The sequence below is a fragment of the Microbacterium sp. CIAB417 genome (genome assembly GCF_022788845.1).
Map to the genome: position 1 here is coordinate 1 of NZ_JAHZUT010000013.1, position 106920 is coordinate 106920.

The following is a 106920-nucleotide window of genomic DNA, read 5'->3' on the forward strand; positions in this document are numbered from 1 at the left end:
TGCACCGGCGTTGATCTGAAGCTTGATCAGGCCGGTCACCTTCTTCTTCGGTGCCATTCTTCTTTCCTTTCATCGAGCGGATGCCGGATGCATCGGCTCTCCCGCATCCCGTCGAGGGAAGCGGTTGTCGCTGCGCGCCGGAGCGGCACGCAAACCACAACACTCTACCGCATCACCGGGCGTGTCGGCGGACGGGCGAGCGCGGTCATCCACAGGCGCCCCGTCCACGGGACGCCGCATCCGTCACCCCCCGCGCACCCGGTCCCGACACACCTCCGTGTCTCACTTGTTCACCCGAAACGCATCCCAGACGTGCACAAGTGAGACACCGAGACACACACCTCGCCCTGACGGGCCTCCGTGTCTCACCCGTTCACCCGAATCTCGTCCCAAACGTGGATAAGTGAGACACCGAGCGGGGATGCGCGCCCTGCGGTGCACGATGCGCGCCGCGAAACGGCGAACGCCCCGCCGGCTGGGCCGGGCGGGGCGTTCGAGGAATCCGTGCGTCAGATCATCTTCGAGACCTGGTCGAACGACAGCTCGACCGGGGTCTCGCGCTCGAAGAGCGAGACGAGGACCGTGAGCTTGCCGCTCTCGGGCTTGATCTCGCTGATCGAGCCGGGAAGACCCGCGAACGAGCCCTCCTTGATCGTGATCGTCTCGCCGATCTCGTAGTCGACCTCTGCCGCGATGACGCGGGCGGCCGCCGGGGCGGAGCTGCCGCCGCCGGACTTGGCCGGAGCGACGTCCTTGATCTCGACGAGGCTCTTGAGCATGTTGAACGCCTCTTCGAAGCGCAGCGGCGTCGGGTTGTGGGCGTTGCCGACGAAGCCGGTGACACCGGGCGTGTGACGAACGACCGACCAGGTGTCCTCGTTGAGCTCCATGCGCACGAGCACGTAGCCCGGGATGCGCACGCGGGTGACCATCTTGCGCTGGCCGTTCTTGATCTCGACGACGTCCTCCATCGGGACCTCGACCTGATAGATGTCGTCCTCGACCTCGAGCGTCGACTTACGCTGCTCGATGTTGGCCTTCACCTTGCGCTCGAAGCCGGCGTAGGAGTGGATGACGTACCACTTGCCCTCGAGCGAGCGCAGCTCCTGGCGGAACGCCTCGTAAGGATCGGCGTCCGCGTCGACCTCTTCTTCGACCTCGTCCACCGCAGCGGCCGCGTCGTCGATCTCCGCCACGAACTCGGGGTCGAGCACGGGAGCGTCGGGCTCACCGTTGATGTCGGGTCCGTCGTAGGGCGTCACTTCGTCGGCCTCCTCGGCTGCGCGCTCTGCTTCTTCTTCGGCGAGCGACTCGGTCAGCACCTCGGCGGCCGCCTCCGCCTCGGCGGCTTCGTCGATCTCGAGAGCGTCGTTCACGATCGCGTCGGCCTCGGGGTCTTCCACGTCGGCATCCGCGTCGTAGCCCGTGTCGGAGTCCTCGTCCTCGTCGTCACCCTCGATGTGCAGCGCGACGTGCTCGGCGGCCTCGACGGAGCGCTCCTCGGCGGCGAGGGTGTTGCCCTCCTGCGCCTCGTCGTCCTCGCTGGACTGCTCGGCGGCGGTCGCCCAATCGGCGTCGTCGGTGTATTTCTCAGACACTTACGTACTCTCTCGTTCTGGTCTGCGGGTGGCGACACCCGCGCCTCGCGATGTCAGGCTCCGGGAACTCCGAAGACGACTGTCGTCAGCCAGACGAACACGACATCAAGTCCGTAGACGACCGCCATCATCACGATGACGAAGCCCAGGACGACGCCGGTGAACTTCACCAGCTCCTTGCGCGTCGGGGTGACGACCTTGCGAAGCTCGGCGAAGACCTGGCGGATGAAGATGACGATGCGCAGGAAGAAGTTGGGCTTCTTCTCGCGCACGGCACCGCCAGCGGCGATGACCTCGCCCTTCGGCTCGTCCTGGACCATGCACCCACCTGAATCGCTTACGTCGTGCCAGCATGCGCTGGCGCGCAGGGCGGACAGGAATCGAACCTGCAACCTGCGGTTTTGGAGACCGCTGCTCTGCCAATTGAGCTACCGCCCTAGAGACCCGGAGGTCTCGCGCCCGCACTCCTGCCGTGACCTGATCCAAAGGGATGTGTCGTCCCGATGACGGGCACGGCGAAAGAATGCAGACTTCAACTGCACGCTCAAGTGTACGGCATGGCACACGGGGGCGCGAACGCGCTCACGCTGGAAGGCACGGCGAGAAGACCGCGATCACCACCGCGGGACCCTCCGCCGCCAGGGTCACGGTGACGCCGTCCTCCGAGATCCAGCCCCGGCTTTCGGCGCCCGGATCGGCGTCGGCGAGCGCTCGCCACACGTCGGGATCCAGGCTCTCGCCGAGATCGTCGCGCACCCCGGCCGCCTGCGAGACGTCGGCGGCGACGGCGAGCACTCCGGTCGCCGTGAGCATGACCTGCTCGGTGTCGGCGGGCCGGGAGCACGCCCGCGTGCGCGGCTCGGCGGTCTCGAGAGTGCGCAGCACCTGGGGATCCACCGCCGATGCCTGAGCGACGAGATCGTCGAACACCTCGTTCATCCGGCGATCCGCCGCATCCGCATCCACCGACGAGCACGCCGTCAGCGCGAGCACGGCCGACAACGACGCGGCTGCCAGGCCGGAACGCGCCCTCACGGTCGCACCACCTCGAGCACCTCGTAGTCTGTCGCGACGGGTTCCGTGACCTGGACGCCGAGCGATGCGAGATGGTCAAGCAGCCAGCCGTCGTACCAGCCGTCGATGTCGCACGGCGAGGAGGTGTCGACGTAGTCGGATGCCGGGATGCCGTAGACGTACACGGCACGACAGCTCGCGTCCGCCTCCAGCTCCGGGCCGTACTGGTCGTCGGTGACACCTGCCCGATCGGCTGCGAGGAAGGCAGGATAGTAGTTCTGGTACTGGTACCAGTGCATGGCCTCGTGCACGAACACGGCCCACACGGACGATTCCATGCCCGGATCCCACGCGAGGAACAACCAGCTCGGATACCGAGTGGAGTAGCAGCCGCCGACGACGATCTCGTACCCGGTGCGCTCGGAGAGGTGGTAGCCGCAGTTCTCGTCCCCGGCATCGAACGCGACCTGAACACGGTCCGCGCCGATCGACGAGAGGAACGCGCGCCCGTCGGGATCCGGGCCGGGAATCGCTGTCCCTCCGGGGTTGGGCACGGCCAGCAGCGGCGAGTCGGTCCCGGTCTTCCACTCCTCGACCTGCGCGTGCTCGTCGTCCCAGGCGCGACGATCGCTCTCGTAGTCGGCCGTCGCCTGCTCGGTGGCGGCGACCTTCTCTGACGCGGCGGCAAACGCATCGGCGACCGCCGACTCCTGCTCGGGGCTCATCACCCGCGAAGCGAGCAGTCGCTCGCGCTGCTGCCAGATAAGCCACGCGCCGCCCGTGCCGGCGGCGAGCAGAAGGATGAGGATGAGGCCCAGTGAGAGGCCGATGATCCAGCCCGCCCCGCGATGGCGGCGTCGCGGCGCGGCAGCCGGCGGCCCCGCAGCCGGCGCCGGATCCAGCGTCACGCCATCGCCCCTTCGGCGGGATCGGCACTGCGCCGCTCGAAGGCGCGTCCGGTGGTGACCGACGGCGTGATGCGCACGAGGACGTCCTTGACGGTGGGCGCCCAGGGTGCCGAGGCGAGGGACTCGAGGGCCGCGATCTCGTCGGAGTGGTCGACGGCCGCCGCCGTCCCGCGCACGACGACGCTCCAGGCATCGCGCTCGCTGTGGTCGTCGACCTCGAACAGCACCTCGTCGCGGGCGGTGAGCTCGAGCAGCTTCGTGCCGGGCGCGGTGCGGAACAGGATGCTGCGGCCGTCGAGCGCGTAGCCGACGGGGAACACGTCGATGCGCTCGCCGATGCTGGTCACCAGGCGACCGACCTCCTGTGTCGCGAGCAGGCGCCACATGGCCTCCTCGTCCAGCACCCGTACCCCGTCGGTCTGCGTCGTGTCGCTCATGACCCCATCCTGGCCCACCCGGGCCAGGGGCGCACGGGATCGTTCTCTCCCCAGGCGCTCAGGTCCGCTCGCGCTCCCGCAGTACGCTGAATCGGTCGCCGCCCACCACCCGATGGGCGGCGCTGCGACGAGGTTCGAGGAGCGACGGTGAACGAGGTGCCGGCCCCCCAGCAGTTCCAGGTCGACCTACGCGGGGTGATCGATCTTCTCAGTCGGCACATCTACTCGAGCCCCCGCGTCTTCCTCCGCGAGCTCCTGCAGAATGCGGTGGACGCCATCGCCGCACGTCGCGCGCTGGATGGCGGCGGCGGCCGCATCCGCATCACCCCGGCCGGCGTCGAAGCCCCCGAGTTCATCATCCGCGACGACGGCATCGGCCTCACCGAGAGCGAGGTCGCCGATCTGCTGGCGACCGTGGGGCGCAGCTCCAAGCGCGACATCTTCGACCTTCCGCGCAGCGACTTCCTCGGCCAGTTCGGCATCGGGATGCTGTCGTGCTTCATGGTGTGCGACACGATCGTGATCCGCTCGCGGAGCGCCGCCGGAGGTCCTGCCGTCGAGTGGGTCGGACGCTCGGACGGAACCTTCGCCGTGCAGCCGTGCGACGACGACATCCCGGTCGGAACCAGCGTGCACCTCACCCCGCGCAGCGACAGTGCATCTCTGCTCACGGGTGCGACGGTGCTGGAGCTGGCCGAGACGTTCGGCCGCTACCTGCCGGTGACGGTCGTGGTGGATCTGCCCGGCGGCGGTGAGACCACCGTGACCGAGCCCGCCCCCTTCCTCGACGGCGACCTCGAGACCCGACTCGCGTACGGGCGCGAGCTCATCGGCGTCGAGCCGCTGGACGCGATCGAGCTGACGGTCGCCGCCACGCAGACCCGCGGCGTCGCCTACGTGCTGCCCTTCGCGCCGCCGCCCTCGGCGCGCCAGAGCACACGCGTGTACCTGCGTCGGATGCTGTTGGCCGAGCGCGCCGACGATCTGCTGCCCGACTGGGCGTTCTTCGCGCGCGCGGTCATCGACTCGGGCGGGCTGCATCCGACCGCGAGCCGGGAGGCGCTCGTCGACGACGACGCGCTCGAGCAGACCCGCGGCGAGATCGGTGACGCGATCCGGCGCTGGATCCTGGAGCTGGCGTTGCGCGAGCCCGCGCGGCTCGCGCAGTTCGTCGCCGTCCACGAGGTCGCTCTGAAGTCCCTCGTGCGCCACGACGACGAGCTGGCCCGCTTCATCGTGCGCTGGCTGTCGGTGGAGACGACCGCGGGGCGCGTGCGGATCGAGGAGCTCGTGCGCCGCTCGCCCGAGGTCCGCTACGCCGAGACCGTCGACGAGTTCCGCCAGCTCGCGAGCATCGTGCCGCCGGGCACGCTGCTGGTCGACGGCGGTTACCTCTACGACGCCGAGCTCATCCGGCTTCTGCCCGAGATCTTCCCCGAGGTCTCCGTGGAGCGCGTCGAGGTCGGCGCCGAGATGGACCGGCTCGATCTCCCTCCCCTCGACGACCGCAATGCAGCCCTCGAGCTCGAACGACGCGCCCGCACGGCTCTCGGCGACATCGACGTCTCGGTGCGTTCGTTCGAACGCCGGGAGCTGCCCGGCCTGTTCGTCGCGGACCCGCAGGCCCTCCGGGCGCTCGACCGGGGACGCGCTCGCGGCGCCGCCGGCGCACTGTGGTCGGGAGTGCTCGACCGCGCGGAGAAGGCCGTCACCGGCGCCGACGCGGATGCGGCACCGCCCGCCGCGAGGCTGTGCCTGAACTGGGGCAACCCGACCGTCCGCGCCCTCGCGGCGGCGGGCGACACCCCGGTCTTCGACAGCGGCATCCGACTGCTGCACGTGCAGTCGTTGCTCGCCGGCCATCATCCGCTCAGCCCGCGCGACCGCGCCATGATGAGCACCTCGCTCGCGGAGCTGCTCGAGAGAGCGCTCGCCGCCGCCCCCGACCCGGAAGGAGCATCATGACCGGTTACGCGACCCGCATCCGATCGCTGTTCGACGAGATCGACCGCACGCCCTGGGGACCGGCCGAGAGGTCACTGGTCGCAGAGGCGGTCGCGCTGGCGCAGGAAAGCGGTGACGAGCGCCTGGAGTACGAGGCGCGGATGCGGCAGACCGCCAGCGCCAACATGGGCGGCGACACGGATCTGATGCTCACCTCGTTCGCGTGGTGCCTGGGTCATCACGACGCAGACCCCGAGCGCTTCCCCGCCGAGCTGGAGCCCGCGGGCGACCTCATGTGGCACTACAAGTGGATGGCGGGAGCCCTCCGTGGCTCGCCCGAGTTCTCGTCCGAGCAGATCACCGCCGTGCTCGATGACATGCAGACCCATTACGAACGCGCCGGTCACGGCATGAGCGGCGTGCTGATGGCGCGCTTCGAGGACGCGTGGTCGGCGGGACGCCTCGACGAGGCGGCCGAGCTTCGGCGTCGACTCGAGGCCACGCCCCGCGACGAGTACAGCCACTGCGACGCCTGCACGCGCAGCCAGTTCGCCGGGTTCTTCGCGGAGACCGGCGATGAGGCGGAGGCGATCCGCCTGGTCGAGGAGCTCGTGGAGGGCGGCTTCACGTGCGGCGAGGAGCCCGAGCACGCCCTCGCACGCTCCCTCCTCCCCTACCTGCACGCCGGCCGGCCGGATGAGGCGCGCACCGCGCATCTGCGCAGCTATCGCCTCGCGAAGGACAACGCCGACAACCTCTCCATCGTCGCGAAGAACATCGTCTTCTGCGCCGTGACTGGCAACGAGGCGCGCGCGCTCGCCCTCGTCGAGCGCCACCTGCCCTGGCTCACCCACGACGGGCTCAACGCCAGCGCGCACCTGGAGGCCCTTGCGGCCTTCGCCGTCGCGCTGGATGCGGTCGCCGCCGCCGGTCACCCCGACGCCGCCGTGCGCGGCTCCGACGCCGAGGCGCTCGTCCCCCTGATCGGCGCGCACGACGGCGTCTGGCCCGCCGCCGAGCTCGCCGCGCGGATGTGGGCGGCCGCCGAGAGCATCGCCCAGGCCTTCGACGCCCGCAACGGCACCGACGCCCAGACCGCCTGGCTCGCCGGCCAGCGCGCCGTCGGCGCCGAGCGCTACGAGGTGCCGATCAGCTCCCACGACTTCGCGGCCCGGTCCACCGCCTCCGTGCCCCGGACCCCCGCGGAGCGCGTCGAGCGCGCACTCGCCCTGGATCAGCTCGGCTCGATCGCCGCACTCGAGGCGATCATCGACGCCCTCGACGATGCCGATGCCGAGCAGCGCGTGGCGCTCACGCACGGACAGCTCGGAATCCTCGTGGCCCTGGCTCGCCTCGAAGAAGCGCAGGCCGCGCTGCCCGCACGCATCGAGGCTCTGCGCCAGGCCGGCCGCACCGCGCAGGCGGAGCTCGAGGAGCGCCTCGGGCTGCTGCTGTTCGGGGCCGATGCGGAGGGCGCCGCCGAGACGCTGCAGCGGACGCTGGACGAGCTCCACGACGCACCCGCGGGCCTGCGCGCCGACGTCATCGCGACGCTCGCGTTCCTTCGATTGAAGGACCAGGCGGCGACCGAACCGGACGAGCGGCGACGCACCGCCGAGCTGTTCAGTCAGGCTGCGGCGCTGTTCGCCGAGGCCGGCGAGCCCGGATTCGCCTACTCGCAGCGCTGGCTGCAGGCCGACATGACGGCGGCCTCGGGCGACCTCGATGCGGCCGTGGAACTCCTCGACGCGCTCGTCGCGCAGGAGGGCATCAGCGACGCACGCCGCGCACGGGCCCTGCTGCTGCGCGCCCGCACGCGCGGCGGGCGAGGCGAGTACGCCCAGGGCGCCGCGGACGCCGACGAGGCGACCCGCATCCACCTTCAGCTCGGCGCGGACGACGCTCTGGTCAGCAACGTGTTCTTCCTCGCGGGTGCGCTGCACGAGGATGCGGGCGCGATGGGCGAGGCGGTGTCGCGCTACCGTGTCGCCGCCGAACGCCGTGAGGCCACGGGCGCCGCGGCGACAGACCTGCGCTTCCGTCTCGGCCGCGCCCTCCTGGGCGCCGGACTCGGCGAGGAGGCCATCGAGGTGCTCGACCAGGTTCTCCAGGAGGAGACGGCAGCGGAGGAGCCGGCCGGCTCCCGCGCGATCACCGTCGGGCTGCTCACTCGCGCCTTCGAGCAGGCCGGCCAGTTCGGCAATGCTCTCGGCGGCTGGGAGTTCGCCGCCCAGCTGCACGAGGAGGCGGAAGAGCCCGCGGCGCGCGCCTACGCCCTCAAGGAGCACGGACGGCTGCTCGGCCGGTTCGGCGAGATCGACGACGCGATCGATTCGCTGACCCAGGCTGTGGAACTCGTTCGGGGCGACGAAGAACAGGTGGGGCTGCTGGCCGACGGGCTCCACACGCTCGCGCAGGCGCACCAGCAGCGCGGAGACCTCGAGAAGGTCTTCGCCCTGCTGGACGAGGCCGTCGAGCTCGGCCGCGCACACGAGGCGGCATGGTTCGTCGCCGACGTGCTCGACACGCGCGCACGCGCTCTCGCCGCCGCGGAGCGCACCGACGAGGCCGTGGCCACGGCCCTGCAGGCGGCCGACGGCTTCGTCCAGGCCGGCGACGCGACAGCCGCCGGCCGTTCGGAGTTCGTCGCGGCGCGCATCCTGGTGGGCGCCCAGCGTCCCGCGGATGCGGTCGCGCTCTACCGCGCAGCGCTCGAGCACGCCGGCGACGACGAGGCGCTGCGGCAGACCGCCGCGCTCGAGCTCGGCGACGTGCTGGAGAGCCTCGGCCGACCGGCCGAAGCGGCCGAGATCCGCGCGACCCTCCCCACGTGACGAAGGTGGGGGCGAGATGCTCGCCCCCACCTTCGTCCCCGCTCAGTCGGCGATGCGGATGAGCTTCTTGTTGACGAACTCGTCCGCCGCCAGCAGGCCCATCTCGCGGCCCGTGCCGGAGCGCTTGACGCCGCCGAAGGGAAGCTCCGGAGAATCGGCCAGCACGCAGTTGACGTAGACCATGCCGGCCTCGATCCGATCCGCCACGCGCTCGGCCTGTGCGGGATCGGTCGTGTACACGTACGAGCCGAGCCCGAAGCTCGTGTCGTTCGCCACGCGCACCGCGTCCTCCTCGTCCTGGACGCGGTAGACGACGCCGGCGGGCCCGAAGAGCTCCTCGCGATACACGTCCATCTCGGGCGTGACATCTGTGAGCACCGTGGGCGCGTAGAACGCGCCGTCACGCGTGCCGCCGGTCACCAGCCGAGCGCCCTGCGCGACGGCCGTGTCGACCTGCGCCTCCAGCCGCTCGGCGGCGGCGAGAGACGAGAGGGGGCCGAGCAGGGTCTCCTCGGCGAAGGGGTCGCCCACGGGAGTCTCGGCCATCGCGGCGGTGAACTTCTCGAGGAAGGCGTCGTACAGTTCATCGACCACGATGAAGCGCTTGGGTGCGTTGCAGGACTGCCCGTTGTTGTCCATACGCGCCTCGACGGCGGCGGCGACCGTGGCATCCAGGTCGGGCGTGGAGAGCACGATGAACGGATCCGATCCGCCGAGCTCCAGCGCGACCTTCTTGAGGTTGCGACCGGCGATCTCCGCGACGGCGGCGCCGGCGCGCTCCGACCCGGTGACCGACACCCCCTGCACCCGCGGATCGGCGATGATCGCGGCCGCCTGCTCGTTGCTCGCGTAGAGGTTCAGGTACGCGCCCTCCGGCAGACCCGCATCCCGGTAGATCGCCTCGATCGCTGCGGACGACTCCGGGCACTGCGGCGCGTGCTTGAGCAGGATGGTGTTTCCCAGCACCAGGTTCGGCGCCGCGAAGCGGGCGACCTGGTAGTACGGGAAGTTCCACGGCATGATGCCCAGGAGCACCCCGAGCGGCGTCGGGCGGATGACGGCGGACCCCTCGCCGAGGATGTCGATCGGGCGGTCCGCGGTGATCTGCTCGGCGTGGTCGGCGTAGAACTCGGTGATGTCGGCGGCGAAATCGACCTCACCCAGGGCTGCGACCAGGGGCTTTCCCATCTCGCGCACCGCGATGGCGGCCAGCTCGTCACGGCGTTCCCGGTGCAGCTCGGCGGCGCGCCGCACGAGCGCGGCGCGTTCGGCCACCGGCATCTCGCGCCACCGCCGGTAGGCACTCTCGGATGCGGTGAGCTTCTGCTCGACGTCGGCGTCGCTGAGGGCGGGGTAGGTGGCCAGCTGCTCACCGGTGGCCGGGTTCACGACCGCGTATTCGCTGCTCATTCGTCCTCCTTGGTTGTGGTCACAGTCTGCCGTCACCGCCGGCGGCGGCGCAGGCTCTCGGGCGCGTCCAGGCTCAGCGTGCGCCCACGGAAGAAGTCGGGGCGCTTGACCGCCTGCCAGATCATGATCACGACGCCCAGCAGGATGACCGTCACCCCCAGCACGAACACGAGTCCGAGACCGAAGATCTGCGAGCCCGAGCCGTAATCGGGATCCATGGAGTCGACCAGGGTCGTCACGAACAGCACCGCGAGGATGGCTCCGCCCACGAGCGGGAAGAGGAACGTGAACACGAAGGCGCGCACCGAGTCGAACCATTGCTTGCGGAAGTACCAGACGCAGGCGAAGGCCGTGAGCCCGTAGTAGAAGCAGATCATCATGCCGAGGGCGGTGATGGTGTCCCACAGGACGTTCTCGCTGACGAAGCGCATGACGGCGTAGAACACCGATGCGACGACGGAGGCGACGATCGTCGCGAAGCCCGGGGTGAAGAAGCGGGGGCTCACCTTTGCGAAGCGCTCCGGCAGGGCCCCGTAGTGCCCCATGGCCAGCAGCGTGCGCGCCGGCGACACGAACGTCGACTGCAGCGACGAGGCGGAGCTGGTGAGCACGGCAAGCGACACGAGGGCCGCGAGCGGGCCCAGCACCGGCCCTGACAGGTGGAAGAACACGTTGTCCTGGATGTCGGGGTTGCCGAGCCCGAACTCGCCCGTGCCGACGCCGGCGAACATGATGAGCGAGACCGCGAGCAGCAGGTACAGCGCGACGATCACGAGCACCGTGATGGTCGCCGCGCGACCCGGCGTCTTGTCGGGATCCTTGGTCTCCTCGTTCATGGTGAGGGTGACGTCCCACCCCCAGAAGATGAAGATCGACAGGGAGAGACCCGCGGCGAAGGAGCTGAACGACGAGACGGCGAACGGGTCGAACCATGACCAGTCGAACGGTGTCGCGTCGAAGCCATTGCCGTTGATCGTCTCGATGATCGCCGCGACCGCGAACACGACCAGGACCACCACCTGAAACCCGACCAGCACGTACTGCAGCTTCTGCGTCGTCTGCATATCGCGGTACGAGACGAAGGTGGCCGCCGCCATGAACGCGAGGCACACGAGGACGTTGACTCCCGGCTGCGCCGCGATGTCGGCGATCGAGGGGTTCTGGGTGACCTGGGCGATCAGCAGGAACAGGAAGTCGACGGCGATTCCGGCGAGGTTGGAGAGCACGAGGATGGTGGCGGCCACCAGCCCCCACCCGGCCATCCAGCCGATCCAGGGGCCGAAGGCGCGCGTGGCCCAGGTGAACGAGGTGCCGGAGTCGGGCATACGCCGGTTCAGCTCGCGGTAGCCGAACGCCACCAGCAGCATCGGGATGAAGCCGACCAGGATGATCGCCGGCACCTGCACTCCGACCGCGGAGACCGTGGGGCCGAGCGCTGCGGTCAGCGTGTAGGCGGGCGCGATGCAGGAGATGCCGATGACCACGGCACCGATCAGGCCCACCGTTCCCGCGGAGAGCCCCTTCTTGGAGAGTCCGCCGGTCTCGGCCGCGACGGCCTGCGATTCGGGTGCGCTCATCATCGAGCCCCTTCTGCGTTGCGGGTGCGTGGCACCACGATCATGGGAACGGGCAGCACGTGCAGCATCTTCGCCGCCGTCGAGCCCAGGAAGAGCCGCCGCGGCTGCGCGAGTCGGCTCGAGCCGACCATGGCGATCTCGCCGGGGAGCCATTCGATCTGCGAGACCGCATCCTCGATGTCGGCGCCCTGCGCGCTGACGACCTCGGCCACGGATCCTTCGCCCAGCGAGGCGCGCGCCTGGGCGAGCACCTTTTCGGCGTGCGTCGCCTCGGTGAGCCGGATGACGCCGGTGTCGACGCCGGCGGGGAGGTCCACCGTCGCGAGCGACAGCAGCCGCAGGGGCGCGCCCGACGCGGTGGCAAGACCCGCCGCCTCGGCGAGGAGCACGTCACCCCCGGGCCTCGTGCCGATCGCGGCGGTGACCCGCTCGACGCCGACGGATGCGGCGACCTCGCGCGCGCCCTCCGGCGCGAGCACGACCGGCACATCGGAGGAGTGCATGAGTTCGTTGGCGACGGTGCCGAGACGGTGGCGTCCGCGGAGTCCGCCGTTGGCCGCGCCGACGACGATCATCCCGGCGCCGAATTCGGCGGCTGCCGCGATGAGACCCTCGGCGAACGACTCGCCGTAGCGCACGTGACGACCGTGGGCGATGGTCTCCTTCAGCGTCTCGGAGGCCCGCGCCAACCACTGGTGCGCCCGCTCGCGCACGAGCCGGTCGTATCCCGCGTCGGGCGGGGTGATGACGGAGCGTTCGCCCGGCAGGACCATCACGATCTCGAGCACGGACCCGGTCGCGACCGCGAGCCGTGCCCCCAGGGCGAGCGCGTCGGCGCCCGCATCCGTCGCGGTGTAGCCGACGACCACCGGCGCGGCCATCAGCGCAGCTCCTCGAGGATCTCGGATGCGGCACGGTGCCCCATCCGGATCGCTCCGTCGACGTGCTGGTAGCCGGCGCCCGCCATGTCGCTGCAGGCGAGGTGGATGGGCCCGACCGCCGTGCGCAGGTCGGCGCCGTAGCGGTGGAGGCCGCCCAGATCGAAGCTCGCGGCGTACGCACCCCGCGTCCACTCCTCACTGCCCCAGTCGCTCTCGTAGTACACGATCGGGTTCCTGGCCTCGGGGCCGTAGTAGTGCGAGAGCGACTCGAGGATGCGTTCCTTGCGCTCGGCGGCGTCCAGGCGGAACAGATCGTCGGCGTTGCGGTCGGAGACGAATCCGACCAGCGTGCCGCGCTCGTCGCCGTGGTTGGTGTTGTCGTACGCCTCGTGCGAGAGCTCGTAGGGGCTGAACGCCGTGCCGGACAGCCCCTGCTCCCGCCAGAACGGGCGGTCGTAGACGGCGTGCACCTTGATGACGAAGCCCATCGAGATGTGCTGGTGCATCTGCTGCTGCAGCCGCGGTAACGGCGGCACGAAGGAGATGCGGGGGTACAGCACGGGCGCGAGCGCGAGAATGGCGCGGCGTGCGCGGACCGTGACGGATGCGGCTTCTGCCACGACGCCGTCCTGGTCCCAGGTGAGCGAGCGCACCGGCTGCCCCAGGAGGACGTCCTCCCCCAGGCGCTCCGCGAGCAGGAGCGGCACCTGCTGGAGGCCGCCCACGACGCGCTTGTCGAGGATGAAGTCCGCGTCGACGAGGTGCGAGTAGCTGCCGGCGCTGGCAGCCATCAGCAGCGATTGCAGGAGGGAGAAGGCGTGCGTCGGCTTCGTGAGCATCGCCGAGCCGGTGGCGAACGCGAGGTTGCGCACCGCCTCGTCGTCGTCGGTCTGCGAACGCAACCAGCCGTCCCACGAGATGGTGTCCCATTCGGCGGCCTTCGGGTGCGCCCAGGGGCGGTCGGGATCGATCTCGGCGACCATCGCGTCGAGGTCGGCGGTGATGCGTTCGATCTCGGCGGCCGTGGCCGGGGCCACCGGGAAGACGTCTCCCGTGAAGCGGGTCACCGTGCCGTCGGGGCCGACGTAGACGCTGTCTCCCTCGCGGTAGCGCGAGAAGGTGGTCAGGCCCAGCTCTGCGACGGTGTCGATGAGCGCCTGCTGGTCGGGTGAGATCCACTGGCCCCCGATCTCGAGCATCGCGCCCTCGATCGTGTCGGTCCACAGGCGCCCGCCGACGCGATCGCGCGCCTCGAGGACAGCGACCGACAGACCGGCCTTGCGGAGGTCGTTCGCGGCGGTGAGTCCCGCGGCTCCGGCGCCGATGACGACGACGTCTCTCATGATCTCAGTGGTGCTCATCTCACTCCTTCGTGGTGCTCGGGTGTTGCGACTCAGACGGCGGCGAGGGATGCGGCGAGGACGTCCAGTCCCTCACCGAGCAGGCGGTCGTCGATCGACAGGGGCGGCAGGAACCGGATCACGTTGCCGTAGGTGCCGCACGTCAGGAGGATGACGCCGTCGGCGATCGCGGCCTTCGCGACCGCGGCGGCGAGCGCCGCATCCGGAGCCCCCGTGGCCGGGTCGACGAACTCGACCGCCACCATCGCGCCTCGTCCGCGGACGTCGCCGACGCGAGGGTCGGCCTGCTGCAGCTCCTCGAGGCGGGCGGTGAGAAGGGCGCCGATCTCGCGGGCTCGCTCGACGAGGCCCTCGTGCTCGTACGCGTCGATCGCCGCGAGCGCCGCGGCGCACGCGATCGGGTTGCCACCGTAGGTGCCGCCGAGCCCGCCGGCGTGCGAGGCATCCATGATCTCCGCGCGTCCCGTGACCGCGGCGAGCGGCAGTCCGCCCGCGAGGCCCTTGGCGGTCGTGACGAGGTCGGGCACGATGCCGAAGCCGTCGCTCGCGAACATCTCGCCCGTGCGGGCGAAGCCCGTCTGCACCTCGTCCGCGATGAAGACCACGCCGTTCTGGCGGCACCAGTCGACGAGGGCTCCGAGGAACCCATCGGCCGGGACGATGAAACCGCCCTCGCCCTGGATGGGCTCGATGACGAGCGCCGCGAGGTTGTCGGCGCCGACCTGCTTCTCGATCATCGAGATCGCGCGCGCCGCCGCATCCGCTCCGCTCAAACCGTCACGGAAGGGGTAGGACAGCGGGGCGCGGTAGATCTCGCCGGCGAAGGGTCCGAAGCCGCTCTTGTACGGCATCGCCTTCGCGGTGAGTGCCATCGTGAGGTTCGTGCGGCCGTGGTAACCGTGGTCGAACGCGACGACCGCGGGTCTGCCGGTGTACTTGCGGGCGATCTTGACGGCGTTCTCCACGGCCTCGGCGCCGGAGTTGAACAGCGCGGTGCGCTTCTCGTGATCGCCCGGGGTGAGCCGGTTCAGAGCCTCGGCGACGGCCACGTACGAGTCGTAGGGCGAGATCATGAAGCAGGTGTGCGTGAACTGCGCGGCCTGCGCCTGCACGGCCGCCACAACGCCCGGATGCGCATTGCCGACCGAGGTGACGGCGATGCCGGAGCCGAGGTCGATGAGAGAGTTGCCGTCGGCGTCCACGACCACGCCGCCGCCCGCGGCCACCGCCTGGATGGGCACGGTGTGGCCGACCCCCGCAGGAACCGCCGCGGCCTTGCGTGCGAGGAGCTCCTGCGAGCGCGGTCCGGGGATGGCCGTGACGAGGCGCCGCTCCTGCGGCAACGAGGGTCCGCCCAGGGGCGCGGTAGTGACGTCGGCGATGCTCATGGCGGCGAGCGTAGGGCGAACGCAGAGCGCGCTGCACTCGCCTGCCCGTACACGTGCGCGTCCGAGATGCGCCACGATGTACAACATGAGTGCGCCGCCGTCCGACAGCCCCACCCTCGGCTCTCTTCTCGCCCGGCGGGATCTGGATCTGCGCGCGGCGGGCGAGCTCGATGCCGCGACGTTGGCGACGCGGGTGCACGGCGTGCACAGCTCGGACCTCGCCGATCCGACCCCCTTCCTGGCGGAGGGGCTCGTGCTGCTCACGACCGGCACGCAGTTCCTGGGCGCCGACGACGATTCGCCCGACTTCGACGCCTACGTCGCGAGGCTCCGGGGGCGCGGCATCACCGCGCTCGGATTCGGCACCGAGGTGGTGCGCGAGGGCATCCCTCGCGGCTTGGATGCGGCCTGCCGCGCCCACGGGCTGCCGCTGTTCGAGGTGCCCTATCGCACCCCCTTCATCGCCGTCGCCCGCGCCAACGCGCAGGCGATCGCCGCCGAGGAGTACGCGCGGCGCAGTTGGGCGCTCGCCGCGGGGCGCGCGCTCTCGCTGGCGGCGTTGCGTGCGGACGGGCTCGCCGCGACCCTGGACGAGCTCGCGCGGCAGCTGGGCGGCTGGGTCGGCATGTTCGACGCCGCCGGGGCGCTGACGCACGAGCATCCGGCCGCGTCCCTGGATGCGGCCACGCGCGACGACCTCAGCGCCGAGGTGTCCGCGCTTCTTCGCCGCGGCGCGCGGGCGGGATCCTCGCTGCACATCGGTTCCACGCCGTTCCACGTGCAGACCCTCGGACGCGGCGGGCGTCTGCGCGGCGCGATCGCCGTATCGGCCGAGGTGTTCGACCGCGAGGCGCGCGGGGTCGTGACGACGGCCGTCGCGATGGCGGGGCTCGCGCTCGAGCAGCGCCAGACCCTCGCGCAGGCCACGGCCGCGCTCCGGGCCGGCTTGGCGGAGGCGTTGCTGGCCGGCGAGAGCACCCTTGTGCGGCGCGTGTCCAAGCCCCTGTGGGGCCCGCTCGGCACGGGCGCGATCGCGATCGCGCTGACGGATGCCGAGGCCGCCCGTCGCGAGGACGTCCTGCAATGGCTGGAGAGCGCCGTCGCCGCCCGGGGCGGCTCCCTGTTCTTCGGACGCGTCGACGACGGGCTGCTGCTGGCGGCGCCCGTGGGAGACGCCGTGTTCGCCGAACTCGCCGCGAAGCTGGGCGTGCGGGTGGGCGTCTCGGCTCCCGCGACGCTGGACACGGCCCCCGCCGCCCTCTCTCAGGCGCGCGTCGCCCGGGAGCGGGCTTCGGCGGGATCGGTCGCGGCCTTCGCCGAGGTGCGCGGGGGTCTGCTCTCCGTCCTCGACGACGAGCGCATCGGCGCGATCGCCCGCGCGGAGCTGGAGCCGCTGCTGCGCCACGACGCCCAGCACGCGACGGCGCTTGTCGCCACCCTCGACGCGTGGCTCGCCGCGGATACGGCGCACGAGGCCGCCGCTCGGGCGCTCGGGGTGCATCGGCACACCGTGCGAGCTCGTCTCGCCCTCACCGAGCGCGTGCTCGGCGTGGACCTGTCCTCCTTCGCGGTGCGCGCCCAGCTCTGGCTCGCCCTCCGCGCCTTGGACTGACCAGCCGCATCCGCCGAACGAGCACCCGTTCGCCGAGCGAGCACCCCATTGCCTGCTCGCTCGGCGAACGGGTGCTCACTCGGCGGGGTCGGCGAGGTTCTCGGAGAGGATCTCGAGCACCTGAGCCCGGATGCGGGGCGACCGCTCCCCCAGCTCGGCGGCGACGGCATCCACGAGCACCTCGCCGAACACGGCGTGCACCGCCCGTGAGGTGTGCTCGAGCTCGTCGCGGAACGTCGCACCCGCCGGCGCCAACACGAGTGACAGGTCGGCGATCTCGGTCAGTGTCGACGCGACGAACGAGGTGATGAGAAGGACACCGGCACCGGCGGCCTCGGCCGCGCGCGCGGCCCGCACGCTCGCCTCATTGGCCCCCGAACCACTGATCACGAGGCAGATGTCGTCGCCGGTGAGCTGGCGCGCGGAGATCTGCTGCGCGATCGGATCCGCGACGATCTCCGCGGGACGCCCGACCGCGGTCAGCCTCATCGCGAGGTCGCTCGCGAGCGGCGACGACAGACCATTGGCGACGACCAGCACCCGCCGGGCGCCGGCGACGCGCGACACCGCGGCGGCGACCGCATCCTCGGTCAGAAGCCCCGCCGAACCGGCGAGCGCCTGCGCCGCACGGTCCATCGCGGTGCGCATGCGTCCGAGGACGCCCACGCCGTGATCGATCACCGCATCGGGCTGCGCGCCGAGCTCCGCGGCGAGCGCGACCCGCAGCTGGGGGTACCCGCGGTAGCCGAGGCGCTGACACGCCCGCACGACCGAGGACCGCGCGACACCTGCCCGATCGGCGAGCTGCTGCGCCGTGAGCTCCACGACGACCTCGGGCTCCGACACGATCAGATCGGCGATGCGCCGTTCGGTGGGCTGCAGGACGTTGCGCAGCGCCGCGATCCGCGCGGTCGTGGGAGCGTCAGCGGACACGCGCACCCTCCATGATCCTGCGGCGGACCGCACCGCTGATGGCATCGATGGTCATCGTCACCGCGATGACCACGATCAGCAGCATTCCCACCGTCGACCACTCACGGTACTGGGTGTAGGTGGTCAGCATGTCGCCGATTCCGCCCACGCCGATGAGGCCCAGCACGGCGGACGATCGCACGTTGATCTCGAACCGGTAGAGCCAGAACGACAGGAACGCGGGCGTCGCCTGCGGCCACACGCCCCAGCGCAGCACCTGCGCGGTGTTGCCACCGGCAGCGCGCGCCGCCTCGATCGGTCCCTGCGGTACCGCCTCGACCGCCTCGTATCCCCACTTGCCGAGCGTGCCGACGCCGTTGACGGCGAGGGCGAGCGCGCCCGTCAGCGGTGTGAGGCCCGTCATCGACAGGATGATGATGGCGAAGATGATCTCCGGAACCGCGCGGATGACGGAGAACACGAGACGCAGCGCGGAGCGCAACCATGCCGGCCCGAAGCCACGGGAGGCCAGCAGGCTCAGCGGCGTCGCGACGATCACGCCGAGCACGGTGCCGACCCAGGCCATCTCGACGCTGCGCCAGGTCTGCCAGAGAGCCTCGGGCAGCTTCGACCAGTCCGGGGCCGAGAACATGAGCCAGATGTAGCGCACGATCGCGGCGGGCAGCTCCCCCAGCCGCGACCACGTGATGTCGACGGACCAGAAGGCGGCGATGACGATCACCGTCACGGCGACACCGACGACGAGCACGAGGGGTCGACGTGGTCGCTCGGGAAGCGCGAACCCGGGCGCGGTGCGCGCGGGAGACGTGCCGACGGCGCTCACACGAGCCTCCGTCGAACGGCGGCGCTCAGGGCGTCGAGAAGGACGACGAGCACGAGGATCTCCAGGATGATGAGCGAGAGCTGGTCGTAGCGGTAGTACGTGCGCACCGCATCGATCAGCAGGCCCAGCCCGCCGGCGCCCACCAGTCCCAGCACCGACGAGGCGCGAACGTTGAGCTCGAATACGTATAGCGTCTGAGCGACGAAGGCCGGCCAGGTGTCGGGCAGGGCGAGTGCGCGGTTGATCTGCAGCTGGGTGCCGCCGGCGGCGCGGCCGGCCTCGATCGGGCCCGCATCCATCGCGTCGATCGACTCGGAGACGAGCTTGACGATGATCCCGACGTTGAAGAGCACGAGCGCGAGGATGCCGGGAAGAGCGCCGACGCCGACCATGGCCACGAGCACGGCGGCCGACAGCAGGTCGGGGACGGCTCGCACGACGTTCAGCACGGCGCGAACGGCCCCGCGCAGCCACGGATGCGGGTTGGTCGGGCGTGCGGCGAGGAAGCTGAGCGGAAGCGAGATCAGCGCGCCGACGGCGGTGCCGATGACGGCCATCTGCAGGGTCTCGAGCAGCGGCGCGACCGTGCGCGGGAAGAACGACCAGTCGGGCTGGAGCAGTCCCAGAACCTTGCTCGCCCCGTGCTGCCAGTTGCGTGCGATGCCGCTGAGGTCGAAATCGATGCCGATGACGGGCAGGCACATGAACACCGTGACGGCGGCGACGAGGGCCGCGATGACCCAGCCGCGCCACCTGCCGCCGGGTCTGGGCGGCAGTTCCAGCGACGACGCGCTCACGAACCGAGCCGATCCTCGGCCGTGACCGACCGGCCGTAGATCTCCGCGAAGTCGGCATCCGTGGCGTCGGCGGCCGACCCGTCGTAGACCAGCTCGCCGGCCCGCATCCCGATCAGACGCGTGCCGTACTGACGCGCGAGATCGAGCAGGTGAAGGTTCACCAGCACCGTCATGCCGAGCTCGCGGTTGATGCGGCGGAGATCGCCCATCACACCATGCGCCGTGGGCGGATCGAGGCTCGCGACGGGCTCGTCGGCGAGCACGATCCGCGGCTGCTGCGCGAGGGCCCGGGCGATCGCGACGCGCTGCTGCTGACCGCCCGAGAGCGCCGAGGCGCGGTCGTAGACCTTCGCGAGGATGCCGACGCGTTCCAGCGCCTCGTAGGCGAGCTGCTTGTCGTTCGCCGTGTAGGCGCCCAGCAGTGTGCGCCAGGTGGGCGTGTGCGTCAGCCGCCCGACGAGCACGTTGTTCAGAACGCTCGTACGACCGGCGAGGTTGAAGCTCTGGAAGACCATGCCGATGCCGCCGCGCAGGCGCCGCAGCGTGCGCGGGCGAGCACCCGCCAGCTCGATGTCGCCGACCGTGAGCGAGCCGGCCGAGATCGGCACGAGCCCGTTGATCGTGCGGATGAGGGTGGACTTGCCCGACCCGGAGAGCCCGACGACCGCCACCATCTCCCCCGCGGGGATGTCCAGGCTCACACCCCGCAGGCCCATCGTGCCGTTGGGGTAGCGCACCTGGACGTCGCGCAGGCGAATGGGCCAGGAGGCCGGGGCCGCAGCCCCGACCTCCTGGTGGAGAGACGTCGTCACTGCAGACCCAGCTGCTGCGCGGCGCGGGCGACCACGTCGAGCGAGGCGGGGTCGGCGGGAGCGAGCTTGGTGATGGAGTAGATGCTCTGAAGCACCTTCGAGCCTTCGTCGGAGCTCGAGTACTCCTCGAGCGCATCCGTGATCTTCTGCTGCAGCTCCGGCGAGAGGTCGGAGGTGAGGGCGACGCCGTCGTTGGGGATCTCGTCGGTCATCGCGAAGACGACGACCTTCTGACCCACATCCGGGACGTCCTTCTTCACGATCGTGCGTGCGTCCCAGAAGCTGAAGCCGACCTCGGCGTCGCCGTTGTAGACCGCGAGGACGGAGGCGTCGTTGGCGGTGACCGGCAGCTTCTCGATGTCGCTGTCGGTGTTGATGCCGGCCTCCTGCAGCGCCAGCACGGGGTAGATGTAGCCGGCGGGAGAGCCGGGGCCGAGCATCGCGACCTTCGCACCCTTGACCTTGGTGATCGAGTCGAGACCCGCCGGTCCCTTCATCGCGTCGGCGCCGTTGCAGAAGAGCATGCCGTCGCGCTCGACGGGAGTGTCGTCGCAGTACTTGTCGGGGTTGTTCGTCATGAACTGCGCCGGGTAGGTGATGTTGCCGTTGCGCTCGGTCTGGAGGACGACCTTGGCCCCGTACTTGTCGCTCGCCTGCCAGAGCTGCAGCGAGGGCAGGAAGCCGATCTGCGCCTGGCCCGCGCCCATCGCCTCGACGGCGGCCTGGTAGTCCTTCGCGACGACGCCCGTGACCGGGATGCCGAGCTTCTCGGTGAGCATGTCGGTCAGGGGCTTCGCGGTGTCGACGAGGCCGTTCTGGTCCTGGGAGGGAACGAGCGCCAGCACGAGGGAGTCGGGATCGGCCGCGGCACCGCTCGTTGCGGGGTCGGCCGAGCCGGCACAACCGGCGAGCAGCAGGGATGCGGCCGCCACGACGGCGGCTGCGGCGCCGAGGCGCAGGCGGGTGATGTTCATGTGGTGTCCTTCGGATCGGGGTGGTGTGCGGGTCGGTGGGGTCAGGCGACGCGGGCGGCGAGGGCCCAGCGTGCGATGTCGTCGAGGAGGTCGTCCAGGCGCGCGGCGCGATAGGTGGGCCGTGCGTCGGGAGCTGAGGATGCGCCCACGAGCGCCGTCGCGTGGCCGCGGGCGTGGGCGGGGGCGAGGTCGTTGCGCCAGATGTCGCCGACGCTCAGCACGGGTCGGGCGGGGTCGAGCTCGTCGAGGAGGGCGTCCAGGCCCGCGGGCTTCGCCGCATCCGTGACGATCCGGTCGAAGCGCCCCGCGAGCCCCAGCGCGTCGAGTGCCTCGGTCAGGCGCACGTCCGGGGCGTTGGTGAGGAGGATCCGCTCTGCGTCGACCTCGTCGAGCAGTCGCGCGAGGCCCGCGGGTGCGCCGATCGGGGCGGCGGATGTCGCCAGCATCCCGCGGCTCGCCCGGTAGCCGAAGGCGAGGTGCGTCTCGTCGGCGCCGGCGCGCAGGGCGAGGATGCGGACGAGGTCGTAGCCGTCGACGGCGCCCTCCGCGCCCGGGTCGTCGAGTCCCCGCCGCACCTCGGTGACGAAATTCTCCGGCAGACGGCCGGCGGCGGCCACGGATGCGGCGTAGGCCAGCACGGGCCCGTCGCCGAGGGCGACGGTACCGTCGAAGTCGAAGATGAGAACAGGACGTGGCACGGGGCTCCTTCAGGTGGACGCTTCGTCCATGGTGAAGGAGGATTGTGGACGCAATGACCACGCCCGATGAACAGCCGGTTAAATCATCGACCGCGCGCGTGGACGCGGCAGCCCGCCGCGCCTTGGACGACCCCGCCGCAGCACTCGCGCTCCTGCCCGGCGTCGCCGCATCCCTTCGCCGGGACGCCGCGAACGGCCTGTTCGACGCGTGGGACCTCTCCACGGCCATCGACGAGAACACCGGAGAGTCGGTGTTGCCCGAGGCCGTCTTCCAGCACCTGCATGCCGCGGCGGGGCTGGAAGCGACCTGGCCCACGGGCAATGCGGGGCTGCTGCACGTCTACGGCTACCTCTTCTCGCTCGCCGAGACGCCCTACGGACTCAAGCGCGAGCGGTGGCTGGATGCGGGGCTGGCCACCGCCTACGGCGAGCCCACGCTCTTCCACGCCGAGGCACTCGGCGGCGACGCACCCTCCGTCACCCCGCTCGCACGCATCACCGCCGCCGCCCGGGGCCTGCTGGCCGAGCACACGGTGCGCGAGGAGCGCATCGGCCCGGTGCGCGCACGGATCGCCATCGGGCGGCGCGCCGCATCCGGCCCCTTCGCCCTCGCCTACGCGATCGATCGCGGCACGGGCGAGCGCCTCGTGACGACGTTCCCGATCGCCTCCCCCGCCGACACGCTCGCGGCCATCGACGCCGAGCCGCCCCGGCTGCGCTGGAACGCCGCCGAGTGAGCACCCGTTCGTCGAGTGAGCACCCCGTTGCATGCTCGCTCGACAAACGGATGCTCGCTCGGCGAAGCACCCGCACCCGCCTGGCTCAGCTGGGCGCGTGCGCCTCGAGGAACTCGTAGACCTCGGTCGTGTCGACGCCGGGGAAGGCCCCGGTGGGCAGGGTCGCGAGCAGGGTGCGGGGCGTACGGACATTCGGCCAGGAGTTCTCCCGCCAGGCGCTCTCGAGCTCGGCCGGCGCGCGTCGGCAGCACACCTCGACCGAGTGCCGTGAGACCCCGCGGTTGGCGGTGTCGCGCCCCAGGAACCACTTCGTGTCCTCGAAGCGCACGCCAACGCTGATCGAGTGCGCTCCCTCGCTCGAATACTCGACGCGGGCGGTGCACCAGTAGGTGCCGTTACCGGTGTCGGTGTACTGGTAGTACGGGTTGAAGCGGTCGTCGACGTCGAAGACCACACGGCTCGTCCACCGGCGGCAGCACATCTGCCCCTCGATCGCGCCCAGCCGATCCGCCGGGAAGTTCACGTCGTCGTTCTCATACGCCTTCGTGATGGTGCCCGACTCGTGCACCTTGAGGAAGTGCACCGGGATGCCGAGGTGCACCGTGGCGAGGTTCGTGAAGCGGTGCGCGGCGGTCTCGTACGAGACCGAGTACAGATCACGCAGATCCTCGATCGAGATCGCCCGGTCGGCCTTGGCATCGGTGAGCACCGGCACGACGTGGGACTCGGGGACGAGCAGGGCGCCCGTGAGGTAGTTGGTCTCGACCCGCTGGCGCAGGAACTCGGCGTAGCTCGTGGGCTCCCGATGCCCCAGGATGCGGCTCGACAGCGCCTGCAGCACCGCCGTGCGCGCGTCGCCCTTCGCGGCCACCCGGCTCGAGAGGTAGAGGCGGCCATGCTTCAGGTCGGCGACGCTGCGGGTCGTCTGGGGCAGGTCGGGCACGTAGTGCAGCGTGAAGCCCAGGTGCGCGGCGATGTCGCTCGCCGATCGCTGGGTGAGCGGGCCGCCGGGGTGGGCCACCGCATCCAGGATCGCCCGGGCCTCGGTCTCGAGCTCGGCGAAGTAGTTGTTCTGCTCCCGCATGAGATCGCGCAGTTCGACGTTCGCCCGTCGCGCCTCTTCGGGCGTGGCGGAGCGCTCGTCGCGCAGGCGATCGATCTCGCCGTGCAGGGCGAGCATCGCCCGCAGAGCCTCGTCCGGCACCGACTTGCCGATGCGGAACGCGTCGATGCCGAGCGCCTGGAACGTCTGCCCCTTCATCGCCCGCTGCAACGCGATCTCCATCGCGGCGCGTTCGTCGAGCGGCTCGGCCTCCAGCAGCGCGTCGACCGTCGTACCGAGCGCTTTCGCGATCGCGCGCAGGAGTGTGAGCCGGGGCTCGCGCTTGCCGTTCTCGATCATGGACAGCTGGCTGGGCGCACGGTCGACCGCGGCGGCGAGCGCGTCGAGCGTCATGCCCTGCGCCGTGCGCAGCTGGCGGATGCGGCGCCCGATCGTCAGGGCGTCGGCGTCGTCGGTCATCGGATCTTCTTCGATCGTCATGGATCGGGATTGTGGCACAAGAACAGAAGAACGAGCAATCTTCTCCCCGGAAATCTCCGTTTCCGGCCTTGATCTTCACCCACAGTGGTCACACGCCTCGGGACGACGACCGTCCCTTCGATCACAGGAGACCGACATGACCAGCACCGCCCCCTTCGCCCAGGGCCCGCTGCGCGCGGGTGACATGACGCAGACCGCCGCCGAGCTGCAGGAGATCTGGAACACGGATCCCCGCTGGGACGGCGTCGAGCGCACCTACTCGGCCGAGGACGTCATCCGCCTGCGCGGCTCGGTGCGCGAAGAGAACACGCTCGCCCGCCGCGGTGCGGAGAACCTCTGGAACCTCCTGCACACGGAGGACTACATCCGCGCGCTCGGCGCCTACACCGGCGGCCAGGCCGTGCAGCAGGTGCGCGCGGGCCTGAAGGCGATCTACCTGTCGGGCTGGCAGGTCGCCGCCGACGGCAACCTCGCCGGCCAGACCTACCCCGATCAGAGCCTCTACCCGGCGAACTCCGTGCCTGCGGTCGTCCGCCGCATCAACAACGCGCTCATCCGCCAGGACCAGATCGAGCACGCCGAGGGCGAGATCACGCAAGACTGGCTCGCCCCCATCGTCGCCGACGCCGAAGCCGGCTTCGGCGGCCCGCTCAACGCCTACGAGCTCGCGCAGTCGCTCATCTCGGCCGGTGCCGCCGGCATCCACTGGGAGGACCAGCTGGCCAGCGAGAAGAAGTGCGGCCACCTCGGGGGCAAGGTGCTCGTTCCCACGCAGCAGCACATCCGCACCCTCAACGCCGCGCGCCTGGCGGCGGATGTGGCGGGCGTGCCGACGGTCATCATCGCCCGCACCGATGCCCTCGCCGCAGACCTGCTGACGAGCGACGTCGACCCGCGCGACCAGGAGTTCACGACCGGTGAGCGCACGTCCGAGGGCTTCTACCGAGTGCGACCCGGCATCGACGCGGTCATCAGCCGCGGCCTCGCCTTCGCGCCGTACGCCGACCTCATCTGGGTCGAGACCGGTGAGCCCGACATCGAGCTCGCCCGCGCGTTCGCCGCGGCCATCCACGAGCGCTACCCCGGCAAGCTCCTGGCCTACAACTGCTCGCCCAGCTTCAACTGGAAGCGACACCTGACCGACGAGCAGATCGCGACGTTCCAGCAGGACCTCGCGGACCTCGGCTACAAGTTCCAGTTCATCACCCTGGCCGGATTCCACGCCGTCAACTACGCGATGTTCGACCTCGCCGCCGGCTACGCCGAGCGCGCCATGAGCGCCTACGTGGAGCTGCAGGAGGCCGAGTTCGCCGCCGAGGCGCGCGGCTACACCGCCACCCGCCACCAGCGCGAGGCGGGCACCGGCTACTTCGACCACGTCTCAACCGCGCTCAACCCCGACAGCGCGACGTTGGCACTGGCCGGCTCCACCGAGACCGCCCAGTTCCACTGACCCTTCTTCCGTTTCCTCCCCGCCTTCGAAAGGCAGAGCCATGACCCCCACCGCAACGGGCTTCGCGCCCGAAAGCACCCGCATCCGCGGCGACGAACGCCACCCCGGCACCGGCCCGATCGCCACCGGACCCCACACACCGACAATCGAGGTGCGCGGCCCGCTCCGCGCGCGGTACGACGAGATCCTCACCCCCGACGCGCTCGGCTTCCTGGCCGAGCTGCACGACCGCTTCGCCGGGCGCCGGCACGACCGGCTCGCGGACCGGATGCGGCGCCGCTACGAGATCGGCAACGGGCACGACCCCCGCTTCCGCGACGACACGGCCCGCATCCGCGACGATGCGTCCTGGCGCGTCGCCGGCGCCGGCCCCGGTCTCGAGGACCGCCGGGTCGAGATCACCGGTCCGACCGACCCGAAGATGACGATCAACGCCCTCAACTCCGGCGCGAAGGTCTGGCTCGCCGACCAGGAGGATGCGACGAGCCCCACCTGGCGCAACGTGATCGAGGGGCAGTTGTCGCTGTTCGACGCGATCCGCGGGCAGCTCTCGTTCACGAGCGGCGAGGGCAAGCGCTACGAGGTCACCGCCGCCGAGACGCCCACGATCGTGATGCGCCCGCGCGGCTGGCACCTCGTCGAGGAGCACCTCGGGTTCACCGACCGCTCGGGGCGCACGCTCGCCGCATCCGGTTCGCTCGTGGACTTCGGTCTCTACGCGTTCCACAACGCGCACCGGCTGATCGAGAACGGCGCCGGGCCCTACTTCTACATCGCGAAGCTCGAATCGAGCGAGGAGGCGAAGCTGTGGGACGACGTCTTCAGCTTCACCGAGCGGCGGTTGGGCATCACGCACGGCACGATCCGCGCGACGGTGCTGATCGAGACGCTGCCCGCCGCGTTCGAGATGGAGGAGATCCTCTATGAGCTGCGCGACCACTGCGCGGGCCTGAACGCCGGGCGCTGGGACTACATCTTCTCGATCATCAAGAACTACCGCGGCCGCGGCGCGCGCTTCGTGCTCCCCGACCGCAGCGAGGTCACGATGACGGTGCCGTTCATGCGGGCCTACACCGAGCTCCTGGTGAAGACGTGCCACAAGCGCGGCGCCTTCGCCATCGGCGGCATGAGCGCCTTCATCCCGAACCGCCGCGACCCGGAGGTGACCGAGCGCGCGTTCGAGAAGGTCGCCGCCGACAAGAAGCGCGAGGCCGGCGACGGCTTCGACGGCACGTGGGTGGCGCATCCGGATCTGATCCCGGTGGCCCGCGCGGAGTTCGACGCCGTGCTCGGCGATCGGCCGAACCAGCTGGACCGCCAGCGCGACGACGTCGAGGTGACCGCCGCCCAGCTGATCGACGTGCACATCGGCCGCCCCATCACGGCGGCGGGGGTGCACGGCAACGTCTCCGTCGCCATCCGCTACATGGAGGCGTGGCTGCGCGGCCTCGGTGCCGTCGCGATCGACAACCTGATGGAGGATGCGGCCACCGCCGAGATCAGCCGCTCGCAGGTGTGGCAGTGGATCCACCAGGACCGCACGACCGAGGACGGCACCCGCATCACCCGCGAGTACATCGAGGAGCTGATCGCGCAGGTGCTCGGCGAGGTGGAGCGCCGCGACGGCGACCGGTTCGACGACGCGGCGGACGTCTTCCGCGACGTCGCCCTGGGCGCGGAGTTCCCCTCGTTCCTGACCCTCGGCGCCTACTCGCGGTTCCTCGTCGAACGCTGATCCGCCCGATCCCCGGTCGCTCCCGCTGCTCGCGGGGCGGCCGGGGATTCCCGCGCGCCCGAACTCCTGCAAACGGCGCACGAAACGCGCCTCGCCGCGGGCGAGCACGGTGTTCTGCAGGAGTTCGGACCGCGGCAGCATCCGCACCGCCCGCGGGGGGCGCCGCGGAAGTCAGGGGGCGAGGAGAGCGAGCAGCTCCTCCGGCGCGGCAGCGGCACGCAGATCCGGACCCACCACGCGACGGCATCCGTCGAGCTCCACGGTCACCGTGGCACCTGTCTGCGCCGCCGGCAACGGATGCAGGACCACCGTGGATGTGGCCTCCACCTCGCACGTGCCCGCGGGGCCGGCCTCGCCGATGAGGGTGAGTGCGTGCGCCGCTTGCTCCCGATCGAGCTCGTCGACACCCGCGAACGGCAGCGATCCCTGGATGCTGGCCACGACGCCCTCGGCCGAAAGCGGGGCGGACGCGTATCGACAGACCCGCATCGCCGTCCCCTCATCGGCGGAGGGAAGCGGGGGCGGCGGCACGGGGACGGCCGTCACGCCGACCTCCGGGACGTCCGGAACGGTTCCGACGTCCACGCCCGGAAGCGTCTCGATCAGCACCAACAAGCCCGCCGTCGACGCGCACGCCGCGGCCGTCGCCGCGGCGGACTCGATGAGGCTGCCACGCTGGAAGCGCGACTCGACCAGGGCGAGCGCGGCGACCGCTTCCTCGACGCGGTCGAGGACATCAGGACGAGGCTTCGCGCATCCGGTACTCGGGTACGGCGTTCGCACGTATCGGCCTTCGGCGTCGGCGAACCACAGTTCCGGCCCGATCCACATGTCCGCGGTGCACGCGCCGAGACTCGGCGGGTCATCCGGTTCGGCGAGGGCCGCGAGCAGCGCACTCAGATCGCCCTCGAACCGCTCGATCCGCGACCCCGCCCAGATGCCTTCCGCATCTGTCTCGGTGGCGAACGCTTCGCACCGGTAGAACGCGACCGGCACGAAGTCCTCGGGCACAGAGCCTGCGACCACGTCCGGATCCGGGGTGCCGAATCCGTCGCCGCAGCGCAGCTCGTCGATCGGCACGGCGTCGGCGCGCGGCTCGCCCGACAGGAACGGCAGCGCCCCCGCGCACCCGGTCAGCGTCGCCGCCAGCAGCACCGCGATGAAGGCCCCCGTCTTCCGCATCCCTCCACGCTAGGCACGCGGCAGGCTTCCCCGCGCAACGAAGCGCTAACGATCAGGGCCCCAACTCCTGCACCTCGCCCGATCAACCGGCTATCCCGCGCCGAACGCGCCGTTCTGCAGGAGTTCGGGTTCAGCCGCGCGACGAGCGCCCGGCGGCGAACCCGTCGTCGTAGCCGACCTGGCGTCCCATCGCGATCGCCTCGTCGGTGCCGAGGCGGAACATGTCGTGCTCGCCCGTGCGCGGCAGGGTGCGCGCGCCGGGGGTGTCGATCTCGTCGGTGACGTAACGGGACAGTCCGCGCACCACCGCCACGGGACGCCCCGTCGCCTTGCCCTTGACGAGGTCGCCGGCCGAGGCGATCTCGTCGGCGACGACGGGCACAGTCACTACGAGAGGCCTCCCCTGCGCGTCGGTCTCGCCGCGCAGATCGTCGACCACCTGCATCCCCGCGGCACCGATCGCGATGTCGGTCTGCCCGATGCGCCACGCGCGGCCCAGAGTGTCGCTCACGACGATGCCCAGTCGCACCCCGAAGCGCTCTCGCAGCGCAGCGCACAGGGCGCGAGCCGACGCATCCGGATCGATCGGCAGCAGCAGGATCGTCCCCTCGGGGGTGTTCGAGGCGTCGACACCGGCGGCGGCGCCCACGACCCCGAGGCGGTTCTCGACGATCCGGGTCGTGCCGCGCACCGCGACGACCCGCACGGTCTCCGCGGTGATCGCGTCCTCCCGATCGGATGCGGCCAGCTGGCGCCCCTCCGCCTTCGAGACGATCTTGGAGGTCACGACGAGGATGTCGCCGTCGACGACGCCCTCCGCATCCGCCGCCAGGGCGTCGCCGATGATCGTAGCGAGGTCGTCGCCGGCGGCCACCTCGGCGATGCCGTCGAGGGCCCAGACCTGCATGCGGGGTGCGCTCACCCGATCATGTTTCCACACCCGACGGGGGCCTTCGGCCCTGCTGGAGCGGGCGCTGCCCCGCTAGGCTCGGAGGGTGACCGAACGCGCCCCCGTCTCCCGCAAACTCTCCGCCATCGCCGAATCCGCGACCCTCAAGGTCGATGCGAAGGCGAAGGCCCTGCAGGCCGCCGGACGCCCCGTCATCTCCTACGCCGCCGGCGAGCCCGACTTCCCGACGCCGCAGTTCATCGTGGATGCGGCTGCGGAGGCGTTGAAGGACCCGTCGAACTTCCGGTACACGCCCGCCGCGGGCCTGCCGGTGTTGCGCGAGGCGATCGCCGCGAAAACGCTTCGCGACTCCGGGCTCGAGGTCTCGCCCTCGCAGATCATCGTGACCAACGGCGGCAAGCAGTCCGTCTACCAGGCGTTCCAGGCCGTCGTGAACCCGGGCGACGAGGTGCTGCTTCCCGCTCCGTACTGGACGACGTACCCCGAGGCCATCCGCCTCGCCGACGGTGTGCCCGTCGAGGTGTTCGCCGGTGCCGACCAGGACTACAAGGTCACGGTCGACCAGCTCGAGGCCGCACGCACCGACCGCACGACCGTGCTCGTGTTCGTCTCCCCCTCTAACCCCACCGGCAGCGTGTACACCCCCGAGGAGACGCGTGCGATCGGCGAGTGGGCGCTCGCCCACGGCATCTGGGTCATCACCGACGAGATCTACCAGAACCTCGTCTACGAGGGGGCCCGCGCCGTGTCGATCGTCGAGGCCGTGCCGGAGCTCGCCGGCCAGACAATTCTCGTCAACGGCGTCGCGAAGACGTACGCGATGACCGGTTGGCGCGTGGGCTGGATGGTGGGCCCCGCCGACGCGATCAAGGTCGCGGCCAACCTGCAGTCGCACCTGTCGAGCAACGTGAACAACATCGCGCAGCGCGCCGCCCTCGCCGCTCTGACGGGTCCGCAGGACGAGGCCGAGGCGATGCGGGTCGCGTTCGACCGTCGCCGTCGGCTCATCGTCGACGAGCTCGCCAAGATCGAGGGCGTCACGGTTCCCAACCCGCTCGGCGCGTTCTACGTCTACCCCGACGTGCAGGGACTGCTGGGCCGCGAGTGGGACGGCGTCACGGCGACCACGACGCTGGAGCTCGCCGACCTCATCCTCGAGAAGGCCGAGGTCGCCGTCGTCCCGGGCGAGGCGTTCGGCCCGTCCGGCTACCTGCGCCTCTCGTACGCGCTCGGCGACGACGCGCTGCTCGAGGGCGTGCGTCGCCTGCAGCGCCTCTTCTCCTGATCGCGGCCGCGTCCCTGAAACGGCTCAGCGCGCTGCGTTCGGCGAGGATGCTCCCGGCACCTCGATCGTGATGCGCGAGCCGCCCTCGATCACGCCGTGACCCTTGTCGGGCGTGGGCGCGGGAATCGGGATCTCCTGCTCGGCCTCCCACACGAGCCGCGCCTCGTGCGCGGCCGGGTGGAAGAGCTCGTCGAATCCGAGCAGCCCGCCCGACGAACCCGCATCCGCACCGTCCGATCGCTGGCGGCGGTGGGTGGAGATGCTCACGAGCACGAAGAGCAGCGGGACGCTGAGCACGAGGACGATGGTCCCCCACCCCAGCAGGTCGGTCATCTCGATCGTCAGTGCTGGTAGGTGCCGTGGATGATGGCTCGGCCGAGCGTCTTGAACGCCAGATTGAACGAGACCACGGCGGGCGACGCATCCGCATCCACTCCGAGCGTCGGCTCGGACACGGCGTGCACGACGAAGTAGTACCGATGCACCTGGTCGCCCTGCGGGGGCGCGGCGCCCATGAAGCCGGGCTGCCCGCCGTCATTGCGCACATGGAAGGCGCCGCCGGGGAGAGCGGCCGCCGCGGCTCCGGTGTCGAGGGAGGTGACGGATGCGGGCACGTCCACGAGCACCCAGTGCCAGAAGCCGCTCGGGGTGGGGGCATCGGGGTCGAAGCAAGTGATGACGTAGGACTGCGTCCCCTCGGGCGCACCTGACCACGACAGCTGCGGCGAGGTGTTGCCGAGGGCGGCGACCTGGTCGTCTTTCAGCGGTGCGCCGTCAGTGACGTCCTCACTGGTGACGGTGAACGAGGCCACCGCGGGAAGAAGCGGATAGGGGTCCGGCGTCTGGGGACGGGTGAGATCGGTCATGTCATCGAGCCTACGCACGGTCCTATGAGTGCACAGGGAGTTGCGGGCTCCGCATCCTGCGACCCGTGTCGCGCCGGCGCCGGATGCTGGCACCCGCCTTCGGCCGCCCGGAACCGCCACACTTTTGCGCACCCGCCACAGACAAAAACTGTCGCGGATGCGGAAACCTGCCGCATCCGCGCACCTGCGACGCAACTCGGGCACCCACCGGCACCAACCCCGGGACACCCACCCCGGACCCCGACCCCGGGTTCCGGGCCCCGGCCCTACACTCGCGAGCCCTCCGCGCAAAGGGCGTCGCTCGCCTGCGCCCTCTGGGCGGGGGCCGGGTGGGTCGACGGCGACGGGTGGGGGCCCATCGCGATCGCCGCCGTGATCCTGCTCGCGGCCGCCCTCGTGCACTCGCTCGCCGAGATCACCCGAGCGCCGCCGGCTGGAGCCTGAGCTTCGATCTGGCGTCGCAGGAGCGGATGGGCAGCTACCAGGGCGTCTACGGCACCGGTTACGCGCTCGGTGCGATGATCGCCCCGGCCGTCGTGACGATGACGGCGATCGATCTCGGCACCGCCGGATGGGCGATCCTGGCGGTGATGTTCGGCGTCGCGGGCGCGGGCGTGGTGATCATCGCCCGCCGCGCCGCGCGCGATGCGGTGACGATCGGCTAGAGCTCGACGCCGACGAGCACGGGCTCGGGCTGGAGGATCAGTCCGAACTCCTGCTGCACCCGCTGCTGGATGAAGCGCGCGAGCTCGGCGATCTCCGCCGCCGTCGCCCCGCCGCGGTTCGTCAATGCGAGGGCGTGCTTGCTCGACACCGCGGCGCGCGAGCGGCCGATGCGGAAGCCCTTGCCGATCCCCGCGTGCTCGATGAGCCACGCGGCACTCACCTTCACATCGATCGAGCGCACCGGCGCCGGGGGGACGTACCCGTCGAACTGGTCGAGCGGGATGACGCGCACCGGCTCGATCTCGGGTTCGAGCGGCCACCTCGGGCACTCCGCCGGAAGGGTGCGCGCGAACTCCTGCGACACGACCGCGTTCTGAAAGAACGAACCCGCGGAGCGCGTGTCGGCGTCATCGGGGTCGAGGACCATGCCCTTGCTGCGGCGGGTGGCGAGCACGGTGTCGCGCACCTCGGCGAGCGAGACGACCGCATCCGGTGCGAGTCCGAGAGCCCGGCGCAACTGCTCGCCGCGCACCGGAGCCGCGCCGTGACCGACCTGCTGCAGTTCGAGGGTCACCGAGAGGATGACGGCACGACGGGCGGCCACCGATCCGTAGTGGTGCTTGAGCACCGAGGTGCGGAAGCCGAGGTTGAGTTCGGTGGCGGCGACCGTGGAGATCTCGCCGGTGGATTCGTCGATGAGCTCGACCTCGACGAGGGTCTGCGAGATGTCCTGCCCGTACGCCCCGACGTTCTGCACGGGAGCCGCACCCACGGTGCCGGGGATGCCGCTCATCGCCTCGATGCCGGCGAGCCCCGCCGTCACGGTGTCGGCGACCAGGGCGTCCCAGTCGTGTCCGGCCTGCACGCGCAGTCGCACGAAGCCTTCGCGGGGCGAGGGCAGCCGTTCGATACCCCGGGTCAGCACCCGCACCACGGTGCCGTCGAAGGGCTCATCGCCCACCAGGAGGTTCGACCCGCCGCCGAGCACGAACCAGTCGTCGCCGTCAGCCCACACCTCGCGCAGCGCGACGATCAGCTCGTCCCGCGACCGCGCCTCCCGCATCCGCGCGGGAGCGGCGCCCGTGGCCAGCGTGGTCAGCTGCCCGAGCGGCAGCGGTTCTACGGCGGTCATGCCTCGCGGGCCACCCGCACCTGCGCCTTGCCCAGCACGGTCGTGTCGGCATGGGTGACCGTCAGGTCGATGCGCAGCGTCTCGTCGTCCATCTGACCGACGGTGGCGACGACGTGCACGTCCGCTCCGGTCTCGGCGTCCACGACGACGGGTCGCGTGAAGCGCACACCGTACTCGCGGATGCGGCCGGCATCCCCGAGCCAGGGCACGATCGTCTCGACCGACAGCCCCATGGTGAGCATGCCGTGGGCGAGCACGCCCGGCAGCCCGACGCGGGCGGCGACGTCGTCACGGAAGTGGATGGGGTTGAAGTCGCCCGACGCGCCCGCGTACCGCACGAGCGACTCGCGGGTCAGGTGCACATCGCGCTCGGCGACGACCTGTCCGATCTCGTACGCGGTCATTCCTCGCCCCCGATCAGCAGGATGGATGTGGCGGTCACGACGTGTGCGCCGACTGCATCCGTCACCTCGGCCTCGCTCGTGACCATGGCGCCCTTGCCGACCGCGCGGACGCCCGTCACCCGCAGCTGCGCGGTGAGCTCGTCGCCGGCGACGATGGGTCGCGAGTAGCGGAAGCGCTGTTCGGCGTGGATCGTGCGCTCGAGCGCGATTCCCGAGTCGGGCTCGGCCAGCAGCTGCTGCAGCGTGAGGTCCTGGATCACCATCGCGAACGTCGGCGGCGCGACGACGTCGGCGTAGCCGAGCGCCTGCGCTGCAGCCGGATCGGTGTGCTGGGGGTCGGTGGCGAAGACGGCGCGGGCGAACTCGCGCACCTTCTCACGACCGACGAGGTACGGCGGTGTCGGCTCGAAGGCGCGCTCGACGAGGGTGGGATTCACGGGCACAGGCCCATCCTACCGAGCGGCCCGGCGGCGACCGCCGTCAGAAATGGCTCAGCGCTTGCGCCCGCGGACGGCCTTGATCGCCATCTGCGTGCCGATGAAGACGAGGAAGGCGGCGAAGAGGATGTTGGCGACGAAGGGATCGAGCAGTGTCGCGATCCACGCTCCCAGCGCGGTGGTCGTGCACGCGGCGACGCCGACGAGGGCAGCCGCGAGGAGGTCGACGTTCCTGCGCCGCAGGTTGCCGATCGTTCCCGACAGCGCGGTGGGGATCATGAACAGCAGCGACGTGCCCTTCGCCTCCAGGTCGCTCGCGCCGAAGATGAGCACGAGGATCGGCACGACGATCACGCCGCCGCCGACACCGATCAGACCCGCCATGATGCCCGTGAACACGCCCACCACGACGAGGGCGATGCCGGTGACGACCGTCACCTCGATGTGCGCGTCGCGGGAGGGGATGACGAAGAACAGGCTCGCGATCACGACGACGATGAAGGCGACGAAGCCCCAGCGCAGCGCGGTCTGCGAGATCCGCGGGAGCAGCCACGTGCCGATCTGCGCGCCCACGACGGCACCCACGGCGAGCAGGATCGCCGGCACCCACGCGACCGACTCGTGCACGGCGTAGGAGATCACGCCGACGGCGGCCGTCGGCACGATGGCCGCGAGGGAGGTTCCCGCGGCGAGACGCTGGTCGAACTTCAGGAACAGGACCAGCAGCGGAACGATCACGGTGCCGCCGCCCACGCCGAACAGTCCCGACAGGAGACCCGCCAGCAGCCCGGTCGCGATGCAGGTGAGGATGAAGGCGGGAGTGCGTGGCGCAAGCACGCGTGCGGGGGCGTCGGTCACCGGGAGAGCCTACCGCCGCCCCGAGGCGTCACTGCACCGACCATCCTCCGTCGGACGCGAGGATCACGCCGTTGATGTTGGCCGCGTCGTCCGAGAGCAGGAAGGTGATGGATGCGGCCAGCTGCTCCGCTGTGGCCACGGTCGGGATGAGCTGCTCGAAGGGTGCCACCCGTGCGCGCCCGCTCTCGGAGAGGTGCGGCGGAAGGGCGATGCCGGTCGCGACGGCTCCGGGGGCGACCGCGTTGACCCGGATCCCGGCGGGACCGTACATGAATGCGGCCGACTTGGTCAGCCCGACCACGGCGTGCTTCGAGGCCGTGTACGCGTTCCCCGCGGCGTTGCCGCGCAGGCCTGCTTCGGAGGCGACGTTCACGATGGCGCCGCCTCCGGCCGCGGTCATCGCGGGGATCACCGCGCGCGACAGCTTGAACGTGCCCGTGACGTTGACGGACATGACGCGCTCCCACACCGCATCCGTCGTCTCCCCCAGCGGCGAGAAGTCGTCCATGATCCCGGCGACGTTCGCGAGCGCATCGATCCGTTCTCCGGCGGCCGCGACGATCCGGTCGACGGCCGCCTGGTCGGTGATGTCGCCGGCGACGGCCACGAGCTTCTCCCCGCCGCGCGCCGCCACCAGCTCGTCCAGGCGATCGGCGGAGATGTCGACGGCGACGACACGGCCGTCCTCCCGGAGCACACGCGACGCCACGGGACGCTGCACGGCGGCTGCCCGCGGAGGAGCTCACGATGCAGGGCGTCGCCGACACCCTCGGGGTCGATCGCAAGGCGCTGCACCACTACGTGCACGGGCGGGAGGGCTTGATGGAGCTGCTCGCCGAAGACGTGTTCCTGACCCGCATCGCCGCGCTCGAGATCCCCCCGGATGCTCCCTGGCCGGATGCCTGTCGCACCTTCGCCGAGGGGATGCGGCAGTCACTCGTGGCATCGGGCGCCCTCGTCGAGCACTTCCGCACCCTGTCTCGGGCGACTCTCGGCGCGGTCCGGCCGGCCGAGGTGGTGCTGGAACGTCTGCTCGCCGGCGGCGTCGACGAGGTCACCGCCGGGCGCACTCTCCTTCTGCTGACGACCATCGCCACGGGCTTCGCCCGAGAGGAGGTCGCGGCCGCGGGAGCCGGCGGGCACCCGCAGGTCGCGCAGTTCCGCGGGATGCTTCGCGAGACGGGCGCCACGGAGCTCAGCGTGCTGCGGCGGCTCGACGGGAGCGGCTTCGACGCCTACGGCGACGCGCAGTTCGCCTTCGACGTCGACGCCGTCATCGCCGCCGTCGAGGCCCGCCTCGCGGAGGTCGAGACCGGCGTCGCCGACTGAGCATCCGTTCGTCGAATGAGCACGCGATCGGATGCGCGCTCGACAAACGGATGCGCGCTCGCCGCGACGCGCGGAGTCTCCTCTCGCGAGACGCGCCCTACTCGCGGGCGGGATCGAGGGGTGTGAAGCTCGCGAGGCCGCCGCGCTTCAGCAGGCCCACGACCGCGAGCGAGCCGGCCACGGCGAGGAAGATCGGCAGCAGCAGCGAGAAGCCGGTGTTGGTGAACTCGATGATCAGCGCGATCGCGGTGAACGGGGCGCGCATGTTCGCGGCGAGGAAGGCGGCCGCGGCGACGACAGCGAGTCCCGTGCCGCTCGCTCCGGGCCAGAGCAGCGCCCACCCCGCCGCGGCTGCCGCTCCCAGTGCCGCGCCGATCGCGACGGAGGGCTGCAGCGTGCCGCCGATGGCACCCGCCCCGAGGGAGAGCGTGGTCGCGACGTACTTGAGCACCGCGAGGATGAGCAGGAACACGACCGGCTCGCTCAGCTCGAAGCCGGCGGTCGCCAGCGCGCGTCCGTTGCCGAGGATGAGCGGGAAGAACATCCCCACGGCGCCGACGGCGGCGAACACGAGCGGGAGCACGACGAGCAGCTTCCAGCCGGTCGGCCGGAAGGCGCTCAGACGTTTGGTGGCGGCGACGAAACTGGTGGCGACGACTCCCATCAGCGGTCCGACGACGAGTGCCGCGACGAGCAGGGACGCATTGACCTCGATCGATCCCAGGTCGTAGAGCGACTGGTCGCCCACGAGCGGCCGCGCGACCAGGGTCGCGATCGCGCTGACCGCGAGGGCGGTCACGGCGGCGGCGATCGAGAACTCGCCGAGGAGGATCTCCACCGCGAACACCGCGCCACCCAGCGGCACGTTGTAGACGGCCGCAAGACCCGCGCCCGCGGCCGAGGCGATCAGGATGCGGCGCCAGCGCGGCGTCAGGCGGAACCAGCCGACGACCTTCGACGACGCCATCGCGGCGAGCTCGCGCGGGGCGACCTCTTTGCCGATCGATGCGCCCAGCGCCACGGAGACGACCTGCAGCACGGTGTCGACGAGGGTCTCCAGCACCGGCATCCGTCGCCCGTCGACACCCTGCTCGACGCTCGCGACGGGCCTGCCGAAGCGGCGGATGAGATACCAGCCGACGGCCGCGATGACGCCGGCGGCGCTGACCGAGACCAGCGGCAGCCAGAACTCGGATGGCGCGGCGAGACCATCGAGGAAGGGACCCGGACCCTCGCCCCAGACGAGGTGCTCGATCGAATGGACGATCCAGACCAGCAGCAGCACCGCGAGCCCCGTGCCGACTCCGGCGAGGAGGGTCGCCGCACCGATCCGGGTGAGGTGGCCGACGGCAGGGCGCAGCCGCACAGCATTCACCGCAGCGTACGCCGGGAGCTGATCTGACCGGTGTCGAAGCCCATCAAGTGCAGACCGCCGTGGAAGCGCGCGTGCTCGATCTTGATGCAGCGGTCCATGACCACGGTCAGGCCCTTGCTCTCGCCGTACCGCGCCGCATCCTCGTTCCAGATTCCGAGCTGCACCCAGACGGTGGGCGCGCCGACCGCAAGGGCGTCGTCGATCACCGAGGGGATGTCGTCGGCGCGGCGGAAGACGTCGACGATGTCGGGCACCTCCGGGAGCGAGGCGAGATCGGGGTAGGCCGGCTGACCGAGGATCTCGGTGGCGTTCGGGTTCACGAAGTACACCCGGTAGGCGCCGGACTGCAGGAGGTACGTGCCGACGAAGTAGCTCGAGCGCGCCGGATTCGCGGAGGCGCCGACGATCGCGATGCTCTTGGCGGCGCGGAGGATCGCGAGGCGTTCCTTCGCTCCCGGCCCCTCCCACGTGCGCTGCGAGCGCAGCAGCTTGGCGAGGGGCGAGCTGGCGGGCAGGGCGCACGTCAGCCCGTTCGGCAGGCGGGTCTCGACGGTCTCCTCGACGGCGGTCACGTCGTTCATCATGCCTCCTGCGCGGCGGCGAGGGCCTGGTCGAGGTCGTAGATGATGTCGTCGACGTCCTCGATGCCGACGCTGATGCGCACGAGCCCCGGCAGCACGCCGCCGTCGATGAGCTGCTGCTCGGTCAGCTGCGCGTGGGTCGTGGACGCGGGGTGGATGACGAGCGTCTTCGCGTCGCCGATGTTGGCGAGATGACTGGCGAGATCGACCGACTCGATGAAGGTGCGACCCGCCGCGCGGCCACCCTTGACCCCGAAGCTGAAGACGGCGCCGGGGCCCTCCGGGAGGTACTTCTGGGCGCGGTCGTGGTGGATGTGTCCGGGAAGCCCCGCCCAGGTGACGTACTCCACGCGCGGGTCGGCGTCGAGCCATTCGGCCACGGCGCGCGCGTTGTCGACGTGCGCCTTCATGCGATACGGCAGCGTCTCCACGCCCTGGGCGAGCAGAAAGGCCGAGTGCGGAGCGAGCGCCGGGCCGATGTCGCGCAGCTGTTCGGCGCGCAGGCGCGTGAGGAAGGCGTACTCGCCGAAGTTGCCCGACCACTCGAGCCCGCCGTAGCTCGGCACCGGCTCGGTGAACAGGGGGAAGCGCTCACTCGACCAATCGAAGCGACCCGACTCGACGACGACGCCGCCGAGAGAGGTGCCGTGGCCGCCGAGGAACTTGGTGGCCGAGTGCACGACGATGTCGGCGCCCCACTCGATCGGACGGCAGAGATACGGCGTCGCGACCGTCGAGTCGATCACGAGCGGCACGCCGGCCGCGTGAGCGACCGCCGCGAGCCCTTCGATGTCGGCGATCTCGCCCGAGGGGTTCGCCACGGTCTCGGCGAACACCGCCTTGGTGCGGTCGGTGATGGCGGCGGCGTAGTCGGCGGGATCCGCCGAGGCGACGAACGTCGTCTCCACCCCGAAGCGGCGCAGCGTCACATCGAGCTGCGTGATCGAGCCGCCGTAGAGGTTGGCGCTGGCCACGATGTGATCGCCCGCACCCGCGAGCGAGGCGAAGGTGATGAACTGCGCCGACAGCCCGCTCGAGGTGGCCACGGCTCCGAGGCCCTGCTCGAGCGAGGCGATGCGCTCCTCGAAAGAGGCGGTCGTGGGGTTCGCCAGGCGGCTGTAGATGTTGCCGTACTTCTGCAGCGCGAAGCGCGCGGCCGCATCCTCCGTGTCGTCGAAGACGAACGCCGTGGACTGGTAGATCGGCAGCGCGCGGGCGCCGGTGACGGCGTCGGGGATGTTGCCGGCGTGGATGGCGCGCGTGCGGAAGCCGTATTCGCGGTCGGCCATGGAGGGCCCTTTCGAAGGGGGATGCGGGTTTCCCGCAGCCTACCGGCCGCTCGGCACGGCCCCGAGTCGTGTGTCGGCATGCGTCGGCGCATCCGCGCCGGTCGCTATCGTCGGTGACATGGAGGACTGGACCGAGGGCGCAGCCGAGGCACTGGACCGGCTGACCGAGTCGGGGCTCGGCACACCGTGGACCGGCACCGCCTGCATCCTTTCGGCGACGCCGCCGTCGTCTCGACGGCGCTACCAGAGCTGCACGGTCGAGTTGGCCCTCGCGGCGGAGGGCTTCGAGGGTGCGACCGCGTCGGCCGAGGTCGTGATCGACACCCGATACTGGCCGGAGCCCGGCACGGTTCTTCCCGCGCGCTTCTCCCGCGGGCTTCCGCGCACGCTCGACGTGGACTGGGAACGGCTGCGCTCAGCGCGGTGACAGCGACGGCGCCTCTGGGATGCCGAACACGTGCGTGAGCGCGCTTTGCGCCGCCCACCATCCGCCGAGGCCGTGAACCCCGGGGCCGGGTGAGGTCGACGCCGAGCACAGGTAGACCCCCGGAAGCGGCGTGCGCCAGGGGTCGCTGCGCAGCACGGGGCGCTTGAGTAGCTGCGCGACGTCGGGAGTGCCCGCGGCGATATCGCCACCGGGATAGTTCGGATTGTGGCGGGCGAGGTCCACGGCGGTGCGCGAGCGAGCTGCGAGGATCGTGTCGCGGAATCCGGGCGCGAACCGTTCGATCTGAGCGACGACCGCCTCCTCCCGGTCGACGTCACTGCCGGCGGGGACGTGGGTGTAGGCCCACAGGGTGTGTGCGCCGTCGGGGGCGCGCGTACGGTCGAAGAGCGAGGGCTGCGAGATGAGCACATACGGGCGCTCCGGCATCCGCCCGCGCACGACGTCGTTCTCAGCGGCGGCGATCTCGGCACGGGTGCCGCCCAGGTGCACCGTACCCGCCTGCGCCACCGCGGGGTCCGCCCACGGGACGGGCGCGGAGAGCGCGAAGTCCACCTTGGCGACGGCGGCGCCGTAGCGGAACCGGCCGAGCGCGGCCCGGTACGAGGGCGGCAGGTCGTCGCCGGCGATGCGCAGAAGCGCCGCGGGTGTGACATCCAGCAGCACCGCGCGGGCCGCAGGCAGTTCCGACAGCGAGCGCACCTCGTGGTCGCGCACGACCTCGACGCCGTGATCGCGCAGATCCGCCACCATCGCGTCGACGATCGCCTGGCTGCCGCCGATCGGGATCGGCCAGCCGCCCGCGTGAGCGTAGGCGCCCAGTGCAAGCCCGGCCCCGGATGCGGGCAGGCTCGGCTGCGGCAGGATCGAGTGCGAGGCCACGCCGGTGACGAGGGCGGGCGCCGCATCTTCCCGGAACCGCCACCCCCACAGCGGCGAACCCTGGTCGAGCACGCGGAGTCCGAATCGCGCGGCGAACACGGGGTCGGCGGGCAAGCGCAGCAGCGGCCCGCCGGTCAGCTCGGCCAGCTGGCGCGTGTTCTCGGCCAGGGGGCGCATGAGCCTTGCGTAGGCGGCGCCGTCGCGCCCCAGCTCCTCAGCCGTGCGGTCGAGGTCCCGGTACGCGAGCGCGGCATGCCCGCCGTCGAGCGGATGCGCGAACGAGACCTCGGGAACGACGAAGTCGACGCGTTCGGTCAGCCCGAAGGCACGGAAGAACGCGGACTCGAAGGCGAGCGGATGCACGGCCGAGCACACATCGTGGAGGAAGCCGGGCAGGGTCAGACCCGCCGAGGACGCGCCGCCGCCGAGGGTCGCGGCGCGCTCGTAGACGCGGACGGATAGTCCGGCTCTGGCGAGGGTCACGGCGGCGGCGAGTCCGTTCGGACCCGATCCGACCACGACGGCGTCGAGATCGCTCACTCTTCGATCATCCCCCTCTCGCGGCCCGACCCTCCGCGAGGAACGCCAGCCGCTGCAGAGTCTCGGCGTTGCGCAGGTGCAGCGGCGGGTTCAGGATCCAGCGCGGGATCCATGCCCCGGGGCCGGCGACCGCGTCCTCCGTGATGCGCACGACGCATCCGTCCTCGCTTGGTCGCACCTCGATCACGACGCGCGCCTCCCCCATCGGCCAGCCGCGCGCGCGGAGCACGATGCGGCGCGGCGCGTCGTACTCGCGCACTTCGGTGGTGTCATCGATCAGCACGGGCCAGACGCCGAAAGAGTGGTGCAGCTGCGCCCCTTCAGCCGGCCAGGCATCGTCGACCGACCGCATCCGCGAGGCACCCACCACCCACGACGGGTACAGCCAGCCGTCCGCCATCACGGCGAAGACCTCCTCGGGCGTGCAGGACATGCGTCGGACATTGCGTGACATGGCGGCCTCCGATCGTCGTAGCGTCACGCTAAGCACGCCGACCGCACGCCCCGACGGGGTTGCCTCCGGTCGCTCCGGCCGCTAGCTCCACGCCTGTGGCACGCTGGAGAGATGCGGATCGCAGTGACGGGATCATCGGGAAAGCTCGGACGCGTGGTCGTTCGCGAACTGGCAGCGGCCGGACACGAGGTCATCGGCCTGGATATCGTCGGCGAGCGCGGACCCGGCTTCGTGCAGGTGGATCTGACCGACTACGGCCAGGTCGTCGACGCGCTCGGATCGGTGAACGACCAGCACGACGGCGTCGACGCGCTCGTGCACCTGGCCGCGGTCCCGGCTCCGGGCCTGCGCGCGGATGTGGCCGTCTTCCACAACAACATGACGGTGTCGTTCAACGTGCTGCACGCGGCGACGCGGCTCGGCATCCGGCGGGTCGTGACGGCGTCGAGCGAGACCGTTCAGGGGCTCCCCTTCGACGTGCCTCCGCCCTACATCCCCGTCGACGAGGAGTACCCGGCGCGCCCCGAGTCGGTGTACTCGCTCGTCAAGCACCTCGAGGAGCGGATGGCGATCGAGCTGGTGCGGTGGCATCCGGAGCTGTCGATCACGGCGCTGCGCTTCTCGAACGTTATGGTGCCCGAGGACTACGCCGAGTTCCCCTCCTTCGACGGCGACGCGCGAGTGCGCAAGTGGAACCTGTGGAGCTACATCGACGCCCGCGACGGCGCGCAGGCCGTGCTCCGTGCGCTCGAGACGGCGCCGAACGGCTTCGACCACTTCCTCATCGCCGCGGCCGACACGGTCATGACGCGGCCCAACGCCGAGCTCGTCGCCGAGGTGTTCCCGGGGGTCGAGGTGCGAGGAGAGCTGGGCGTCAACGACAGCCTGTTCTCGACGGCGAAGGCACAGCGCCTGCTCGGGTATGCGCCGCAGCACTCCTGGCGCGATCACGCCTGAGGCTCAGGACTCCGGCTGCACCGGCTTGCTCATCTGCACCGCGGTCACGCCGAAGCCGAGCGATTCGTACAGCCGTCGAGCGCGCTCGTTGAAACCGAAGACGTTGAGCGCGAGCTCTCGTGCGCCGCCTTCGGCGACATACCGCTCGGCGAGCAGCATCGCAGCACGCCCGTAGCCGCGGCCTCGATACGGTTCGTCGATCTCGACGTCCCAGACCCACCACACACCCTCGTTGCCGCGCGGATGCGGCCCCAGCCACATCACCCCGACGGCGCGTCCTGCCGCGTCGACGTGTAGCACGTGGTGCCCCGCCGCGGGAAGCCCGCCGGGGTAGAGCTCGGTGTACGACTCGGCGGCGATGCGCTCGGCGGTGGCACGGTCATCGCCGGCACGCACGCGCTCCTCGGCGTACGCGCGATGCTGGACGGCGATCCACGCGGGAAACTCGTCGTCCGAGAAGCGGCGGAAGGTGACGTCGTCCATGCCACCATCATCGCGGCGATCCCGACCCGCATCCGTCGCGAGCACGATCGCGGTGTCGGAGGCCCTCCCTACGGTGAAGGTATGTCCAACGATGCGCCCCTCTTCGAAGAGGACCCCGATGCGGCGTTCGCGCGCGCTGTCGAGAGGGCGCCGGTCGAGCCCGAGGACGCGGTCGATCGTGTCGTCGAGGTCTCCGCGATGCTGTCCGTCTTCGCCGCGGAGCAGGTGTGGGCGATCGCCCAGATGCGCGCCGACGCGCACGCGGACGCGAAGCGCGCGGGCCGTCACGATCGCGGCATCGTCGAGCGATCGCTGCGCCTCGAGCTCGCGCAGGCGATCGGAGCCACCGAGGCTGCAGTCGACCGCCTGATCGCCCACGCCGTGGCGCTCGTCGAGCGGTACCCCGAGACCCTCACCGCGCTGAGCCGTGCGCAGATCACCCAGAGGCACGCCGAGGCTCTCGTCGACGCCGTCGATCGCGCCGAGCCGTGGCTGCGCGAAGAGCTGGCCCCGCTCGCGCTCGAGCTCGCCATGCGCCTGCCCATCGGTGTCTTCCGGCACGCCGTGCGCCGTCTCGTCGACGATGCCCGTGCCGTCACGCTGACCGAGCGGCAGCGCGAGGCTCTCGAGACGCGTCGGGTCGCGGTCGACGACGATCGCGACGGGATGGCGTGGCTCACCGTGTATCTGCCGGCCGTCGAGGCGAGGGCAATCTTCGACCGCCTCACGCGCACCGCCGCAGCCCTTATCGCCGCAGAGCCGACCGCATCCGAACACCCGGAGAGCTCCGTGGGCGCCGAGGCGAACCGGAAGCGCACGCTCGATCAGGCACGCGCCGACGTCGCGGCCGACCTCCTGATCGACGGCGAAGTGCCGCAGCACGGCGAGCAGGCGCGCGGCATCCGTGCCACGGTCGCGGTCACGGTGCCCGCACTCACCCTCCTCGGCAAGAGCGAGGCCCCGGCCGTCGTCGACGGAGTGGGACCCATCCCCCTCGCGAAGGCTCGCGAGCTGTGCGGCGGGGCCGACGGATGGATGCGCGTGCTCACCCACCCCGAGACCGGGCTCGTCCTGTCGGTCGGGCGCACGCAGTACCGCCCACCGGCGAGCCTGCGACGGCTCGCGCGGTGGCGCAGCGCCAGGTGCAGCGCTCCCGGCTGCATGGTTCCGGCTCATCGGTGCGAGATCGACCACACGATCGCCTGGGAGCACGGCGGGTCGACCGCAGCCGACAACCTCACCCCACTCTGCAAGGGCCACCACACCCTCAAGCACCACGGCGGATGGAAGGTGCGGCAGTTCGCGGATGCGTCCACCGAGTGGACGAGTCCGACGGGGCGCATCTACACGGTCGTCCCGGAGCGGCGAACACCCACGTTCGTTGCGGATGCGTCGCCACCGGGCGACCCGCCGTTCTGACCGCCCCTGCCCGAGCCTGCCGTCTCGCTCACAACGGCAGGCCGGCCGCCAGTCTGCGCCCGTAGTCGGCGATCCACCGCCCCACGGGGAGCCGCGCCGCGTCGTAGGCACGCAACGCATCGGCGGGCGCCCGCTCGGCGAGTAAGCCCGCCAGCGCCAGCGCATCGGCGGCCGCCTTCGCCGCGCCCATCGCGGTATGGGGCCGCACGACGACGGCAGCGTCGCCCAGCAGGGCAACACGGCCGGCGGTCATCCGCGGCGGGACATAGTCGTAAATGGCCTGCAGGAAGGGATGCGACTCAGCCGCCACCGCGTCGGCGAACGGTGGCGGGAGCAGCCGCGCCGCGTCATCCACCAAGCCCTCGCGTAAGCCGGCCGGGAGCTCGCCCGGGGCCAGTGAGCCCGCATCCCGGCGCCGGCCCGATGCGACCAGGATGTCGCTCAACGCGCCGGCGGTGAGCGTGCGGTACCAGACCCAGTTGTAGCGCCGTCGACCCGGCTCCGTCTCGCCGCGCGGCCCAGGCACGAGGTACCCGAGCGCGTGTCCGCCGTGCCCCGTGAAGAAGGCGAACCGTCCGATCAAAACCTCGGCGGCCTGCGACGGCAGCGCCGTCTCGGGAAGGAGTCCGCGCCAGGTGACGTAGCCGCTGTACGCGTTGGTCTTCTGCTCGGGCGCCACGAATCCCCGCACCGCCGAATGCAGGCCGTCGGCTCCGATCACGACGTCGAACTCGCGTCGGCCCCTCGAGCCCAGATCGAGGTATGCACCGCCCGGCGAGCCGCCCGCCCCCGCGACGCGCATCCCCGTGACGTATGCCGCGTCCGCCAGCGTGGAGCGCAGCGCATCGTAGAGGACGTCCCACGAGAGCTGCGTCTGCGGCGTGGGATCCCGGGAGACGACGCGTCCCGCGCGGTCGAGAACGATGCGTTCGGAGGTCACGGTGCCGCGCGCCGCATCCGGGCGACCTGCCGCTCGCAGGAGCGCGAGGAGTTCGTCCTGCGCGACGAGTCCCGCGCCCCGGCCCGAGAGCCCGCTCGCGGAACGCTCGAAGACGGTGACGTCGTGACCGGCCCGGGTGAGCAGTGCCGCGGCGCCGAGCCCGCCGAGCGATCCGCCCGCGATGCCGATCCGCAGTCGCTCTTGCATCTGCGCTGTCCTTCCCGAGATCCGTGGGACGTGGTCTTGTGCGACGACGATAGAAGCGGATCGGGCCGCACTGCTGCGACAGGTGTCGAGGCCTCCTCCACGCGCGTTGCGTGCCGCCGCTGGCATGCTCGAATCACAAGACGCGGCCACGGCGGCCGCATCCGTGCCGAGAAGAGGTCCGCATGCTCGAGACGCGTCTGCCCTACGAGGCCTGGCAGCCGACGAAGGAGACCCTGCACCGCTTCGTGCAGGTGGTGGGCAAGCTGCGGCTCGCGCGCAGCGTGCGGCGCAATCACTGGTGGAACGTGCCGTTCCACCTCACCGGAACCGGGATCACGACCCGTCCGATGGGATCCGACCCGACCTTCGCCGTGGACTTCGACTTCATCGATCACCGCCTGAGCGTGGTCACGAGCGACGGCGTCCGCACTTCGTTCTCACTGCCGGGGCTGTCCGTGGCGGGCTTCCACGCCCACCTCGTCCGCGCCCTCGAGGGCGCCGGTCTCGACCCTGCTCCGATCCTCGAGGCGACGCCGTTCGACCTGCCCGACGCAGCCCGCCCGTTCCGCGATGACACCGAACACGACGCGTACGACCCCGCATCCGTCACGGCGTACTGGCGGCTGCTCTCGGATGCGGGTCTCGTTCTCGAGGAGTTCTGCGGTCGCTTCAGCGGCAAGACGAGTCCCGTGCATCACTTCTGGCACACGTTCGACATCGCCGCGACCCGCTTCTCCGACACGGTCGTGCCGCACACCGACCAAGCCGACAGCGTCACGCGCGAGGCCTACTCGCGGGAGGTCGTCTCGTCGGGGTTCTGGTTCGGCGATGCGAGCGTGCCCGAGCCCGCGTTCTACTCCTATACGTCGCCGGAGCCGGCGGGCATCGCGCGGCGCCCGCTTCCGGAGGGAGCGCACTGGCTGGATCGCGGCGCCTCCCATCTCGCCGTGTATCCGCTCGCGCGCGCCCAGGAGACGGGTGACCCGCGAAAGGCCGCGCTCGACTTCTTCGAGGCCGCGTATCTCGCCGGGGCGGAACTGGCCGGATGGGACATCGCGCGTTACGCCTGCGTCGACGGCGTGACCGATCCGTTGCGCGCCGCCGTCGGCGGTTGAGAGCGCGGCACCGCTCCCGCACCGGATGCGGCAGGATGGTGCTGCGCGCGAGGGATGGGGGCCCCGAGATGACGACGCACGACGACCCGACCGATCAACTGGTCTCGTTCGCCGGCCTGCTGAACGACGGCGAGGACGACCCACCGCCGGTCGATCGTCGCGTGCGCCGCCGACGCCGCTGGATCGTCGCGATCGTGCTGTTGGTTCTCGTCGCGCTTCCTCTCGCGGCGGGAGGCGGCTATACGGTCTGGGCGCTGAATGCTCCGCTGCCGGAGCCGGTCATGGCCGCGGAGAAGCCGTCGGTGTCGACACCTGGTGCCGTCGGCATCGCGATGCCGACGGAAGGCGCGTCGGCTCTGAGCGTGTCAGGAGGCGACGCCTATCTCGGCGCGGGCGCCAGTGGCATCTGGACCTCCAGCGGCGGTGACCAGGCCCGCCCGCTGGCGAGCATCAGCAAGCTCATCACGGCGCTCGTGGTGCTCGATGCGTCACCGCTCAGCGGGCCCGAGGACCCCGGGCCGACCCTCACGTTCTCGAAGGCCGACCACGACCTGTACGACGAGTATTACGTGCAGGGTGCGACGATCCTCGCCATGCCGACCGGCAGCTCGATGTCGCTGCGCGATGCGCTGACCGCGATGCTGCTCCCCTCCGCCAGCAACTACGCTGACGCCGTCTCCACCTGGGCGTTCGGCTCGCGCAGCGGGTTCCTCTCGGCCGCGCGCACCTGGCTCGACGCGCACGGGATGACCGGCACCACGATCGTGGAGCCCACGGGAATCAGCGCACGCAACACCGGCACGCCCGCCGACCTCATCACCCTCGGCAAGCTCGCCGCATCCGAACCGACCATCGCCGCGATCACCGCGATGCCGTCCGCGTCGCTCGGAGAGCTCGGCACCGTGAGCAACACGAACAACCTCTTGGGCATCGACGGGATCACCGGTCTCAAGACGGGGAACTTGGGGCCCGACAACTACAACCTGCTGTACACCTCGACGCTGGATGTGGGGATCGGCGAGCCGCTGCACATCACGGGCGTCGTGCTCGGGGTGTACTCGCGCGACACCGTGGACAGCGTCGTGCGCGCACAGCTGCAGAGCATCCGCGACGGGTTCCATACGGTGCAGCTCGCCGAGCAGGGACAGCAGATCGGCTCCCTCTCGACCATCTGGGGTTCCCGAGCGGCCCTCGTCGTCGCCTCGGCACCCGGCATCCTGACATGGTCGGATACCGCGATCACCGTCGCCATGGATGTCTCGGCGCCCACAACGTACGCAGACGGCGAGGTCGTGGGCACGATCACCTGGACGGCGGGGCCGAACACGACCACCGCGGACGTCGTCGTCTCGGGCGACATTGAGCCGCCGACCGAGTGGTGGCGGCTCACCCACCCGGGACAGCTCGGCGGTCAGGCGTCGGCGGGCGAGTAACCGATCAGCCACGTCACCCCGAACGCGTCGCGCACCTGCCCGTCGACGTCGCCCCACGGTCGCTCCCCCATGGCCTCGATGATGGTTCCCGTCGCGGCGAGCGCGTCGAACCATCGCCGGGACGTCGCCGCGTCGCCGGCTCCGAGCAGCGCGAAGAGCACGCCGTGCACCTGGACGGATGCGGCGCCGTCGGCCGCATCCGATCCGAACAGGTCGACGGGGCCGCGCAGCTCGCCGTGCGCGATCCAGGACGGCGCGCCGTCCTGGCGGCCGAACTCGGCGAAGGTGTGGAGTTCCAGCTCACCGCCGAAGACGTCGCGGTAGGTCTTCAGCGCGTCCGCGGCGATGCCGGCGAACTGCAGGTACGGGACGGGGGCGGCCATTCCGGCAGGCTACCGCCCGCCCCCGACCCGCGTCGCGGTCAGACGAGCCAGGCGCGCTCGTCGCCGCTGAAGCGGTTGACGGCGCCCGGCGTGGACGTCGCGCGCTCGTACATGCGCGCGAGACCGGGCATGACCGCCTGGTTGCGTTCGTCGAGGCGGTCCTGGCGTTCGATGATCTCGTCGAGGCGCTCGGCGAGCTCAGCCCGGGCGGCGCGCTCGTCCACCGTGATCACCTCGCCGCCGGCGACGACCACGCGCCCCTGCACCATGACGATGTCGATCGAGGACCCGTTCTCGGAGTAGACGAGCTGCAGGTCGAGCTTCTGCCGGGGCGTGAAGGCCATGGTCTCGAGGTCGTAGATCACCAGGTCCGCCTGCTTGCCGACTTCGAGCGAGCCCACGACGTCATCGAGCACGGCGCTGCGCGCTCCCCCGATCGTTGCCGCGGCCAGCACCTCGGCGACCGTGGGCCACTGGTCGATGTCCGGCTCGGTCACCTTGTGCAGCAGAGCCGCGGTCTTGACGACATCGAGCATCCGCGGCGAATCGCTGCTCGAGCAGCCGTCCGTGCCGAGCCCGAGGTTGACGCCCGCGTTCTGCAGCTTCCGCCACGCGGCGATCCCCGACCCGAGCTTGAGGTTGGAGATCGGATTGTGGGAGATGGAGGTACCCGCCGCGGCGACGGTCTGCATGTCGGCATCCGTGAGCCAGATTCCGTGCGCGAGCGTCGTGTTCGGCGAAAGAGCTCCGATGGATGCCATGTAGGAGACCAGGCTCCCGCCGTACGACTCGTCCCCGGTGACCAGCTGCGTCTTGGTCTCGAGCACGTGGATGTGGCACTCGGCGGCGAACTCCAGCGCCATCTCGGTCGCCCCGGTCAGCAGGGCGGGCTCGCACCGCTGCGGCGCGGAGGGCGCGACCATGAACCGCAGCCGGCCGTTCGCGCGACCGTGGTGCGCGGCGAAGGCCTCGCGGGCGAACGTCAGGTACTCATCGGTGGTCGGCACGCGCGCGGAACGGATCTCGCTCACCACGTCGGAGGGCAGGTAGTCCTCGGCGAAGGGCACCGTGTCGAGGAAGGGGCGGTTGATGACGTGCCCCGAGACGTTCGCCCGCACGCCCAGCTGCTCATACGCGTCGAAGACCGCCGCGAGCTGCTCGTGATCCTGCCCCGGAGTTTCGAGCACATCGTCGACGAGCGTCGTGACGCCCGCCTTGAGCGACTCGATCCCGAAGAGGGTGGTGCGAAGACGCACGAGGTCCGGCGCGACGCGGCTGTCGCCGAGGATCGGGTACGACATCGCCATCCACATCTCCAGCGGCAGGTTGTCGTAGCGCCCCTTGTAGAGCATCTCCCACGAGTGGGTGTGCGCGTTCACGAAACCGGGCGCGACCAGGCGGTCGCGGCCCTCGATGATCTCGTCGCCGGGCTCGGGCTCCAGGTGCTCGCCGATCGCGACGATGACGCCGTCGGCGATGCGGATGCTGCGCACGAGCGGAGTGCTGCCCGAGATCGGGTCCATGGTGATGACGTGGGCGTCGCGGATGAAGGTGCTCATGATGTGGTTCTCCGTGGGGGGTGGGGCGGGGCGCTGCGGGGACCCTCAGCGGGTGGATACGGTCTCGCGGGATTCGGGAGCCTGGGCGAACTGCTGCGCCTCGACCCACGGCTTGTGGCTGTTGCGTGCCAGCAGCCAGTAGGTAAGACCTGCGGCGACGCCGCCGGTGAGCCAGGAGATGTCCAGGCCGCCGAGCGCCTGTGAGCCGAGGCCCTGCAGCGCCGGCACCATCCCGTTCAGGAACAGCCAGGTGAAGACGATCCCGACGAAGAAGGCGATCAACGCACGCGGGTTTACGTCGGGCAGACGCTTGGAGCCGACGGCGTCGAACAGGTGGTCGAACCGGCGGGAGCGGCGCTCGAAGATGCCGTAGTGCACGAGCATGATCGCGCCCCAGGTGGCGACCCAGCCGACGACCCCCACCAGCCATGCGTCGAGGGTCTGGGCCGCATCCTCCTGGAAGATGAAGAAGACGGCGGCGGCGAGCGAGAGCACGCCGACGAGGATGTTCAGGGCTTTGCGACCGACCTTAAGATCCAGCGCCTGGGCGGCGACGCTGAAGCTGTAGATGTTGAGCACGTTGGTGGCGATGGGCCCGTGCAGCACCAGCAGCAGAACCGGGATGGCGAGCGCGCCGAAGTTCTCGACGATGAGCTGTCCCGGGTCCACCGTGCCGTTCTTCGTGGCGAGGGAAGCCCCCAGCAGACCGAGCCAGATGACGGGGATGAACTGCCCCAGAGCGCTCGCCAGGTACAGCTTGCGGCGCGGCACGCTCGTGCTGATGAAGCGCGAGTAGTCCGCCGCGTAGGTCAGCCAGGTGATACCCCAGCCGATGCCGATGGCGGTCATCACCGCGGACATCGCGACGATGCGCTCGCCACCGGAGAGCTCCGCGCCCGCGGGGCCTGCGTAGCCCCAGTCGATGTCGAGGAAGAACCACGCGACGACAGACATGATCACGAGAACGAGCACGGTCGGCGGCACCGTCCACCGCTCGAACGCCGCGATCGCCTTGTATCCGGCGAGCGCCACGCCCACCTGGATGGCCATGATGAGGGCGGCGATACCGATCTTCCAGCCGATGTTCGCCTGTGTCGGATCGAGCCAGCCGAGCTGACCCAGCAGAGCCGTCACGAGGTCGAGGACGATCCACGTGTTGACCGCGCACCAGCCGATCACCACGACCGCCTGGATCACCGAGGGCAGGTAGTTGCCACGGCGGCCGAACACCGCACGGCCGAGGAGCATGCCCGTGACGCCGGTCTTCTGACCGAACAGTACGAAGATGCCGAACAGACCCATGCCGATCAGGTTGCCGATCACGAGCACGAGCATCGTGTCGAGGAGGCTGAGACCCATGCTGATGCCGAGCGCTCCCAGCACCCAGTTGATAGGGGCGATATTCGCCCCCATCCAGATCCAGAACTGGCCGGATACGCGGGTCGTGCGTGCCGACTCGGGAATGGGCTGGAGTGTCTCTTCGATGTCGTGCGGACTGGCAGAAGACATGGGCGGTGTCCTTCTCGCGAGGTGGAGCGATCAGTGGAGCGGGTCGGCACCCAGCATGCGGCGACGGTGTTTCCGCGCCCCTGGCGCTCTGTAAACTCGCGGTCACGGCGAATGGACAGAATGTATGCCCCTCCTGCTCGACCAGATCCTCGCGGACGCCGTCGTCCAGAAGACCGAACCCGAACTCGTCTGCGGCACCGCATCCGAGGTCGATGTGCGCTGGGTGCACGCGAGCGAGCAGCTCGACATCGCGCCGCTTCTGCGCGGCGGGGAGCTCATCCTCATGGAGGGGGTCAACCTCATCACGGCGGATGCGGCCGAGCTGCGCACCTATGTCGACACCCTCGTCGCGCGTGACATCGCCGCGCTCGCCGTCGAGACGACACCCCGACTTCCCCGGATCCCCGACGCGCTCCTGGAACACGCCGAGGCGAGCGGCCTTCCGGTGATCCACCTGCGGCGCCGGGTGCCGTTCGTGCAGATCTGCGAGAGCATCAACAGCCAGCTCGCCGATGTGAGCCTGCGGCGCCTGCGCATCGCCGATCAGATATCCCTCGCGCTCTCCGAGGCGATCGAGAATCTGGCGAGCATCGACCAGCTTCTCGCCCTCATCCGCGATCGGGCGAACTCGTCCGCGCAGCTCACGTCGCTGTCTGGCCAGACCCTCGGCGTCGCGCTCGTCGACGCCGAGACGCCGTCGCTCGGCATCGAGTACACCGCACCGGTGTCGTTCGGCGGCACGGTCGTCGCGACGCTCACGCTGCGGCCGGCGGCGGACGCCGACATCCACCTCCTCTCGGGTGCGCTGTCACGGGCGCCCGAGATCCTCGCCATCGCGCTGCTGCGCACGCATCCGCTCTCTCCCCACGACCGGCGACGCAGCCGTTTCATCTCGCTGCTCGCGTCGAGCGGCCCGCGCACCTCCGCCGCCGAGCACGCGCGTGAGCTGACGACGCTGGCCGTGCGGCTGGGATTCGAGCCCGACGACCGGTTCATCCCGTTCGTCGTCGAACTGGGCGACCCCTCGACCGTCGCGGCGGTGCAGGACGCCATCGCTGCCATCTCGCCACGATCGACCGGGCAGTTCGCCGACGGACAGTACGTCGGCATCGTGGGGTTCGCCCTGTCGTGGGACGCGCAGAACGTGCGCGACGCGGTGACGGACGCCCTGCGGCGCCTCGCCTCGCGCGGCGGCGTGCGGGCCGCGGTCGGGCCCACCAGCGCGAGCGTGGACCGCGCGGTGCGAGCCGTACGATCCGCACGGGAGAGCGTGCCGTACGCCTCGGATGCGGAGCCGGTGGTCGATGCGGCGAGCATCGCCGTGACCCGGCTCTGGCCGCTGCTGTCGCAGATCGAGCCGGTCTCCGAATTCATCGACGAGCAGATCGGCGCGCTCCTTGATCGGGACGCCGTCTCGCACGGCGAGCTGTTCGACACCCTGCGCGCGCTGGCCGAGAATCTCGGCAGCAAGACGGATGCGGCCGCATCCCTCGGCATCCATCGGCAGACCTTCTACCAGCGATTCGAACGCATCACCGCCGTCCTCGGGCCGCTCGAGCCGGGGTCGGCTCGGATCGGGGCGGTGCTCACCGCGGTGTTCCTCGAGCGGGCGCGGCGGCAGGCTGCCGCTGCGGCCGACGCGAGACAGATGGGCTCGCCTCGCGCGAACGCGTGACGGCGTCGGTCAGCCCCGCTCGCCGCGCACGATGGCGGCCCCGGCGCTCAGCGCACTGAGCTTCGCGAGCGCCACGTCCCGCGGCAGTGGCGCCATGCCGCAGTTGGTACTCGGGATCAGCTTGTCGGCGTCGACGTAGCGGAGCGCGTCACGGAGGGTGCCGGCGACCTCCTCCGGGGTTTCGACCTCATCGGTGGCGACATCGATGGCGCCGAGCATGACCTTCTTGCCGCGCAGCAGTTCGATGAGCTCCATCGGCACGCGGGAGCCGTGGCTCTCGAGCGACACGATGTCGATCGCCGAGCACTGGAGCAGCGGAAAGGACTCCTCGTACTGACGCCACTCGGAGCCCAGCGTCTGCTTCCATCGGGTGTTGGCCTCGATGCCATAGCCGTAACAGATGTGCACGACGGTCTCGGCTCGCAACCCCTCGGCCGCGCGCTCCAGGGTGGCGATCCCCCAGTCGCGCATCTCGTCGAAGAAGACGTTGAAGGCGGGCTCGTCGAACTGGATGACGTCGACGCCCGCGGCTTCGAGCTCCTTCGCCTCCTCGTTGAGGAGGACCGCGAACTCCCACGCCAGCTTCTCTCGGCTTCTGTAGTGACGGTCGGCGAGCGTGTCGATCATCGTCATGGGGCCGGGAAGCGCCCATTTCAGGGGGCGATCGGTCTGCTGGCGCAGGAAGCGCGCGTCCTCGACGAACACCGGCTTCGTGCGGCCGACGGCATCGACGACGGTCGGCACACTGGCGTCGTAACGGTCGCGGATGCGCACCGTCTCGCGGCGCTCGAAGTCGACCCCGTCGAGGTGCTCGATGAACGTCGTCACGAAGTGCTGCCGGGTCTGCTCGCCGTCGCTGATGATGTCGATGCCGCGCCTCTGCTGCTCCTGCACGGCGATGCGCAACGCATCCTGCTTGCCCTCGACGAGGCCGGCACCCTCCAGCTCCCACGGCGACCAGAGCACCTCGGGCTTCGCGAGCCAGGAGGGCTTCGGCAGGCTCCCTACGATCGCGGTGGGCAGGAGCGCGGGGGCTTCCCCGCGGGTCATCGCGCGAGCGCCGGCTCGAGACCGGCCCATCGTGCGAGCACATCGCCGTAGGGCGTCAGGAAGTGCTCGGCCGCGTACGTGCCCTGGGTGATCGCCAGCTGCGCACGCTCGACGCGGTCGTAGTCGACCTGCGTGCGTGAGAAGTCTCCGTGCTCCAGGCTCGGGCGGTAGACGCTGCCCGCGGCCGCGTTGGCGTTGTAGATCTCCGGGCGGTAGATCTTCTGGAAGCTCTCCATCGTGCTGATCGTGCCGACCAGCTGCAGATTGGTGTAGTCGTTGGCCAGGTCGCCGCGGAAGTAGAACGCCAGCGGTGCCGTGGCGCCTGCGGGCATGAAGTACCGCACGCGCAGCCCCATCCGCGCGAAGTACTCGTCGGTCAGCGAGTAGTCGCTCTGGAGGTACTCCACACCGAGCACCGGATGCGTGTTGTCGGTGCGGCGGTACGTCTTGCTCGTCGAGACGCTGATGCAGATCACCGGAGGCATCTCGAAGCGCTCGCGGTAGACCTCCGAATCCACGAACGCCTCGAACAGCGCGCCGTGCAGGGCGCCGAAGTCGTCGGGCACCGTGAAGGCGCCCGCCTCCGCGGTGACGGCGGGAAGACGCACACTGAAGTCGTAATCGCGGACGTAGGACGAGAAGTTGTTGCCCACGATCCCGTGATGACGAACGCCGGTGTGCAGGTCGCGGATGTGGAGGTCGAGCACTTCGAGCAGCGGAAAGTGGCGCTCTTCCCGGTCGACGGTCAGCGCCGCATCCACCGACACGATCTCGAGCTCGACGGCGTAACGATCGCCGTTCGGGTTGTCCCAACGCGCGAGGTCGTTGCACCGGCGATCGATCATCGTCAGGACGTTGCGGAGGTTCTCCTGCCGATCCTCCCCGCGGGCGAGGTTGGCGAAGTTCGTCGTGGCACGGGACTCGGCGGAGGGCGAGTAGTCCTCGTCGAACGGTGTCGTGGAGATGCGGAACGTGAGTTCGTTCGTCATGCGCAGCCAATCGGGTTCTCGCGCGGCGGGTGGCGCGGGGGTGTCATGCCATCGTGTCGAGGAACTGAACCCATCAGGTAATTCAGGCTGGCTATGCGCTCCTATAGTCTTCGACTATGGCTAAGACCACCGCGGGCATCTCCCTGCAGCAGCTCCACTACTTCGTGGAGGTGGCGGCAGAGGGGTCGATCTCCGCCGCGGCGGACCTGCTCTACGTGTCGCAGCCCACGATGTCGGCGGCGATGAAGGACCTCGAGACCCGGGTGGGGCGGGCCCTCCTCATCCGGTCGGCGCGGGGCGTGACGCTCACCGCCGATGGCACCGAGTTCCTCGGCTACGCCCGGCAGGTCGTCGAGCAGGTCGCGCTCCTCGAACAGCGCTACCTCGGTCGTCCGCCTGCCCGGCGCCTGCTCGGCGTCTCCACGCAGCACTACTCATTCGCCGTCGACGCGTTCGTGCGGATGGTGAGGAGTTTCGGGGCGGCGGAGTACGAGTTCTCGCTGCGCGAGACGCGCACGTGGGACATCCTCGAGGACGTCCGCACGCTCCGCAGCGAGATCGGCATCCTGTACCGCGACGACGTCAACCGGAATGTCATCAACAAGCTGCTCCGCGATGCGGGACTGGCCTTCCATCCGCTGTTCTTCGCAGAGCCGCACATCTTCATCTCGCGGAAGAACCCGCTCGCGGCACGGGGTCGCGCAACGCTCGACGACCTCGCCGACCTGCCGCGGCTCACCTTCGATCAGGGTGCGAACAACTCGTTCTATCTCGCCGAGGAGATCCTCTCGACCCTCTCCGCGAAGCAGGAGATCAGGGTGTCCGACCGCGCGACCATCTTCAACCTCATGATCGGGCTCGGCGGCTACACGATCTCCACCGGCATCATCAGCGACGACCTCGATCCGGAGATCGTCGCCGTCCCGCTGGAGGTGGACGAGAGGATCGAGATCGGCTGGATCGGCCAGGCCGCCCTCGGGCTCACCGAGCAGGCGCAGCGCTACCTCGACGAGGTGCGCGCGGTGGTGTCGGGCTTCGGTGTGGAAGTGTTGGGGTGATGACCGGCGACTGCCTTCACGGCGGGCGCGGTATACGAATACACACGAAAGTACCCACCGTGATCGAGTGACCGGGCGCGTCAATCCGCGCACTCCTTGCATGCACGCCCCGACCCGGAATGCAGAAAACCCCCGGCAGAACCGGGGGCCTTGTCTGTAGGCCCGGTACACGAGTACTCGAATGAATCGGTGCTCCTGCCGCCGTCTCTAGCGGAACTGCAGACACTGGCTGATCTAGTGCCATACGCCACCCATCCGGACGCCACACGAGACCAAGCGAGTCGATCGCTCCGCAGGCGTCTCGAGCCGGCGTTGATCAGCCAGATCGTTGCCGAATACGAGTCCGGCACGAGCTCCCCCGCGCTCTGCGCGAGTTATGGCCTGTCCAAGACGGGTCTCCTTCGGCTGCTTCGAGACGAAGGAGCAACGCTCCGACGTCGTCCGCTTACTACAGACCAGATCGACTTTGCTCGAGAGCTATACGAGCGCGGCCATCCGATCGCTGTCATCGCAGCGCGCCTCGACACCAGCTACAACAATGTGAGACAGCGACTCATCAAAGAAGGAGTCACCCTGCGTCCACGCGGCGGTAGCTACAAGATCGGAGCCACCACCCAGAGACCGGGTGCGCCTTGAGATGCAACCCCTAAGTGGTCGCCGTCGGGGCGTGTTTCACACCTCAGTCGCGTCTTCTTGCCGCGGTTTCGCGGAGTCGATAAGGCTTCGCAGCTCCGCGTCTGTGGCACCCCCAGCGCCACAGACGCTAGGTTGCTTAGAGCCTCCAACAGTCGGCCGGCGACCGATGCAAGACGACCTCTACGTCTCGACGGGCTCGTCGGCCGGATTGTTACTCAAGCATCCGCCCCGAAGAGCCTGTTTGACGTGAGCGAGTGAAACTCCCTCAACGGCATCGCTCCTGCACCCGCGATAATACCCATAGCTCGACGGCCCCCGTATATTGCCACCAGAACAGCAACCATCAGCCCCGCAGGCGTTGAGCACGCAAGAGGAAACGCAGGGCGGGTCTCCAGCACTTGCCGTTCCTCCTCCACCCAGTGCGTCACATCGCTGGGCGAGGGGGCCCTGTGATTCGGCGGCATGAAGTTAAACCGTCCCTCCTCCCAACTGGAGATCTGCTGGACATGAGGATAGTGATGAAGCCCAAGCCCAGTCCGATCTCCGTCAGAATCGGCAGAATCGAATCGCCATCCATATGCTGCGACTTGACCCGAGTCCAAATAGAAGATCCCAACACGCAGGGACATTTCCAGAAACGAGTTCCTCTCACGAAGTTCCATCGCAATGAGAGGCCACAAGATCTGTGACCCAGAACCGTCCCGCGTACGAACTTCAACGCCTGCCGCCGAATAGAAGCCCTTTACAGGAGTCCAACGTGAACGATCTCCGACGCGAGAGAAACCATGCAGGGCATTCAACGGTTCTCCGCTACCCATGGTTTTGAACTTTTCTCGATACAAAGCTGCCGCGTCTCTTGGAGGTGACCCATTGGCCAATTGTTCGTTAGTAAGACGAACCCAAGAATCCAGGACACTCTCCAGAGCCCAGCCGCGAGCGCAGACAGGCGGATAGACTCTCCGGTGCCGACGCCCAGAACGTCGAGATTGCAGCCACCGCAGTAGAGCCCGTAGGCGCGCGTGCGCAAGACGGTGCCACACTCCGTACACCGTGGCTGAGCCGCGGCAGCGAGGACATCGTCCATGGCCGTGCAGCGTACCTCTGACGACTCCCGAGGATACAGTGCGCCGACCCTCTTCGAGAGTTATCAACAGGGCGATGTCGATGAGTGGGGATATTAAGCACCTGCGCGCGCAACGCGCGTAGGCTAGCTAGGCCGCTCAGCACGCGATGTAGGAAATTTGGGGGACAGACGCATGCAAACTCTCCCCCTACGCTCGGGCATATGAAACGCAAATTGGGAGCCATTCTTTTGGCAGCAGTAGTTGGATTCGGCGGAACTGTCGTGGGGGCGCAGGCAGCATTCGCTGACGACACAGGAACAATGCCGTCTGGGTGTTCCATTCAGTCAAATGCGCCGAGTCTGAGCGGGGTGTATGTGAAGTACAGCGGAAGCGGTTATTGCAACGCTCCGTACATCAACTCGTTCGTGATTCGCCTGGTGCACAACTTCAACGGTCTTCCTGATGTCCGCGTGAAGACCAAGTCCCAGTCCCCGGCTGCCGCACCGAACTACTCGCTTTCGGACACGACATGCGACAACGGCAACACGACGGAGTACTACACCGAGACGGGCTACTACCGTCACGGTGAGGCCGGCGGCGACGTCATCCGCAGCAGCTCGATGAGGACCCTTACGCATTGCTAACTTCTCCCGATGAGAGCGTGGGCCGCGTGCTAAGCGCACGCGGCCTTACGCTGCGGCATGGTCGCCGCGTAATCTTCCAGGATCTCAGCTTTACCCTCGGGCGGGGCATCACGGCGCTCCTCGGCCCGAACGGGGCGGGCAAGACCACACTTCTCGAGGCGCTGGCAAAGCCGACCAGGGCGGCGAACGGCGAGGTGCTTCTCGACGGTGACAGCGCCACCGACTCCGCCGCAGCCGAGCGCGCGTTCCTGCGCCGCTCGGGATTTATGCCACAGCACTGGCAGTTCTTCCCTGGGTTCACGGCACGTGAGAGCGTTCAGTACGTCGCGTGGCTCAAGGAGGTCCCGCGCGGTCTTCGGTCTTCGGCGGTGACTGAGGCGCTCGCCACCGTGGACCTTGTTGAGAAGCAGGATGAACGCGTCGCGAAGTTCTCCGGTGGCATGCGTCAGCGAGTAGGCCTCGCCGAAGCCCTGGTCAATCAGCCCGCGGTACTCCTGCTGGACGAGCCCACCGTCGGTTTGGACCCCGAACAGCGGAGTACCTTCCGGCGTGCCCTGCAGCGCGACAAGGATGAGCGAATCACGCTGCTCAGCACACATCTCACGGACGACGTAGCGGCCATTGCGGATCGCGTCCTCGTGGTCGCCCAGGGCGCGCTCCTGTTCGACGGAAGTCCTGCGGAGCTTGCATTGCGTGGTGGCTCGTCAGGGATGACACCCTCGCCGCTTGAGGATGGGTACCTAACGGTCCTCGCGCAACATGGAGCTAGCGCGGCATGATTCATCGTCTGTGGATTGCATCGCGCCGATACGTTGCCCCTGCACTGTCCGCCCTCGCCCTGACCGCGGTCATGATCTGGCTCGCCCTCTCCGGCGGACGAACCGGGCTGAACCTCTGGTCGGACCTGGTGACGGGCCTTTCGGAGTCGTCCGTGCTCACGGGGCCGCTGGCGGCAGGCTTCACGGCGTGGTTCGCTTCTCGCTGGGCATCGCCCGCACGCGCACGAATGGAGAACGGGTCGCGCGCCAGACCTCTGGTGTACCTGAGGAGCATCGCAGAGCTCCTTGGCCCGATCGTGTTGGCATTCCCGCTGGCAGTCCTCGTCCTCGTGATTTACGCGGGACTCAGCGGTACATACGGCGCCCCCTCGCTCTCGTGGCTCTTTTCTCTCTGGGCATGCCTTTTCGTCACAGCTGCTCTCGGATACATGGTCGGCGCCGTCGTCGGACGGCGCTGGTTCACCGCGCCGCTCGCGACGCTCATCGTCTTCGGCGGCTACGTCCTTGTGCAGGCTTTGCCCTTGAAACAGGGCGGCCGATCGTTGTTCCCCGCGTTGCCCCATCGCGACACGGAGTTCGCACGCTACATAGACGCGACCATGTGGAGTCAGGTGCTTCTGTTCAGCGCCGCTGGCTTTCTCTTCATCCTTATCGCAGCCTCGTACCGACGTCGCCTGCGTATTCCTACGGCTGCGGCGGCCGCCGCAGCCGTCGTTCTTGCGGTAGTGGACGGTTCCGTCATCATCAGCACGAATGGGCAGTACCTCACTGGATACAACCACCGAGACTTCGAGTGCAGCGCGTCTCCTCTCACCCTCTGCCTGAACCGCGGATACGCAGGAGCCATGCAAGAACTCGAATCGCTCTTCGAAGAGTTCAACAAGAAGGCAGATGGAACGCCCCTTGTCGCCACGGTGCTCGAACAGAACGTAGAGGGGATTGGGGACGCTCCCGCGCAAGGCGCCCGAAGCGTGTATCTCGAGGGCATCGATCCCGACGGACTGAAGCTCGCGGTGTTCCGCTACGTCACCAAGTACGGCGGGTACCCAGCGTGCGTCGAGCGAGAGGCCGGCTACGAGCAGGTGACCGCCGTCGCCATCGTTGACACGTGGCTCGCGGACTTCGACGACTATGGACTCTCCCAACTTGACGCGCAATCTCTCGGGTTCGCTGAGTGGCAGCACTTCTCGCAGCTTTCCACTGAGGAAGGGAATGCCTGGCTTCGAGATCACGAGCAGGACTACCTCGCATGCAATCTGTCTCTGTCCGATCTGATGTGAGCGGCGTCGCCCTCTTCGCCCGCACTCGTCGATGGCGAGCGGTCTGTGTCAGTGTTCTGGTTGCCGCGGCACTCGCCATTGCCTGCGGACCACTGGCCGTATCGCTGAGCCCGACGGGCGATGCGCAGGTGCGGGTTGCGCTACTGGTTCCTCTCTTGCCTGCCCTTGCGATTGCAGCGTCTCTGGTGACACCGCTTGGTGGGCAGGAGCGGGTCGGATCACGCAGCTTGCGACGACCCGAGCTGACACATCTTCTCGCCTTCACCGCGCTCACCATCGCGCTCGTGGGAGGTGCGAGCTTGTTGTTCCCATCCAGGATGGGCTCCGACGTCAGCATGGACCAGGGCGCCATCGCTGTGGTGCGCAACATTCTCGCTCTGACAGGGATAGCGACGGTGAGTTACCGGATCTTGGGGACGCAGCTCGGCTGGGTTCTGCCGATCGTGTGGACGATCCTGCCTCCGCTGCTCATCCCGCGGGCGAATCAGGATCGCTCTGAGATCTTCACGCTGCTGACCCAACCGGACAGCGCCTTCACAGCGTTTGTTGTGGCGTCGGTCGTCTGGCTGGCCGGTGCGTTCCTGATCACTCGGTGGAGCCCCGACCGCAGGTAGGCCGATCCGTGCCTCCCCCTCAGGTTGCAGCCGCGTTCGAACGAGGCGCTGGCGACTCGCGGCGCTTAGCTCTGCGCGCGGACCGCTCCTCGCCCGTGTCGTCGGTCGCGTGCGCTGAACGCCGCGAACGCTCCAATCACGAGCGCCGCGAAGATCGAGAACCCGATCACCGGCACCACCCCTGCATTGGTTGCCGGCACGGCGCCGCCACCACCCGATGACCGAGCGTGGGCGGTGGTGATGTCGGCCTGAGCATCCGCAACTGGACGAGGTGTGGCCGCGATCGTCAGCGCGGGTTCGTTGAGCCCGACGATGGTGTCGTTCTCAACGGCGTAGAAGGCGCCGCCGGTGATACGAAGCTCGACCAGATCTGCATCGGGATGGGTCACGATCCCCACGGTGAAGGACTCACGAGTGTCGAGCGGATACAGCTGCCACGCATCATTGGCCGGGCGTGCGGCGACCGTGCCGAGCACCTGATTGTTCTGGTCGTACGCCGCGGCGATCCAGTAATCGGTCTCGCCGACAGGGTCACTGCTCTTTCCGTCGATGTAGGCCTGATTCATGAGATGAACGGGGCGCGGAGCGCTGAAATGCACACCCTGCGTGCAGAGATCGTCCTCGAGCCAGACGCTGGCAGACGCGGAGCATGAGAGCGCGCTCTCCACTTCCGGCGGCGGGAAGGCGTCGTTCGCGGATGCGCTCAGCGCGGGCGTGACGACGGCCAGCGTGAGCGCGATGCTTGCGGTCGCTGTTGGAACGATGCGTCGAGTCAGTCGACGTCCCATGAGCCCCCAATCTTCGGGCTCATTCTCGCCCGCGGTACCTTCGCTGCTCAAGAGAGATGCCCGATCTGCGTGGCCCAAGTGCCCCGATCCCTCGTCACCTGGACGTCGTGGCGCTCCGTGCGGTACGGGCTTGTGGACAACAACTCCCAGATCATCGTGCCAGTGGACACGTGTACCCGGGGCGACACGAGGCACTCATCACCCCAGACCTCTTCGACCGTGTCCAACAGGTCATCGACGCCCGCGTGAAGAGGGGACAGCGTGACCGCGTCCACAACCACTTCGCCCGAGGCATGCTGCACTGCGGCCGCTGCCACGACGTCGGACGCGAACACCGCCTCATCTTCGCCGAGGCCAAGAACCACGCCAACCAGGTCTACGAGTACTTCCTCTGCCGAGGACGCCAAGACGGTCTCTGCGATCTGCCCTACCTCCCGACGAACGAACTCGAGCGCGCGCTCACCCGTGAGTTCGCCAGCCTCCGCCTCTCCCCCGATGCCATCGACGAAGCGAAAGGGGAAGTACAGGCGGCCCTGAACCACGTCCTCTCACGTCACGCCGAACAGCGTGCACGCTTGCAGAAGGAACTCAAGAAGCTCGACGTCCAAGAAGAACGTCTGGTCGACCTCGCTGCCGACGGAGCGCTCGCTACCGACAAGCTCCGCACGCGGCTCCGAGATTTGCAGGTCAAGAAGCACGAGATCCGCACCAGCCTGGACACCACCACCGAATCGCTCCAGCAGCGCACCGAGATGGTGCTCAGCTACCTCGACCTGATGGCCCGACCCGATGCCCTCTTCACTGCAGCAACCGGTGCCGTTAAGCGCAAGCTCCTCGCCGCGTTCTTCTCCCGCATCTGGGTGGACGACGACGGCCACCAGTCCACTGTTGCCCGCGAGTTCCAGCCCCTCGTCGCTGATCTCCGCGACGCCGTGCTCAACACTCGCAGCACGTCCGCCAATAAAAGAAGCGCCGGAGAAAACTCCGGCGCTTCTGATTCCGAACGCCTAGACCATTATCTCAAGGTCATTTGTTCGAGTATGAGTACTTTGGTAGCAGGAGCGGGGCTTGAACCCGCGACCTCACGATTATGAGTCGTGCGCTCTCACCAACTGAGCTACCCTGCCGCGACGTTCCGGCGGTGGACCACCGGATGCTGCGAGCCCCGAGTCAGGATTGAACTGACGACCCCTTCCTTACCATGGAAGTGCTCTGCCACTGAGCTATCGGGGCGCTGCCCGGAGCAATCCGGGCAACCAGAAAAGAATATCAGAGCCGAGGGCCCCGACGAAACACGGCCGGTCAGCCGCCGGCGTGCTGACGCAGCCACGACAGCGGGTCGATCGCCGTCGTGCCGTTGTCGAGCACCTCGAAGTGCAGGTGCGCGCCGAACGAGTGGCCGGTGTCGCCCACCCGGCCGATGAACTGGCCCACCTTCACGGTGTCGCCCGTCTTCACCTGCAGCGAGCCGTACTGCATGTGGCCGTAGCGGGTCGAGACGAGCTTGCCGTCGATCACGTGATCGATGATGATCATCACGCCGTAGCCGCCGCCGCTCTCCGTCGCGGTGCGCACGACGCCGTCGGCGACAGCCTGAATCTCGGCGCCCTCACCCGGCGTGAAGTCCAGGCCCTCGTGCATCGTGCCGTCGCGCATTCCGAAGCCGTAGCTGATCGAAACGCCCACCTTGAACGGCCACTGGATCGGGCTGTTCGCGTTGTTGGTGAAGAAGTTCGAGTAGTGCGTGATGCCCGACTCGGCGGCGAGCTGCGCGGTCGACGCCGTGGAGTAGTCGCTGCGGTTCAGTGCGGTGACCTGCGCATCGGCCGGAGCCACGTACGCCTGGATCTCGTCGCTCGACAGGGCGCTCGAGGTGCCGGCTTTCGAGCCGGTCGCGAGCGATGCGGCGGCGGAGTTGCCTGCGCCCGAGACCGCCTCGGCGGGCGTCGTCATGCCGATCGCCAGGAGGCCGACGATTCCCATGGCACCGACGGTGGCGGATGCGGCCGTCGCACGCTTGAACGCCGCACCGCTGAAGCGGCGGCGCTTCGCGGGAGCCGGCTCGGCAACAGCCTGCGCAACAACCGGCTCGTCGGCGATCGCGGCCGCGGCGACCTGAATGGGGGTCTCCCCCGTGAACGAGAAGAGCCGGGCAGCGGCCTCGAACTCGTCGACGATCGCGTGCGCTTCAGCCTCGTCAGCGAGAACCGCCTCGGCGAACACACGCGCTTCGTCGTCGAGGTCCGCCGCGACATCCGCGACGGGCAACTCGGCCGGGCGGGCCTCGGTCTCCGAAACGACCGAGACGGTGTCAACGACCGGCAGAGCGACCGGTTCGTCGTCGATGGCGTCCAGGGCGACGTCGATGGGCGTCGCCCTAGCGACGGAAGCCTGGGTGAGCGACCGCGCACGGCGGCGGGTCAGCGGCGCCTCGGCGACGGGCGCCTCGGGGACAGACAGTCTCACCTCGGAGGCAGCGACCGGTTCAGCGGGCATCGACAGCGTGACATCGGCGGCAGCGACGGGCTCCGGCACGACCTCGAGCACCAGCTCGGGCTCGGCGGCGACCGCAGGATCCGCGACGGCAGTCTCGGTGCGCTGCGCCGACCAGACGGGAGCGGGACGCGCAGCAACCTGGCGCGCGCGCAGCTGTGCGCGGGTGAGCGGAGCGACCACATCCGAGGTCCCCGAAGAAGCCGCCTCAGCAGCGCGGTTCCGGCCGGAGCGTCGCGTGGGAGCGGTCTCCGCCTGGGGATCTAGGGGGGTCAAAACGTAGTCAGCCTCGGTCTCGGTCGCACGGGAAGCGACAGGGAAAACGGAAGGAGATGCTCATCCTCGTTCGGGTGACGAAGATAACGAATAGGTAAACACTACAACCCTGAGCCTGAGAATGCCATGCGCGCGCATCAGTCTTCGAGGCGGGCGAGGAGAGCTGCGAAGAGACCCGGCGCCGCCGCGATCGTCATCTCGCGATCGGCTCGTTTGCCACCGAGTCCCGCCACCACGCCACCGGCCTCGACGACGATGAGCGCGCCCGCCGCATGGTCCCACGGCCACAGGCCCTTCTCGTAGTACCCGTCGATGCGACCGGCTGCGACACCCGTCAGATCCAGGGAGGCAGCGCCGATGCGACGCAGGTCACGGGCGAGCGGCATGACCCCGGCGAGACGCTCGAGCGCGGGCGCGTGGGTCGCGGGGTCGTACCCGAATCCCGTGGCCAGAAGCGCACCCGCGTCCGACGGCTCGGCGACGCGCAGCATCCGCTCGCCCTCGATCGAGGACACGAGACGCGCACCTTCGCCCTGCGCCGCGGTGAACAGCTCGTCGACGGCGGGGTTGTACACGGCGCCCGCCAGTGCCTCCCACTTCTGCGGGTCGGGCTCCCCCGACACGGCGGCGATACTCACGGCGTACGCCGGGATTCCGTAGGCGTAGTTGACGGTGCCGTCGATCGGATCGACGACCCACGTGATCCCCGAGGCGGATGCGGCCACGCCGCCCTCCTCGCCGAGGAAACCGTCGTCGGGTCGCGCCGCCGCGAGACGCTCGCGCACCAGCTGCTCGACCTCCCGGTCGGCGTCGGTCACGATGTCCGCCAGCGCCGACTTCGTCGCGGCGATCTGCACGCCGTCACGGCGCCGTCGAGCGGCGAGCGCCCCCGCCTCCTTCGCGACCTCGATGGCGAGCGATTGCAGATCCAGAGCGGAAGGCATGCTCCCACGCTACCCTCGCGCCGGGCAGCCGTAGGCCGTTAGCGTGGCGGCATGACCGTCACCCGGCCGACCCATGACGTCGTGATCGTCGGCGGGGGCCACAACGCCCTCGTCGCCGCTGCTTACCTCGCCCGTGCCGGTCGCTCAGTCGTGGTGCTGGAGCGGCTCGACCACACCGGAGGAGCGGCCGTCTCCGAGTCGCCCTGGGCCGGCGTCTCGGCACGACTGTCGCGTTACTCCTATCTCGTGAGCCTGCTGCCCGCCCGCATCGTCGACGACCTCGGGCTGCGGCTGACCCTGCGACGCCGGCGCTACTCCTCGTACACGCCCGATCCCACCGACCCGGCGCGCGGCGTGCTCGTCGACACCGGTGACGCGCGGGTGACGGATGCGAGCTTCCACCGCACGGCGGGCTCCACCGCCGAGGCTGATCGCTACCGGCGCCTCAGCGCGCGGGTGACGCCGCTCGCGCGCACGGTCTTCCCCTCCATGACCGAACCGCTGCCCACCGCATCCGCTCTGCGCGCGGCGCTCGGCGACGACGCCCTGTGGGACGCGATCACGGCGCGGCCGCTGGGCACGCTGCTGCGCGACAGTCTGGAGAGCGACCTCGTGCGCGGCATCGCGCTCACCGACGGGCTCATCGGCACGTTCTCGCACGCCGATGACGCGTCCCTGCGGCAGAACCGCTGCTACCTGTACCACGTGATCGGCGGCGGCACGGGTGACTGGGACGTGCCGGTGGGCGGGATGGGCCACGTCACCGCGGAGCTCGACCGAGCCGCGCGGGACGCGGGCGCCGAGATCCGTACCGGCGCTCCGGTCACGAGCGTGAGCCCCGACGGCGAGGTTCGCTATGGCGGGACGGATGCGGGCGTCGTCGCCGGTCGCCTCGTACTCGCAGCCGTCGGGCCGGCCGTGCTCGACCACCTGCTCGCCGCGGCAGGAGCCGACGTGCAGCGCGCGCCGGAACCCGAGGGCGCGCAGGTCAAGGTCAACATGCTCCTGCGCCGGCTCCCCCGTCTGCATGACCGCCACGTCGCACCCGCGGCGGCGTTCGCGGGAACGTTCCACGTCAACGAGACGATGACGCAGCTCAATACCGCATACACGGAAGCGGTCGTCGGCCGCATCCCCGAGCCGCTCCCGGCCGAGATCTACTGCCACTCGCTCACCGATCCTTCGATCCTCGGGGCGGAGCTGCAGGAGGCGGGTGCGCAGACGCTCACCCTGTTCGGACTTCAGGTGCCGCATCGACTCCTGGACGGCTCGGACCCCGATGCGATGCGTGCCACGCTCCTGGCGGCCGCAGAGCGCTCCCTCGACTCTGTGCTCGCCGAGCCGCTCGCCGACTGCATCTGGGAGACTCCGACCGGCGCCCCGTGCATCGAGGCGCGCACCACTGCAGATCTCGAGGAGTCGCTGGGCATGACCGGCGGCGACATCTTCCACGGTCCGCTGTCATGGCCGTGGCGTGAGGACGAGGCGGATGCGGCCGCCCCCGCCGAGGCGTGGGGCGTCGACACGGCGCACTCCCGCATCCTCCGCTGCGGATCGAGTGCCGCGCGGGGCGGCGCCGTCAGCGGGCTGGGCGGTCACAACGCGGCGATGGCCGCGCTCGCGCTGCTGCCTGGGTGCTGATGCCGGAGCCGCTGCACTGCTCCATGCACCGCGAATGATCAGCGCGGGGGCAGCGGCGGCGGGGGCGGGAAGCCCTCGTAGCCCGGGGCTGCGGGAGGCTCCGACGGCGTGACGGGCGCGGCGGATGCGGGCGGCTGGGCGCCGTACGCCGCCTCCGCCGTGGGCGAGACTGCCGGCGGCGCCTGGTGCCACCCCGTGGGGTATCCCGTGTAGTAGGCCTGCCAGTCGGGCGAGCCGTCCGGGAGGACCGGCAGCGGGGTGACGCGGTCGGCGTATGTCGGCCACGCCTGTGGAGCCGCGACCGGCCAGGTCTGCGGCGTCGCCTGAGAGCGGGGCGTCTTGGGACCGAACAGCAGGTTGACCAGCGGGACCAGCGCGGTGCCGACGGCAGCCAGGATGGTGACAGCCACGACGATGCGCCAGTAGACGTCGTAGAAGTCGACCCACTCCTGGATCGTCAGCGGCAGCACGAGCAGCACGACGAGGGCTGCCACGAGGCCGACGGTCACGTATCCGACGATGCGGTTGAACAGGGTGGGCACGCGCACGATGGCCTTGATGTACAGACGCACGTGGAGCACCGCGAGCTGGACGATCAGCACGATCAGCAGGAACGAGAAGAACCGCGTGAAGCTCGTGAGCCCGTCGCCGTAGCGGTACGCGTCGAGGGAGGGTCGCTCCGGCATCCAGATGAGGAATGCGCCGACGATGAGGATGAGCACCCACGCGATCATGCTCGTCAGCACGAACCATCCGGGGCGCCTGGGGGCGAGGTGCGCGTCGAGGATCGCGACGCCGGCGAAGGCTGCGAGCAGGAAGATCGTGAGGAAGGCGCGTCCGACGATCCCGTTCTGTGAGCCGATGAGCACCCAGACCACGCTCACGAGCGCCGCGGCGATCAGGGCGCCGATGGCGACCCAGATGCCCGCCCGCACGAGGCGGTTCGGGCTCGACGACTCAGCGATCGGTGCAGCGGACGGTGCGACGGGCGGTTGCGGCGCGGACATCACGGCTCCCTTCGCGGGCGCCCCTCGCCCGCACCCTCATCCTGGCACGCCGCGCCGATTCGCCGAGGAGGGTTGTGGGCGGCGTGCAGAACCGACCGGCGACGCGTCGGTGCGCAGAGAAGCCCTGTTCCCCTGTCACAGATCGCGCTCATCGCGTCGATCTGTGACAGGCGAGCAGGCCGCGCACACGGGCACAACCTGGAAAAGCCGAAAGCCCCCGTGCGGGGGCTTTCGGCTTTGGTGGTGGCGAGTGAGGGATTCGAACCCCCGAAGGCTACGCCGGCTGATTTACAGTCAGATCCCTTTGGCCGCTTGGGTAACTCGCCAAGTGCGCACCTGCCCAGCTTGTACAGTCGACCAGAGGCGCGATCTCCGATACTACCCCCTCGCCGACATACTCAGAAATCCGCGACGGGCCCGCGCGCGGCGGCTCAGGAGCCCTGATCGAGCCCCGACAGCGCGGACGGCAAGCGCAGCAGCGCACCCTCGAAACGACAGGTGGCGGCGGCGACCGCCATCGCCGTGTCGACGAGCGTCACCCAGGCGGCTTCGTCGCTCGGATGCTCGGACAACAGCGACGCGACGGCGGACGAGAGCACCGCGTCGCCCGCTCCCATCGTGTCGATGATGACACCGGGGACGGAGGCGATCGGACGTTCGATCGCGACCGAATCAGTGACGACGCCCGCACCCTGCGCGCCGCGCGTGGTCAGCACGGCCACGGCACCGAGCTCCCGCATCCGGTCGCGCACGGCGTCCAGCGGCGTCGCATACAGCAGCTCCGCGTCGTCGTCGCCGACCTTCACGAGATCGGCGAGCGCGGCGAGCGCCTCGAAGCCGGTGACGAAGGCAGCGCGGTCGTGCATCATCCCCTCGCGCGGATTCGGGTCGACCGCGAGCAGCCCGTCGGCGTCGCGCACCGCCTCCACGAGCTCGGCCGTCTGCGCCGCGTCGTCGAACGGGAAGCAGCTGACGACCGTGATCGCCGCATCCGCAATCACGCGACGCTCGTCGTCGCCGAAACGGATGCGGCGGTTCCAGGCCGCCTCGTTGAACACGTAGACCGGCTCCCCGCCGGCGTTGCGGGTGCTCACCGCACGCGACGAGCCGTGCGGCGACGGCGTCGCGACGAGCTCGACGCCGAAGTCGTCCAGGTACGCGCGGATGCGGTCGCCGGGCTCGTCGTCGCCGACCATCGCGATGAGCGTCGTGGGCAGGCCCAGCCGGGCGAGCCCGACGGCCACGTTGAGCGCCGCTCCCCCGACGAACTCGCGCACTCCGGTGTCGTCGCGCAGCTCATCGATCAGTGCGTCTCCGATCACTGCGACCCGTCCCGCTGCGGTCATAGCCGTTCCCCCTTCACGCGCCCGACGAACGCTTCAGCCCGTGCGCGTGTGCCATCGATACGGCGATCGACGCTCGCCCGGATCTCGCTCGGCGCAAGAGGGGCGGCCAACCGCACCGTCTCGTGGCACGACAGATCGGCGCACATGTACGTGCCCACGCTGTCACCACTCTCCCCCGCCTCGCCCGCCCGGCGCGCGGTGAACAGCGCGACCTGGTCGCCGGGCTGCATCGTGTGACACAGGTTGCACATCGCCGACCGCGCACGGCCATTGCCCTCCGCGGCACGGAGCACGACGCCCGCCGGCCGACCATCGGACTCGGTCACCAGGTACCCCCGGCCGCGCGAGCGCGGGTCGCGCCACGCCAAGAAGTCGAGGTGATCCCAGTCGGTGAGCAGGAAGTCGTGCGGCATCGCGGCCACCCGGACTTCCTCCGGCGCGGCGTTCACGAACGACTCGCGCACCTGTTCCTCGGTCAGAGCCCGCATGAGACAAGTCTACGAATCGGCGCGAGCGCCCGGATGCGGCCCGCATCCGCCCATGGAAGAATCGCGGCATGGCAGATTCCTCGTTCGACATCGTTTCCAAGATCGATCGGCAGGAGGCCGACAACGCTCTGAACCAGGCCCGCAAGGAAGTGGAGCAGCGCTACGACTTCAAGGGCACGGACGCCTCCATCGAGTGGAGCGGCGAGTCGATCCTCATCAAGGCCAACAGCGAAGATCGCGCGAACGCGGTGCTGGATGTGTTCCAGACGAAGCTCATCAAGCGCGGCATCTCGCTGAAGAGCCTGGATTCAGGCGAGCCCACCGCCAGCGGCAAGGAATACCGCATCGTCTCGACGCTGAAGGAAGGCATCTCGCAGGAGATCGCGAAGAAGATCAACAAGATCATCCGCGACGAGGGCCCCAAGAGCGTCAAGTCCCAGATCCAGGGCGACGAACTGCGCGTGCAGTCGAAGTCTCGCGACGACCTGCAGGAAGTCCAGCGACTGCTCAAGGCCGCCGACCTCGACGTCGATCTGCAGTTCACCAACTACCGGTGAGCCGGGCCTGACGAGCTTTCTCGTCACAGCTCGCCGGCTGCGGCGTCTTCCTCTGTGACCGCACCTCGCGGTCACAGAGGAAGGAAGACCATGACCTCCCCCGTCAGCTCGCTCGACCAGCTGCCCGCCGAATTCGCACGTCGCTTCAACGCCCGCGACCTCGACGCCCTCACCGTCTTGAACGCCCCCGGCGCCGTCTTCGTGCCGGCCCCGGGCCAGCCGGTCACGGGCGACGAGGCGGTCGCAGGCGCGCTGGAGCAGTTCCTCGCGATCGGCCTGCCGATCTCGATGGCCGTGCGCACCGTGTTCGTCAACGGCGCCATCGGCCTCGCGATCGCCGACTGGAAGCTCGAGGGAACCGCCGCCGACGGCAGCCAGGTCTCGCTCAGCGTGAGAACGTCATGAGAGTCGTTTCACATTCCGCCGAGGAACGTCATGGGATGGAACCCTGGTCTTAAGCAACACCGCGCGCCGGGGATGTTCGGGTCATCGTCGTCGCGTGAAGCGCGATGTCGTGTCGTGTAGCCCCTCCCCCTCCGCGGGAGGGGCTTTCTTCGTGGTGGGCTCAGGCCTGCAGTTTCAGGTCGGTGAGACACGTCGGGTCGTCGGGTCCGGTCGCGATGGACGAGACGGCGACCTCATCTCCGGCGCGCACGGTCAGCGTTGCCTCGATGCCGCGAGGCAGCCAGAAGCCGACGAAACCGTTGTCCGCCGCCACGAGAGTCTCATCGAAGATCGTGGCGCCGGCGCCGTCGACCACCGTCACCTCGAACGTGCGTCCCGCGAGCTCGCCGCGACAGCTCGTCAGGTTGTGGAAGAAGCACTCGTGCGTCGAGTTCTCGTAGGGGGCCACCGACAGGTGGAACGAATCCTCGGGCAACGGCTTATCGACCTCGCGGCCATCCCCCGCGGTGAGCAACAGCGTGTCGGGGCGCACCGATGCCGAGTAATCGGTCGCCCGATCGGCGACAGGGACCGCCTGCAGTGCGTCGATCGCCTCGGCGGCACTCATCGCCTCGACCTGGGCGAACGAGAGGGCAGCGGAAGGGTCGGCGGGGGCCGCGGGGGCACTACATGCACTGAGCCCCGCCCCGGCGCAGAGGAGGACGGCGGCAAGTCCGAGGGAAAGGGAGGTTCGACGCTGCATGTGCTCCAGCCAACCGCCCACGATGACGGCGCGCACCGTGTCGCCCCGTTTCTATGACGGGACGTTCGCGAAGTTGTCAGGCGGTGAGGTGCGAGATCAGGATCTGCGTCCCGATTCCGATGAGCACGAGGCCGCCCACGATCTCGGCAGGACGACGGAAACGGGTGCCGATCCGGTGCCCGATGAGCACCGCGGCGAACGAGAGCACGAAGGTCACGACGCCGATCGCGATGACGGCGATCCACACCGGGAAGTTGAGGAACGCGAAGCTCAGCCCCACGGCGAGCGCGTCGATGGAGGTCGCCACGGCGAGCAGGATCGTCTCGCGCGTCGAGAGGCGCGAGGTTCCGGCTTCTGCTCCGTCCTTGTCGGGCGTCAGCGCCTCCCAGAGCATCTTCACCCCGACCGCGGCGAGCAGCGCGAAGGCCACCCAGTGATCGAACGGCTCGATGAACGCGGCGAACGCGCTTCCGAGCAGGTAGCCGAGCAGCGGCATGAGCGCCTGCGCGAGCCCGAAGGCGAGCGCCAGCACGAGGGCGTTGCGCACGATCCGCGAGCGCAGCTGAAGGCCCTTGCCGAGGGCGACCGCGAAGGCGTCGGCGGAGACACCGACGGCGAGCAGAGGCAGTGCCCAGAACGACATGACGCTCCTGGTGGGATGGAGGGAGGATGCGGGGCGATCGCCCGCGTGATCCAGCCTGCCGATTTCGGAAAACCGAACTCAACTCCAGCGCACGATTGTCAGCTTTTCGGCTTCCCAAACATCAGTGGAAGCGTGCGCGTGCCCACTGTTCGAGTGCCGCATACGCCCGACGGCGAGGCTCGGGCGCGGACAGGAAGACGTCGTGCACGGCCCCCTGGATGCGCGCGATCGTCACGAGCGGGCCGAGCTTGAGCGCGGCGCGCGCGATGTCGTCGACCACCAGCACGGAGTCCGTCGAGGTCATCTGCTCGCTCCAGCGGATCGGCGACGACGACCTCGCGGAGAGCAGGACGAACGCGGGCGCTCCCACATCCACGCCCGCGGCGATGCGCGCGTGCCCCTCCAGCACGGCGTGCAGCCAGCCGGGATGCGTCGCGAAGCCCTGCGCCGGACGCCACTGCTCGCGGTAGCCCGGGATCGGCAGCACACCCAGCTCGGTCTGCGCGCGCGTGTAGAACCCGAGGTCGACGACCGGCTGCGCACCGCGGGGCTGCACGCGGGCTCGCGCCTGGATGAGGGGCGCGATGGCCTGGCGCCCGAACGACCCGATCTGGAACTCCAGCCACGGGCTGTTGAGCACGACCGCGGACGCGGTCCCCGGGTGGCGCGCCGACCACAGCGACAGCGTCAAGCCGCCCGTGGAATGCCCGAGGAGCACGAGACGTCTGTTGCCGCGCGGACCCATCGCGGCGAGCGCTGCGGCGATGTCGGCGTCGTACTCGTCGAGGCTGTCGGCGTAGCCGGGCACCTGCCCCTCGCGCAGGCTCCGGCCGTACCGGTGGAGGTCGAGGGCGTAGAAGCGCGCACCGAGCCGGGCCCAGAAACGCGCCAACTCGGTCTGGAAGAAGTAGTCCGACCAGCCGTGGACGTAGAGCACGTCGACGTCGCGGAGGGGCGCGACCAGCCGGCCGACCGGATGCGGCAGGTGCCGCACGAGGGTCGCCACCAGCGGACCATCGTCCGCAGGAAGATCCAGCGGCAAGGTCTGCTGCGCGAACCCGGGCCCGAGGATGTCGGGGACCCAGGCGCTCATGCCGTCAGCCTAGCGACGCACGTCCGGGAAGCGACCGATCGGTCGCGAGCTCACTCGCCGCGCGAGATCGCCACCATCTCGTCGCGCGGCACGACCTTGATGCGTGCCCGCTCCGCGGGGGCGCCGAGGGCGATCTCGTGCTCATCGAGCCGGTGCCACCCCTCGAGGTCGGTCCAGCGCACGCCGCGCTCGGCGAGCAGGGCCGGGACCGCCTCGGGGGAGGGATCCTCGGGCTGCCACCACGAGGCCTGGCCGTTGATGAGGTGGCGCACCGTCTCCATCGCGTCGGACTTCGTGTGTCCGATCAGGCCGACCGGTCCGCGCTTGATCCAGCCGGTCGCGTAGACGCCGGGGACGACCTCGTTCGAGTCGGGGTGCAGCACCTGGCCCTCGTGGTTCGGGATGACACCGTGGCGCTCGTCGAACGGGACGCCGGGAAGCGGTGATCCGAAGTAACCGACGGCGCGGTACAGCTGCTGGATCGGGACCTCGCGCAGCTCGCCCGTGCCGACCACTCCGCCCTCGCCGTCGGGACGCGTGCGCTCGTAGACCAACGCAGCCACGCGGCCCGCCGCATCCTTCTTGACCTCGACGGGCTTGGCCCAGAAGTGCAGGTGCAGTCGGCGGGACGCCTCGCCACCGGCACCGTTGGCGCCCGGACGGGTGCGCCACTCCTGCAGCACGCGGTCGATGACCTTGACCTGCTTGTTGCTCGCGATCGCGGCGAGCGACGCCTCGTCGTAGTCGAAGTCCTCGTCGTAGACGACCATGTCGACGTCGCGCAGCTCGCCGAGCTCCCGCAGTTCCAACGGCGTGAACTTCACCTGGGCAGGACCGCGGCGCCCGAACACGTGGACGTCGGTGATCGTGGAGGCCTCGAGCCCGGCGTGCACGTTGTCCGGAATCTCGGTCGGCAGCAGATCGACGGCGTGCTTCGCGAGCATCCGGGTGACGTCGAGGGCGACGTTGCCGTTGCCGATGACAGCGACCGACGAGGCGTCGAGCGGCCAGGTGCGCGGCACGTCGGGGTGTCCGTCGAACCAGCTCACGAAGTCGGCGGCGCCGTAGGAGCCCTCCGCGTCGATGCCGGGGATGTCGAGGTCCGCATCGCGGATCGCGCCGGTCGCGAAGATCACCGCGTTGTAGTGCTTCTTCAGATCGTCGAGCGTGATGTCCTCACCGAAGCGCACGTTGCCGAACAGCCGGATGTCGCCGCGGTCGAGCACGTCGCGCAGGGCGGTGATCACGCCCTTGATGCGGGGGTGGTCCGGGGCGACGCCGTAGCGCACGAGTCCGTAGGGAGCGGGGAGGTGCTCGAACAGGTCGATCGACACATCGAACGCCCGCTCGGCCTTCAGCAGGATGTCGGCCGCGTAGATACCCGCGGGCCCTGCGCCGACGATGGCCAGCCGGAGCTTGGTCATGGAAGTCCTTTCGAGGGGTACAGCGGCGTCGGGGGCGACGCCTCGAGCGCTCTGGTTCGCAGGCGCGGAGATCAGCTGCTGCGATCGGCGACCGCGTCCGCGAAACGCGTCAGCGCCTCGCGCACCGCACCGCGCGGGAGCGGCTCGAGAGCCGCGACCGCCGCGTCCGACCATTCGTGCGCGAGCGCCAGGGTCTGCTCCGTGGCGGCGTGCTCGCGCAACTCGGTCAGCGGGTCGTCCAGCAGCGCCGGGTCGGCACCGTCGGCGATCTGGGCCACGCCGGCGTCGATGCGGGCGAGCAGGTCGACGGATGCCGCATCGTCGAGGCGCCCCAGCAACAGATACGGCATGGTGGGCACGCCCGCGCGCAGATCCGTGCCGGGGACCTTGCCGGTCTCGGCCGCATCCGCGGAGAGGTCGATGACGTCGTCGAGCAGCTGGAAGGCGACGCCGACCTTCTCGCCGAAGGTCAGCAGCGGCTGTTCGTAGGCGAGGGGGGCGTGCGAGAAGAGCACGCCGGCCTGCGCCGAGGCCGCGATCAGCGAGCCCGTCTTGTCGCTCAGCACCTGCAGGTAGAAGTCGACGGGGTCGTCGCCCGCCTGAAGCCCGACTGTCTCGTGCATCTGCCCGAGAACGAGCCGCTCGAAGGTGTCGGCCTGCAGCTTCATGGCCTTGTCGCCCAGGCGCGACATGATCTGGCTCGCGCGGGAGAAGAGCAGGTCTCCGGTGAGGATGGCGACGCTGTTGCCCCAGACGGAGTGCGCGGCGGGCACGCCGCGGCGCACGTCCGCACCGTCCATGACGTCGTCGTGGTACAGCGAACCGAGATGGGTCAGCTCGAGCGCGGATGCGGCGTCGATGACCTGCTCGTTGACGCCGTCGCCCAACTGCGCGGTGAGCACCGTCAGCATCGGACGCACACGCTTGCCGCCGGCCTCGTAGAGGTAGCGGCTGGTGGCGTCGGCGAGCGCATCGGCCACGTGCAGCTCGTCGGCGAGGTGTGCCTCGACCTTGGCCAGACCGTCTTCGACGGTCTTCTGCAGTCGGCGGGAGACGGGACCGGCGAAGACACGATCGGCGAGGCCGAGTCTGTTCGCGAGGTGCGCGCCAGGCGCAGAGGGGCTCCGTGTCACTCCTCTAGCCTACCCGCGGGCCGCAGGCGCTCGACCCGCTGTCAGCCGTCAGTTCGCTGCAGGATCGGCGAACGGCGCACGCGCGCGATGCAGCGCCACGATGCCGAACGTGAGGTCGCGGTGCGCGACGTCCACCCATCCCGCATCCCGGATCCAGGCGCTGAGCGTGCGCTGGTCGGGCCAGTCCTTGATCGACTCGTTGAGGTAGTCGTAGGCGTCCGCGTTCGAGCTGACGCGGCGGGCGACGATCGGCAGGACGCGGTCGTTGTAGAAGCGATAAAGGCCGGCGAACAGCGGGTGCGGCGGGTGCGAGAACTCGCAGACCACGAGCCGTCCACCGGGCTTGGTCACGCGGCGCATCTCGGCGAGTGCCGCGTGCGGGTCGTTCACATTGCGCAGTCCGAAGGAGATCGTGACGGTGTCGAACGAGGCGTCCTCGAACGGGAGCGCGGTGGCGTCCGCCTCCTGGAAGGTGAGGTTCATGATGTGCCCGTGACGCCTGACGCCCTCGGCGATCATCCCCGGCGAGAAGTCGGCGGCGACGACCTCGGCGCCGCTGCGGGCCAGGGCCACCGCGCTGGCGCCGGTGCCGGCGGCGAGGTCGAGGATGCGCTGCCCGGCACGCGGTGCGATCGCGCGCGTCGCCGCGACGCGCCAGAGTCGGTCGTTGCCGAGGCTGAGCACCGTGTTGGTGCGGTCGTAGCCGGCGGCGACCTCGTCGAACATGCCGCTGACACGGCCCGGATCCTTGCCGAGGTCGGCGCGATGCTGGTCGGGGCTCTCACTCACGCCCCCAGCCTAAGCCGTGAGCTCGCACCCCTCTCGCTGAGCCGTGCTCCCGCGGCGCGCGTCTAGGCTGGCAGGGTGATTCGTGCCTCGCGGCCTCGGCTGCTCGTCGAGACCCGCGAGATCGACCCGATCGACGATCTGCTGGCCTTCACCGACCCCGCGCGCCCTCTCGTGTGGCAGCGCCGGGGCGAGGGCATGGTGGGTCTCGGCGAGCCGCTCGCGCTCCCCTTCGCTTCCGATGCCGACGCGCGCGCGGACCGCTGGCGAGAGCTAGCCGCCGCCGCGGTCGTGGACGACCCGCTGGAGATTCCGGGCACGGGTCTCGTCGCCTTCGGCGCGCTGCCCTTCGATCGCCGTTCGGAGAGGCCGGGGGCCCTGCTCGTTCCTCCCGTCGTGATCGGACGCCGCGACGGACGTTCCTGGCTCACCCGCATCCGTTGGAGCGACGAGGCGGCCATCACGCCCGTGGCGACGCTCTACGGTGCACACTGGTCCGCCACCCTGGGACCCGGCCGGCAGCATCCCGCCGGCTACATCGCCTCGGTGCGCGAGGCCGTCGAGGCGATCGCGGCGGGCGAGGTCAGCAAGGTCGTGCTCGCGCGAGACCTCGCGGGCACCGTGCCCGCCGGCTCCGACCTCCGCCGCCTCGTGCGCGCCCTCGCATCCGGCTATCCCGACACGTGGGCCTTCGCCGTCGACGGGCTGATCGGCGCCAGCCCCGAGACCCTCGTGACCGTCGAGCAGGGCACCGTCACCGCACGCGTGCTCGCGGGGACCACGGCACGCGGCGCGGATCCGGATGCGGATGCGGCGGCCGCCCTGGCCCTGGCCACGAGCACCAAGGACCAGGACGAGCATCAGTTCGCGGTGCGCAGCGTCCTGGCCGCGCTCGATCCGCACACCCGCGCACTGCGCTCGAGCGAGCAGCCGTTCACTCTCAAGCTGCCGAACGTCTGGCACCTGGCGACCGACGTCGAGGGCGCCCTCTCCGACACGGCGTCCGCTCTGGATCTGGTCGCGGCGCTGCATCCGACGGCCGCCGTCGCCGGCACCCCGACGCAGGCGGCGCTCGATGTCATCCGCCGCTTGGAGCCCTTCGATCGCGGCCGCTACGCGGGCCCCGTGGGATGGATCGACCAGGCTGGCGACGGCGAGTGGGCCATCGCGCTGCGCTGCGCACAGTTCGACACCCCGGACTCGGAGGGCGACGTCGCCCTCACCGCGTACGCCGGTGCGGGCATCGTGGCCGCGAGCGATCCCGAATCCGAGCTGCTCGAGACGCGCGTGAAGTTCCGCCCGATCGTCGAGGCTCTGGCCTGAGCGCTCAGCGTTCCAGCGGCACCTCGATGAGCTGACGGCCGCCGGCGGGCGACGTGAGCGCCTGGTCGAGCGCGGCCCGCGTCGTGATCCGGCGGTACTCCCACCCGTACGCGAGGGCGAGATGCTCCAGTCGCACCGACTGCGGCGTGTACTGCACGCGGTCGATCGCCGCCGCATCCGCCACGCTCGCGACTTCGAGCCCGTCGAAGATCGTTCCGCCGCCGTCGTTGCCCACGATCACCTGGATGCGCGGCTCGGCCTCGGCGGCCGGCAGCAGCAGGGCTCCGACGTCGTGCAGGAGGGCGAGATCCCCCAGCAGCACGCGGGTCACACCCGGGCGCCCTTCGTCCTGGCTCGCGATCGCCACACCCGTCGCGGTCGCGACCGTGCCGTCGATGCCGGCAAGCCCGCGGTTCGCATGCACCGGCACCTTCTTGCCGCCCAGCACCTGATCGGCGACGCGGACGAGTCGGGAGGACCCGAAGACCAGCCGATCGTGGGGCCAGCTCGCGCGCCACACGGCATCGACGAGCGCCGCCCGATCGAGCGGGGCGCGCAGCACGTCGAGTTCGGCCGAGACCGCCGACAGCCGCTCGCGCGGAACGGCGGAGGCGAGCCCGTCCGCGTCGGGCGCGGGCGGAGAGAGATCGACCGATGCGGCGCGGGAGGCGCGCATCCACTCACCCAGCCACGCGCGGTCGGCGTCGCCGGGCGCCACGGCGACCGCGTCGACGGCGGTCGTGCGACCGTTGAGGTTCAACGGCTCACCGGGGCCGCGGATCGCGATGACCTCGACGTCATCGCGACCGAGGAGAGCGGTGACCTCGCGGCTGAGCGTCGGATGGCCCCACACGACGGCGCGCTCGACGCGCCCCCCGAGCTCAGGATCCGACAGCGCCTGTCGGTAGCCGTGCACGAGCAGGCGCCCGAACCGGGCCCCGCTGACGATCTCGGCGATGAGCGGCCAGCCGCCCTCGTGCGACACGCGTTCGGCGTCGGCTCCCGCATCCGCCCCCGCGACCACGACCGTGCGCGGACCCTGGGCCAGCAGCAGCGGAGCCGCACCCGGCTCCTCCGGGACGTCGGACTCGCCGATCCCGCCGCCTCCCTGGTAGAGCGCTCCGGATGCCGGTTCCTCCTCCTCGGAGGCGGACGAGGAACCAGCATCGGCGACCGCGAACCACGGAGGAAGCGCACCCGCCAGCGGCTCGCGGAAGGGCAGATTGACGTGCACGGGCCCGGCGGGGCGGGTACCGGCGCCGAGAGCGGCGTCGAAGGCCTCGTCAGCGAGCCGGCGGAACATGCGGCTCTGCTCGGACGAACCGTCGGCGTCGATCGAGTCGGGCACGGGGGCATCGATGTCGAGACGCGTCGCCGGCTGGAACAGGCCAGGCTGGCGCGTCGTCTGGTTCGCTCCGACGCCGCGCAACTCGGGCGGCCGGTCCGCGGTGAGCAGCAGGAGGGGAACGCCGGCGTGATGCGCCTCGAGGGCTGCCGGCATGAGGTTCGCGACGGCGGTCCCCGACGTGCACACCACGGCGGCCGGGACACCCGACTCCCGCCCGATCCCGAGCGCGGTGAACCCCGCGACCCGTTCGTCGATGCGGACGTGCACGCGCACACGGCCCGAGGTTTCGGCGGCCGCGGCGACGAGCGCGAGCGCCTGCGACCGGGAGCCCGGGCTCACCACGATGTGCGCGACGCCGCGCTCGACCAGCCGCGCGACCATCGCCGCAGCCGCATCCGTCGCCGGTGCGCGGCCGGCGTCTTCGGGCATCGTCATCTCAGCGCGGCTCGTCCTCGTCGGGCCGATGCGGCGCCGGCCGCTCCGGCGAGCGGGGCGTCTCGTCGTCGGAGTCGAGCTGGGCCAGCTCTTCTTCCAGCCGGCGGATGCGCTCGTCCTGATCGCTGATCGAGCCGATCGTGCGGAGGAAGTCCGGGTCATCGTCGGGCGCCCGTCGCACCGGGACCGCGTTCTTGCGCGCGCGCCCCGTCACGAACCACAGGATGCCGCCGACCACCGGCAACAGGATGACGATGACGATCCAGGTGCCCTTGCTCACGCCGCGGTGGCGCGAGGCCGGTTGCACCGCGCAGTCCACGACCGTGTAGACCCAGAAGACGACGGCAACCAGCGCCAGAATGAGCAGGAGCCGGACCATTCCCCCATCCTAGGCCGCGTGGCCTGCACGGGCCCCGAGAGCGCAGTCGGTCGACGCGTAGGATGAGGGGGTGAAGGCCCGTCCCGCGATCGTCTATTCCGTGCTGCGCGTTCTCGCGTTCCTCGTGCCCTTCGCGATCCTCATGCTCTTGCCCGTCTTCCAGGAGCTGTACTGGCTCGCGGCCATCTTCGCCGCCCTCATCGGGCTGAGCCTGTCCATCCTCTTCCTGCGCCGGCCCCTGGCCGAGGCGACCGCCGATCTCGGCAAGCCGCGCGAGCTGCGCCGCCCGCTCGGCGCCGACGACGCGGAGGCCGAAGACGCCGCATCCGGCGACTGAGCCCTCAGCTCTCGCGCACCTGACGCGAGCCGGGTCGGACCATGGCGGTCTTGTCGCGGGCGCCGAAGCCGAACTGCCGGTACAGCTCGTGCGCGTCTGCGGTGAAGAGGGTCCAGCGGAACTCGGCACCGGGGCCCTCGTCGATCATGGTGCGCACGAGGAGCTTGCCGGCGCCGGCGCCGCGCGCGGAGGGATCCACCACGACGTCGGCGAGATAGGCGTCGTTGACGCCGTCCGACACCGCGCGCGCGAAACCCACCTGCGCCCCGGTGGCGTCGTCGTACACGCCCACCACACGCCAGGCCCCATCGATCTGCTGGTCGATCTGCTCCCGTGAGCGCCACCGATGCCAGTACACCTCGCTCGAGAGCATCCGCCAGATCCAGGCGCGGTCGAGACGAGCAGGATCGGTGTCCGCGACGAAGACCATGATCGTCCGCCGCTCAGCCGTGGAGCGCCCAGAACACGAGCGCCGCGTAGGCCAGGGAGCCGAGCGAGGTGAGACTCAGCGCGACCACCAGTTCCTTCGGCTCGCGGTAGGTCCACACGATCAGCACCGCGGGAAGCACCAGCAGCAGCACGAGCAGGGTGAGCCACGCGGGCGGGTAGAACAACGCCAGGAAGATCGAGATCGCGAACGGCACGAGCACGATCACGGTGAACAGCACCTGCGTCGCCCGCTTGCCGATCCGCACGCTCAGCGTCTTCTTGCCGGCCTTCTTGTCGGGTTCGATGTCGCGCAGATTGTTGGCCAGCAGCACGGCGCAGGCGAACAGTCCCGCGGCGACCGCGCCGAACCAGGCCTCCTGCGGCAGCACCTGCACCTGCACCCAGGTCGTCCCGAGTGTCGCCACCAGCCCGAAGAACACGAAGACGACGACCTCGCCGAGGCCGGCGTAGCCGTAGGGGCGCTTGCCGCCGGTGTAGAACCACGCCCCGATGATGCAGACGGCACCCACGGCCAGGAACCACCACTGCTGCGTGCGTACGGTGAGGGCGAGTCCCGCGAGCGCGGCCAACGCGAAGAAGGTGAGGGCGACAATCAGCACCGTGCGCGGCTTCGCTTTGCCGGCGCCCGTCAGACGAGCGGGCCCGACGCGGAAGTCGTCCGTGCCGCGGACGCCGTCGCTGTAGTCGTTGGCGAAGTTCACACCGATCTGCAGGAGCACGGCGACGGCCAGGCAGCCGAGCGCGAGCAGCCAGTGCAGGGCGTTGTCGATCACGAGCGCCGCACCCGTGCCCAGCAGCACCGGGGAGACGGCGAGCGGGAGCGTACGCAGCCTCGCACCCTCGATCCAATCCCCCACGCCTGCACGCCGAACAGGACGCGGACCGACCTGTGCGCGTGCCTTCTGGGGGTTGCCCGAGACGCCGGGTCGCTTCTTCTTGGTCTTACTGGCCACGAGCAGTCATCCTATTGCGGCGACCTCAGCGCTCGACGAGCGCGCGGAGCGCTCGACGATCCGGCTTGCCGCTGGACAGCAGCGGGATGCTCGCAACGACCTCGATACGATCGGGTCGCGCCGGTGCTCCGAGGTCGGCGCCGACCGCAGCCCGCACCTTGTCCAGGCGCGCGGCGGTGGCCGCATCCGCTTCCGGCACGACCACCACGGGCGACTCCCCCCAGCGCTCGTGCGCGGCGCCCACGACGACCGCGTCCTCGAATCCGGGCAGAGAACGCACGACGCGCTCGACACGATCGAGCGACACGTTGATGCCGCCCGAGACGATCACGTTGTCGAGGCGACCGGTGATCCGCAGGCGACCGTCCTCGAACGATCCCGCGTCGCCCGTGCGATACCAGCGCCGCCCCGCGTCGTCGTGCACGAAGACGGCCGCCGTGCGCGCGGGATCGTCGCGGTAGCCCTCGGCGAGCATCGGCCCCGACAGCTGCACCTCGCCGTCGGCGACCCGCACGCGCACCCCGTCCAGCGGCACGCCGTCGTACACGCATCCGCCGCTCGTCTCACTCGCCCCGTAGGTGCGCACGATGCGTGCACCGAGGGATACGGCCCGCTCGCGCACGGTATCCGCAAGGGCCTGCCCGCCGACGAGGATCGCTTCGAACGACGCGAGGGCGGTGCGCACCTCGGGAGCGTCGGCCGCGGCGATCAGCTGGTTCATCTGCGCCGGGACGAGAGAGGTGTAGGTGGGCGTGCGCGTGCCGTGCGCGGCGGAGGCCATGCCCCGTGCGGCGGCGACGAAGCCCTCCACCGAGAAGTGACCCTCGAGGATCGCCGGTTCGTGGCCGGCCAGCAGCGAGCGCACGAGTACTTGCAGGCCCGCGACGTACGTCGCGGGCACCGCCAGCAGCCAGGCGCCCTCTCCGATCCGCGCGGCCGTGGAGCTCGCGCTCGCGATGAGCGCGCTGCGACTGAGCAGCACGTCCTTCGGGTAGCCCGTCGACCCCGAGGTCGTGACGACCGCGGCCACCCCCGCCGGCACCGGTACAGGGGACGTGCCGCCGAGATGCACGGCGGGACCCGCGCCCTCGAGGGCCGCGCGCACCGCTGCCAGCACCCCGCGGGCGCCGGGCGTCGATGGGGGCCCTGCCGTCAGTAGTGCCACGGGTAGGGCGACCAGTCCGGCTCGCGCTTCTCGAGGAACGCATCCCGCCCCTCGACCGCCTCATCAGTGCCGTAGGCCAGACGGGTCGCCTCGCCGGCGAAGACCTGCTGTCCCACGAGCCCGTCGTCGACGGCGTTGAAGGCGAACTTCAGCATCCGGATCGCCGTCGGCGACTTGGTGAGGATGGTGCGCGCCATCGCGATCGCCTCGCGCTCGAGGTCGGCGTGCGGGACGACACGGTTGACCGCGCCCATCTCGTACGCGCGCTGAGCCGAGTACTCCTCCGCCAGGAAGAACACCTCGCGCGCGATCTTCTGACCGACCTGACGGGCCATGTACGCCGAGCCGTAGCCCGCGTCGAAGGAGCCCACATCCGCATCCGTCTGCTTGAACCGGCCGTGCTCGGCCGAGGCGATCGACAGGTCGGCGACGATGTGCAGCGAATGGCCGCCGCCGGCCGCCCAGCCGGGGATCACCGCGATGACGACCTTCGGCATGAATCGGATGAGGCGCTGCACCTCAAGGATGTGCAGGCGCCCCGCCCGAGCGGGATCCGCCACCGTCGCCTGGTCGTCGGAGTACTTGTAGCCGTCGCGGCCGCGGATGCGCTGGTCGCCGCCGGAGCAGAAGGCCCACCCGCCGTCCTTCGGACTCGGGCCGTTGCCTGTGAGCAGGACGACGCCGATGCGCGGGTTCTGGCGAGCCGCATCCAGCGCGCGGTAGAGCTCGTCCACCGTGTGCGGGCGGAAGGCGTTTCGCACCTCGGGGCGGTCGAACGCGATGCGCGCGATGCGGCCGTCGCGCGAGACGTGCGCCGTGATGTCGGTGTAGGAATCAGCCCCGGGAGCGAGTTCCCACTCGGCCGGGTCGAAGAGTTCGGAGACGCTCACGCTCAGCCGTTCTTCGCGTCGCGCCAGCGCAGCCAGCGGCGAGCGATCTCCGGGTCGTAGTCGGGGCCGTTGAGTCCCAGCGTGAAGGTGCGCACACCCGCGGCGAACAGCGCGTCGGCGTACTCCTCGTCGCGATCCTTGAGCTCGTTCGAGATCACGAGGTTCGAGACGTCTCGCCCCTCGGTCTCCGCCCACTTCTCGATCACGCCGACCTTGTGCGCGATGTCCTCGGGCGCGACGAAGCTGTGCCAGATGTCGGCGTGACGTGCGACCAGACGCAGCGTCTTCTGCTCACCCGCGCCGCCGATCAGGATGGGGATGTGGCGAGTCGGCGCCGGGTTGAGCTTGCCCCACCGCGTCGTCACGCGCGCGAGGCCGTCGGCGAGGTCGTTCAGACGCGAGCCCGCGGTGCCGAACTCGTAGCCGTACTCGTCGTAGTCGCGCTGGAACCAGCCCGATCCCGTGCCGAAGATGAACCGTCCCTCGCCGCCCTTGGCGCTGATGTGGTCGATCGTGCGGGCCATGTCGGCCTGCAGGTCGGGGTTGCGGTAGCTGTTGCAGTTCACGAGCGCGCCGAACTCGACGCGCTCGGTCTGCTCGGCCCACGCGGCGAGCATGGTCCAGGACTCGAAGTGCGCGCCGTCCGGCTCTCCGTACAGCGGATAGAAGTGATCCCAGTTGAAGAGGATGTCCACGCCCATGTCCTCGAACCGCACGACGGCGTCGCGGATGTCGGAGTAGGTGGCGTGCTGCGGCTGGAGCTGGAGCCCGAGGCGGACCGGAGTGTCGAGAAGAGGCATGCCGTCAGCCTACGACCGCCCGCACAATGGAGAGGTGACTCCCGCACTCGCCGACATCCGCTCGAACCTCCACGTGGTCGCGCTTCCGCTGCGCACCCGCTTCCGGGGCATCGACGTGCGCGAGGCGCTCCTGTTCGAGGGCCCCGCCGGGTGGGCGGAGTTCTCGCCCTTCACCGAGTACGGCGACGACGAGGCGGCGACCTGGCTGGCCGCGGCGATCGACTTCGCCTGGAATCCGCAGCCGGATGCGGTGCGCACCCGCATCCCGGTCAACGCCACCGTGCCCGCGGTCGCCGCATCCGACGTGGCGGAGGTGCTCAGCCACTTCGACGGCTGCCGCACCGCGAAGGTGAAGGTCGCCGAGGCCGGACAGACCCTGGCCGACGACATCGCACGGGTCGCCGCGGTGCGCGAGGCGATGGGGCCGGCCGGCCGCATCCGCATCGACGCGAACGGCGGATGGAACGTCGACGAGGCGGAGCACGCGTTGCGCGCGCTCGCCGAATACGACCTCGAGTACGCGGAACAGCCGTGCGCGAGCGTGGCGGAGCTCGCCGAGCTTCGCTGGCGCGTGCACCGCTCCGGCATCGACATCGCCGCCGACGAAAGCGTTCGCAAGGCCGCGGATCCGCTGCTCGTCGCCCGCGAGCAGGCGGCCGATCTGCTGGTGGTGAAGGCGGCGCCGCTCGGAGGTGTGCGCCGAGCGCTGCGGATCGTCGCGGATGCGGGGCTTCCCGCCGTCGTCTCCAGCGCCCTGGACACGTCGGTGGGACTCGGCATGGGACTCGCGCTCGCGGCGGCGATTCCCGAGCTCGACTACGACTGCGGGTTGGGGACCGCGTCGCTCCTGGCGGCCGACGTCACCGTCGCGCCGCTACGTGCCGCCGACGGCGCGATCGAGGTGCGACGTGCGGTGGCGGACGCCGACCTGTTGCACAGGCATGCCGCTGACGCCGCCCGCCGCAGCTGGTGGGAGGAACGGCTCGAGCGGTGTTATCGGCTCGTGAGCGAGTCCGGGCTCACTCCGCGTCCGTGACCGCCGCCGCCAGCGTCGCCGTGCGCCGGGTCAGCAGGTCCTTGGCGGCGAGGGGCGCGAGACCCGAGATCACCGCGAAGGCACAAGTGGCGTCCCACACGTCGAGGATCAGCCGTGCGAACTCGATCGCGGGCATGCGCAGCCGCAGCCGGTACGCACCCGCGATATCGCCGATGATCTCCGCGACCCGCTCCGCCATGGCGGTCTCCCAGGCGAGGTAGGCCGCGGCGAGCCGCTCGTCGCGCATCGCGTTCGTGCGGATCTCGCTCATGAGCACGACACCCGATGGCACGTCGGTTCCGACGTCGAGGATGCTCGTGACGAGCGCGGCGACACTGCGGTCGACCGAAGTATCCTCGCCGAGCTCGCGCACCCGCTCGGTCACCTGCTCCAGCTTCTGATCGGCGACCTGCTGCATCAGCCCGAGCAGCAGCTCCTCCTTCGAGGCGAAGTTGGAGTAGAAGGCGCCGCGCGTGAAGCCGGCGCGCTCGCAGATCGCCTCGACGGATGCGCCTTCCAGGCCCGACTCGGCGAAGACCTCGGATGCGGCGGCGAGCAGCCGCGCACGGGTGTTCTCGCGACTTCGGGGCACGGCCGGCTGCGTCACGATCTCTCCTTCCACCACATCCATGTGGCTCTCATCGATCGCCCAGGTTCACCACGGAGGCGACTCTAGGATACACAGTTGTATCGGATACACTCCTGTATCGAAACCCGATCACCTCGACCCACGGAGGCACCGGTGTCCACGCTCTTGTACTCGCTCGGCCGCTGGTCGTACCGTCGCCCGTGGCGCGTCCTGGTCGCCTGGCTGCTGCTGCTCGCCCTGGCTGGCGGCGGCGCCGCGGTGTTCTCGCAGGGAACAGACAACAGCTTCTCGATCCCGGGCACCGAGTCGCAGGCGGGCCTCGAGCAGCTCTCGCGCACCTTCCCCCAGGTCAGCGGCACCAACGCGCAGTTCGTCGTGGTCGCCGCCGACGGCACGAAGATCACGGACGACGACTACCGGACGCACATCGAGGACACGATCGCGACGATCGAGAAGCTCGACGGCGTGCTCGCGGTCACCGACCCCTACGACGCGTCCATCACCGGCAGCATCTCCGACGACGACAGCGCAGCGATCGTGCGGATGCAGTTCGACGGTCAGGCCACCGACGTGCCGGAGTCCACGCGCACCGATCTGCAATCTACCGTCGACGCGCTGGAGCCGGACCTCCCCGCGGGCTCGCAGGTCGCACTCGGCGGCGACCTCTTCGCTGTCTCGCTTCCCGGTGTGACCGTCACCGAACTCGTCGGCCTGATCATCGCGCTGATCGTGCTGATCGTGACCTTCCGCTCGTTCGTCGTCGCGGGACTCCCGCTGATGACGGCGATCCTGGGGGTCGGACTGTCGATGGCGCTCATCTTCGTGGCCACCGCGTTCGCCTCGGTGTCGTCGACGACCCCGCTGCTCGCGCTGATGCTCGGGCTCGCCGTGGGCATCGACTATGCGCTGTTCATCATCTCCCGACATCAGGACCAGGTGCGAGACGGAGCGGACCCCGAGGAGTCCGCCGCCCGGGCCACCGGCACCGCGGGCTCGGCCGTGCTCTTCGCGGGCATGACGGTGCTCATCGCACTCATCGGCCTCGGCTTCGCCGGCATCCCGTTCCTAACCACGATGGGTATCGCGGCTGCCGTCGCCGTCGCGATCGCCGTGCTCGTCGCGGTCACCCTCACCCCGGCGATGCTCGGCTTCGTCAAGGGGCGCGTGCGCGGCTGGAGCAGGCGCGACCGCCGCGTGGCCCAGGATGCGGCCACGTCCGCCCGGCGCGGCTTCTCGGCGCGATGGGTGGGCATGGTGACACGCCACCCCGTTGTGACGACCGTGGCGGTGGTCGCGGCCCTCGGCGTGGCCGCGATCCCCGCGACGAGCCTCGCGCTCGCCCTGCCCAACGCCGGCCAGCTCCCCAAGGGCGACCAGGCCCGCGTCGCGTACGACCTCACGAGCGAGCACTTCGGTCCCGGCGCCAACGGCCCCCTCATCATGACCGGGACGATCGTCACCTCCACCGACCCGCTCACCCTCATGAAAGACCTCGGCGACGAGATCTCCCGCATCCCGGGTGTGAAGGAGGTCGCCCTCGCGACCCCGAACCAGGCGGCCGACACCGGCATCGTGCAGATCGTGCCGGAGACCGCACCCGACGACCCGGCCACGGCCGAGCTCGTGCGCGAGCTCCGCGCCCAGCACGACCGCCTGCTCGACGAGTACGGCGTCGATCTCCAGGTCACCGGCTTCACGGCCGTGGCCATCGACATCTCCGACCGCCTGTCGGCGGCGCTGCTGCCCTTCGGCATCTTCGTCGTCGGGCTCTCCCTGATCCTTCTGATGATCGTCTTCCGCTCCATCTGGGTGCCGGTCAAAGCCGCACTCGGCTACCTGCTCTCGGTCGCCGCCTCGTTCGGCGTCGTCGCCGCCGTGTTCGAGTGGGGCTGGTTCGCCGACCTGTTGCACGTGGCACGCGTCGGCCCGGTCATCAGCTTCATGCCGATCGTGCTGATGGGCGTGCTGTTCGGTCTCGCGATGGACTACGAGGTGTTCCTCGTCTCCCGGATGCGGGAGGACTTCGTTCACGCTCGCCGCGACAACCCCCACCGCCCGGCGCGAGAGATCGCGCTCGAGGCCGTGCGCAGCGGCTACACCGCATCCGCCCGCGTGGTGACCGCCGCGGCCATCATCATGTTCGCCGTCTTCGCGGCCTTCGTCCCCGAGGGCGATTCGAATCTCAAGCCGATCGCGCTCGGACTCGCGACGGGGATCGCCATCGATGCGTTCCTCGTGCGCATGACGCTCGTGCCCGCCGTCATGACGCTGCTCGGAGACAAGGCCTGGTGGATGCCGAAGTGGCTGGAGCGCATCCTGCCGCACTTCGACATCGAGGGTGAGGCCGTCGAACGCGAGCTGTCGCTGCGCGAGTGGGCGAGCGAAGGCTCCGCCGTCGTCGTCGCCGAGAGACTCGCACTGCGCACCGAGGCGAGGCCCGTGTTCGGCCCGGTGGATGCGACCGTCGAACCGGGCGAGGCGCTGGTGGTGGCCGCGGAGGACCCCGCCGCGACGCACGCGCTGACGCTCGTGCTGGCGGGCCGGCTGAGCCCGAGCGACGGGCGCCTCCGGGTCGCGGGCCACCTGCTGCCGGAGCGCGGCGCCTGGGTGCGTGCGCGCGCCGGGATGGCTCTTCTGGCCACCGCATCCGACCCCGTCGACGACCTCCGACACGCGGTGGAGGGCTCCCCCGCGGTCGTCGTCGTCGACGGCATCGACCGCCTCGAACGACTGCCCCGCATCGAGCGCGACGAGGCGCTCACCGTCCTCCGAGATGCCGCCTCACGCGGACTCACCCTCGTCGCCACCGCGGTCGGGTCCGCATCCGACATCGCGGCCGCACGGACCCTGCTCACCGACGCCGGCTACCGCGCCGGCGAGCCCGTCACCCTTCCCACGTCCCCCGCGGAGGTGCTCGCATGACCGTCCCCATCGAACGCTCCCACGCCCGACGTCCCGTCACCTGGCTGACAGTGCTCGGGATCGTGCTGCTGCCCGTCATCATCGGCGGGCTCCTCGTGGCGGCCCTCTACAACCCCGTGGAACGACTCGAGAACATGTCGGCCGCGATCGTGAACGACGACAAGCCGGTCGAGATCAACGGACAGCTCGCCCCGCTCGGGCGCCAGCTCACCGCGGGACTCGTCGAGGGTTCGTCGGATGTTCCCAGCAACATCGACTGGACGATCTCCAACGACGAGGATGCGGCCGCGGGCCTCGCCGACGGCACCTACAGCGCCGTCATCACGATCCCCGAGAACTTCTCGGCCGCGGCCACCTCCACCGCTCCCGGCTCGACCCCGGAGCAGGCGACGATCTCGGTCGAGACCGCGCCGGACGGGCGCGTCGTCGACCAGGCGATCACGGCGCAGATCACGCAGACCGCCGCATCCGTGTTCGGCAACGCCGTCTCGAAGCAGTACCTGACGAACGTTCTGCTCGGCTTCACGACGCTGCACGACCAGTTGGGTGACGCCGCGAGCGGCGCGACCCAGCTGGCCGACGGCTCGGCGAGTGCCGCGCAGGGCGCGACCGAGCTCTCCAGCGGCGTCGGCCAGCTCGCCACGGGCGCCGATCAACTCGCCTCCGGTGCTGCACAGGCCGCCACGGGCGCCGCGGCCCTGCCCGGCGGTGCTCAACAGCTCGCCTCCGGCGCGCGTCAGCTCTCCGACGGGGCGGGGAGCCTCGCATCCGGTCTCGATGCCGCGTCCGGCGCCGTCGTGAACCAGGACCTCAAGAACGCGGCCGCCGCCACGACGACGGCCGCGAACAGCGCCCTGACGCAGACGCAGGAGCTCGGCAAGACCCTCGGCGGCCTCGTCCAGCAGTGCTACGTCACCTACGGCCCGACGGCGACCCTGTGCGCCGACCTGCTCGCCACGATCGGCGATGCCAAGAACCCGACCCCCGGCACCGTCGCGGGCATCGGCACGGCGGCCGGCACGGCTGCGGGCTACGGCCAGGGCACGGCCGACGGCATCGACAAGCTCATGACGGACACGAGCGCCGGTATCGCGCAGGCCGCCGCCGGTGCGCGCGGGCTGCAGTCCGGGGCGGGCGATCTGGCGACCGGCGCCGACCAGCTCGCGGCGGGGGCCGCCCAGCTCTCGGGCGGCGTCTCGCAACTGGCAGGTGGGGCGAGCGCCCTCGCGAGCGGGGCGGACCAGGCCTCGACGGGCGCCACCTCGCTCGCCGACGGCGTGGGGCAGCTCTCGAGCGGGGCGAGCTCGCTCGCGAGCGGGCTGGACACGGCCGTCGACCAGGTCCCGACGTACACCGACGAGCAGGCGCAGCAGACCGCATCCGTCGTCGCCGAGCCTGTCTCGGCGCAGGGCATCGGCTCGAACCTCTTCGGCGCGGCGGCCATCCCGCTGCTCACCGCCCTCGTGCTCTGGTTCGGCGGACTCGGCTCGTACGTCGCGTTCCAGGCGGTATCCGCCCGAGCACTCACCAGCCGACGCTCCTCGGTGACGCTCGCGCTGCGCGCCTTCGCTCCCGGGGCCATCCTTGGCGCCGTGCAGGGGCTGCTCGTGGCAGGCGTCGTGCAGCTCGCAGCCAGCTACGACTGGGCGGACTGGTCGATCTTCGCGGCGATCTGCGTGCTCGCCGGTGTCGCTTTCGCCGGCGTCAACCAGGCGCTCGTGGCCGTCTTCGGCGGAGCAGGCAGGTGGATCGGAGCCATCATCGGCGCCTTCGTCGTCGCCACGGGGGTCGTCTCGACCGTTCCGGGCGTGCTGACCTCGATCGCCACCGTGCTGCCGGTGCAGCCCGCCTACGCCGCGATGCTCGGCGCTCTCACGAGCGCCGGCGGGGTGACGGCCGGAGTCACGACCCTTGTCGTGTGGCTGCTGCTGTCGCTCGTGGCGACGACGGTCGTCGTCTCCCGACGCCGCACCATCTCGGCCCGCGCCGCGCTGGCCTGACCCCGGGCCGCGCCGCGCCGGCGCGGGCGTGTGGCGGGGCCGGCCTGCGCCCCGGTCGGAGAAACGCACTCCGGTCGGAGGATCCACGCCGCATCCTCCGACATTCGGCCGATTCTCCGACGCGCGGATGCGGGATGCCCGACGGCCGGACGCGGACGACCCACCGCCCTGCTCCGCCTGACCCCGGGGCCGGGCCGCGCCGGCGCGGGCGTGTGGCGGGGCCGGCCTGCGCCCCGGTCGGAGAAACGCACCCCCGTCGGAGGATCCACGCCGCATCCTCCGACATTCGGCCGATTCTCCGACGCTCGGACGCTCGGACGCTCGGACGCTCGGACGCTCGGATGCGACACCCGCCGCACCCAGGCAGCAGCATGCCCCGGCCGCTCGAAGGCGCCGGGGCATGTCGCAGGGATGCGGGTCAGCTGATGCCGCTGTAGACGTGCAGGCCCTTGAAGAACAGGTTCACGATCGTGAAGTTGAACATGACGGCGCTGAAGCCGATGATCGACAGCCACGCCGACCGCGTGCCGCGCCACCCGCGCGTGGCGCGGGCGTGGATGTAGCCGGCGTAGAGCACCCAGATGACGAACGTCCACACCTCTTTGGTGTCGAAGCCCCAGTAACGGCCCCACGCGTCGTTGGCCCAGATGGAGCCGGCGATGAGGGTGAAGGTCCAGAAGATGAAGCCGACGATCGCGAACCGGTAGGCGAGCGACTCGAGCGTGTCGGCTCCGGGGAGGATGCGCAGGAACCGCGGCCCCGTCTTCGCGTCGGCGGCAGCAGCCTTGCGCTCGCGTCGCGCCTGCAGCAGCTGCGTCACCGACAATGCGAAGGCGAGCGCGAAGAACGCTGTCGCCAGCGATGCCACGAACACGTGCACCACGAGCCAGACGCTCTTAAGCGGGTCGGCCAGCGGAACGACGTCGACGTGGAGGAGCGTCGCCCAGCCCATGAGCACGGCGACGAGGCCCGTGATGAAGGCGCCCAGGAAGCGCAGGTCGTAACGGAACAGCACGGCCAGGTACACGGCCACGATCAGCACGGTGCCCGTGAGGGCGAACTCGTACATGTTCGACCACGGCACCCGCTCGGCGGCGATGCCGCGCAGCACCGCGCCGGTGAGGTGGAAGAGGAACGCGAGCCACGTCAGCGACGTGCCGATGCGCGCCCACACAGGACGCGAGCGCTCGCGTCCGCGCGCCGAGAGGGATGCGGCGGCACGCTCTTCGCTCGCCCGCACCTGCGAGATCGTCTCGCCGCCGGCGGCGACGAGCTCGCGCTCGCGCACGAGGGCGTCCTGCCGGTCGACGGCGTCGGCGGAGCGGCGGGCGAGGTCGATCGTGTAAGCGATGAACGCGAGGGCGTAGATCGCGACCGCCGTCCAGACGGTGAGCAGCGAGACCGCGTCGAGCGAGAGCTGTTCGGGCATGGGGTCAGTCTACTTTCGGGTCTGCGGCGGGGGTCGGCCGATTCGCGTCGATGATCTCGCCCTCCGCCGCGTCGGCGAAGGCGCGTGCATGCCGATCCGCGAGCTGGTCGACGGCGACCGCGATCTGTGGGTCCTCTCCCCGCGCGAGACCCGCGTACTCGATGAGCAGCGCTCCCTCGCGCGGAGTGACCTTCACCCACATCCGGCGACGGGGCACGAAAAGGGCCAGCAGGAGCGCGGCGAGCGCGATCACCGCGAACAGCAGCACCCAGGGCGCTCCGACGTCGTGGTGGATGGAGAGCGAAACGAACCGCGGCACGGCCTGCGAGTAGTCGGCGCCCGGCGAGCCCGAGTCCAGGGTGCCGTCGGTGATCTCGTTCTGGCTCGGGTCGGCCGCGTTCTCGAACGTGATCGTGCCGAGGCCGTTCGGCAGGTCGGTCGTCTGGCCGGGCAGCAGCTGGATGGAGGACTTGTCGGTGTCGATGCCGGTGAGCTTGGTCATCCCGGTGGGATCCAGCGTGTAGACCGACCGGGGCGTGCCGTCGTCGATGCCGAGGTCGCCCTCGTAGACGTCGAGGCTCAGCACCGGATAGATCAGGTCGGGGTAGACCGAGGTGTACGCACCGGTGTCCAGCGGCTGCGCGGTCGGGTAGAAGAACCCCACGAGACCGAGCTGCTGCGGCATGCCGTCGGCGATCTTGACGACGCCGAGCGAGGTCATGTTGTTGTTCTGCGGCAGGAACGGCACGGCGTCGCGGAAGACGACGTCGCCGTCGGCGTCGCGCACCGTGACGATCGGCGCGTATCCGTTGCCCATCAGGTAGACGCGGTCGCCAGCGATGTCGAGCGGGTGGTTGACGCGCACCTCGCCGTCCTGCGGATCCTGGCCCGGCAGCTGCGTGGTCACGTGCGCGACGAAGTCGCCGGCCTGTCCCGCGGCCGCGGTTCCGGAGGGCTGATACGTCACGTCGAACTTGTCGAGGGTGATCGAGTACGGCGAGAGCTGGTCGGCGTCGACGAAGCGTCCGGGGTTGAAGGACGAGTAGTCCGTCAGGGCGTTCACGAAGCTCGTCCCCTGCACCATGGCCCGCTGGCCGGTGTACGTCAGCGCGCCGCCGACGCCCACCGCGATGAGCACACCCACGAGGGCGATGTGGAAGAGCAGGTTGCCCGTCTCGCGGAGGTATCCGCGCTCGGCCGACACCGACAACGCGCCGCGACCGTCGTAGCGCTCGACGCGGTAGCGGGCGGTGCGCAGCTGCGCTGCGGCCGAGGCGATCGCGTCCTCCGCGGCGGCAGCGACATCCGTGCCCTCGGGCAGGCGCACCACCATCTCGCGGTGGTCGTCGAGGCGCGACAGGCGCGCGGGCGTGCGGGGCGGGCGTGCGCGCAGCGCCTTCCAGTGGTGCCGCGTGCGCGGGATGACGCAGCCGATGAGCGAGATGAACAGCAGGATGTAGATCGCCGAGAACCAGGGCGAGCTGTAGACGTCGAACAGCTTGAACCAGTCGAGCACCGGGAAGAGGTCCGCGTTGTCGGACCGGAACTGCGTCACGCCGTTCGGGTCGGCCGAGCGCTGCGGGAAGATCGAGCCCGGAACCGCGGCGATCGCCAGCAGCAGCAGCAGCACGAGGGCCGTGCGCATGCTCGTCAGCTGCCGCCATCCCCACCGGAGCCACTCGATCGGTCCGAGACGCGGCGACGTCACATCGTCGTCGCGCGCTGGAGCGGGGCGGCCGTCGACGTGGTCCGATGGCCGCAGCGGCTCGGAGACGTCGGTTCGATCAGATGGGGAGCGGGACATTGACCAGCACCCCCTGCAACTGCGACATGAGTGAGCTCCAGACGCCGGTGACCATCAGCACACCGAGAACGATGAGCAGGACGCCGCCGAAGATGTTGATGGCACGGATGTGGCGGCGCAGGAACGACACCGACTTGCTGGCCCAGCCGAAGCCGGCCGCCAGCAGGAGGAAGGGGATGCCGAGGCCGAGCGAGTACGCGAGTCCGAGGACTGCCGCGCGGCCGGGGTCGCCCATGTTCCACGACAGCGCGAGGATCGTCGCCAGCGTCGGGCCGATGCACGGCGCCCAGCCGATGCCGAGCGCGAGGCCGAGCAGCGGCGCGCCCACCAGCCCCAGGTTTCCCCGGACGTTGGGCTTGAACGTGCGCTGCGCGAAGCCGAACAGACCGATGAAGATGAGCCCCATGACGATCACGACCGCACCGAGCACGCGCGTGATGATGTCGGAGTACTCCAGGAAGAACCGACCGAGCGAGCCGCCCAGCACGGTCATCGCCATGAAGACCACCGTGAACCCGGCGATGAACAGGAGCACGCTCAGCAGCAGGCGGCCGCGACCCTTGCGACCGGATGCGGTGCCCGCCGCTCCCCCGAGGAAGCCGAGGTAACCGGGAACGAGCGGCAGCACGCACGGCGAGAGGAACGAGACGAGGCCCGCGGCGAGCGCCAGCGGGATCGCGACCCAGAGCGCTCCTTCGGCGACGATGCCGGTCACGAACCCTCCTTGAGGGCGTCGCGCACGAGCGTCGTGAGGATCGAGGCGTCACCGAGCTCGCCGACGATGCGCGCGGCGACCCGGCCCTCCTTGTCGAGCACGAGGGTCGTCGGTGTGGCCGTGAGCGGCGTGGCGGAGGCGAACGACAGCTTGAGCTTGCTGTCGTCGACCGCCAGCAGGCTGGGGTAGCTGATGCCGTTGTCCTTGGCGAAGGATGCGGCCGTGGGCGCCTGGTCGTAGGTGTTGATGCCGAGGAACGACACGTTCTCGCCCTTCAGGTCTTCGTACGACTTCTCGAGCCGCGGCGCCTCGACGATGCAGGGGCCGCACGCGGCGTACCAGAAGTTCACGACGAGCACCTGACCGGCGTAGTCCTCGTTCGTCACCGTCTTGCCCGTCTCGCTGACGCCCGTGAACACGATGGGATCCGAACGCTCGGCCGGCGGGGTCTCGATGACCGCGACGCCGTCGGCACCGATGTAGCCCTTGTTCGAGCCCTCCCGGTACTGGGCGGCCAGGGAATCGTTGGCCGAACAGGCGGCGAGGGTGACGGCCAGCGCGCCGGCGACGAGGGCTGCGGCGAGGCGGCGGGGACGGAATCTCATACTGCTCCTACATCGACGGCGCCGTCGGCGGATGCGGGCTCCGCGTAGGCGATCTCGCGCCAGGCTCCCGGGCCGCCCTCGAAGCTCGTCACGCTGGACAGGGCGCAGCGCCGGGCGCGGGGGTCGTGCCGCAGGGGGAGGCCCGCGATCGCGAGATGGGTGACCCAGATGGGCAGCTGATGGCTGACGATGACCACGTCGCCCGCGGGAACCGCGTTCCACGCCTTCGCCATCGCCCGCTGCATCCGTGCGACGACCTCGGCATACGGCTCGCCCCAGCTCGGGACGGCGGGGCGCGTCACATGACGCCAGTTCAGGGGGTTGGCGAGGGCCCGCCGCATCCTCTTGCCCTCGAACACGTTCCAGGGCTCGATCACGTCGGGCTCGACGACGGGCTCGAAACCGAAGAGCTCGGTGAACGGCTCGGCGGACTCCCGTGTGCGCTGCAACGGCGAACAGATCAGCGCGGTGACGGGTCGCCCCGCGTCGTGCACGTGCTCCGCGGCCTGGCGCGCCATCCGACGGCCCGCCGCGCTCAGCCGGAACTCGGGCAGCCGACCGTAGAGGACACGGCCGGGATTGTGGACCTCGCCATGGCGCACGAGGTGGAGGCGTTCGGCGGGCACCCCCCGATTTTACGTGGATGGCGGATATGAAGAGACTGAGCGTCAGCTGGTAGCGGTCAGTCGCGGGCGTCCACGCGGCGCCGATGGGCGAGCAGGGACCGCACGCGCGCGTAGACGAACCAGGCGATGCCGACGGCGACGCCCACGATCACGATCACCTGGAACACCTCGGCATACTGCTCGACGATGTGCCACGACTCGCCGAGGAAGTAGCCGGCCAGCACGAAGATCGCGTTCCACAACAAACTCCCGGCAGCCGTCAGCAGCACGAAGCGCCACAGCGGCATGCGGGTGACACCGGCGGGGATCGAGATGAAACTGCGGAACAGCGGCACCATCCGCCCGAAGAACACGGCCTTGCCGCCGTGCTTGTGGAACCAGGCGACCGTGCGGTCGATGTCTTCCGGATGCAGCAGCGGGACCTTCGCCGCGACCCGACGCAACCGGTCGATGCCGAGCCACGCGCCGATGCCGTAAAGGGCGAGCGCACCAACCACGGAGCCCGCCGTCGTCCACAGGAGCGCCTCGGCGAGGGTGAAGCCACCGCGACTGGCCGTGACGCCCGCCATCGGAAGGATCGCCTCGCTCGGCAGCGGCGGGAAGACGCTCTCCAGGGCGATCGCGATTCCGGCGCCGATGGGGCCGATCCACTCCATCAGTCCGACCAGCGCGTCCATCAGCTGGCTCAGCCAGGATTCGCTCGACGAGGCGCGGACAGGCAGGGCGACCTGGGTCATCGGGGTCCTCGAGACTCTCGGTGATCGGGCGAAGGATGTCGTGCGTCGCGCACACGGTACCCGTCCCCGGTGAACCGCGGCTGGGAAAAGGCCCGGCGGTCGAGACGACTAGACGGCGGCCCAGAGCAGGACGGCGCCCACGAGCCAGCCCAGCGCGGCGAGGACGCTTCCCGCCAGCGGCACCCAGAAGGCACGGCGCCGGACGACCAGCAGGAGCACCGCGAAGAACGCGGTCAGCACGAAGACGATCCACGGCACGGTCAGCATGGTCCACACTCCGCCCTGGAGCAGTTCCGTGCGGCAGACGCGGCCGTCGGCGCCGCATCCGGTGGAGGAGGAGGCAAGCAGGAGCGCCAACGTCGATGCGACGGCCGAGACCGCCGCGGTGGAGACCAGCAGAACGATCGTCAGGACAATGTCCCATGCCTTGCGCCGCCGACGCGGAGCGGTCGGCTCAGCGTCGCGCTGCGGCCTCGGCTCGGCGGGTTCGCGATGCGGAGCAGGCTCGGGGCGGGCGTGCGGAGCCTCGTCGGAGCCGACGCGGAACGACTCGGGCGGCAACCGGAAGATCGCGGGCTCCTCGCCGGGGCGTTCACTGCTCACGCCGCCATCGTACGGGCGCGGGGCACGGCCCGTAGACTGCTCTCTCGTGAGTGAACGCGTTCTGGTCAAGCAGCTGAAGTCCCTCCCCGCGGGAGGTGTCTCGGTGTCCGGTTGGGTCGAGACCGTCCGCGACCAGAAGAAGGTGCAGTTCGTCATCCTGCGCGATGAGACCGGCGCGGTGCAGCTGGTGAACCCCGCGACCCGCGAGCTCGGCGAGGACGCGACGGCCGAGCAGGCGGCAGCGCTCGCGCTGACCGAGACGATCTCGAACCTCGCCACCGGCACGTTCCTGACGGTGACGGGTGAGCTGAAGCACGACGAGCGCGTCAAACTCGGCGGCGTCGAGATCAAGATCGCGTCGCTGGAGATCGCGGCTGCGGCGCTGCCGGAGACGCCCATCGCCGCCGACAGCGGTCTGGACAAGCGCATGGACTGGCGTTTCATCGACCTGCGTCAGCGCCGCAACAACCTGATCTTCCGTATCCAGACGACGCTCGAGCACGCCATGCGCACGTACTGGGTGGAGCGCGATTACGTCGAGATCCACTCCCCCAAGCTCATGTCCACGCCCGCCGAGGGCAACGCGGAACTGTTCGCGCTGGAGTACTTCGGCGACCAGACGGCGTACCTGGCGCAGAGTCCGCAGCACTTCAAGCAGATGGCGCAGGCCGCCGGCTTCGGCAAGGTCTTCGAGATTGGCGACGTGTTCCGCGCCGACCCCAGCTTCACCAGCCGCCACGCGACCGAGTTCACCTCGGTCGACGCCGAACTGTCCTGGATCGACTCCTACGAGGATGTCGCCGCGATGCAGGAGGAACTGCTCGCGGCGGCCTTCACCGCGGTCAAGGAGAAGCACGGCGACGAGATCAAGGAGCTGTTCGACATCGACGTCGTCGTGCCGACGCTCCCGTTCCCCCGCATCCCGCTCGCCGAGGCGCGCGAGATCGTGAAGGCGCGCGGCTACGACATCCCGCGCACCGACGGCGACCTCGACCCCGAGGGCGAGCGTCAGATCTCCGCCCACGTGCGCGAGACCTACGGCCACCAGTTCGTGTTCATCACCGACTATCACCCGGAGATTCGGCCGTTCTACCACATGCGCAACGCCGAGACCGGGCTCACGAACAGCTACGACCTGCTGTTCAACGGCACCGAGATCACCACGGGTGCGCAGCGCGAGCACCGCATCGAGGTGCTCGAGGCGCAGGCGCTGGAGAAGGGCCTGTCGCTCGAGGGCCTCGAGCACTACCTCGACTTCTTCCGTTACGGCATCCCGCCGCACGGCGGCTTCGGCATGGGTCTGGCTCGCGTGCTGATGCTCATGCTCGGGCAGGACTCGATCCGCGAGGTGACCTTCCTCTTCCGCGGGCCCACACGCCTCGCCCCCTGATCCGCCGAAGCTCTGGGCCCCCTCTTCCGGTGCCCGAGTTGCGACGCAGGTGAGCAGATGCGCCACTTCTGCGCAGCCGCGACAGGTTGATCCTGTGGCAGGTGCGCAGAAGTGGCGCTCTTGCGTTGAGCCGAGCCGGCGGATGCGGCGGGCCCGCGCCCCGGCCAACCGTACTGGCCACGCTGCGTACACCGCCCGTTCACCACTGCTGTCGGCATCCGTCACCGCCTCCTCATACCTTCCTCTCGTCCCGATCTGTCGCGCCCCTCGCGCGCGGCCGCATCGAACTACCCGAGAGGAATCCGCATGACCATCCGCTCCACCCGCCGCGGCCGCGCCGCCGCCGGGATTGCTCTGACGGCGATCGCCGCCGTCGCCCTGGCCGGCTGCGCAGGCACCGCCGGCGCAGCCTCCGACGACTCCGCGAAGGCGCAGTCCGCCACGAGCGTCGCCGACTTCGGCACCTTCGCCGACCTCGAGGCCGCGGCGAAGACCGAGGGCAAGCTCAACGTGATCGCGCTGCCGCGCGACTGGGCCAACTACGGCGCGATCCTCGACCTGTTCGCCCAGCGCTACCCGGAGATCTCCATCGAGGAGCAGTCGCCCGACATCTCGAGCGCCGAGGAGATCCAGGCGGCGAAGACCAACGAGGGACTCGACACCGCCCCCGACGTGTTCGACCTGGGACTCACCGTCGCCCTGCAGAACACGGACTCGTTCGCGCCCTACAAGGTGCAGACCTGGGACGACATCCCCGACGCCCTCAAGGAGCCGACGGGTCTGTTCGTCGGCGACTACGGCGGGTACATGTCGGTCGGCTACGACTCGTCGCGCTTCCCCGCCCCGAAGAGCCTCGACGACCTCCTCGGCGACGAGTACCGCGGCGCGGTCGCCATCAACGGCGACCCGACGCAGGCCGGTGCCGCCTTCGCCGCGGTGGGCATGGCCACGGTGCAGTCCGGCGGCACGCTCGACGACTACCAGCCTGGCATCGACTTCTTCAGCAAGCTGAACGCGGCCGGCAACATGCTCAAGCTCGACGTCACCAGCGCGACCGTCGCCAGCGGCGAGACGCCCGTCGTCTTCGACTGGGACTACCTCAACGCGACCCACAGCCAGAGCAACCCCAACTGGAAGGTCGTCGTCTTCGACGGCACCGGCTACGCCGGCTACTACAACCAGGCCATCAACAAGAACGCCCCGCACCCTGCGGCGGCTCGCCTGTGGCAGGAGTTCCTCTACAGCGACGAAGTTCAGAACCTGTGGCTCGCCGGCGGCGCCCGCCCGGCGCGCATGGACGCCATGCAGACCGCGGGCACGCTCGACGAGAAGCTCGCCGCCTCCCTGCCGGCCACGCCCGACAAGACCGTCGTGCCCACGGAGCAGCAGAGCACCGACGCCGGCACCCTGCTCGGCGAGAAGTGGGCCGCGGCCGTCTCGTGACCGCATCCGTCGCGGCCGCCCGCGACACGCACGACGCGCGCCCCGTCGCCCGGGAGCCCCAGGCTCCCCGGCGGCGGGGCGCCGGGCGTGACCTGTCCTGGCTCGGCCTTGCTCCGTTCGCGGCGTACATCGCCCTCTTCCTCGCCCTGCCGACCGTTCTCGCCGTCGGCTCCGGGCACTTCGACGCGCACGGCGCCTTCACGCTCGACAACATCGCGGCGCTGGGCGACCCGGTCATCCTCATGACCTTCTGGAACTCCACCTGGGTATCGCTGCTCACGGCACTGCTCGGCGCGGTCGTGGGTGCCCTGGTCTGCTACGCGATGCTGGGCCTTCCCGAGACCGGTTTCGTGCGCAGCACGGTGGATGCCGCATCCGGCGTCCTCGCGCAGTTCGGCGGCGTGATGCTCGCCTTCGTCATGGTCGCTGCCATCGGCACGCAGGGTGTCGTCACCCTGATGCTGAAGAACCTGCTCGGCATCGACCCGTACGCCGACGGCGCGTGGATCTACTCGGTTCCCGGCCTCATCCCGGCGTACATCGTCTTCCAGGTGCCCCTGATGATCATCACTTTCATGCCGGCTCTCGCGGCTCTGAAGCCCCAGTGGGCCGAGGCGCACCTCACCCTCGGCGGCACGCCTCGCAGCTTCTGGCTGCACATCGGAATCCCGGTGCTCGCCCCGTCGTTCCTCGCGAGCCTCCTGCTCCTGTTCGCGAACGCGTTCTCGTCGTATGCGACAGCGGCGGCGCTCGCGAGCCAGGGCTCGCAGATCGTGCCGCTGCAGATCCGCACGGCCCTCACGAGCGAGACGCTGCTCGGACGCGAGAACCTCGCCGGCGCCCTCGCGTTCGGCATGATCGTGGTCGTCGCCGTCGTGATGGGCGTGTACGCCCTCATCCAGCGGCGGACAGCGAGGTGGCAGGCGTGAAGACCTTCGCCCCCTCCCCCCTCACCCGCTGGATCATCGGCATCGTCGTCGGCGCCGTCTTCGCCGTCCCGTTCGTCGCAACGGTCCTGTTCACGCTCGCGCCGCTGCCCGGCACCGACGCGCTCACCCCGACGCGGTGGCTGGCCGTCTTCGATCCCGCGAACGCGGCGAAGTACGCCCCGATCTGGACGGGCCTCGGCAACTCGCTCTCGCTCGCGGCCGTCACCGTCGCCCTCGTGCTGTTCCTGTTCACGCCGACGATGGTGCTCGTCGCGCTGAAGTTCCCGCAGCTGCGGCGCGGCTTCGAGTTCCTCGCCCTGCTGCCGATCTCGATCCCCGCGATCGTGCTCGTCGTCGGCCTCGCGCCGATCTACCTGCAGATCGGTCGAACCCTCGGCACCGGCGCGTGGACGCTCGCCTTCGCATACGGCGTGCTGGTGCTGCCGTTCACGTACCGCTCGATCCAGGCGTCGATCGACGCGATCGACATCAAGACGCTCTCGGAGGCCGCACGCACCCTCGGCGCGGGGTGGTTCGCCGTGCTCGTGCGTGTCATCGTCCCCAACCTCCGACAGGGGCTGCTCGCCGCATCCCTCATCTCGGTCGCCGTCGTGCTGGGCGAGTTCACAATCGCGTCCCTGCTGAACCGCCAGGTGCTGCAGACGGCGCTCGTTCTCATCAACCGACAGGATGCCTGGGCCGCCGCGATCTTCACCCTGCTGGCACTCGCCTTCGCGTTCGTGCTGCTGCTCATCATCGGCCGGGCCGGACGCCTGGGCGCCGGAAGGAAGAACTCATGACCACGGCAGACACCCCGCTGCGGGGGCTCCCCTCCACCTCCGACAACATGTTGCTGGCGGAGGCCGGCTCCGGCACCCGCGTGCAGTTCCGCGGCGTCGTCAAGGACTACGGCGCCACGCGCGTGCTGCACGGCGTCGACCTCGACATCGCCCCTGGCGAGTTCGTGTCGCTGCTGGGCCCATCGGGGTGCGGCAAGACCACCGCGTTGCGCGTGCTCGCCGGCCTCGAGCGCGCCACCGACGGCGCCGTGCTCCTCGCGGGCCGCGACGTGTCGAGCGTGCCCACGAACAAGCGCGACATCGGCATGGTGTTCCAGTCGTACTCGCTCTTCCCGCACCTGCGGGTGCTCGAGAACACCGGGTTCGGACTGCGCCGTCGCGGCGTCGGCAAGGCCGAGGCTGCTCGGCGCGCGGGGGATGCGCTCGACCTCGTCGGCCTCGGCCACCTCGCCGACCGGTTCCCGCACCAGCTCTCCGGCGGACAACAGCAGCGTGTGGCCCTCGCGCGCGCACTCGTGACCGAGCCGCGGGTGCTGCTGCTCGACGAGCCGCTGTCCGCGCTCGACGCGAAGGTGCGTGTGCAGCTGCGCGACGAGATCCGCCGCATCCAGCTGCGCCTCGGGATCACGACCGTGTTCGTGACCCACGACCAGGAGGAGGCGCTCGCGGTGTCCGATCGCATCGCGGTGATGAACGCGGGCCGCATCGACCAGATCGGCACGCCGGAGGAGCTGTACCTGCGGCCGGCCACGGCGCAGGTGGCTGCCTTCGTCGGCGTCTCCAGCCTGGTGCCGGGTAGCGTCGTCGGTGAGTTCGTCGACGTCTGGGGACAGCGCCTCCCGCTGCAGACGCCGGCGGATGCGGGCCCCGTCGAGGTCTTCGTGCGGCCCGAGAACGTGCGCTTCACCGCATCCGATGCCCCGGGGGTCGACGCGACCGTGCAGGAGAGCACGTTCCTCGGCAGCTTCCGGCGCTCGGTGGTGCGCACGGCCGACGGCACGATGCTGAACGTGCAGCACGACGCGGGTGAGCGCGTGCAGTACGGCGACACGGTGCGGATCACCCTCGATCCCGTGCCGGTCGCGACACGCCCCCGCGACTGATCGGAACGGCCCGACCACACGGCCCGAGCGAACCGCCCCTTCCCCCTGCCCCCTGCGCCTGGCCACTGCCCCTGCCCGAGTTGCGACGCAGTTGCGCACCTGCCACACCTTTCCGCATCCGCGACAGTGAATTTCTGGCGCGGATGCGGAAAAGTGTGGCGCCACACTCCCGGCGGATGAGGCGGCGAGCGGATGCGGAGAGGTGTCACGCCACGAAGAGAGACCCCCGAGGCCGCGAAGTATCACGGAGGCGGCACCTGCTGTCGAGTCGAGCGGCGGGTTCGGGCTCACCCTCTAGCGTGGTCGGACCCGAAGGAGGACCATGCTCGACAACCCCTGGGCCCAGTTCGCCCTGATCCTGGCCATCGCCCTGGTCGCCGCCGCGGTGGTGGCCGTCGCCGCGACCGTCTTGACCCGACTCACCGGACGGCGGAAGTCGTGGCCTGCGGGCCTCGTGCGCCGCGCGCGGGCCCCTTTCCGGGTCCTCGCGTTCCTCGTCGCGACCTGGATCTCGGTGGCGGCCGCGTTTCCGCTGCGGGAGTGGCGTCCGGTGCTCGACCAGGCGTTCACGATCCTCGTCATCGGTGCGACCGCGTGGCTGCTGGGCGCCCTCGTCGCCTTCACCACCGACCTCACCCTGGGCCGCTACCGCATCGACGTCCCCGACAACCGGCTCGCTCGCCGCATCCGCACCCAGACGCTCATCGTCAAGCGTCTCGCGATCGTCCTCATCGTCGTGCTCGCCATCGGAGCAGCGCTGCTCACTTTTCCGGCCGTCCGGGCGGTGGGCGCGAGCGTGCTGGCATCTGCGGGAATCGCCTCGATCGTCGCCGGACTCGCGGCGCAGTCCGTGCTCGCCAACATCTTCGCGGGCCTGCAGATCGTGTTCAGCGACGCCCTGCGCGTCGATGACGTCGTCGTGGTCGAGGGCGAGTGGGGCCGGGTGGGTGAGATCACCCTCAGCTACGTCGTGCTGGATCTGTGGGACGAGCGCAGACTCGTGCTGCCGTGCACGTACTTCACCACCACGCCGTTCCAGAACTGGACCCGTCGCGGCTCCGAGCTGCTCGGCGCCGTCGAGCTCGACCTGGACTGGCGCGTGTCGCCCGCGCGGATGCGGGAACACCTCGATGAGGTGCTCGCGCACACCGACCTGTGGGACGGCCGCGCCAGCGTCCTGCAGGTGACCGAGGCCACCGGTGGATACGTGCGCGTGCGCATCCTGGTCACGGCGCGGGACGCGCCGACCCTGTTCGACCTGCGCTGCCTGGTGCGGGAAGCGATGGTCACCTGGACCCAGGCCGCCATGCCCACGGCCCTGCCCGTCCAGCGGGTGCTCATGACGGAACCGGGCGGTCCGGCCGTGCAGACACACGAGCCGACCCCACAGGATGCGGGACTGTTCACGGGCAGCGCCGAGGCCGAGGCTCGCGCAGACACCTTCACGCAGGCGATCCCCGTCGTCTCAAGCGGGGACGAGCAGGATCAGAGTTCGAAGTCCACCGCGACGCGTGAGGAGACCACCGAGCGCACGTAGGCGACGACCTCCTGGTGCGCCGGGTGGTCGATGTACTCGCGCAGACCGTCGAGATCATCGAAGTCGGCGACGATGGCCACATCCCAGTTCTCGCCGCCGAGCACGTCCGCCCCCACGGAGATCGCGCGGATGCTGGGCACGACGCCGTCGAGGGCGAGAAGCCGCGTGGTGATGCCGGCGGCGTCTTCGACGCGCTGATCGGCGTCGGTGGCGGCGAGCTTCCAGGCGACGATGTGGCGGATGGTCACAGTGTTGCTCCTTCGGGGCGGGTGGCATCGTCGACGGCGGCACGCAACCGCTCGGGGTTCACACGCCAGTACGCGTGCAGGTTGTCATCGATCATGACGACGGGGATCTTCTCGGCCCACTGCTGGTGCAGCGCCGCGTCTTCGAGGATGGACTTCTCCTCGAGCTGGATCCGGTCAGCCGCCTCGTCGGGGAGCTCGGCGAGGACGTGCTCGATCACCCCGCGCGCGACGTCGCAGAGGTGACAGCCTTCTTTGCCGATGAGCGTGATTGTTCTCACGCTCACATCCTAAATCGGGTATACGACCTCAGGACTCGACCGGGTAGCCCGCGGCGATCCACTCGCCCGTGCCGCCGTCGACGTTCGTGACCTCGTACCCGCGGGCCTCGAGCGCCTGCACGACGCGGGCCGAGCGACCGCCCATCTGGCAGATGACGTCGAAGGGTCCCTCGGGGAGGCGATCCAGGTTGTCGCCGATGGTCGACATGGGAACGTTGACGGCACCGGGGACGTGGCCGGAGGCGAACTCCTCCACCTCGCGCACATCGATGAGAGGAACGCCCTCGCGCTCGCGCAGCTGCTGCACCGTGATCGAATTCATGTCACCAGGCTAGACCGCAGACACGAAGCGCCCGTCCAGGGGACAGGCGCTTGTGTCGAT

General features: G+C 70.0%; 103 protein-coding genes, 4 tRNA genes and 1 pseudogene. 34 read left to right on the top strand and 74 right to left on the bottom strand.

Annotated features, from left to right (window positions below; genetic code table 11):
• Nucleotides 1–509: 509 nt before the first annotated feature.
• From nusG to KYX17_RS29435, 6 genes are all read right to left on the bottom strand, one after another.
• Complete coding sequence (gene nusG / locus KYX17_RS29410; RefSeq protein WP_243232918.1) at nucleotides 510–1598, bottom strand: transcription termination/antitermination protein NusG; 1089 nt, start codon at nucleotides 1596–1598, stop codon at nucleotides 510–512.
• A gap of 53 nt (nucleotides 1599–1651) precedes the next feature.
• The gene (gene secE / locus KYX17_RS29415) at nucleotides 1652–1918 is read right to left on the bottom strand and encodes a preprotein translocase subunit SecE (protein ID WP_243232920.1); all 267 of its coding nucleotides are present in this window, start codon (nucleotides 1916–1918) and stop codon (nucleotides 1652–1654) included.
• A gap of 45 nt (nucleotides 1919–1963) precedes the next feature.
• Nucleotides 1964–2036, bottom strand: a tRNA-Trp gene (locus KYX17_RS29420).
• A 144-nt stretch (nucleotides 2037–2180) separates the two neighbouring features.
• Complete coding sequence (locus tag KYX17_RS29425; protein WP_243232922.1) at nucleotides 2181–2633, bottom strand: hypothetical protein; 453 nt, start codon at nucleotides 2631–2633, stop codon at nucleotides 2181–2183.
• Nucleotides 2630–3520: a hypothetical protein gene (locus KYX17_RS29430; RefSeq protein WP_243232924.1), complete on the bottom strand. Its 891-nt coding sequence runs from the start codon at nucleotides 3518–3520 to the stop codon at nucleotides 2630–2632. Before KYX17_RS29430 ends, KYX17_RS29425 begins: the two co-directional genes overlap by 4 nt.
• Nucleotides 3517–3957 carry a pyridoxamine 5'-phosphate oxidase family protein gene (locus KYX17_RS29435; protein ID WP_243232926.1) on the bottom strand — a complete coding sequence of 147 codons (441 nt, stop codon included), beginning with the start codon at nucleotides 3955–3957 and terminating at the stop codon, nucleotides 3517–3519. Before KYX17_RS29435 ends, KYX17_RS29430 begins: the two co-directional genes overlap by 4 nt.
• Nucleotides 3958–4104: 147 nt before the next feature.
• On the opposite strand from KYX17_RS29435, the gene KYX17_RS29440 reads away from it, so the two are divergent.
• Both KYX17_RS29440 and KYX17_RS29445 read left to right on the top strand, forming a co-directional pair.
• Nucleotides 4105–5922 (top strand): HSP90 family protein, encoded by a 1818-nt coding sequence (locus KYX17_RS29440; protein ID WP_243232928.1) that lies wholly within the window; start codon nucleotides 4105–4107, stop codon nucleotides 5920–5922.
• Nucleotides 5919–8735, top strand: a complete 2817-nt coding sequence (locus tag KYX17_RS29445; RefSeq protein ID WP_243232930.1) for a hypothetical protein — start codon at nucleotides 5919–5921, stop codon at nucleotides 8733–8735. Before KYX17_RS29440 ends, KYX17_RS29445 begins: the two co-directional genes overlap by 4 nt.
• A gap of 42 nt (nucleotides 8736–8777) precedes the next feature.
• Here KYX17_RS29445 and KYX17_RS29450 read toward each other — a convergent pair whose 3' ends face one another.
• From KYX17_RS29450 to gabT, 5 genes are read right to left on the bottom strand one after another with little or no spacing between them, the layout of a single operon-like run.
• Nucleotides 8778–10145, bottom strand: a complete 1368-nt coding sequence (locus KYX17_RS29450) for an NAD-dependent succinate-semialdehyde dehydrogenase (protein ID WP_243232932.1) — start codon at nucleotides 10143–10145, stop codon at nucleotides 8778–8780.
• Nucleotides 10146–10177: 32 nt separating this feature from the next.
• The gene (locus KYX17_RS29455; RefSeq protein ID WP_243232934.1) at nucleotides 10178–11725 is read right to left on the bottom strand and encodes an APC family permease; all 1548 of its coding nucleotides are present in this window, start codon (nucleotides 11723–11725) and stop codon (nucleotides 10178–10180) included.
• Entirely contained in the window at nucleotides 11722–12603 is an 882-nt protein-coding gene (locus KYX17_RS29460; RefSeq protein WP_243232935.1) for a universal stress protein, read from the bottom strand. The genes KYX17_RS29455 and KYX17_RS29460 overlap by 4 nt, the downstream gene beginning before the upstream one ends.
• On the bottom strand, nucleotides 12603–13964 hold the full coding sequence (locus KYX17_RS29465; protein ID WP_243232937.1) for an NAD(P)/FAD-dependent oxidoreductase: 1362 nt from the start codon (nucleotides 13962–13964) through the stop codon (nucleotides 12603–12605). The genes KYX17_RS29460 and KYX17_RS29465 overlap by 1 nt, the downstream gene beginning before the upstream one ends.
• 32 nt (nucleotides 13965–13996) lie before the next feature.
• Nucleotides 13997–15352 carry a 4-aminobutyrate--2-oxoglutarate transaminase gene (gabT, locus tag KYX17_RS29470; protein ID WP_243232939.1) on the bottom strand — a complete coding sequence of 452 codons (1356 nt, stop codon included), beginning with the start codon at nucleotides 15350–15352 and terminating at the stop codon, nucleotides 13997–13999.
• A gap of 85 nt (nucleotides 15353–15437) precedes the next feature.
• On the opposite strand from gabT, the gene KYX17_RS29475 reads away from it, so the two are divergent.
• Entirely contained in the window at nucleotides 15438–16964 is a 1527-nt protein-coding gene (locus tag KYX17_RS29475) for a PucR family transcriptional regulator (protein WP_243232941.1), read from the top strand.
• A 75-nt stretch (nucleotides 16965–17039) separates the two neighbouring features.
• Here KYX17_RS29475 and KYX17_RS29480 read toward each other — a convergent pair whose 3' ends face one another.
• The 6 genes from KYX17_RS29480 to KYX17_RS29505 form a co-directional block, all read right to left on the bottom strand.
• Complete coding sequence (locus KYX17_RS29480) at nucleotides 17040–17897, bottom strand: MurR/RpiR family transcriptional regulator (RefSeq protein ID WP_243232943.1); 858 nt, start codon at nucleotides 17895–17897, stop codon at nucleotides 17040–17042.
• Entirely contained in the window at nucleotides 17887–18645 is a 759-nt protein-coding gene (gene phnE / locus KYX17_RS29485) for a phosphonate ABC transporter, permease protein PhnE (RefSeq protein WP_243233135.1), read from the bottom strand. The genes KYX17_RS29480 and phnE (KYX17_RS29485) overlap by 11 nt, the downstream gene beginning before the upstream one ends.
• A gap of 71 nt (nucleotides 18646–18716) precedes the next feature.
• Nucleotides 18717–19517: a phosphonate ABC transporter, permease protein PhnE gene (phnE, locus tag KYX17_RS29490; RefSeq protein ID WP_243232945.1), complete on the bottom strand. Its 801-nt coding sequence runs from the start codon at nucleotides 19515–19517 to the stop codon at nucleotides 18717–18719.
• Complete coding sequence (gene phnC, locus KYX17_RS29495; protein ID WP_243232947.1) at nucleotides 19514–20329, bottom strand: phosphonate ABC transporter ATP-binding protein; 816 nt, start codon at nucleotides 20327–20329, stop codon at nucleotides 19514–19516. The genes phnE (KYX17_RS29490) and phnC overlap by 4 nt, the downstream gene beginning before the upstream one ends.
• Nucleotides 20326–21303 (bottom strand): phosphate/phosphite/phosphonate ABC transporter substrate-binding protein, encoded by a 978-nt coding sequence (phnD, locus tag KYX17_RS29500; RefSeq protein WP_243232954.1) that lies wholly within the window; start codon nucleotides 21301–21303, stop codon nucleotides 20326–20328. Before phnD ends, phnC begins: the two co-directional genes overlap by 4 nt.
• Before the next feature lie 41 nt (nucleotides 21304–21344).
• Nucleotides 21345–22001 (bottom strand): HAD family hydrolase, encoded by a 657-nt coding sequence (locus KYX17_RS29505; RefSeq protein ID WP_243232965.1) that lies wholly within the window; start codon nucleotides 21999–22001, stop codon nucleotides 21345–21347.
• 53 nt (nucleotides 22002–22054) lie between these two features.
• Between KYX17_RS29505 and KYX17_RS29510 the strand changes: the two genes are divergently transcribed.
• Entirely contained in the window at nucleotides 22055–22738 is a 684-nt protein-coding gene (locus KYX17_RS29510) for an amino acid deaminase (protein WP_243232967.1), read from the top strand.
• An 85-nt stretch (nucleotides 22739–22823) separates the two neighbouring features.
• Here the strand turns inward: KYX17_RS29510 and KYX17_RS29515 are convergent, their stop codons facing one another.
• Entirely contained in the window at nucleotides 22824–24281 is a 1458-nt protein-coding gene (locus KYX17_RS29515; protein ID WP_243232977.1) for a helix-turn-helix transcriptional regulator, read from the bottom strand.
• Nucleotides 24282–24417: 136 nt separating this feature from the next.
• Between KYX17_RS29515 and aceA the strand changes: the two genes are divergently transcribed.
• Together aceA and aceB are read left to right on the top strand one after the other, a co-directional pair.
• A complete protein-coding gene (aceA, locus tag KYX17_RS29520) occupies nucleotides 24418–25734 on the top strand; it encodes an isocitrate lyase (protein ID WP_243232987.1) in 1317 nt (438 codons plus the stop codon).
• A 40-nt stretch (nucleotides 25735–25774) separates the two neighbouring features.
• Nucleotides 25775–27469 (top strand): malate synthase A, encoded by a 1695-nt coding sequence (gene aceB, locus KYX17_RS29525; protein ID WP_243232989.1) that lies wholly within the window; start codon nucleotides 25775–25777, stop codon nucleotides 27467–27469.
• A gap of 171 nt (nucleotides 27470–27640) precedes the next feature.
• Here the strand turns inward: aceB and KYX17_RS29530 are convergent, their stop codons facing one another.
• Nucleotides 27641–28651 (bottom strand): hypothetical protein, encoded by a 1011-nt coding sequence (locus tag KYX17_RS29530; RefSeq protein WP_243232990.1) that lies wholly within the window; start codon nucleotides 28649–28651, stop codon nucleotides 27641–27643.
• 130 nt (nucleotides 28652–28781) lie between these two features.
• Nucleotides 28782–29573 carry a coenzyme F420-0:L-glutamate ligase gene (locus tag KYX17_RS29535; RefSeq protein ID WP_308220987.1) on the bottom strand — a complete coding sequence of 264 codons (792 nt, stop codon included), beginning with the start codon at nucleotides 29571–29573 and terminating at the stop codon, nucleotides 28782–28784.
• 73 nt (nucleotides 29574–29646) lie between these two features.
• Between KYX17_RS29535 and KYX17_RS29540 the strand changes: the two genes are divergently transcribed.
• Nucleotides 29647–30846: a pyridoxal phosphate-dependent aminotransferase gene (locus KYX17_RS29540; protein WP_243232991.1), complete on the top strand. Its 1200-nt coding sequence runs from the start codon at nucleotides 29647–29649 to the stop codon at nucleotides 30844–30846.
• A 24-nt stretch (nucleotides 30847–30870) separates the two neighbouring features.
• Here the strand turns inward: KYX17_RS29540 and KYX17_RS29545 are convergent, their stop codons facing one another.
• Together KYX17_RS29545 and KYX17_RS29550 are read right to left on the bottom strand one after the other, a co-directional pair.
• Nucleotides 30871–31179, bottom strand: a complete 309-nt coding sequence (locus KYX17_RS29545; RefSeq protein ID WP_243232992.1) for a hypothetical protein — start codon at nucleotides 31177–31179, stop codon at nucleotides 30871–30873.
• Between the two features lie 8 nt (nucleotides 31180–31187).
• Nucleotides 31188–31712 carry a YbhB/YbcL family Raf kinase inhibitor-like protein gene (locus KYX17_RS29550; protein ID WP_243232993.1) on the bottom strand — a complete coding sequence of 175 codons (525 nt, stop codon included), beginning with the start codon at nucleotides 31710–31712 and terminating at the stop codon, nucleotides 31188–31190.
• Between the two features lie 470 nt (nucleotides 31713–32182).
• Between KYX17_RS29550 and KYX17_RS29555 the strand changes: the two genes are divergently transcribed.
• A complete protein-coding gene (locus KYX17_RS29555; protein ID WP_243232994.1) occupies nucleotides 32183–32377 on the top strand; it encodes a hypothetical protein in 195 nt (64 codons plus the stop codon).
• Here the strand turns inward: KYX17_RS29555 and KYX17_RS29560 are convergent.
• The 5 genes and pseudogenes from KYX17_RS29560 to KYX17_RS29580 all read right to left on the bottom strand — a co-directional run.
• Nucleotides 32374–33510 (bottom strand): UDP-N-acetylmuramate dehydrogenase, encoded by a 1137-nt coding sequence (locus KYX17_RS29560; protein ID WP_243232995.1) that lies wholly within the window; start codon nucleotides 33508–33510, stop codon nucleotides 32374–32376. The two genes, KYX17_RS29555 and KYX17_RS29560, sit on opposite strands and share 4 nt — an antisense overlap.
• The gene (locus tag KYX17_RS29565) at nucleotides 33507–33914 is read right to left on the bottom strand and encodes a MaoC/PaaZ C-terminal domain-containing protein (protein WP_243232996.1); all 408 of its coding nucleotides are present in this window, start codon (nucleotides 33912–33914) and stop codon (nucleotides 33507–33509) included. The genes KYX17_RS29560 and KYX17_RS29565 overlap by 4 nt, the downstream gene beginning before the upstream one ends.
• Nucleotides 33911–34357 carry a MaoC family dehydratase N-terminal domain-containing protein gene (locus KYX17_RS29570; RefSeq protein ID WP_243232997.1) on the bottom strand — a complete coding sequence of 149 codons (447 nt, stop codon included), beginning with the start codon at nucleotides 34355–34357 and terminating at the stop codon, nucleotides 33911–33913. Before KYX17_RS29570 ends, KYX17_RS29565 begins: the two co-directional genes overlap by 4 nt.
• Nucleotides 34358–34405: 48 nt before the next feature.
• Nucleotides 34406–35209, bottom strand: a complete 804-nt coding sequence (locus KYX17_RS29575; protein ID WP_374209001.1) for a sulfite exporter TauE/SafE family protein — start codon at nucleotides 35207–35209, stop codon at nucleotides 34406–34408.
• Nucleotides 35210–35237: 28 nt separating this feature from the next.
• A pseudogene (locus KYX17_RS29580) lies at nucleotides 35238–35924 on the bottom strand (SDR family NAD(P)-dependent oxidoreductase); the annotation flags it as partial.
• Nucleotides 35925–35956: 32 nt separating this feature from the next.
• Here KYX17_RS29580 and KYX17_RS29585 point away from each other — a divergent pair.
• The gene (locus tag KYX17_RS29585) at nucleotides 35957–36538 is read left to right on the top strand and encodes a hypothetical protein (RefSeq protein WP_243232999.1); all 582 of its coding nucleotides are present in this window, start codon (nucleotides 35957–35959) and stop codon (nucleotides 36536–36538) included.
• Nucleotides 36539–36635: 97 nt separating this feature from the next.
• Here the strand turns inward: KYX17_RS29585 and KYX17_RS29590 are convergent, their stop codons facing one another.
• From KYX17_RS29590 to KYX17_RS29600, 3 genes are read right to left on the bottom strand one after another with little or no spacing between them, the layout of a single operon-like run.
• Nucleotides 36636–37904, bottom strand: coding sequence for a chloride channel protein (locus tag KYX17_RS29590; protein WP_243233000.1), 1269 nt, complete (start codon nucleotides 37902–37904; stop codon nucleotides 36636–36638).
• A 5-nt stretch (nucleotides 37905–37909) separates the two neighbouring features.
• Nucleotides 37910–38494: a CoA-binding protein gene (locus KYX17_RS29595; protein ID WP_243233001.1), complete on the bottom strand. Its 585-nt coding sequence runs from the start codon at nucleotides 38492–38494 to the stop codon at nucleotides 37910–37912.
• The gene (locus KYX17_RS29600) at nucleotides 38494–39783 is read right to left on the bottom strand and encodes an O-acetylhomoserine aminocarboxypropyltransferase/cysteine synthase family protein (protein ID WP_243233002.1); all 1290 of its coding nucleotides are present in this window, start codon (nucleotides 39781–39783) and stop codon (nucleotides 38494–38496) included. Before KYX17_RS29600 ends, KYX17_RS29595 begins: the two co-directional genes overlap by 1 nt.
• 118 nt (nucleotides 39784–39901) lie before the next feature.
• On the opposite strand from KYX17_RS29600, the gene KYX17_RS29605 reads away from it, so the two are divergent.
• Entirely contained in the window at nucleotides 39902–40210 is a 309-nt protein-coding gene (locus KYX17_RS29605) for a hypothetical protein (protein ID WP_243233007.1), read from the top strand.
• On the opposite strand, the gene KYX17_RS29610 is transcribed toward KYX17_RS29605, so the two are convergent.
• The gene (locus KYX17_RS29610; RefSeq protein ID WP_243233009.1) at nucleotides 40199–41650 is read right to left on the bottom strand and encodes an NAD(P)/FAD-dependent oxidoreductase; all 1452 of its coding nucleotides are present in this window, start codon (nucleotides 41648–41650) and stop codon (nucleotides 40199–40201) included. The genes KYX17_RS29605 and KYX17_RS29610 overlap by 12 nt on opposite strands.
• A 7-nt stretch (nucleotides 41651–41657) precedes the next feature.
• Nucleotides 41658–42104 (bottom strand): SRPBCC family protein, encoded by a 447-nt coding sequence (locus KYX17_RS29615; RefSeq protein ID WP_243233011.1) that lies wholly within the window; start codon nucleotides 42102–42104, stop codon nucleotides 41658–41660.
• A 111-nt stretch (nucleotides 42105–42215) separates the two neighbouring features.
• Between KYX17_RS29615 and KYX17_RS29620 the strand changes: the two genes are divergently transcribed.
• Nucleotides 42216–43061 (top strand): NAD(P)-dependent oxidoreductase, encoded by an 846-nt coding sequence (locus KYX17_RS29620; RefSeq protein ID WP_243233013.1) that lies wholly within the window; start codon nucleotides 42216–42218, stop codon nucleotides 43059–43061.
• A 3-nt stretch (nucleotides 43062–43064) separates the two neighbouring features.
• On the opposite strand, the gene KYX17_RS29625 is transcribed toward KYX17_RS29620, so the two are convergent.
• Entirely contained in the window at nucleotides 43065–43544 is a 480-nt protein-coding gene (locus KYX17_RS29625) for a GNAT family N-acetyltransferase (protein ID WP_243233015.1), read from the bottom strand.
• Between the two features lie 81 nt (nucleotides 43545–43625).
• Here KYX17_RS29625 and KYX17_RS29630 point away from each other — a divergent pair, with 81 nt between their 5' ends.
• A complete protein-coding gene (locus tag KYX17_RS29630) occupies nucleotides 43626–44963 on the top strand; it encodes an HNH endonuclease signature motif containing protein (protein ID WP_243233021.1) in 1338 nt (445 codons plus the stop codon).
• A 28-nt stretch (nucleotides 44964–44991) separates the two neighbouring features.
• Here the strand turns inward: KYX17_RS29630 and KYX17_RS29635 are convergent, their stop codons facing one another.
• Nucleotides 44992–46110 (bottom strand): FAD-dependent monooxygenase, encoded by a 1119-nt coding sequence (locus KYX17_RS29635; RefSeq protein ID WP_243233024.1) that lies wholly within the window; start codon nucleotides 46108–46110, stop codon nucleotides 44992–44994.
• A 182-nt stretch (nucleotides 46111–46292) separates the two neighbouring features.
• On the opposite strand from KYX17_RS29635, the gene KYX17_RS29640 reads away from it, so the two are divergent.
• Entirely contained in the window at nucleotides 46293–47225 is a 933-nt protein-coding gene (locus KYX17_RS29640) for a DUF5996 family protein (protein WP_243233025.1), read from the top strand.
• Nucleotides 47226–47293: 68 nt separating this feature from the next.
• Nucleotides 47294–48658, top strand: a complete 1365-nt coding sequence (locus KYX17_RS29645; protein WP_243233027.1) for a D-alanyl-D-alanine carboxypeptidase family protein — start codon at nucleotides 47294–47296, stop codon at nucleotides 48656–48658.
• On the opposite strand, the gene KYX17_RS29650 is transcribed toward KYX17_RS29645, so the two are convergent.
• Genes KYX17_RS29650 through KYX17_RS29660 form a run of 3 tightly spaced genes read right to left on the bottom strand, consistent with a single transcriptional unit; the run spans nucleotide 48637 to nucleotide 52109 of the window.
• Entirely contained in the window at nucleotides 48637–49041 is a 405-nt protein-coding gene (locus tag KYX17_RS29650) for a VOC family protein (protein WP_243233029.1), read from the bottom strand. The genes KYX17_RS29645 and KYX17_RS29650 overlap by 22 nt on opposite strands.
• 38 nt (nucleotides 49042–49079) lie before the next feature.
• Nucleotides 49080–50600 (bottom strand): amidohydrolase family protein, encoded by a 1521-nt coding sequence (locus KYX17_RS29655; protein WP_243233034.1) that lies wholly within the window; start codon nucleotides 50598–50600, stop codon nucleotides 49080–49082.
• 45 nt (nucleotides 50601–50645) lie between these two features.
• The gene (locus tag KYX17_RS29660; protein ID WP_243233037.1) at nucleotides 50646–52109 is read right to left on the bottom strand and encodes a cytosine permease; all 1464 of its coding nucleotides are present in this window, start codon (nucleotides 52107–52109) and stop codon (nucleotides 50646–50648) included.
• 124 nt (nucleotides 52110–52233) lie between these two features.
• On the opposite strand from KYX17_RS29660, the gene KYX17_RS29665 reads away from it, so the two are divergent.
• Entirely contained in the window at nucleotides 52234–53784 is a 1551-nt protein-coding gene (locus tag KYX17_RS29665) for a PucR family transcriptional regulator ligand-binding domain-containing protein (protein WP_243233039.1), read from the top strand.
• Between the two features lie 9 nt (nucleotides 53785–53793).
• Here the strand turns inward: KYX17_RS29665 and KYX17_RS29670 are convergent, their stop codons facing one another.
• Both KYX17_RS29670 and KYX17_RS29675 read right to left on the bottom strand, forming a co-directional pair.
• Entirely contained in the window at nucleotides 53794–54834 is a 1041-nt protein-coding gene (locus tag KYX17_RS29670) for a methionine synthase (RefSeq protein WP_243233041.1), read from the bottom strand.
• Nucleotides 54831–55823 carry a putative oxygenase MesX gene (locus tag KYX17_RS29675; protein ID WP_243233043.1) on the bottom strand — a complete coding sequence of 331 codons (993 nt, stop codon included), beginning with the start codon at nucleotides 55821–55823 and terminating at the stop codon, nucleotides 54831–54833. Before KYX17_RS29675 ends, KYX17_RS29670 begins: the two co-directional genes overlap by 4 nt.
• A gap of 116 nt (nucleotides 55824–55939) precedes the next feature.
• On the opposite strand from KYX17_RS29675, the gene KYX17_RS29680 reads away from it, so the two are divergent.
• The 5 genes from KYX17_RS29680 to KYX17_RS29700 all read left to right on the top strand — a co-directional run bounded on the left by KYX17_RS29680 (nucleotide 55940) and on the right by KYX17_RS29700 (nucleotide 61898).
• Entirely contained in the window at nucleotides 55940–56881 is a 942-nt protein-coding gene (locus tag KYX17_RS29680) for a LysR family transcriptional regulator (protein WP_243233046.1), read from the top strand.
• A gap of 2068 nt (nucleotides 56882–58949) precedes the next feature.
• Nucleotides 58950–59225: a hypothetical protein gene (locus KYX17_RS29685; RefSeq protein ID WP_243233048.1), complete on the top strand. Its 276-nt coding sequence runs from the start codon at nucleotides 58950–58952 to the stop codon at nucleotides 59223–59225.
• A 26-nt stretch (nucleotides 59226–59251) separates the two neighbouring features.
• Entirely contained in the window at nucleotides 59252–60004 is a 753-nt protein-coding gene (locus KYX17_RS29690; RefSeq protein ID WP_243233062.1) for an ATP-binding cassette domain-containing protein, read from the top strand.
• 71 nt (nucleotides 60005–60075) lie between these two features.
• Entirely contained in the window at nucleotides 60076–61284 is a 1209-nt protein-coding gene (locus tag KYX17_RS29695) for a hypothetical protein (RefSeq protein WP_243233063.1), read from the top strand.
• Complete coding sequence (locus KYX17_RS29700) at nucleotides 61281–61898, top strand: hypothetical protein (RefSeq protein WP_243233064.1); 618 nt, start codon at nucleotides 61281–61283, stop codon at nucleotides 61896–61898. Before KYX17_RS29695 ends, KYX17_RS29700 begins: the two co-directional genes overlap by 4 nt.
• Before the next feature lie 65 nt (nucleotides 61899–61963).
• Here the strand turns inward: KYX17_RS29700 and KYX17_RS29705 are convergent, their stop codons facing one another.
• The 7 genes from KYX17_RS29705 to KYX17_RS29735 form a co-directional block, all read right to left on the bottom strand.
• Complete coding sequence (locus KYX17_RS29705) at nucleotides 61964–62737, bottom strand: hypothetical protein (protein ID WP_243233066.1); 774 nt, start codon at nucleotides 62735–62737, stop codon at nucleotides 61964–61966.
• Nucleotides 62734–63228, bottom strand: coding sequence for a hypothetical protein (locus KYX17_RS29710; protein ID WP_243233068.1), 495 nt, complete (start codon nucleotides 63226–63228; stop codon nucleotides 62734–62736). Before KYX17_RS29710 ends, KYX17_RS29705 begins: the two co-directional genes overlap by 4 nt.
• A gap of 6 nt (nucleotides 63229–63234) precedes the next feature.
• On the bottom strand, nucleotides 63235–63564 hold the full coding sequence (locus tag KYX17_RS29715; RefSeq protein WP_243233070.1) for a hypothetical protein: 330 nt from the start codon (nucleotides 63562–63564) through the stop codon (nucleotides 63235–63237).
• 172 nt (nucleotides 63565–63736) lie between these two features.
• Nucleotides 63737–63813, bottom strand: a tRNA-Met gene (locus KYX17_RS29720).
• Nucleotides 63814–63847: 34 nt separating this feature from the next.
• Nucleotides 63848–63919, bottom strand: a tRNA-Thr gene (locus KYX17_RS29725).
• A gap of 69 nt (nucleotides 63920–63988) precedes the next feature.
• Nucleotides 63989–65362 (bottom strand): M23 family metallopeptidase, encoded by a 1374-nt coding sequence (locus KYX17_RS29730; RefSeq protein WP_243233072.1) that lies wholly within the window; start codon nucleotides 65360–65362, stop codon nucleotides 63989–63991.
• 230 nt (nucleotides 65363–65592) lie between these two features.
• Nucleotides 65593–66399: an inositol monophosphatase family protein gene (locus tag KYX17_RS29735; RefSeq protein ID WP_243233073.1), complete on the bottom strand. Its 807-nt coding sequence runs from the start codon at nucleotides 66397–66399 to the stop codon at nucleotides 65593–65595.
• A 51-nt stretch (nucleotides 66400–66450) separates the two neighbouring features.
• On the opposite strand from KYX17_RS29735, the gene KYX17_RS29740 reads away from it, so the two are divergent.
• Nucleotides 66451–68040, top strand: a complete 1590-nt coding sequence (locus tag KYX17_RS29740) for an NAD(P)/FAD-dependent oxidoreductase (RefSeq protein WP_243233074.1) — start codon at nucleotides 66451–66453, stop codon at nucleotides 68038–68040.
• Nucleotides 68041–68078: 38 nt separating this feature from the next.
• On the opposite strand, the gene KYX17_RS29745 is transcribed toward KYX17_RS29740, so the two are convergent.
• From KYX17_RS29745 to KYX17_RS29760, 4 genes are all read right to left on the bottom strand, one after another.
• Complete coding sequence (locus tag KYX17_RS29745) at nucleotides 68079–69047, bottom strand: hypothetical protein (protein WP_243233075.1); 969 nt, start codon at nucleotides 69045–69047, stop codon at nucleotides 68079–68081.
• A 241-nt stretch (nucleotides 69048–69288) separates the two neighbouring features.
• A tRNA-Tyr gene (locus tag KYX17_RS29750) sits at nucleotides 69289–69373 on the bottom strand.
• Between the two features lie 105 nt (nucleotides 69374–69478).
• Nucleotides 69479–70393, bottom strand: coding sequence for a PfkB family carbohydrate kinase (locus KYX17_RS29755; protein ID WP_243233076.1), 915 nt, complete (start codon nucleotides 70391–70393; stop codon nucleotides 69479–69481).
• Nucleotides 70390–70881 carry an FBP domain-containing protein gene (locus KYX17_RS29760; protein WP_243233077.1) on the bottom strand — a complete coding sequence of 164 codons (492 nt, stop codon included), beginning with the start codon at nucleotides 70879–70881 and terminating at the stop codon, nucleotides 70390–70392. Before KYX17_RS29760 ends, KYX17_RS29755 begins: the two co-directional genes overlap by 4 nt.
• A 68-nt stretch (nucleotides 70882–70949) precedes the next feature.
• Between KYX17_RS29760 and KYX17_RS29765 the strand changes: the two genes are divergently transcribed.
• On the top strand, nucleotides 70950–71438 hold the full coding sequence (locus KYX17_RS29765) for a YajQ family cyclic di-GMP-binding protein (RefSeq protein ID WP_243233078.1): 489 nt from the start codon (nucleotides 70950–70952) through the stop codon (nucleotides 71436–71438).
• A gap of 90 nt (nucleotides 71439–71528) precedes the next feature.
• A complete protein-coding gene (locus tag KYX17_RS29770; protein ID WP_243233079.1) occupies nucleotides 71529–71843 on the top strand; it encodes a nuclear transport factor 2 family protein in 315 nt (104 codons plus the stop codon).
• A gap of 160 nt (nucleotides 71844–72003) precedes the next feature.
• Here KYX17_RS29770 and KYX17_RS29775 read toward each other — a convergent pair whose 3' ends face one another.
• The 6 genes from KYX17_RS29775 to KYX17_RS29800 form a co-directional block, all read right to left on the bottom strand.
• Nucleotides 72004–72585, bottom strand: a complete 582-nt coding sequence (locus tag KYX17_RS29775; RefSeq protein WP_243233080.1) for a CueP family metal-binding protein — start codon at nucleotides 72583–72585, stop codon at nucleotides 72004–72006.
• Nucleotides 72586–72661: 76 nt separating this feature from the next.
• The gene (locus KYX17_RS29780) at nucleotides 72662–73228 is read right to left on the bottom strand and encodes a manganese efflux pump MntP family protein (protein ID WP_243233082.1); all 567 of its coding nucleotides are present in this window, start codon (nucleotides 73226–73228) and stop codon (nucleotides 72662–72664) included.
• A gap of 121 nt (nucleotides 73229–73349) precedes the next feature.
• Nucleotides 73350–74321 carry an alpha/beta hydrolase gene (locus tag KYX17_RS29785; RefSeq protein WP_243233084.1) on the bottom strand — a complete coding sequence of 324 codons (972 nt, stop codon included), beginning with the start codon at nucleotides 74319–74321 and terminating at the stop codon, nucleotides 73350–73352.
• A 50-nt stretch (nucleotides 74322–74371) separates the two neighbouring features.
• The gene (locus tag KYX17_RS29790; protein WP_243233086.1) at nucleotides 74372–75745 is read right to left on the bottom strand and encodes an FAD-dependent oxidoreductase; all 1374 of its coding nucleotides are present in this window, start codon (nucleotides 75743–75745) and stop codon (nucleotides 74372–74374) included.
• Nucleotides 75746–75816: 71 nt separating this feature from the next.
• Entirely contained in the window at nucleotides 75817–76878 is a 1062-nt protein-coding gene (locus tag KYX17_RS29795) for a polyprenyl synthetase family protein (RefSeq protein ID WP_243233088.1), read from the bottom strand.
• Nucleotides 76879–76926: 48 nt separating this feature from the next.
• Nucleotides 76927–77604, bottom strand: a complete 678-nt coding sequence (locus KYX17_RS29800; RefSeq protein WP_243233141.1) for a class I SAM-dependent methyltransferase — start codon at nucleotides 77602–77604, stop codon at nucleotides 76927–76929.
• A 141-nt stretch (nucleotides 77605–77745) separates the two neighbouring features.
• On the opposite strand from KYX17_RS29800, the gene KYX17_RS29805 reads away from it, so the two are divergent.
• Nucleotides 77746–78987, top strand: a complete 1242-nt coding sequence (locus KYX17_RS29805; protein WP_243233142.1) for an isochorismate synthase MenF — start codon at nucleotides 77746–77748, stop codon at nucleotides 78985–78987.
• A gap of 4 nt (nucleotides 78988–78991) precedes the next feature.
• On the opposite strand, the gene menD is transcribed toward KYX17_RS29805, so the two are convergent.
• Entirely contained in the window at nucleotides 78992–80770 is a 1779-nt protein-coding gene (gene menD / locus KYX17_RS29810; protein ID WP_374209002.1) for a 2-succinyl-5-enolpyruvyl-6-hydroxy-3-cyclohexene-1-carboxylic-acid synthase, read from the bottom strand.
• A gap of 1 nt (nucleotide 80771) precedes the next feature.
• Complete coding sequence (locus KYX17_RS29815) at nucleotides 80772–81149, bottom strand: PLD nuclease N-terminal domain-containing protein (protein ID WP_243233090.1); 378 nt, start codon at nucleotides 81147–81149, stop codon at nucleotides 80772–80774.
• Nucleotides 81150–81219: 70 nt separating this feature from the next.
• Here KYX17_RS29815 and KYX17_RS29820 point away from each other — a divergent pair, with 70 nt between their 5' ends.
• The gene (locus tag KYX17_RS29820) at nucleotides 81220–81486 is read left to right on the top strand and encodes a DUF4229 domain-containing protein (RefSeq protein ID WP_243233091.1); all 267 of its coding nucleotides are present in this window, start codon (nucleotides 81220–81222) and stop codon (nucleotides 81484–81486) included.
• Between the two features lie 4 nt (nucleotides 81487–81490).
• Here the strand turns inward: KYX17_RS29820 and KYX17_RS29825 are convergent, their stop codons facing one another.
• The 5 genes from KYX17_RS29825 to KYX17_RS29845 are packed head-to-tail and all read right to left on the bottom strand — an operon-like array spanning nucleotide 81491 to nucleotide 85744.
• A complete protein-coding gene (locus KYX17_RS29825) occupies nucleotides 81491–81916 on the bottom strand; it encodes a GNAT family N-acetyltransferase (protein ID WP_243233093.1) in 426 nt (141 codons plus the stop codon).
• Between the two features lie 13 nt (nucleotides 81917–81929).
• Complete coding sequence (locus KYX17_RS29830; protein ID WP_308220988.1) at nucleotides 81930–82889, bottom strand: 1,4-dihydroxy-2-naphthoate polyprenyltransferase; 960 nt, start codon at nucleotides 82887–82889, stop codon at nucleotides 81930–81932.
• 25 nt (nucleotides 82890–82914) lie between these two features.
• Nucleotides 82915–84045 carry an AMP-binding protein gene (locus KYX17_RS29835; protein WP_243233145.1) on the bottom strand — a complete coding sequence of 377 codons (1131 nt, stop codon included), beginning with the start codon at nucleotides 84043–84045 and terminating at the stop codon, nucleotides 82915–82917.
• The gene (locus KYX17_RS29840; protein WP_374209003.1) at nucleotides 84042–84944 is read right to left on the bottom strand and encodes a 1,4-dihydroxy-2-naphthoyl-CoA synthase; all 903 of its coding nucleotides are present in this window, start codon (nucleotides 84942–84944) and stop codon (nucleotides 84042–84044) included. Before KYX17_RS29840 ends, KYX17_RS29835 begins: the two co-directional genes overlap by 4 nt.
• 2 nt (nucleotides 84945–84946) lie before the next feature.
• Complete coding sequence (locus tag KYX17_RS29845; protein ID WP_243233095.1) at nucleotides 84947–85744, bottom strand: LLM class F420-dependent oxidoreductase; 798 nt, start codon at nucleotides 85742–85744, stop codon at nucleotides 84947–84949.
• 34 nt (nucleotides 85745–85778) lie between these two features.
• Between KYX17_RS29845 and KYX17_RS29850 the strand changes: the two genes are divergently transcribed.
• Complete coding sequence (locus tag KYX17_RS29850) at nucleotides 85779–86780, top strand: o-succinylbenzoate synthase (protein ID WP_243233097.1); 1002 nt, start codon at nucleotides 85779–85781, stop codon at nucleotides 86778–86780.
• Here KYX17_RS29850 and KYX17_RS29855 read toward each other — a convergent pair.
• The gene (locus tag KYX17_RS29855; protein ID WP_243233098.1) at nucleotides 86764–87411 is read right to left on the bottom strand and encodes a TetR/AcrR family transcriptional regulator; all 648 of its coding nucleotides are present in this window, start codon (nucleotides 87409–87411) and stop codon (nucleotides 86764–86766) included. The two genes, KYX17_RS29850 and KYX17_RS29855, sit on opposite strands and share 17 nt — an antisense overlap.
• 111 nt (nucleotides 87412–87522) lie before the next feature.
• On the opposite strand from KYX17_RS29855, the gene KYX17_RS29860 reads away from it, so the two are divergent.
• Both KYX17_RS29860 and KYX17_RS29865 read left to right on the top strand, forming a co-directional pair.
• A complete protein-coding gene (locus KYX17_RS29860; RefSeq protein ID WP_243233100.1) occupies nucleotides 87523–90291 on the top strand; it encodes an efflux RND transporter permease subunit in 2769 nt (922 codons plus the stop codon).
• Nucleotides 90288–92291 carry a YhgE/Pip domain-containing protein gene (locus KYX17_RS29865; protein ID WP_243233102.1) on the top strand — a complete coding sequence of 668 codons (2004 nt, stop codon included), beginning with the start codon at nucleotides 90288–90290 and terminating at the stop codon, nucleotides 92289–92291. Before KYX17_RS29860 ends, KYX17_RS29865 begins: the two co-directional genes overlap by 4 nt.
• A gap of 418 nt (nucleotides 92292–92709) precedes the next feature.
• On the opposite strand, the gene ccsB is transcribed toward KYX17_RS29865, so the two are convergent.
• From ccsB to KYX17_RS29900, 7 genes are all read right to left on the bottom strand, one after another.
• On the bottom strand, nucleotides 92710–93720 hold the full coding sequence (gene ccsB, locus KYX17_RS29870) for a c-type cytochrome biogenesis protein CcsB (RefSeq protein WP_243233104.1): 1011 nt from the start codon (nucleotides 93718–93720) through the stop codon (nucleotides 92710–92712).
• 4 nt (nucleotides 93721–93724) lie between these two features.
• Nucleotides 93725–95524 carry a cytochrome c biogenesis protein ResB gene (locus KYX17_RS29875; RefSeq protein ID WP_243233106.1) on the bottom strand — a complete coding sequence of 600 codons (1800 nt, stop codon included), beginning with the start codon at nucleotides 95522–95524 and terminating at the stop codon, nucleotides 93725–93727.
• Nucleotides 95505–96239, bottom strand: coding sequence for a cytochrome c biogenesis CcdA family protein (locus KYX17_RS29880; protein ID WP_243233108.1), 735 nt, complete (start codon nucleotides 96237–96239; stop codon nucleotides 95505–95507). Before KYX17_RS29880 ends, KYX17_RS29875 begins: the two co-directional genes overlap by 20 nt.
• The gene (locus tag KYX17_RS29885; protein WP_243233113.1) at nucleotides 96236–96844 is read right to left on the bottom strand and encodes a TlpA disulfide reductase family protein; all 609 of its coding nucleotides are present in this window, start codon (nucleotides 96842–96844) and stop codon (nucleotides 96236–96238) included. The genes KYX17_RS29880 and KYX17_RS29885 overlap by 4 nt, the downstream gene beginning before the upstream one ends.
• Entirely contained in the window at nucleotides 96841–97470 is a 630-nt protein-coding gene (locus tag KYX17_RS29890; protein ID WP_243233114.1) for a histidine phosphatase family protein, read from the bottom strand. Before KYX17_RS29890 ends, KYX17_RS29885 begins: the two co-directional genes overlap by 4 nt.
• Nucleotides 97471–97526: 56 nt before the next feature.
• Nucleotides 97527–98207, bottom strand: a complete 681-nt coding sequence (locus KYX17_RS29895; RefSeq protein ID WP_243233115.1) for a DedA family protein — start codon at nucleotides 98205–98207, stop codon at nucleotides 97527–97529.
• A gap of 108 nt (nucleotides 98208–98315) precedes the next feature.
• Nucleotides 98316–98810, bottom strand: coding sequence for a DUF6264 family protein (locus KYX17_RS29900; protein ID WP_243233116.1), 495 nt, complete (start codon nucleotides 98808–98810; stop codon nucleotides 98316–98318).
• 46 nt (nucleotides 98811–98856) lie between these two features.
• On the opposite strand from KYX17_RS29900, the gene aspS reads away from it, so the two are divergent.
• From aspS to KYX17_RS29930, 6 genes are all read left to right on the top strand, one after another.
• Entirely contained in the window at nucleotides 98857–100200 is a 1344-nt protein-coding gene (gene aspS / locus KYX17_RS29905) for an aspartate--tRNA(Asn) ligase (protein WP_243233117.1), read from the top strand.
• Between the two features lie 306 nt (nucleotides 100201–100506).
• Nucleotides 100507–101643, top strand: coding sequence for an ABC transporter substrate-binding protein (locus tag KYX17_RS29910; RefSeq protein ID WP_243233121.1), 1137 nt, complete (start codon nucleotides 100507–100509; stop codon nucleotides 101641–101643).
• Complete coding sequence (locus tag KYX17_RS29915; protein WP_374209004.1) at nucleotides 101640–102572, top strand: ABC transporter permease; 933 nt, start codon at nucleotides 101640–101642, stop codon at nucleotides 102570–102572. The genes KYX17_RS29910 and KYX17_RS29915 overlap by 4 nt, the downstream gene beginning before the upstream one ends.
• The gene (locus KYX17_RS29920) at nucleotides 102569–103372 is read left to right on the top strand and encodes an ABC transporter permease (protein ID WP_243233123.1); all 804 of its coding nucleotides are present in this window, start codon (nucleotides 102569–102571) and stop codon (nucleotides 103370–103372) included. The genes KYX17_RS29915 and KYX17_RS29920 overlap by 4 nt, the downstream gene beginning before the upstream one ends.
• Nucleotides 103369–104475 (top strand): ABC transporter ATP-binding protein, encoded by a 1107-nt coding sequence (locus tag KYX17_RS29925; protein ID WP_243233125.1) that lies wholly within the window; start codon nucleotides 103369–103371, stop codon nucleotides 104473–104475. Before KYX17_RS29920 ends, KYX17_RS29925 begins: the two co-directional genes overlap by 4 nt.
• Nucleotides 104476–104797: 322 nt before the next feature.
• On the top strand, nucleotides 104798–106012 hold the full coding sequence (locus KYX17_RS29930; protein ID WP_243233127.1) for a mechanosensitive ion channel family protein: 1215 nt from the start codon (nucleotides 104798–104800) through the stop codon (nucleotides 106010–106012).
• Here the strand turns inward: KYX17_RS29930 and KYX17_RS29935 are convergent.
• Genes KYX17_RS29935 through KYX17_RS29945 form a run of 3 tightly spaced genes read right to left on the bottom strand, consistent with a single transcriptional unit; the run spans nucleotide 105961 to nucleotide 106860 of the window.
• Entirely contained in the window at nucleotides 105961–106260 is a 300-nt protein-coding gene (locus tag KYX17_RS29935) for a Dabb family protein (protein WP_243233129.1), read from the bottom strand. The genes KYX17_RS29930 and KYX17_RS29935 overlap by 52 nt on opposite strands.
• Nucleotides 106257–106538, bottom strand: coding sequence for a glutaredoxin family protein (locus KYX17_RS29940; protein WP_243233131.1), 282 nt, complete (start codon nucleotides 106536–106538; stop codon nucleotides 106257–106259). The genes KYX17_RS29935 and KYX17_RS29940 overlap by 4 nt, the downstream gene beginning before the upstream one ends.
• A gap of 28 nt (nucleotides 106539–106566) precedes the next feature.
• Nucleotides 106567–106860, bottom strand: coding sequence for a rhodanese-like domain-containing protein (locus tag KYX17_RS29945; protein ID WP_243233133.1), 294 nt, complete (start codon nucleotides 106858–106860; stop codon nucleotides 106567–106569).
• Nucleotides 106861–106920 lie beyond the last annotated feature (60 nt).

Coding starts and splice junctions, on each gene's coding strand:
- secE (WP_243232920.1), bottom strand. CDS start 1,918: ATGGTCCAGGACGAGCCGAAGGGCGAGGTCATCGCCGCTGGCGGTGCC.
- KYX17_RS29435 (WP_243232926.1), bottom strand. CDS start 3,957: ATGAGCGACACGACGCAGACCGACGGGGTACGGGTGCTGGACGAGGAG.
- KYX17_RS29445 (WP_243232930.1), top strand. CDS start 5,919: ATGACCGGTTACGCGACCCGCATCCGATCGCTGTTCGACGAGATCGAC.
- KYX17_RS29450 (WP_243232932.1), bottom strand. CDS start 10,145: ATGAGCAGCGAATACGCGGTCGTGAACCCGGCCACCGGTGAGCAGCTG.
- KYX17_RS29455 (WP_243232934.1), bottom strand. CDS start 11,725: ATGATGAGCGCACCCGAATCGCAGGCCGTCGCGGCCGAGACCGGCGGA.
- KYX17_RS29460 (WP_243232935.1), bottom strand. CDS start 12,603: ATGGCCGCGCCGGTGGTCGTCGGCTACACCGCGACGGATGCGGGCGCC.
- KYX17_RS29465 (WP_243232937.1), bottom strand. CDS start 13,964: ATGAGCACCACTGAGATCATGAGAGACGTCGTCGTCATCGGCGCCGGA.
- gabT (WP_243232939.1), bottom strand. CDS start 15,352: ATGAGCATCGCCGACGTCACTACCGCGCCCCTGGGCGGACCCTCGTTG.
- KYX17_RS29475 (WP_243232941.1), top strand. CDS start 15,438: ATGAGTGCGCCGCCGTCCGACAGCCCCACCCTCGGCTCTCTTCTCGCC.
- phnD (WP_243232954.1), bottom strand. CDS start 21,303: ATGAACATCACCCGCCTGCGCCTCGGCGCCGCAGCCGCCGTCGTGGCG.
- KYX17_RS29510 (WP_243232967.1), top strand. CDS start 22,055: ATGACCACGCCCGATGAACAGCCGGTTAAATCATCGACCGCGCGCGTG.
- KYX17_RS29515 (WP_243232977.1), bottom strand. CDS start 24,281: ATGACGATCGAAGAAGATCCGATGACCGACGACGCCGACGCCCTGACG.
- aceA (WP_243232987.1), top strand. CDS start 24,418: ATGACCAGCACCGCCCCCTTCGCCCAGGGCCCGCTGCGCGCGGGTGAC.
- aceB (WP_243232989.1), top strand. CDS start 25,775: ATGACCCCCACCGCAACGGGCTTCGCGCCCGAAAGCACCCGCATCCGC.
- KYX17_RS29530 (WP_243232990.1), bottom strand. CDS start 28,651: ATGCGGAAGACGGGGGCCTTCATCGCGGTGCTGCTGGCGGCGACGCTG.
- KYX17_RS29545 (WP_243232992.1), bottom strand. CDS start 31,179: ATGACCGACCTGCTGGGGTGGGGGACCATCGTCCTCGTGCTCAGCGTC.
- KYX17_RS29550 (WP_243232993.1), bottom strand. CDS start 31,712: ATGACCGATCTCACCCGTCCCCAGACGCCGGACCCCTATCCGCTTCTT.
- KYX17_RS29555 (WP_243232994.1), top strand. CDS start 32,183: ATGGGCAGCTACCAGGGCGTCTACGGCACCGGTTACGCGCTCGGTGCG.
- KYX17_RS29560 (WP_243232995.1), bottom strand. CDS start 33,510: ATGACCGCCGTAGAACCGCTGCCGCTCGGGCAGCTGACCACGCTGGCC.
- KYX17_RS29565 (WP_243232996.1), bottom strand. CDS start 33,914: ATGACCGCGTACGAGATCGGACAGGTCGTCGCCGAGCGCGATGTGCAC.
- KYX17_RS29585 (WP_243232999.1), top strand. CDS start 35,957: ATGCAGGGCGTCGCCGACACCCTCGGGGTCGATCGCAAGGCGCTGCAC.
- KYX17_RS29595 (WP_243233001.1), bottom strand. CDS start 38,494: ATGAACGACGTGACCGCCGTCGAGGAGACCGTCGAGACCCGCCTGCCG.
- KYX17_RS29600 (WP_243233002.1), bottom strand. CDS start 39,783: ATGGCCGACCGCGAATACGGCTTCCGCACGCGCGCCATCCACGCCGGC.
- KYX17_RS29605 (WP_243233007.1), top strand. CDS start 39,902: ATGGAGGACTGGACCGAGGGCGCAGCCGAGGCACTGGACCGGCTGACC.
- KYX17_RS29615 (WP_243233011.1), bottom strand. CDS start 42,104: ATGTCACGCAATGTCCGACGCATGTCCTGCACGCCCGAGGAGGTCTTC.
- KYX17_RS29620 (WP_243233013.1), top strand. CDS start 42,216: ATGCGGATCGCAGTGACGGGATCATCGGGAAAGCTCGGACGCGTGGTC.
- KYX17_RS29625 (WP_243233015.1), bottom strand. CDS start 43,544: ATGGACGACGTCACCTTCCGCCGCTTCTCGGACGACGAGTTTCCCGCG.
- KYX17_RS29630 (WP_243233021.1), top strand. CDS start 43,626: ATGTCCAACGATGCGCCCCTCTTCGAAGAGGACCCCGATGCGGCGTTC.
- KYX17_RS29635 (WP_243233024.1), bottom strand. CDS start 46,110: ATGCAAGAGCGACTGCGGATCGGCATCGCGGGCGGATCGCTCGGCGGG.
- KYX17_RS29640 (WP_243233025.1), top strand. CDS start 46,293: ATGCTCGAGACGCGTCTGCCCTACGAGGCCTGGCAGCCGACGAAGGAG.
- KYX17_RS29645 (WP_243233027.1), top strand. CDS start 47,294: ATGACGACGCACGACGACCCGACCGATCAACTGGTCTCGTTCGCCGGC.
- KYX17_RS29650 (WP_243233029.1), bottom strand. CDS start 49,041: ATGGCCGCCCCCGTCCCGTACCTGCAGTTCGCCGGCATCGCCGCGGAC.
- KYX17_RS29655 (WP_243233034.1), bottom strand. CDS start 50,600: ATGAGCACCTTCATCCGCGACGCCCACGTCATCACCATGGACCCGATC.
- KYX17_RS29660 (WP_243233037.1), bottom strand. CDS start 52,109: ATGTCTTCTGCCAGTCCGCACGACATCGAAGAGACACTCCAGCCCATT.
- KYX17_RS29665 (WP_243233039.1), top strand. CDS start 52,234: ATGCCCCTCCTGCTCGACCAGATCCTCGCGGACGCCGTCGTCCAGAAG.
- KYX17_RS29670 (WP_243233041.1), bottom strand. CDS start 54,834: ATGACCCGCGGGGAAGCCCCCGCGCTCCTGCCCACCGCGATCGTAGGG.
- KYX17_RS29675 (WP_243233043.1), bottom strand. CDS start 55,823: ATGACGAACGAACTCACGTTCCGCATCTCCACGACACCGTTCGACGAG.
- KYX17_RS29680 (WP_243233046.1), top strand. CDS start 55,940: ATGGCTAAGACCACCGCGGGCATCTCCCTGCAGCAGCTCCACTACTTC.
- KYX17_RS29695 (WP_243233063.1), top strand. CDS start 60,076: ATGATCTGGCTCGCCCTCTCCGGCGGACGAACCGGGCTGAACCTCTGG.
- KYX17_RS29735 (WP_243233073.1), bottom strand. CDS start 66,399: ATGCCTTCCGCTCTGGATCTGCAATCGCTCGCCATCGAGGTCGCGAAG.
- KYX17_RS29740 (WP_243233074.1), top strand. CDS start 66,451: ATGACCGTCACCCGGCCGACCCATGACGTCGTGATCGTCGGCGGGGGC.
- KYX17_RS29745 (WP_243233075.1), bottom strand. CDS start 69,047: ATGTCCGCGCCGCAACCGCCCGTCGCACCGTCCGCTGCACCGATCGCT.
- KYX17_RS29755 (WP_243233076.1), bottom strand. CDS start 70,393: ATGACCGCAGCGGGACGGGTCGCAGTGATCGGAGACGCACTGATCGAT.
- KYX17_RS29760 (WP_243233077.1), bottom strand. CDS start 70,881: ATGCGGGCTCTGACCGAGGAACAGGTGCGCGAGTCGTTCGTGAACGCC.
- KYX17_RS29765 (WP_243233078.1), top strand. CDS start 70,950: ATGGCAGATTCCTCGTTCGACATCGTTTCCAAGATCGATCGGCAGGAG.
- KYX17_RS29770 (WP_243233079.1), top strand. CDS start 71,529: ATGACCTCCCCCGTCAGCTCGCTCGACCAGCTGCCCGCCGAATTCGCA.
- KYX17_RS29775 (WP_243233080.1), bottom strand. CDS start 72,585: ATGCAGCGTCGAACCTCCCTTTCCCTCGGACTTGCCGCCGTCCTCCTC.
- KYX17_RS29780 (WP_243233082.1), bottom strand. CDS start 73,228: ATGTCGTTCTGGGCACTGCCTCTGCTCGCCGTCGGTGTCTCCGCCGAC.
- KYX17_RS29785 (WP_243233084.1), bottom strand. CDS start 74,321: ATGAGCGCCTGGGTCCCCGACATCCTCGGGCCCGGGTTCGCGCAGCAG.
- KYX17_RS29790 (WP_243233086.1), bottom strand. CDS start 75,745: ATGACCAAGCTCCGGCTGGCCATCGTCGGCGCAGGGCCCGCGGGTATC.
- KYX17_RS29800 (WP_243233141.1), bottom strand. CDS start 77,604: ATGTTCGACGAGGTCGCCGCCGGCTACGACCGCACCAACACGGTGCTC.
- menD (WP_374209002.1), bottom strand. CDS start 80,770: ATGACGATGCCCGAAGACGCCGGCCGCGCACCGGCGACGGATGCGGCT.
- KYX17_RS29815 (WP_243233090.1), bottom strand. CDS start 81,149: ATGGTCCGGCTCCTGCTCATTCTGGCGCTGGTTGCCGTCGTCTTCTGG.
- KYX17_RS29825 (WP_243233093.1), bottom strand. CDS start 81,916: ATGGTCTTCGTCGCGGACACCGATCCTGCTCGTCTCGACCGCGCCTGG.
- KYX17_RS29845 (WP_243233095.1), bottom strand. CDS start 85,744: ATGCCTCTTCTCGACACTCCGGTCCGCCTCGGGCTCCAGCTCCAGCCG.
- KYX17_RS29855 (WP_243233098.1), bottom strand. CDS start 87,411: ATGGATGTGGTGGAAGGAGAGATCGTGACGCAGCCGGCCGTGCCCCGA.
- KYX17_RS29865 (WP_243233102.1), top strand. CDS start 90,288: ATGACCGTCCCCATCGAACGCTCCCACGCCCGACGTCCCGTCACCTGG.
- ccsB (WP_243233104.1), bottom strand. CDS start 93,720: ATGCCCGAACAGCTCTCGCTCGACGCGGTCTCGCTGCTCACCGTCTGG.
- KYX17_RS29875 (WP_243233106.1), bottom strand. CDS start 95,524: ATGTCCCGCTCCCCATCTGATCGAACCGACGTCTCCGAGCCGCTGCGG.
- KYX17_RS29885 (WP_243233113.1), bottom strand. CDS start 96,844: ATGAGATTCCGTCCCCGCCGCCTCGCCGCAGCCCTCGTCGCCGGCGCG.
- KYX17_RS29895 (WP_243233115.1), bottom strand. CDS start 98,207: ATGACCCAGGTCGCCCTGCCTGTCCGCGCCTCGTCGAGCGAATCCTGG.
- KYX17_RS29910 (WP_243233121.1), top strand. CDS start 100,507: ATGACCATCCGCTCCACCCGCCGCGGCCGCGCCGCCGCCGGGATTGCT.
- KYX17_RS29925 (WP_243233125.1), top strand. CDS start 103,369: ATGACCACGGCAGACACCCCGCTGCGGGGGCTCCCCTCCACCTCCGAC.
- KYX17_RS29930 (WP_243233127.1), top strand. CDS start 104,798: ATGCTCGACAACCCCTGGGCCCAGTTCGCCCTGATCCTGGCCATCGCC.
- KYX17_RS29945 (WP_243233133.1), bottom strand. CDS start 106,860: ATGAATTCGATCACGGTGCAGCAGCTGCGCGAGCGCGAGGGCGTTCCT.